The organism is Thalassotalea atypica (assembly GCF_030295975.1).
Taxonomy (GTDB): Bacteria; Pseudomonadota; Gammaproteobacteria; order Enterobacterales; family Alteromonadaceae; genus Thalassotalea_F; species Thalassotalea_F atypica.
This window is the reverse complement of the sequence record NZ_AP027364.1, coordinates 3,460,288-3,575,630: the sequence shown is the minus strand read 5'-3', so window position 1 is coordinate 3,575,630 and position 115,343 is coordinate 3,460,288. Positions and strand designations below refer to the sequence as shown.

99 protein-coding genes and 5 tRNA genes (2 of these 104 only partly in view) are annotated in these 115,343 nt (G+C 40.9%); 66 read left to right on the top strand and 38 right to left on the bottom strand.

Annotation, left to right across the window (positions count from 1 at the left end; translation table 11 throughout):
- Positions 1–3,015, top strand: the 3' portion of a protein-coding gene (locus QUE03_RS16295; protein WP_286263009.1) for an efflux RND transporter permease subunit. The gene continues 126 nt to the left of window position 1, outside the view; the window shows 3,015 of its 3,141 coding nt (coding positions 127–3,141); the start codon falls outside the window, past its left edge; the stop codon is at positions 3,013–3,015.
- A 102-nt stretch (positions 3,016–3,117) separates the two neighbouring features.
- The gene (locus QUE03_RS16290) at positions 3,118–4,527 is read left to right on the top strand and encodes a M20/M25/M40 family metallo-hydrolase (RefSeq protein WP_286263008.1); all 1,410 of its coding nucleotides are present in this window, start codon (positions 3,118–3,120) and stop codon (positions 4,525–4,527) included.
- A 66-nt stretch (positions 4,528–4,593) separates the two neighbouring features.
- Here QUE03_RS16290 and QUE03_RS16285 read toward each other — a convergent pair whose 3' ends face one another.
- A complete protein-coding gene (locus QUE03_RS16285; RefSeq protein ID WP_286263007.1) occupies positions 4,594–5,784 on the bottom strand; it encodes a cyclic di-GMP phosphodiesterase in 1,191 nt (396 codons plus the stop codon).
- 118 nt (positions 5,785–5,902) lie between these two features.
- A complete protein-coding gene (locus tag QUE03_RS16280; RefSeq protein WP_286263006.1) occupies positions 5,903–6,940 on the bottom strand; it encodes a GGDEF domain-containing protein in 1,038 nt (345 codons plus the stop codon).
- A 248-nt stretch (positions 6,941–7,188) separates the two neighbouring features.
- Here QUE03_RS16280 and QUE03_RS16275 point away from each other — a divergent pair, with 248 nt between their 5' ends.
- The 3 genes from QUE03_RS16275 (at position 7,189) to rlmB (ending at position 11,174) form a co-directional block, all read left to right on the top strand.
- The gene (locus QUE03_RS16275; RefSeq protein ID WP_286263005.1) at positions 7,189–7,821 is read left to right on the top strand and encodes a tetratricopeptide repeat protein; all 633 of its coding nucleotides are present in this window, start codon (positions 7,189–7,191) and stop codon (positions 7,819–7,821) included.
- Between the two features lie 105 nt (positions 7,822–7,926).
- Positions 7,927–10,365, top strand: a complete 2,439-nt coding sequence (rnr, locus tag QUE03_RS16270; protein ID WP_286263004.1) for a ribonuclease R — start codon at positions 7,927–7,929, stop codon at positions 10,363–10,365.
- Positions 10,366–10,406: 41 nt separating this feature from the next.
- A complete protein-coding gene (gene rlmB / locus QUE03_RS16265; protein ID WP_286263003.1) occupies positions 10,407–11,174 on the top strand; it encodes a 23S rRNA (guanosine(2251)-2'-O)-methyltransferase RlmB in 768 nt (255 codons plus the stop codon).
- 57 nt (positions 11,175–11,231) lie between these two features.
- Here the strand turns inward: rlmB and QUE03_RS16260 are convergent, their stop codons facing one another.
- On the bottom strand, positions 11,232–13,064 hold the full coding sequence (locus tag QUE03_RS16260; protein ID WP_286263002.1) for a methyl-accepting chemotaxis protein: 1,833 nt from the start codon (positions 13,062–13,064) through the stop codon (positions 11,232–11,234).
- 381 nt (positions 13,065–13,445) lie between these two features.
- Here QUE03_RS16260 and rpsF point away from each other — a divergent pair, with 381 nt between their 5' ends.
- From rpsF to QUE03_RS16235, 5 genes are all read left to right on the top strand, one after another.
- On the top strand, positions 13,446–13,856 hold the full coding sequence (gene rpsF / locus QUE03_RS16255) for a 30S ribosomal protein S6 (protein ID WP_286263001.1): 411 nt from the start codon (positions 13,446–13,448) through the stop codon (positions 13,854–13,856).
- A gap of 22 nt (positions 13,857–13,878) precedes the next feature.
- Complete coding sequence (gene priB, locus QUE03_RS16250; RefSeq protein WP_286267885.1) at positions 13,879–14,187, top strand: primosomal replication protein N; 309 nt, start codon at positions 13,879–13,881, stop codon at positions 14,185–14,187.
- A gap of 10 nt (positions 14,188–14,197) precedes the next feature.
- Entirely contained in the window at positions 14,198–14,425 is a 228-nt protein-coding gene (rpsR, locus tag QUE03_RS16245; protein WP_286263000.1) for a 30S ribosomal protein S18, read from the top strand.
- A gap of 17 nt (positions 14,426–14,442) precedes the next feature.
- A complete protein-coding gene (rplI, locus tag QUE03_RS16240) occupies positions 14,443–14,895 on the top strand; it encodes a 50S ribosomal protein L9 (RefSeq protein ID WP_286262999.1) in 453 nt (150 codons plus the stop codon).
- A 120-nt stretch (positions 14,896–15,015) separates the two neighbouring features.
- Positions 15,016–16,851 (top strand): EAL domain-containing protein, encoded by a 1,836-nt coding sequence (locus tag QUE03_RS16235; RefSeq protein ID WP_286262998.1) that lies wholly within the window; start codon positions 15,016–15,018, stop codon positions 16,849–16,851.
- On the opposite strand, the gene QUE03_RS16230 is transcribed toward QUE03_RS16235, so the two are convergent.
- A complete protein-coding gene (locus tag QUE03_RS16230) occupies positions 16,805–17,749 on the bottom strand; it encodes a 1-aminocyclopropane-1-carboxylate deaminase/D-cysteine desulfhydrase (RefSeq protein ID WP_286262997.1) in 945 nt (314 codons plus the stop codon). The genes QUE03_RS16235 and QUE03_RS16230 overlap by 47 nt on opposite strands.
- Before the next feature lie 145 nt (positions 17,750–17,894).
- Here QUE03_RS16230 and QUE03_RS16225 point away from each other — a divergent pair, with 145 nt between their 5' ends.
- The 31 genes from QUE03_RS16225 (at position 17,895) to QUE03_RS16075 (ending at position 56,568) form a co-directional block, all read left to right on the top strand.
- Positions 17,895–18,800, top strand: a complete 906-nt coding sequence (locus QUE03_RS16225; RefSeq protein WP_286262996.1) for a hypothetical protein — start codon at positions 17,895–17,897, stop codon at positions 18,798–18,800.
- Complete coding sequence (locus QUE03_RS16220) at positions 18,797–19,399, top strand: PilN domain-containing protein (protein WP_286262995.1); 603 nt, start codon at positions 18,797–18,799, stop codon at positions 19,397–19,399. Before QUE03_RS16225 ends, QUE03_RS16220 begins: the two co-directional genes overlap by 4 nt.
- Position 19,400: 1 nt before the next feature.
- The gene (locus QUE03_RS16215; RefSeq protein ID WP_286262994.1) at positions 19,401–20,093 is read left to right on the top strand and encodes a hypothetical protein; all 693 of its coding nucleotides are present in this window, start codon (positions 19,401–19,403) and stop codon (positions 20,091–20,093) included.
- On the top strand, positions 20,086–20,421 hold the full coding sequence (locus tag QUE03_RS16210; protein ID WP_286262993.1) for a hypothetical protein: 336 nt from the start codon (positions 20,086–20,088) through the stop codon (positions 20,419–20,421). Before QUE03_RS16215 ends, QUE03_RS16210 begins: the two co-directional genes overlap by 8 nt.
- 8 nt (positions 20,422–20,429) lie before the next feature.
- On the top strand, positions 20,430–22,085 hold the full coding sequence (gene mshL, locus QUE03_RS16205; protein WP_286262992.1) for a pilus (MSHA type) biogenesis protein MshL: 1,656 nt from the start codon (positions 20,430–20,432) through the stop codon (positions 22,083–22,085).
- Between the two features lie 3 nt (positions 22,086–22,088).
- On the top strand, positions 22,089–22,997 hold the full coding sequence (locus QUE03_RS16200) for an ExeA family protein (RefSeq protein WP_286262991.1): 909 nt from the start codon (positions 22,089–22,091) through the stop codon (positions 22,995–22,997).
- Entirely contained in the window at positions 22,994–24,115 is a 1,122-nt protein-coding gene (locus tag QUE03_RS16195) for a tetratricopeptide repeat protein (RefSeq protein ID WP_286262990.1), read from the top strand. Before QUE03_RS16200 ends, QUE03_RS16195 begins: the two co-directional genes overlap by 4 nt.
- Positions 24,115–25,827 carry a GspE/PulE family protein gene (locus tag QUE03_RS16190; RefSeq protein WP_286262989.1) on the top strand — a complete coding sequence of 571 codons (1,713 nt, stop codon included), beginning with the start codon at positions 24,115–24,117 and terminating at the stop codon, positions 25,825–25,827. The genes QUE03_RS16195 and QUE03_RS16190 overlap by 1 nt, the downstream gene beginning before the upstream one ends.
- A gap of 10 nt (positions 25,828–25,837) precedes the next feature.
- Positions 25,838–27,085 carry a type II secretion system F family protein gene (locus tag QUE03_RS16185; protein ID WP_286262988.1) on the top strand — a complete coding sequence of 416 codons (1,248 nt, stop codon included), beginning with the start codon at positions 25,838–25,840 and terminating at the stop codon, positions 27,083–27,085.
- On the top strand, positions 27,086–27,568 hold the full coding sequence (locus QUE03_RS16180; protein WP_286262987.1) for a hypothetical protein: 483 nt from the start codon (positions 27,086–27,088) through the stop codon (positions 27,566–27,568). It begins immediately after the preceding gene.
- Positions 27,569–27,675: 107 nt separating this feature from the next.
- Positions 27,676–28,302, top strand: coding sequence for a type II secretion system protein (locus QUE03_RS16175; protein ID WP_286262986.1), 627 nt, complete (start codon positions 27,676–27,678; stop codon positions 28,300–28,302).
- A gap of 21 nt (positions 28,303–28,323) precedes the next feature.
- Positions 28,324–28,827, top strand: a complete 504-nt coding sequence (locus QUE03_RS16170; protein ID WP_286262985.1) for a type II secretion system protein — start codon at positions 28,324–28,326, stop codon at positions 28,825–28,827.
- A 149-nt stretch (positions 28,828–28,976) separates the two neighbouring features.
- On the top strand, positions 28,977–29,480 hold the full coding sequence (locus QUE03_RS16165; protein WP_286262983.1) for a prepilin-type N-terminal cleavage/methylation domain-containing protein: 504 nt from the start codon (positions 28,977–28,979) through the stop codon (positions 29,478–29,480).
- A complete protein-coding gene (locus QUE03_RS16160) occupies positions 29,470–30,045 on the top strand; it encodes a type II secretion system protein (protein ID WP_286262982.1) in 576 nt (191 codons plus the stop codon). The genes QUE03_RS16165 and QUE03_RS16160 overlap by 11 nt, the downstream gene beginning before the upstream one ends.
- Positions 30,045–30,857, top strand: coding sequence for a PilW family protein (locus QUE03_RS16155; RefSeq protein WP_286262981.1), 813 nt, complete (start codon positions 30,045–30,047; stop codon positions 30,855–30,857). The genes QUE03_RS16160 and QUE03_RS16155 overlap by 1 nt, the downstream gene beginning before the upstream one ends.
- Positions 30,858–30,909: 52 nt before the next feature.
- Positions 30,910–31,341: a hypothetical protein gene (locus QUE03_RS16150; protein ID WP_286262980.1), complete on the top strand. Its 432-nt coding sequence runs from the start codon at positions 30,910–30,912 to the stop codon at positions 31,339–31,341.
- Positions 31,342–31,373: 32 nt separating this feature from the next.
- Positions 31,374–34,634 (top strand): DUF6701 domain-containing protein, encoded by a 3,261-nt coding sequence (locus tag QUE03_RS16145; protein WP_286262979.1) that lies wholly within the window; start codon positions 31,374–31,376, stop codon positions 34,632–34,634.
- 250 nt (positions 34,635–34,884) lie between these two features.
- Positions 34,885–35,928: a rod shape-determining protein gene (locus QUE03_RS16140; protein WP_286262978.1), complete on the top strand. Its 1,044-nt coding sequence runs from the start codon at positions 34,885–34,887 to the stop codon at positions 35,926–35,928.
- A 38-nt stretch (positions 35,929–35,966) separates the two neighbouring features.
- Entirely contained in the window at positions 35,967–36,830 is an 864-nt protein-coding gene (gene mreC, locus QUE03_RS16135; protein ID WP_286262977.1) for a rod shape-determining protein MreC, read from the top strand.
- Complete coding sequence (mreD, locus tag QUE03_RS16130) at positions 36,830–37,309, top strand: rod shape-determining protein MreD (protein WP_286262976.1); 480 nt, start codon at positions 36,830–36,832, stop codon at positions 37,307–37,309. The genes mreC and mreD overlap by 1 nt, the downstream gene beginning before the upstream one ends.
- Position 37,310: 1 nt before the next feature.
- A complete protein-coding gene (locus tag QUE03_RS16125) occupies positions 37,311–37,895 on the top strand; it encodes a Maf family protein (protein ID WP_286262975.1) in 585 nt (194 codons plus the stop codon).
- A gap of 8 nt (positions 37,896–37,903) precedes the next feature.
- Positions 37,904–39,370, top strand: a complete 1,467-nt coding sequence (gene rng / locus QUE03_RS16120) for a ribonuclease G (protein WP_286262974.1) — start codon at positions 37,904–37,906, stop codon at positions 39,368–39,370.
- A gap of 32 nt (positions 39,371–39,402) precedes the next feature.
- On the top strand, positions 39,403–43,356 hold the full coding sequence (locus QUE03_RS16115) for a YhdP family protein (protein WP_286262973.1): 3,954 nt from the start codon (positions 39,403–39,405) through the stop codon (positions 43,354–43,356).
- Entirely contained in the window at positions 43,349–44,206 is an 858-nt protein-coding gene (locus tag QUE03_RS16110) for a carbon-nitrogen hydrolase family protein (RefSeq protein WP_286262972.1), read from the top strand. The genes QUE03_RS16115 and QUE03_RS16110 overlap by 8 nt, the downstream gene beginning before the upstream one ends.
- Positions 44,203–45,642 (top strand): metalloprotease TldD, encoded by a 1,440-nt coding sequence (gene tldD / locus QUE03_RS16105; protein WP_286262971.1) that lies wholly within the window; start codon positions 44,203–44,205, stop codon positions 45,640–45,642. Before QUE03_RS16110 ends, tldD begins: the two co-directional genes overlap by 4 nt.
- Before the next feature lie 270 nt (positions 45,643–45,912).
- A complete protein-coding gene (locus QUE03_RS16100; RefSeq protein ID WP_286262970.1) occupies positions 45,913–49,029 on the top strand; it encodes an efflux RND transporter permease subunit in 3,117 nt (1,038 codons plus the stop codon).
- A gap of 9 nt (positions 49,030–49,038) precedes the next feature.
- Entirely contained in the window at positions 49,039–50,112 is a 1,074-nt protein-coding gene (locus tag QUE03_RS16095) for an efflux RND transporter periplasmic adaptor subunit (protein ID WP_286262969.1), read from the top strand.
- Positions 50,113–50,215: 103 nt separating this feature from the next.
- Positions 50,216–51,259, top strand: coding sequence for a trypsin-like peptidase domain-containing protein (locus QUE03_RS16090; protein WP_286262968.1), 1,044 nt, complete (start codon positions 50,216–50,218; stop codon positions 51,257–51,259).
- 274 nt (positions 51,260–51,533) lie between these two features.
- Positions 51,534–52,487 carry a homoserine O-acetyltransferase MetA gene (gene metA / locus QUE03_RS16085; protein WP_286262967.1) on the top strand — a complete coding sequence of 318 codons (954 nt, stop codon included), beginning with the start codon at positions 51,534–51,536 and terminating at the stop codon, positions 52,485–52,487.
- A gap of 1 nt (position 52,488) precedes the next feature.
- Positions 52,489–56,181 carry a methionine synthase gene (metH, locus tag QUE03_RS16080; RefSeq protein ID WP_286262966.1) on the top strand — a complete coding sequence of 1,231 codons (3,693 nt, stop codon included), beginning with the start codon at positions 52,489–52,491 and terminating at the stop codon, positions 56,179–56,181.
- 135 nt (positions 56,182–56,316) lie between these two features.
- Positions 56,317–56,568 (top strand): hypothetical protein, encoded by a 252-nt coding sequence (locus QUE03_RS16075; protein ID WP_286262965.1) that lies wholly within the window; start codon positions 56,317–56,319, stop codon positions 56,566–56,568.
- A gap of 155 nt (positions 56,569–56,723) precedes the next feature.
- Here QUE03_RS16075 and QUE03_RS16070 read toward each other — a convergent pair whose 3' ends face one another.
- Positions 56,724–57,080: a cupin domain-containing protein gene (locus QUE03_RS16070; RefSeq protein WP_286262964.1), complete on the bottom strand. Its 357-nt coding sequence runs from the start codon at positions 57,078–57,080 to the stop codon at positions 56,724–56,726.
- A 402-nt stretch (positions 57,081–57,482) separates the two neighbouring features.
- Between QUE03_RS16070 and QUE03_RS16065 the strand changes: the two genes are divergently transcribed.
- The gene (locus QUE03_RS16065) at positions 57,483–58,019 is read left to right on the top strand and encodes an SEL1-like repeat protein (RefSeq protein ID WP_286262963.1); all 537 of its coding nucleotides are present in this window, start codon (positions 57,483–57,485) and stop codon (positions 58,017–58,019) included.
- 80 nt (positions 58,020–58,099) lie between these two features.
- On the opposite strand, the gene QUE03_RS16060 is transcribed toward QUE03_RS16065, so the two are convergent.
- Positions 58,100–59,308, bottom strand: coding sequence for an acyltransferase family protein (locus tag QUE03_RS16060; RefSeq protein ID WP_286267883.1), 1,209 nt, complete (start codon positions 59,306–59,308; stop codon positions 58,100–58,102).
- A 221-nt stretch (positions 59,309–59,529) separates the two neighbouring features.
- Here QUE03_RS16060 and QUE03_RS16055 point away from each other — a divergent pair, with 221 nt between their 5' ends.
- The gene (locus QUE03_RS16055; RefSeq protein WP_286262962.1) at positions 59,530–60,378 is read left to right on the top strand and encodes a LytR/AlgR family response regulator transcription factor; all 849 of its coding nucleotides are present in this window, start codon (positions 59,530–59,532) and stop codon (positions 60,376–60,378) included.
- A gap of 12 nt (positions 60,379–60,390) precedes the next feature.
- On the opposite strand, the gene QUE03_RS16050 is transcribed toward QUE03_RS16055, so the two are convergent.
- From QUE03_RS16050 to radA, 4 genes are all read right to left on the bottom strand, one after another.
- The gene (locus QUE03_RS16050; protein WP_286262961.1) at positions 60,391–60,930 is read right to left on the bottom strand and encodes a DUF924 family protein; all 540 of its coding nucleotides are present in this window, start codon (positions 60,928–60,930) and stop codon (positions 60,391–60,393) included.
- A 19-nt stretch (positions 60,931–60,949) separates the two neighbouring features.
- Positions 60,950–61,600 (bottom strand): N-acetylmuramoyl-L-alanine amidase, encoded by a 651-nt coding sequence (locus QUE03_RS16045; protein ID WP_286262960.1) that lies wholly within the window; start codon positions 61,598–61,600, stop codon positions 60,950–60,952.
- Between the two features lie 180 nt (positions 61,601–61,780).
- Positions 61,781–64,009, bottom strand: a complete 2,229-nt coding sequence (locus QUE03_RS16040) for a S9 family peptidase (RefSeq protein WP_286262959.1) — start codon at positions 64,007–64,009, stop codon at positions 61,781–61,783.
- A gap of 130 nt (positions 64,010–64,139) precedes the next feature.
- Positions 64,140–65,501: a DNA repair protein RadA gene (gene radA / locus QUE03_RS16035; RefSeq protein WP_286262958.1), complete on the bottom strand. Its 1,362-nt coding sequence runs from the start codon at positions 65,499–65,501 to the stop codon at positions 64,140–64,142.
- Between the two features lie 150 nt (positions 65,502–65,651).
- Here radA and QUE03_RS16030 point away from each other — a divergent pair, with 150 nt between their 5' ends.
- Positions 65,652–68,123 carry a PilZ domain-containing protein gene (locus tag QUE03_RS16030; RefSeq protein WP_286262957.1) on the top strand — a complete coding sequence of 824 codons (2,472 nt, stop codon included), beginning with the start codon at positions 65,652–65,654 and terminating at the stop codon, positions 68,121–68,123.
- A 104-nt stretch (positions 68,124–68,227) separates the two neighbouring features.
- On the opposite strand, the gene serB is transcribed toward QUE03_RS16030, so the two are convergent.
- On the bottom strand, positions 68,228–69,253 hold the full coding sequence (serB, locus tag QUE03_RS16025; protein ID WP_286262956.1) for a phosphoserine phosphatase SerB: 1,026 nt from the start codon (positions 69,251–69,253) through the stop codon (positions 68,228–68,230).
- Between the two features lie 84 nt (positions 69,254–69,337).
- On the opposite strand from serB, the gene QUE03_RS16020 reads away from it, so the two are divergent.
- The gene (locus QUE03_RS16020) at positions 69,338–69,946 is read left to right on the top strand and encodes an AhpA/YtjB family protein (protein WP_286262955.1); all 609 of its coding nucleotides are present in this window, start codon (positions 69,338–69,340) and stop codon (positions 69,944–69,946) included.
- Here QUE03_RS16020 and QUE03_RS16015 read toward each other — a convergent pair.
- From QUE03_RS16015 to QUE03_RS15990, 6 genes are all read right to left on the bottom strand, one after another.
- Positions 69,899–70,717, bottom strand: coding sequence for a TatD family hydrolase (locus QUE03_RS16015; RefSeq protein WP_286262954.1), 819 nt, complete (start codon positions 70,715–70,717; stop codon positions 69,899–69,901). The genes QUE03_RS16020 and QUE03_RS16015 overlap by 48 nt on opposite strands.
- Positions 70,718–70,778: 61 nt before the next feature.
- Entirely contained in the window at positions 70,779–71,897 is a 1,119-nt protein-coding gene (locus QUE03_RS16010) for a response regulator (protein ID WP_286262953.1), read from the bottom strand.
- Between the two features lie 13 nt (positions 71,898–71,910).
- Positions 71,911–73,662 (bottom strand): arginine--tRNA ligase, encoded by a 1,752-nt coding sequence (argS, locus tag QUE03_RS16005; protein ID WP_286262951.1) that lies wholly within the window; start codon positions 73,660–73,662, stop codon positions 71,911–71,913.
- A gap of 208 nt (positions 73,663–73,870) precedes the next feature.
- Complete coding sequence (gene prfC, locus QUE03_RS16000) at positions 73,871–75,451, bottom strand: peptide chain release factor 3 (protein ID WP_286262950.1); 1,581 nt, start codon at positions 75,449–75,451, stop codon at positions 73,871–73,873.
- Positions 75,452–75,604: 153 nt separating this feature from the next.
- Positions 75,605–76,414: an acyl-CoA thioesterase gene (locus QUE03_RS15995; RefSeq protein WP_286262949.1), complete on the bottom strand. Its 810-nt coding sequence runs from the start codon at positions 76,412–76,414 to the stop codon at positions 75,605–75,607.
- A 26-nt stretch (positions 76,415–76,440) separates the two neighbouring features.
- Positions 76,441–76,983 carry a YaeQ family protein gene (locus QUE03_RS15990; RefSeq protein ID WP_286262948.1) on the bottom strand — a complete coding sequence of 181 codons (543 nt, stop codon included), beginning with the start codon at positions 76,981–76,983 and terminating at the stop codon, positions 76,441–76,443.
- A 176-nt stretch (positions 76,984–77,159) separates the two neighbouring features.
- Between QUE03_RS15990 and QUE03_RS15985 the strand changes: the two genes are divergently transcribed.
- Genes QUE03_RS15985 through QUE03_RS15975 form a run of 3 tightly spaced genes read left to right on the top strand, consistent with a single transcriptional unit; the run spans position 77,160 to position 79,460 of the window.
- A complete protein-coding gene (locus QUE03_RS15985) occupies positions 77,160–77,534 on the top strand; it encodes a BlaI/MecI/CopY family transcriptional regulator (protein WP_286262947.1) in 375 nt (124 codons plus the stop codon).
- Positions 77,527–78,765 (top strand): M56 family metallopeptidase, encoded by a 1,239-nt coding sequence (locus tag QUE03_RS15980; RefSeq protein ID WP_286262946.1) that lies wholly within the window; start codon positions 77,527–77,529, stop codon positions 78,763–78,765. Before QUE03_RS15985 ends, QUE03_RS15980 begins: the two co-directional genes overlap by 8 nt.
- 5 nt (positions 78,766–78,770) lie before the next feature.
- Entirely contained in the window at positions 78,771–79,460 is a 690-nt protein-coding gene (locus QUE03_RS15975) for a hypothetical protein (protein WP_286262945.1), read from the top strand.
- Between the two features lie 170 nt (positions 79,461–79,630).
- On the opposite strand, the gene QUE03_RS15970 is transcribed toward QUE03_RS15975, so the two are convergent.
- From QUE03_RS15970 to aceK, 8 genes are all read right to left on the bottom strand, one after another.
- Positions 79,631–80,323 carry a PEP-CTERM sorting domain-containing protein gene (locus QUE03_RS15970; RefSeq protein WP_286262944.1) on the bottom strand — a complete coding sequence of 231 codons (693 nt, stop codon included), beginning with the start codon at positions 80,321–80,323 and terminating at the stop codon, positions 79,631–79,633.
- A 259-nt stretch (positions 80,324–80,582) separates the two neighbouring features.
- Positions 80,583–80,828 carry a hypothetical protein gene (locus tag QUE03_RS15965; protein ID WP_286262943.1) on the bottom strand — a complete coding sequence of 82 codons (246 nt, stop codon included), beginning with the start codon at positions 80,826–80,828 and terminating at the stop codon, positions 80,583–80,585.
- Positions 80,829–80,962: 134 nt separating this feature from the next.
- A complete protein-coding gene (rimI, locus tag QUE03_RS15960) occupies positions 80,963–81,409 on the bottom strand; it encodes a ribosomal protein S18-alanine N-acetyltransferase (protein ID WP_286262942.1) in 447 nt (148 codons plus the stop codon).
- Complete coding sequence (locus QUE03_RS15955) at positions 81,406–81,762, bottom strand: DNA polymerase III subunit psi (RefSeq protein WP_286262941.1); 357 nt, start codon at positions 81,760–81,762, stop codon at positions 81,406–81,408. The genes rimI and QUE03_RS15955 overlap by 4 nt, the downstream gene beginning before the upstream one ends.
- Positions 81,763–81,877: 115 nt before the next feature.
- Positions 81,878–81,954: transfer RNA gene (locus tag QUE03_RS15950), tRNA-Trp, on the bottom strand.
- Positions 81,955–82,226: 272 nt separating this feature from the next.
- The gene (locus QUE03_RS15945) at positions 82,227–83,036 is read right to left on the bottom strand and encodes a tetratricopeptide repeat protein (protein WP_286262940.1); all 810 of its coding nucleotides are present in this window, start codon (positions 83,034–83,036) and stop codon (positions 82,227–82,229) included.
- 37 nt (positions 83,037–83,073) lie between these two features.
- Positions 83,074–83,889, bottom strand: a complete 816-nt coding sequence (locus QUE03_RS15940; protein ID WP_286262939.1) for a tetratricopeptide repeat protein — start codon at positions 83,887–83,889, stop codon at positions 83,074–83,076.
- Positions 83,890–83,952: 63 nt separating this feature from the next.
- The gene (gene aceK, locus QUE03_RS15935; protein ID WP_286262938.1) at positions 83,953–85,707 is read right to left on the bottom strand and encodes a bifunctional isocitrate dehydrogenase kinase/phosphatase; all 1,755 of its coding nucleotides are present in this window, start codon (positions 85,705–85,707) and stop codon (positions 83,953–83,955) included.
- Between the two features lie 241 nt (positions 85,708–85,948).
- Between aceK and queA the strand changes: the two genes are divergently transcribed.
- The 14 genes from queA to QUE03_RS15865 all read left to right on the top strand — a co-directional run bounded on the left by queA (position 85,949) and on the right by QUE03_RS15865 (position 101,408).
- The gene (queA, locus tag QUE03_RS15930; RefSeq protein ID WP_286262937.1) at positions 85,949–86,995 is read left to right on the top strand and encodes a tRNA preQ1(34) S-adenosylmethionine ribosyltransferase-isomerase QueA; all 1,047 of its coding nucleotides are present in this window, start codon (positions 85,949–85,951) and stop codon (positions 86,993–86,995) included.
- A gap of 81 nt (positions 86,996–87,076) precedes the next feature.
- The gene (tgt, locus tag QUE03_RS15925; RefSeq protein ID WP_434019787.1) at positions 87,077–88,234 is read left to right on the top strand and encodes a tRNA guanosine(34) transglycosylase Tgt; all 1,158 of its coding nucleotides are present in this window, start codon (positions 87,077–87,079) and stop codon (positions 88,232–88,234) included.
- A 60-nt stretch (positions 88,235–88,294) separates the two neighbouring features.
- Positions 88,295–88,627: a preprotein translocase subunit YajC gene (yajC, locus tag QUE03_RS15920; RefSeq protein ID WP_286262936.1), complete on the top strand. Its 333-nt coding sequence runs from the start codon at positions 88,295–88,297 to the stop codon at positions 88,625–88,627.
- A gap of 140 nt (positions 88,628–88,767) precedes the next feature.
- Positions 88,768–90,615 carry a protein translocase subunit SecD gene (gene secD, locus QUE03_RS15915; protein WP_286262935.1) on the top strand — a complete coding sequence of 616 codons (1,848 nt, stop codon included), beginning with the start codon at positions 88,768–88,770 and terminating at the stop codon, positions 90,613–90,615.
- An 11-nt stretch (positions 90,616–90,626) separates the two neighbouring features.
- Entirely contained in the window at positions 90,627–91,574 is a 948-nt protein-coding gene (secF, locus tag QUE03_RS15910; RefSeq protein WP_286262934.1) for a protein translocase subunit SecF, read from the top strand.
- 143 nt (positions 91,575–91,717) lie between these two features.
- Positions 91,718–93,637 (top strand): S9 family peptidase, encoded by a 1,920-nt coding sequence (locus tag QUE03_RS15905; RefSeq protein WP_286262933.1) that lies wholly within the window; start codon positions 91,718–91,720, stop codon positions 93,635–93,637.
- A gap of 199 nt (positions 93,638–93,836) precedes the next feature.
- Positions 93,837–96,575: a M16 family metallopeptidase gene (locus tag QUE03_RS15900; RefSeq protein WP_286262932.1), complete on the top strand. Its 2,739-nt coding sequence runs from the start codon at positions 93,837–93,839 to the stop codon at positions 96,573–96,575.
- Positions 96,576–96,935: 360 nt separating this feature from the next.
- A tRNA-Ser gene (locus QUE03_RS15895) sits at positions 96,936–97,028 on the top strand.
- 80 nt (positions 97,029–97,108) lie between these two features.
- Positions 97,109–97,185, top strand: a tRNA-Arg gene (locus QUE03_RS15890).
- An 85-nt stretch (positions 97,186–97,270) separates the two neighbouring features.
- Positions 97,271–97,347, top strand: a tRNA-Arg gene (locus tag QUE03_RS15885).
- A 126-nt stretch (positions 97,348–97,473) separates the two neighbouring features.
- Positions 97,474–97,550, top strand: a tRNA-Arg gene (locus QUE03_RS15880).
- A gap of 651 nt (positions 97,551–98,201) precedes the next feature.
- Entirely contained in the window at positions 98,202–98,468 is a 267-nt protein-coding gene (locus QUE03_RS15875) for an OadG family protein (protein WP_286262931.1), read from the top strand.
- Positions 98,469–98,483: 15 nt separating this feature from the next.
- A complete protein-coding gene (gene oadA, locus QUE03_RS15870) occupies positions 98,484–100,265 on the top strand; it encodes a sodium-extruding oxaloacetate decarboxylase subunit alpha (RefSeq protein ID WP_286262930.1) in 1,782 nt (593 codons plus the stop codon).
- Positions 100,266–100,274: 9 nt separating this feature from the next.
- Entirely contained in the window at positions 100,275–101,408 is a 1,134-nt protein-coding gene (locus QUE03_RS15865; protein ID WP_286262929.1) for a sodium ion-translocating decarboxylase subunit beta, read from the top strand.
- A gap of 84 nt (positions 101,409–101,492) precedes the next feature.
- Here QUE03_RS15865 and pdxH read toward each other — a convergent pair whose 3' ends face one another.
- The 8 genes from pdxH to napE all read right to left on the bottom strand — a co-directional run bounded on the left by pdxH (position 101,493) and on the right by napE (position 108,371).
- The gene (gene pdxH / locus QUE03_RS15860; RefSeq protein ID WP_286262928.1) at positions 101,493–102,146 is read right to left on the bottom strand and encodes a pyridoxamine 5'-phosphate oxidase; all 654 of its coding nucleotides are present in this window, start codon (positions 102,144–102,146) and stop codon (positions 101,493–101,495) included.
- 173 nt (positions 102,147–102,319) lie between these two features.
- Positions 102,320–103,621, bottom strand: a complete 1,302-nt coding sequence (locus tag QUE03_RS15855) for an amidohydrolase (protein ID WP_286262927.1) — start codon at positions 103,619–103,621, stop codon at positions 102,320–102,322.
- A 216-nt stretch (positions 103,622–103,837) separates the two neighbouring features.
- Positions 103,838–104,425, bottom strand: coding sequence for a cytochrome c3 family protein (locus tag QUE03_RS15850; RefSeq protein ID WP_286262926.1), 588 nt, complete (start codon positions 104,423–104,425; stop codon positions 103,838–103,840).
- A gap of 12 nt (positions 104,426–104,437) precedes the next feature.
- Positions 104,438–104,899 (bottom strand): nitrate reductase cytochrome c-type subunit, encoded by a 462-nt coding sequence (locus tag QUE03_RS15845; RefSeq protein WP_286262925.1) that lies wholly within the window; start codon positions 104,897–104,899, stop codon positions 104,438–104,440.
- Positions 104,900–104,909: 10 nt separating this feature from the next.
- Positions 104,910–107,405 (bottom strand): nitrate reductase catalytic subunit NapA, encoded by a 2,496-nt coding sequence (gene napA / locus QUE03_RS15840; protein WP_286262924.1) that lies wholly within the window; start codon positions 107,403–107,405, stop codon positions 104,910–104,912.
- A 10-nt stretch (positions 107,406–107,415) separates the two neighbouring features.
- The gene (locus tag QUE03_RS15835) at positions 107,416–107,679 is read right to left on the bottom strand and encodes a chaperone NapD (RefSeq protein WP_286262923.1); all 264 of its coding nucleotides are present in this window, start codon (positions 107,677–107,679) and stop codon (positions 107,416–107,418) included.
- A gap of 2 nt (positions 107,680–107,681) precedes the next feature.
- Positions 107,682–108,191, bottom strand: coding sequence for a ferredoxin-type protein NapF (napF, locus tag QUE03_RS15830; protein ID WP_286262922.1), 510 nt, complete (start codon positions 108,189–108,191; stop codon positions 107,682–107,684).
- A gap of 18 nt (positions 108,192–108,209) precedes the next feature.
- On the bottom strand, positions 108,210–108,371 hold the full coding sequence (napE, locus tag QUE03_RS15825) for a periplasmic nitrate reductase, NapE protein (RefSeq protein ID WP_286262921.1): 162 nt from the start codon (positions 108,369–108,371) through the stop codon (positions 108,210–108,212).
- A gap of 179 nt (positions 108,372–108,550) precedes the next feature.
- Between napE and QUE03_RS15820 the strand changes: the two genes are divergently transcribed.
- Positions 108,551–110,698, top strand: coding sequence for a GNAT family N-acetyltransferase (locus tag QUE03_RS15820; RefSeq protein WP_286262920.1), 2,148 nt, complete (start codon positions 108,551–108,553; stop codon positions 110,696–110,698).
- Here the strand turns inward: QUE03_RS15820 and QUE03_RS15815 are convergent.
- Complete coding sequence (locus QUE03_RS15815; RefSeq protein WP_286262918.1) at positions 110,684–110,902, bottom strand: hypothetical protein; 219 nt, start codon at positions 110,900–110,902, stop codon at positions 110,684–110,686. The two genes, QUE03_RS15820 and QUE03_RS15815, sit on opposite strands and share 15 nt — an antisense overlap.
- A 2-nt stretch (positions 110,903–110,904) precedes the next feature.
- The gene (locus QUE03_RS15810) at positions 110,905–111,084 is read right to left on the bottom strand and encodes a hypothetical protein (RefSeq protein ID WP_286262917.1); all 180 of its coding nucleotides are present in this window, start codon (positions 111,082–111,084) and stop codon (positions 110,905–110,907) included.
- 117 nt (positions 111,085–111,201) lie between these two features.
- Between QUE03_RS15810 and QUE03_RS15805 the strand changes: the two genes are divergently transcribed.
- Together QUE03_RS15805 and QUE03_RS15800 are read left to right on the top strand one after the other, a co-directional pair.
- Entirely contained in the window at positions 111,202–112,083 is an 882-nt protein-coding gene (locus QUE03_RS15805; RefSeq protein ID WP_286262916.1) for an ABC transporter ATP-binding protein, read from the top strand.
- Between the two features lie 24 nt (positions 112,084–112,107).
- The gene (locus QUE03_RS15800) at positions 112,108–113,115 is read left to right on the top strand and encodes an ABC transporter permease (RefSeq protein WP_286262915.1); all 1,008 of its coding nucleotides are present in this window, start codon (positions 112,108–112,110) and stop codon (positions 113,113–113,115) included.
- Here the strand turns inward: QUE03_RS15800 and QUE03_RS15795 are convergent.
- The 3 genes from QUE03_RS15795 to tal all read right to left on the bottom strand — a co-directional run bounded on the left by QUE03_RS15795 (position 113,093) and on the right by tal (position 115,045).
- Positions 113,093–113,608, bottom strand: coding sequence for a DUF6942 family protein (locus QUE03_RS15795; RefSeq protein WP_286262914.1), 516 nt, complete (start codon positions 113,606–113,608; stop codon positions 113,093–113,095). The two genes, QUE03_RS15800 and QUE03_RS15795, sit on opposite strands and share 23 nt — an antisense overlap.
- Before the next feature lie 79 nt (positions 113,609–113,687).
- Positions 113,688–113,861, bottom strand: a complete 174-nt coding sequence (locus QUE03_RS15790; protein WP_286262912.1) for a DUF3545 family protein — start codon at positions 113,859–113,861, stop codon at positions 113,688–113,690.
- Positions 113,862–114,091: 230 nt separating this feature from the next.
- Positions 114,092–115,045 carry a transaldolase gene (gene tal / locus QUE03_RS15785; protein ID WP_286262911.1) on the bottom strand — a complete coding sequence of 318 codons (954 nt, stop codon included), beginning with the start codon at positions 115,043–115,045 and terminating at the stop codon, positions 114,092–114,094.
- A gap of 255 nt (positions 115,046–115,300) precedes the next feature.
- Here tal and yaaA point away from each other — a divergent pair, with 255 nt between their 5' ends.
- A protein-coding gene (gene yaaA / locus QUE03_RS15780; RefSeq protein ID WP_286262910.1) for a peroxide stress protein YaaA crosses the window boundary here: on the top strand, positions 115,301–115,343 show its start. 734 nt of this gene lie beyond the right edge of the window; 43 of the gene's 777 nt are visible here — the first part of the coding sequence; the start codon lies at positions 115,301–115,303; its stop codon lies off the right edge, out of view.

Here is a 115,343-nt window from a genome sequence, read left to right as displayed (position 1 = left end):
ATTCCTGTTATTTACGTTTCTATGGTACATGATGGCATTTCACCAGAAGATGCTGAAAGAATGTTAGTACGCCCGATGGAAAAAGAACTCAAAACCATTGCTGGCGTGAAGGAAATGACGGCTAACGCCAGCGAAGGCCACGCATCGGTTACGTTGGAATTCGAAGCAGGATTGGATCCTAAAGAAGCATTGGCTGATGTAAGGGACAAAGTCACTTTAGCTAAAGCGAAATTGCCTTCAGAGACAGAAGAACCAGAAGTGCATGAAGTGACGATGGCAGATGAAGAGCCAGCAGTGACTGTGGTCTTATCTGGCCCGGTGACTGAGCGCGGATTAGTAACGATTGGCCGTGACTTAAAAGATGATATCGAAGCCCTACAGGAAGTACTGGAAGTAGAAATCGGTGGCGACCGCGAAGACATGGTTGAAATTATCGTCGACCCATTGTTAATGGAAAGCTACGGCTTAGATCAAAGCGACATTTATAACCTTGTTGAACGTAATAATCGCCTAGTACCAGCGGGTACAATGGATACCGGAAAAGGGCGTTTTGCAATAAAAGTGCCTTCAGTTTTTGAAACCATCCAAGATTTACTAGAACTGCCAATCAAGGTTAATGGTGACAAGGTTATTACCTTTCAGGATGTATCAATAGTTCGCCGTGCCTACAAAGATCCTAACTCCTTCGCTCGACTCAATGGAGAGCGCTCACTATCTCTTGAGGTAAAAAAACGTTCAGGCGAAAATATTATCTACACGGTCGAGAAAGTCAAAGCCATCATTGAAAAGAGTCGCAAGAAGTGGCCGGAACAAGTCCTAGTCAATTACATTGGCGATAAGTCATTAGAAGTAAAAGAAACACTAAACGACTTACAGAACAATGTTTTTTCAGCAGTTTTATTAGTCGTTATTGTAGTGATTGCAGCCTTAGGTACAAGAAGTGCAATGCTAGTAGGTTTGGCAATTCCAGGGGCATTTTTAACAGGTATCTTAGTGATCGCCATGGCAGGTTTAACTGTCAATATTGTTGTCTTGTTTGGTTTGATCATGTCTGTTGGTATGTTGGTTGACGGTGCCATTGTAGTCACGGAATTTGCCGACCGTCAGTTAAGTGAAGGTGTGCCTCGCAAAAAGGCGTACAAAATGGCAGCACGCCGTATGGCATGGCCCATTATCGCATCAACAGCAACGACATTAGCTGCTTTTGCTCCACTGATGTTCTGGCCGGGCATTATGGGCGAATTCATGAAGTATTTGCCGTTCACGTTAATTGCAGTGTTAACTGCATCGCTCGCTATGGCATTGGTGTTTGTGCCAACACTGGGTGCTGTATTTGGTCGTGCGCGAGTGATCAGTAAGCAAGACAAACAGCAAATGATTGAAGCGGAAGAAGGGGATTTATCTAAGCTTAAAGGCTTCACTGGTAAGTATATTCGTGTCCTTACAAGTGCAATCAACAACCCTAAAAAAGTGTTGCTGGGCACAATTATTGGTGCCATCTTGGTGATGTTTTCTTATGGGAATTCCGGCTTAGGGGTTATTTTCTTTCCTGATGTTGAGCCAACCAGTGCATCGATAGTTGTGCGTTCTCATGGTGATTTGTCGATCCGAGAGAAAGATCAAATCATGGCGGATATCGAGCAACGAATCCTGACGATTGAGGACATCAAAAGTCTATATACGCGTACCGGTGGCAATGATCGCGTAGGTAGCTTTAGAATCGTTTTTCATGACTGGCAATATCGCCGTATAGCGGATGAAGTGATTGCAGATATCGAACAGCGAACTGCGCATCTAGCTGGCGTTGAAATTGAAGCAAGAAAAAACAGCCCAGGACCAGGTGGTGGTAAAGATTTAGTCATTGAGCTGAGTTCACGTTTTCCATCAATTCTCAATGACAACGTTAAAAAAGTGCGTCAAGCCTTAGTGGCCAATGGTCAGTTTACCAATATTGAAGATAACAGTTCAAAACCTGGTATAGAGTGGCAATTAAAAATCAATCGAAGTTTAGCCGCGACTTACGGCGCAGATGCGACTTTGGTTGGCTCAAGCGTACAAATGGTCACTAATGGTCTTAAGTTAGGCGAGTACCGTCCTGATGATGTAGATGACGAACTTGATATTCGTGTTCGTTTTCCGGAAGAGAAACGTAACATTGATCGTTTAGACAGCATTCGCGTCAAAACAGCTAGTGGCTTGGTACCTGTCGGCAGTTTTGTTGAACGAAAAGCTGCGCCAAAAGTCGATACTATTCGCCGCGTTGATGGTAAGCGAGTGGTTTCAGTTCGCGCCAATTTAATCCCTGGCGCTCAGCTTGTACAGGAATTGCCTAAACTTGAAAAAGTACTGCCAAGTTTAGGGTTGCATCCTAGTGTTGATTTAGCCATTAAAGGCCAAAATGAAGACCAACAAGAATCTCAAGACTTTCTTATTAATGCTTTTGGTATTGCGTTATTTGTTATGGCGTTAATATTAGTGACTCAATTTAATAGTTTTTACCAAGCAGCACTCATTTTAAGTGCGGTGTTATTTTCAACTATAGGCGTGTTCTTAGCGTTAATGATTGTGCAACGACCTTTTGGTATTGTGATGGGGGGAATTGGCGTTATTTCACTTGCTGGTATTGTGGTGAATAATAATATTGTTTTAATCGATACTTATAATGTGCTTAGAAAAGAAGGGTATCCAATCATGGACGCCATTTTAAGAACAGGTGCGCAGCGTTTACGTCCTGTTATGTTAACAACCGTTACTACCATTTTGGGTTTAATGCCTATGGTGCTGCAAGTAAACATTGATTTCTTCAATCGTAGTGCACTATATAATGCACCGTCAACGCAATGGTGGGCACAACTAGCCACGGCGGTTGCTGGTGGCTTAGCTTTTGCGACCGTGTTAACGTTAATTCTTACACCTTGCTTACTGGCGCTCCGTGATTTGCGTAAAGCAAAGAAACTTCAGTCAGTTAACGCAAATAATGCTCATTCTGTCGAGAATGTTGAAAATGCAGCCTAAGTTGGTTTGCCTAATGTGATCATTCACGATATTTTGATAGAAATTTAAGCGGCTAAATTTGAAAAAATTTGGCCGTTTTTACACTTAAATCTGGGAGAATTTATGAATTTAGCGATGCGTAAAGGTATTTATACTGCGCTGACGGCATTGGCTTGTGCGTGGACAGCGATGACATCAGCTCAAGCATTAACAGAACAAGAGTTGGTTACGTTAGATACGTTGAAACAAACCAGCCTTTCGTCAGATCTTTCTTATAACATCATTGAGTCGCTGACAACCGAAGTCGGCAACAGAATGATGGGCACGCCCGGTGATGCGAAATCTATTGTTTGGGCGGTTGATAAAATGAAATCGCTAGGTTTTGACAAAGTATGGACAGAAGAAGTCACTAAAGCTCAGTGGATTCGTGGTGAAGTTAGCGCGAGCATTGTTTCACCTTACCCGCAAAAAATGGTGGCTATTGCATTGGGCGGCAGTGTTGGTACAGGTGAAAAAGGTATTGAAGCTGAAGTTGTTCATTTTGAAAACTTAGCGGCGTTAAAAGAAGCAGAGAAAGGCAGTCTCGATGGAAAAATCGCTTTTGTATCGTATCGAATGGAAAGGCACATTGATGGCCATGGTTACGGCAAAGCGGTGGGTACACGTGTAACGGGCGCAGCGGTTGCAGCTGAAAAAGGTGCTATTGCATTGATCATGCGTTCAGTGGGTACTGACGATAATCGTATCGCACATACCGGCATCATGCGTTATAAAGATGGGGTCAAAAAAATTCCTGCGGCGGCGTTGTCTAATCCTGATGCTGATTTACTAGTGAATCAGCTAAAACGCGGTAAGGCGGTTACCGTTGCGTTAAATATGAGCTCTGAGATTCAATCAGATGTGCAGGTTAAATCAGCTAATGTAGTTGGTGAATTCACTGGCAGCGAGTTACCTGAGCAAATAGTATCGCTGGGCGCACACCTTGATAGCTGGGATGTAGGTACAGGTGCATTGGATGACGGCTTAGGGATAGGAATGGTAATGGCCGCTGCACACCATATTGGCCAATTACCTGAACGTCCAAAACGTACCATCCGTGTGATTTTATTTGCTGCGGAAGAAGTAGGCTTACTTGGCGCTAAAAAATATGTCGAATTGCATAAAGACAATATGAGCAATCATGTGATTGGTGCTGAATGGGACTTTGGTTTAGGCCCTATTTATAAAATGAGTGTTGGTGTGGGGGCAGAGTCGTTAAATGCAATGCGAGAATTTGCTCAGTTGATCACGCCTTTAGGGGTCGCCTTAGCGCCGAAAAATAAAGCGCGCGCGCAATCAGACATGGGGGCACTTTCAGATGCAGGTATGCCCAGTGTGAATTTTTCACCTGATGGCTCAAGGTATTTTGACTATCACCATACAGAAAATGATACATTTGATAAAATTAACCCTGCTGACCTAAAACAAAATACAGCGGTGTATACCATGTTTGCGTATTTTACCGCACAAGCTAATACTGATTTTCGTAAATAGAAAAGTATTGGTTTAAAAAAAAGAGCCGTTTAGGCTCTTTTTTTCTATGTGCGCCATCTTACATAACTACCCTTGCATCATCAAAAATTCCACAATGCGGTTCATGTCTAAATCAAACTCATCAGCTCGAGCACCTTTAGCAATAGTGTCTTCTGTTTTAGCTAAATCAATATCTTCCGTCATGGTATAATGTCGGGTATTAACATTATAAAATGCACGCACTTTAGGTTTGATCGGCTCTTTACTATTACGTTCTTCCACGATGGCTAAACGATGAGACTTTAATTCAACCAAAGAGCCTACCGGATAAACCCCCATACAATGAATAAATTTATCAACCAGTTCATTGTCTAGCTCGCCGTCTTGAGCCAGTTTTCTTAAGATATTAAACGCCTTAATGTGCGGATAGCCGTCTTTGTAACATCTGTCTGCGGTGAGCGCGTCGAAAATATCACATACGGCGATCATGCGCCCATAGAGAGAAATATCTTTGCTTTTTAACCCGTATGGATATCCTCTGCCGTTGAGCTTTTCATGATGAAGTGCTGCAACTTCAAGACTTAACTCTGAAATATTAGGTGTGTTATTGAGAATTTTAATAGAGTGGTTAGTATGAGTTTTCATCGTTACAAACTCTTCCTCTGTCAGCCGAGAGGGCTTGTTGAGTATTTGGTTTGGTATCATAATTTTACCCACATCATGCAAGAAGGCGCCGATACTGAGTTGCTCAATAATTTGACGTTCAATACCTAAATGTTTTGCAAATATAGTCATTAATATGGAGACCGAAACCGAATGCTCCAACAAATATTCATCCTTGATGCGAATATTTAAAATACAGGCGAGGGCGTCTTGATTTTTGAAAATTGCATCTGTCGCTCGATTAGTTATTTCTTTGACGGATGTTAAGTTAATGTCTTTTCCGTTAAGCACATCTGAAAAAAGTTGTCGTTGAATACTTTTAGATTCTTTAAATATTTTCTTAGCTTTTGTTAGCTCAAGTTTGATTGTAGTATTTTTGCTTTGTTTCTCTGATGCCGGCTCAAGTGTAGTATTCCCATCTTTGTCGACAGAGGTGATGAGTGTTTTTGATTTATCAACCAATACAGATAAAACGCCGTTGCTCGCTAAATGCGATATCACGTTAATATTTTTTATGTGGCCAGGTTTTTTAAGGCTATAAGTACCATCTTGTTCTACAATATCTAGGATATAATAGCCTACCTCTAATTCCGTTATTTTCTTCTCAACTATCATGTAAAAAAGCGTATCCTGATTGATAAATACTTAACTCATTTTCATCACTAAAAATTTATCCTTAGCCTTAAAGTTAGTGTAGTTCTCATGTCAAAAAACATACAGGATAATGAAAAAGTTAGTTTACTTCATAATCAATTTTTTTGTTTTTATGGAGGTACAACTGTGTATCCGCCGAGTTTAGCAACTGTTCAATACTCTTTTTTCCATCACTTGTTGCAACACCACAGCTGATAGTAATTTTAAGTTGGTGGTTTTCATAGGGCATAGTGTTCTGTTCAAAATACTCAACTAGCCTTTTGGCGGCTAATGTCGCCTCTTTTTCGCCTTGGCTGGCTAAAGCCACGACGAATTCATCTCCTGCATATCTAAAACACCTGTCATTGTCGCGAATTAAGTCTTTTAATTGAGTCGCTACATACGCTAATACTTTATCGCCACAATCATGACCATAGGTATCATTAAGTTGTTTAAATTTATTACAATCAATAAATAGAACGGAAAATGGTACTTGATAACGTTGGTGGCGATTGAGCTCTTCCTTTAGGGTTTTCTCCATTAAACGACGGTTTCCCAGACCGGTGAGGCCATCGAAATTGGCCATGTACTCAAGCTGTTCTCTGATCAATACATTTGAAAGACAAAGACTTACTTTTGCCCCTAATTGTTGAAGGTGATAGATGCCTAAACTTGGACTAAATCGCTGAGGATCAGCGTCTGTAAAAACTAGGCTACCAAACAACTTCCCTTCAAGCATCAGCGGCGTCAACGCGGCAGAGTTTGCCACTTTTGCGAGGCTAGGAGGCAATAATTGTTCAAGTTGCTCAAGGTCATTCGTCAGCAACGGGGTAATATTCGGGTGTAATGCTTCTAGTCTAGAGGCTGGCAACTTGGTGGTATTCTTATCATGCCAACCCGGTTGAGCACTATTGCTTATCAGATAACTAAGTGGTGGCGGAGATGCAAGTAATAAATGAATATTGGTTAATTCAAACTTTTCCTTTATTAACAACAATAACCGGTGCAATAATTCTTTGCTTGTTTGACTAGAAATAATTGCCGTTTCAATATCAAACAGCTTTTGTGCTATCGCTTCGTTTGCTTTTGAGTTTTCGATGAGTTCTTCTAATTGCGACATAGTTACAACGTTGTCCATTTTAGTGCTAGCGCGGCAAATATTAAAGATGACAAATAATTACATTGAAATAGTCCAATATGTGAGCATATTTAGCAAGTGAAAAATATGCAAGCACTTCAATCTGTCACTGATAATATCTATTATAATGGTATCTTTTTTGCTTTTAATTTTGAATGATGTCGTAGAATGTATCGATTTGACAAAAACACCTTGAGAAAAATAACGTTCCGTCGATACAAAGAGAAGTAGTTTATTATTGAGGTTTTATGTCTATCTATCATCGTTTTCTTACCTTAAGTATGTGCCTAGTTGCTATGATGTTTTCAGCGACAAGCCAAGGACAAAACCTGCAAGCGGTTCAAATTTATACTGATAATCAATTGCTTGAATTAATCAAAGAGAACAAGCATTTAAGTCAAGTTGTTTTAGATGAGTGTCAGCTAACACAAGATATTGAGGCACGTGCTGTTAAAGCTCATATGCCTTCTTATCAGTTTTTATGGGGCGATATGCTTGCCTATGGTGTGTGTATTAAAAAGGATGTAGAGCTTGGCCTACATTTTATGCATGAATCAGCAAACCAAGGCTTACCTGAAGCGTTAGAGCAACTTGGGCGTTATTACCATGTTGGCAAGTTTATGCAGCCAGACACTGGCAAAGCGATTGTTTATTTAAAAGCAGCATCGTCAATGAATAACTTAAAAGCACAAATGCGACTCGCTAAAATATACAACCAAGGGCAAGGTAGCCCCCTTGATTTTCCTGAGCTTTATTCACAACTGCATCATGCAGTCACTGATGACAAGAAAATACACAAGCAAATTGCGAACCTGCTGAGTGGTCTTGCGAGTAAAATGCCAGAGCATGTGATTGCTCGAGCAAAAAATTCCCAATATTAACTTTGGGTTACTATATACATTAATATCTACTTAAAATTCATTTATTTGGCAAGCGCATTTATCGCAACTGAGATATACTTAACAAAAACTCAATGAGCAATAAATGTGAGTCAAACCGATCCTTTCTTCGATAGAGAAGCTCAAAAATATGACAAACCTGTAGCAAGTCGTGAGCACTTATTATCTTTAATCGAGAAATCAACCTCAGGTCTTACCTTTAAAGAAGTCCTAAAAGCCTTAAAGTATGCTGATGATCCTGATCTTCAAATTGGCATTAAACGTAGATTGCGCGCGATGGAAGGTGCTGGGCAAATATCATTTAATAAGTTTAGAAAATACGTTATTGCAAGCCGAGATGATGTGATTACTGGTCGGGTTATCGGTCATCGAGACGGCTATGGTTTTTTTGTACCTGATGCTGGTGGCAAAGACTTATTTATTTCATCTCATGAAATGCAGCGCGTCATTCATGGTGACATTGTTGAAGCGATGATAGTGGATCGTACTGATCGCAAAGGTAGAAAAGAAATACGAGTATTGGACGTGATTGAGTCGCGTAAAGCGCCAATCGTTGGGCGTTTCTATGTTGAACATAAATTAGCTTTTGTAATTCCAGATGATGCTCGTATAAAACAAGATATTATGATCCCTCCGGGCAATAAATTGGGTGCTCGTCATGGTCAAATGGTCGTTGTTGATATCATTCAACGGCCAACAAAACGTGCAAGTGCTGTTGGTAAAGTCAATGAAGTACTAGGCGAGCACATGGCACCAGGGATGGAGATCGAAATAGCGCTACGTGAGCATGATTTACCGCATCAATGGCAGCAAAATGTACTTGATGAAATTGATAATCTAGCCGATGAAGTTGATGAAACGGCCAAGAAAGATCGTGTTGATTTACGTGATTTACCCCTAGTAACCATTGATGGTGAAGATGCCCGTGATTTTGATGATGCGGTATATTGTGAGCCTAAAAAATCAGGTGGCTGGCGATTATGGGTTGCGATTGCCGATGTTAGTTATTACGTTAGGTCAGGCACAGCTCTTGATGATGAGGCAATTTCACGCGGAAACTCAGTCTATTTCCCAAGCCAAGTGATCCCGATGCTACCGGAAAAGTTGTCCAATGGTTTGTGTTCATTAAACCCTGAAGTAGACCGCTTGTGTATGGTGTGTGAAATGACGGTCAGCGCTGCAGGCAAGTTATCAGGCAGTAAGTTTTATCCAGCTGTTATGCGCTCTCATGCGCGATTTACTTATACTAAAGTGGCGGCAATTCTAGATGGCGACGAAACATTAATAGAGCAATATCAACCGTTAGTGCCAGATCTTATTAATCTACATCAGTTGTATACTGCACTGAGCTATGCCCGTGATGAACGTGGTGCTATTGCATTTGAAACAGAAGAATCCCGCTTTTTATTCAATCAAGATCGTAAAATTGAGTCGATAGTGCCTGTGGTGCGAAATGATGCGCATAAAATGATCGAAGAGTGCATGATCCTCGCCAACGTCGCTACCGCTAAATTTGTTGAAAAACATCAAATGCCGGGACTTTTTCGTGTTCACGATAAGCCGAGTGAAGAAAAATACCAAAATTTTGTTAAATACCTTGCTGAACTTGGCCTTGAGTTGCCGTTTAAAGAGCAGCCAGAGCCAGCCGATTATGGAGCAATTTTAGCACGGGTTGCCGAACGCCCAGATCGAGAACTTATTCAAACGATGTTACTGCGATCAATGAGGCAAGCGGTTTATCAGAGTGATAATTTAGGGCACTTTGGCCTAGCATTAGGCTCTTATAGTCACTTTACTTCGCCTATCCGCCGATACCCTGATTTGGTCATACATCGTGTTATAAAAGCGATATTACAGGCACAGGAAAATAGCTCGGTTAATCAAGGATGCTGGAATTATACTGAAGAACAAGTAACAGAGCTTGGTGAGCATTGCTCTATGACAGAGCGTCGCGCTGATGATGCAACTCGGGATGTTTCGGATTGGCTAAAATGTGAATACATGCAAGATCACGTAGGCGATACCTTTACAGGTGTTATTTCTACAGTAACCAACTTCGGCTTATTTGTTCGTTTAACTGATTTACACATTGAGGGCTTAATTCACATCACGTCATTAGGACGAGATTACTATCACTTTGATGATGTGCGCATGTGCTTAACGGGCGAGCATAGCGGACAAAAATATCATGTCGGTGACTTGTTAGAAGTGCAAGTATCAGCTGTTAATTTGGATGAGAAAAAAATTGACCTTGTTCTACATGGCGACAAGGCAATATTGAAAAAAGCAAAACCTGTTCGCAGAAGTAAAAGTGCCTCTCAAGAGTCAAACGGCAAGTCACGAGCTAAATCTGGTAAGGGCGGAAAACACCACGTTGAAAAAGACGGAAAGAAAAGACCTTCGTCCTCCAAAAAGCAGGGGAGTGCTAAGAAAAAAGGCAAGGCGGTTAAATCTAAGGCAAAGAAAAGAGCCGATAGAAAATCGCGCCGAGGAAAAAATGCCCGTAAAAAAGCTAAAAGTAGCTAAATTGAATTATCATCAGTAAGTAATAAAAGTTAAATAACATTATGGCAAAGCAAGAAGAGTTAGTATTTGGTATCCATGCGGTCAGCGCATTATTTGAACAAGCACCGGAAAGGTTCATTGAAATATGGCTGTTGAAAGGACGAGAAGATGAGCGTCTGTTACCGATCATTAATTTGGCAAGAAAATACGGTATTTCTGCGCAATTGGTACAGCGAAAAGTACTAGATGATAAATGTGATGGCGAGCAACACCAGGGTATTGTTGCACGTGTTAAGCAGGGTAAACAATACAATGAGAATGATATCGAAGATATCTTGCAGGCAGCTAGTGCTAAGAATCAATCTCCGTTTTTGTTGATTTTAGATGGTGTGACTGATCCCCATAATTTGGGTGCTTGTTTAAGAAATGCTGATGCGGCAGGAGTTCAAGCGATTATTGTTCCGAAAGATAAAGCCGCCAAAATTACCGCTACGGTTCGTAAAGTGGCGGTTGGTGCAGCTGAAACTGTGCCTTTAGTTCAGGTGACAAACTTAGTAAGAACCATGAAGCAATTGCAAGGTATGGGCGTTTGGATTATTGGTACAGCGGGTGAAACAGATACGTGCCTCTATGATGTTAAGCTTGATGGGCCTATGGCACTGGTGATGGGGGCCGAAGGTAAAGGCATGCGGCGGTTAACTCGCGAACATTGTGATCAGTTAGTTAAGTTACCCATGTCGGGCAGTGTTTCAAGTTTAAATGTTTCGGTGGCAAGTGGTATTTGTTTATTTGAGATTGTCAGACAACGATTAGTTAAATCAATCGCGTGATATTATGTTGATGCAAAGTAAAAAGGGAGCCTTAGAGCTCCCTTTTTACTTGGTAGATTAGCTGAGTTTATAAGACAGCAAGCCGACGGTTTTTTGATTAGCCAGCGTACAAGAGTCTAAACTTAGTTGCGCTTGTTGGACATTTTTATCGTTATTGTCTTTTATCTCGGTAATATTTTCGGCAATCTCGTGAATAGCAGTACTTTGCTCTTTAATTGCACTTGCAATACTTGAGGTCATTTCGTGAATTGAACTCACTTCATTGATGATTTCGTCTAATGTTTGTGATGAGTTATTTATCTGCGTTAAGTTATTGATACTACCGTTCTTGCTCGCTTCTACTTTCGCCACCGAACTCAACGTTAATGTGTGCAATTCACTAATGATATCTGTGATTTGCTCAGTCGATGTTTGAGTTCTATTTGCCAAGGTACGAACTTCATCAGCAACGACAGAAAATCCTCTGCCTTGCTCACCAGCGCGTGCTGCTTCAATGGCTGCATTTAGCGCCAGCAAGTTGGTTTGCTCAGCAATGCCGCGAATCTCAGTAATGAACCCCCCTATAGAATTGCACTTTTCTTCTAGTTCTTTAATGTCTTTGGCAGATGAGACTAAATCTTCTGCATTCTTATTAAGAAACTCGCCTAATTCATTAAGCTGTTGTTGGCCTTTGTTCGCCTGAGTAGAAATTAACTCCGCCGTTTTAGTGGTTACGGTTGTGTTTTCAACAATGTCAGAAGCTGATGCGTCTAATTCGACCGTTGCGGTGGAGACTTGTTCGCATTTTTGAGATTGAATATTTAGGCTTTGTTGCGTTAGTTTTGCATTACTTTCAACCGCTGCGCTCACATGACGTAGCTCTTCGACAGCTTTGTGAATTTTATTGGTAAATTTGATGAAATTATTTATAGAGTCAATCACTTGGCCAAATTCATCGTCAGTTTCTTTTTCAACTTGAAGTGAAAAATCACGTGTCGCGATGACTCTTTCGATGCTATTAACTGCACTTTTAATAGGCATGATAATGATATTGATTAGCTTAACAATAAAAATAGCCAGTGCGGTTGAAATGATAAGGAAAATGATTATGGAGGCCCAAAAGGAAAGGCTCGCTTTTTCTTCAATGTACGCTGTTGATTGTTCGGTAGCTACTTTTAGTAAAGACTCAGCGTCATGAATTGCACTTCGCATCTCGCCATTAAGCCCAGTTTGCGGCGATAATCCGATGCTGCGATCTATTGCATGGTAATTCTTTATTGCGTGCTCGTAATCGTTGATTAGTGCCGAAGTGCCTCGAATCATAGTGCTATTGACACGCAATGTGCCCAATGTTGCATACAGTTTATCCAAATATTTTTCATCACTTCTGAGCATATAGTCTTTTTCATGACGTCTGATAGTGAGCAGTGTAACTTGATTCCTTGCGTCATCTAACGACTTATAAATTTCTTCTATTCTATGGGTTGCTGCGCGCAATTCACCATAACGTCCCGAGTTTTTATCTAAGCCTCGCTGCTGATAAGCTTTCCCAAGTGCGACGAATTTAGATCGGTAGAGTTGGTAGCTTTGCATTAGCTGATCAACAGGAATATTGCCATTAATCTCTTTGTTTAAGTTCTTTAGTGACGCTAAGGCTAAGGTAAGTTTCTTGAAATTTTCTGCGTGTTTCTCTAGGTATTTTGTTTGTTTTCGAATGATGAAATCTTTTTCATTTCGTCTTAATTGTAATGCTATTAATCCGATCCGTTGAATTTCACTCTTTGATGCTTCCAGTTGTCTCACTTGTGTTGAAAAGTAATTTGTTGAGAACAATAGTAAAAGGAGTCCCATGATTACTGCGCTGAGTAATATAAGGAGCTTTTTCTTAAGAGACAAACTTCGTGATGGCATGTTTTTTCCACTTATAATTATTATGTAAACTTGATCTAGATCAAGTTATATCTAGTGCCAGTCAATTGCAATAGAAAAGAAACATTGCCGCGAAAAACCTGCTTTGTGTAACGATTGTGTTAAATCATGGTGACAACTTGGTGTCATTTAACATTTTTGTTACAGCTCGATTGCGCGACGTAAATCAGTTCGAAGTATGGTTTTACAGATCGACAAACAGCTCGTGTAATATGGGTAATAGAGAAAGTTATGATATCAATTGCATTATATGATTAATTTCCCTACAATACGCGACCTTAATTCAGCCTTAATTTTTGTTCCTTGTCTCAATACTGGTGTTGGCTGAGCCAGATACGAGACTACAACCGTAAGGAGCTCGTAATGCGTCATTACGAAATCGTATTTATGGTTCACCCTGATCAGAGTGAACAAGTAGCTGGTATGATCCAGCGCTACACTGATTTGATCACTGCAGCTGAAGGTAAAGTAAATCGCCTTGAAGACTGGGGTCGTCGTCAGTTAGCTTACCCAATCAATAAATTGCACAAAGCACATTACGTTCTTATGAATGTTGAAGCGCCTCAAGCAGTTATTGATGAACTAGAAACTTCTTTCCGTTATAACGATGTTGTTATTCGTAACATGATCATGCGTACAAAAGGCGCGGTAACTGAAGCATCTCCAATGGCGAATGCTAAAGAAGACCGTCGCGACGATCGCCGCGAAGCTAAGAAAGAGGTTACTACTGAAGCACCTGCTGCTCCTGCTCAAGAAGAAGCTGCTGCTGAATAAGTAATCTGTGACTGACTCTTTAATGAAAGAGAATTGCCTTGTGTTGATAGGTTTGGTGTATAAGAAACCTAAACTTTCAACAAGCCCAGCAGGTTTGCACCATTGCCAGTTTTTAATTGAGCATCGCTCAATACAAGTTGAAGATGGTTTGAACCGACAAGCATTCGTCAGGATGCAAGTTGTGGCAACGGGGGAATGGTCACAAAGCTTAGCAAGTGAATTAACTGAAGGTATGCAAATTCAAGTGTCTGGTTTTATTAACCGACATGAATCGAGAAATGGTAACCCGCTACTCGTTTTGCATGCTCAACAGATTGAAATGATTAATTAGGAGAAATCCCATGTCACGTTTTTTTAGACGTCGTAAGTTCTGCCGCTTCACTGCGGAAGGCGCTAGCGAAATCGATTACAAAGATATCGCTACGTTGAAAAACTATATCACTGAAAGTGGTAAAATCGTTCCTAGCCGTATTACTGGTACAAGTGCTAAATATCAACGTCAACTTGGTCGTGCGATCAAGCGTGCTCGTTACTTAGCATTATTACCGTATACTGATTTACACAAGTAACCTAAAGGGGCATTAAGATGGAAGTTATCCTTCTAGATAAAATCGCCAAGTTAGGCGGCCTTGGTGACAAGGTAACGGTAAAGTCTGGTTACGCGCGTAACTACTTATTACCAAAAGGCAAAGCAGTATTTGCATCTAAAGCTAACGTTGAGCACTTTGAAGCTCGTCGTGCTGATTTAGAAAAGCAATTAGCAGAAGCATTAGCTGCTGCTGAAGCACAAGCTGCTAAAATCGTTGAATTAGCTGAAATTACTATTGCATCAACTGCAGGTGATGAAGGTAAATTATTCGGTTCAATTGGTACTAAAGATATCGCTGATGCGATTACTGAAGCTGGTGTTGAAGTAGCAAAAGCACAAGTACGTATGCCTTTAGGTACTATTCGTGAAACAGGTGAATTCGATATCGTTATTCACTTACATAACGATGTAGATACTAACATTAAAGTTGTAGTTATTGCTGAAGCATAATTAACTGACTTTTTTGTGTAAAACGCTGAAATTTTATTTCAGCGTTTTTTTTTGTTCAAAATTTAAAAGATTAACTACACTTGAAACTATATCAAGGGATGAAATAAGAGTCGTTTGCCAATGTCTGAAATGGCCAAACAAACCAACATCGCAGTAGTAAAGCGTTTTGACCTATTTTGTGTTGCGTTATATATGTTCTGTTTGGTGGTCACACTGACTTTATTTTGGCAGCAGCAAAATAATGACGCGACAATATTGCTCATAAGTCAAAATTATCAATATGCATCAGATCAATTGATCGAAGTCCGTAGTTTAGAAACTGCCCAAGTACTCTATGCCGGACCTCAAAAACAAATACCGCTGATACGAATAATTGAAAGCAGCGCAGCTGAAACTTCATTAATTTTTGTTCATCCTATTTGGGTTTTATTAACCTCTCCTATATTTCTTTCTGTGACTTTGATTTTTTCTGTGCTTGTGTTCATTACTAGATTGCTCATCTATCGGTCGATAAACAACAGCTTACAACAACTAAGCGCGCTCGAACATTGGGCTTATTTATCAACCATTAGAGGTGTAATCCAGCCGCTACCTGCTACAGGTGTAATTGCGAAGGCAGTAGGTTCAATTGTTGAACAGTTACAAGAAGCTAAGCGCGTACATGGCAAAGCTGATCAATTGATCCGAGAGCAGGCATTACTTGATCATGAGACGGGTATTGGTAATCGCGAATTTTTCAATAATCGGCTTGACGCACTGTTGTGTGAGGAGGAACCACGAGGAGCTGTGCTGTTGATTAACTTTAATGGGCTAGAGGTTATTCAGTCGCTATACGGAAATCATGCTTCGATGACTATCTTAGAATCAGCAATTGCATTAATTGATCGCCGAATGGAAAACCTCGCTCATTATTTTATTGCCCGTCGTGATACCTTTGATGTTGCCATTTTAGTGCCAGGGATCTTTATCGCCGAAACCGAAAAATTAGCAACCAAACTGCTGCGAAGCTTAGATGCCTTAAAATACCCAGTAGGGATCAATGAAGAGGAGTCTTGCCATATTGGCGTTAGTTGCTTTAGCCAGCAACAACAAGGGTATCAAATCATGGCTGAGGCAGATATGGCCCTCAGAAGCGCGCAACTTCAAGGCCCTAGCCAATGGTTTAGGTATGACTCAGGCGAAGTTGTTCAAGAAAGTGCCAAAGGCTCTTTAAAATGGAGAACATATTTAACAAGGGCGATTAACAAAAATGCGTTTGTGTTATTTTTTCAGCCGGTAATTGCCAACAATAGTGATGAAATTCTGCATCATGAGGTACTGTCAAAAGTTAGAGATGAACAAGGTAAGTTGATCAGTGCAAGGGTATTTTTACCCATGGCACAAAAATGTGGCTTGGCCAGCCAAGTTGATATGCTTGTGTTTGAACAGGTTTGTCGTTTAATCCAATATGAGCAAAAACAACAAGAAGCGTGCAGTATTAACATGTCAGTCGACTCGTTATTAAATGAAGACTTTATTGAACGTTTGTTTCATAAGTTGGCAAGTATTCCTGATGCGGCAAGTAAACTGATCATTGAAATCAGTGAGTATCACTTAGCTGCCCACCTAAACCGGCTCAAATCGATTTTAGAATTTCTTGACGAACTGGGTTTGAAAATACTAGCAGATAAAGTAGGCCAATATGTTGTTAGTGCTGACTATTTAAGAGAGAGCCCAGTCCGTTACGTTAAATTGCATCGCAGTATTGTACATCACTTGCACTTACGTATAGAAAACCAAGTGTTTATACAAAGTTTAAACTCTATTTGTATTGAAAATAATGTCTGTATTTATGCCCTAGGTGTTGAAAGTAAAGAAGAATGGCTGACCTTAACTCAATTAGGTATTAAAGGAGGGCAAGGGCATTACTTTACCGAGCCGGTGGCCCAGATGGCACAAGCCATTGAGTTGCCTTGATGAGCTTTCTTTCTGCTAGCCCTCCTAGTCCTTGCAAACCGCCAGTGTGTAATAACACTATGGTATGGTTTTCTGGAAAATATTCCGCTTCAACTAAATCGAGTAGTGCCAGCAACATTTTACCTGAATAGACTGGTTCGAAAGGAATTTGGGATTCGTCTATAAATTCGATAATTCGTTGACAATGTTGTGCTGAGAATTTGGCGTAACCACCACAGTGAAAATCCTCTAGTAACCGCCAGTTTCCATAGTGGTGGGCAGTATTTGGTAGTAACTGAGTAATTTCATCCAATAAGTAACCATTTTGTTTTAATACAGCTACACCTAATATTTCATGCTGATCATGATCTGCTTTAATCAGCCCAGAGATAGTGCCGCCACTGCCAACAGGTAGCATGATGGTGTCGTAGTCCAGCTGTTGATTTAATTCGCTGATCACTTCTCCAACACCTGACAAAGCAAAGGAATTGGTACCGCCTTCGGGGACAACGAAATGATCTGGATACATTATAGCAAGCTCTGCTAAATAATCTTTTTCATGTCGTTTTCTATATGTTTTGCGATCAACAAATTTAAATTGCATCTGCCAATACCTTGCCCATGATAAAGTAAAATTGTCTTGATATTGTGATTCACCTCGAATGATACCTATGGATGATAATTTATGTTGATGACAGGCATAAGCCAACGCATGAATATGATTTGAATAAGCCCCACCAAAGCTAACAATCCCTTTTTTATTTTGGCGCTTTGCTTCTGCTAAATTCCCTTTTAGTTTTCGCCATTTATTGCCCGAAATAATTGGATGAATTAAGTCATCACGTTTAATGAACACATTAACTCTATGTTTTTTAAATAAGGAACAGTCAATTTGCTCTAGCCGAGAAGGTAACGTCATAAATAAACAGGGTTTTACTAGTTGTTTTCGACAAAATAACGCCTTTAACCCTAGTATTGCAATTAATAACTTGCGCGAATTAATGAAAGCAGGATAATAGTTTTGGCTATACCGTTATAATAACAATGATAATAAGATTCGCTAAATGTCGTTTATAACTAAGTTTTCAAATTTGTTTGCTAAAACAGAGTCTGCCAATATGCTCGGTGTTGCATTTCGCAAAGATGCCATTGCATACTGTTTTTACGCGCCTGGACAAAAGTTTAAAACTAACCAACTTCCTGTTGAACAAGAAAATTACCTTGGTGCGCTAAAGTCAGTGCTCGCCCAAAAATCAATAACTGCGAATGTTCAATTAGTATTGTCTTCTTCACAATATCAAATGGTACAAGTTGATAAACCCAATATTCCCGATGACGAAATTAATGCAGCCCTCAAGTGGCAAGTTAAAGATCTTGTTACTGTTGAACCTGAAGATATGATTGTTGATTACTTCTCTGGACCTATTCAGGCGGGTGGTGCTGAAAAAATAAATGTAGTGTGTGCCCGAAAAAGTAGCTTAGCTCCTTTAGTAGAGCAGTTTGAAAAAAGCGGCTTGTCGCTGAAATCAATTACCACAGAAGAGTTCGCTTTTGCAGGCTTGCTACCTCATAAAGAGCAGGCCGTGTTGTTGGTGTGTCAACAACCCAATGAAGAAATAGTCATTTTGATAGTGAAAGCAAGCCAGATATATTTTCATCGTCGATTACGCGGCTATACGCAGATTGCCAACAAAACTCCAGAAGAGCTAAGTTTTGGTATTATTGATTCGCTGAGCCTAGAAATACAGCGTTCAATGGATTACTTTGAGCGACAATTAAAACAACCGCCAATTAAGGATATCCAACTACTGCTGCCGATAAAGGCCGAGCAGTATTTGGCCTCAAAGCTTGCTGAGAATACACTTGCAACCGTTAACGTGTTGTCTTTAGACGAAACGCAAATTGAAAACCGTGCCTATGCAGTTGCCTATGGTGCCGCCACTTTAATTAATGGTGGAGAGCAGCAATGACCGGCAAGTACAGTATTAATTTACTCCAAGGTGAATTACTTCCTGAACACCCGTTACTCACATTACCGCGAGTTTTATCAATTTGGGTGATGGTGTTTATCGTTATGGTTTTCATTGCCTTATCTTTTCAAGGAACGGAGCGTTCTCTCGATCTTGAGGCGACAAAACTGACCACAGAAAAGCAACAGCAAGAGCAAAAATTAACGACCTTGAAAGCACAATTAGCCAGTCACAAGCCTTCAACTGAGTTGATAGCTAAAGAGCAAACGCTAAAAAGTATTATTGCTAATAAAAAAACGATCCATAATTACTTAACCAATACTGATGACAGCTATATCGATGGCTTTGCCAACGCAATGAGTGATTTAGCATTATTGCATCATAAAAATATCAGTTTGACCGACATTCGAATTAACGAACACTTTATACGATTTGGTGGTATTGCACGCAGCCCAGAAGCTGTGCCTACTTGGTTAACCAATTTTGAACGCTCCAAAGTACTGTCGGGACGTTTGTTCAACCATTTTCAGTTAAATGAGAATGAAAACAAATATATTGAATTCACTGTAAGCTCTTTTTTGCAAAAGGAGCAGGATTAATATGGAACAACTTCGTCAATATAGTGAAAAGTTTTTGCAAATTACTCCTCGAGAGCAATACCTCATCACAATTTCTGGTCTAGTGGTGATTGTGCTGATGATTTTCAATTTGTACATTGAACCGAGCTTAATTGCTATTAACAAACATCAAAAACTCATCAATGATCATTCTGCATCTGTGCTTGCAAATGAACAGTCGATAGCCTTGTTTGAAGAGGCTCTTATAAAGGACCCCAACGAAGTCACCAATGACAGAATCAAATTGCTTGAGAAAAATTTGGCTAATGTCGATAAAGATTTACTTAAACTAACCTCCGACTTGATAAATCCAGTTCAAATGCGCTTTGCTTTGATGGATTTACTAAGCGTACAGCAGGGAGTTACTTTAGTTTCTTTCCAAGTAGAACCTGCGCAGGCATTGCTCACTCCTGTATCTTCCGACACAATGAGTGTTAATGAAAAAATAAGTGAAAACAAACAACCAGTCGCCTTAGGTGGCTTGTATAAACACAGTATTAAAATAAAATTAACCGGAAAATATTTCAAACTTCGAGACTATTTACAGCAATTAGAGCAAATGTCATGGACATTTTTTTGGCAAGATTTTGATTACCAACTGAAAGAGTACCCAATCAGCGAATTGGAAGTGACTCTTTATAGTTTAAGTACTAAGCGAGAGTTTATCGGTGTCTAAAATTTTTATTACTTTCATCTTGAGTTTTGCATGCTCGGTGAATGCCCATCAAGGACAATTTGATCCGACTAAGCCCTTAGTGCGGGGCAGTGATTTACCTAGTGCGAAATCAACAAGCACCGATCTTACTTTGCAATCGATCATTAAAGATAAACATGGCGCATTTAATAAAGTCATTATTAGCGGAACACTATTAAAAATTGGTGAACCCATTATGAATTATCAAGTGGTTGCCATTAATGCTAATTCTGTAGTGATTAAATCGCCGGATCGAGAGCGTACATTAACCTTACTCCCTCAGGCCATTGTGAATTATAAAAATAAATGAAAAACAGTATGAAACAAACAAAAGTCAGCCTATTTTTTTACACGTTAATTATCACATTAGCCGGTTGTACTACAATTCCTGAACAACCAACCGATGTTGTCAATGAATTAGACAAGGCGATTGAAAAATCCACAAGCGCAAAAACACCTAAACCCTTAGGTGAATTGCCAAGTGCAGTTCAGCAAGAGTTGATGCAGCAAAGTTTATTGCAGGCAAAGGATAGTCTACTTGCTGAAAAACGCCTTGATATTGCTGCTATTGACGTCGAGGCAAAGGACTTATTTGCCGGTATTGTCGAGGACTCAAGTTACAGCATTGCTGTTCATTCCGATGTGCAAGGTAAAATTACCTTAAATTTAAAAGATGTTACGGTCGAAGAAGCCATATCTGTTTTAGAAGATTTGTACGGATTTGAAGTTCGACGATTTGGTAATGTTATTCAGGTTTATCCTGCTGGCATGCGCACAGAAACCATACCGCTAAATTATTTATTTGTGAAACGTTATGGCTCATCAAGCACTAGCATAAATTCTGGCGGCGTTTCAGAAAATGATCCAAACACCAACAGCAATAATAACTCGAATGGTAATTCTCGAAACAACAATAACAACAACAACAATAACAACAATGGCAACCAAAACGGCTCTAGTGGTATCAATATTTACACTGAAAATGAATCGGATTTTTGGACGGAGCTTAAAGAAACGTTAGAAACGTTAGTTGGAACAGAAGCGGGGCGCTCAGTTATTGTTTCACCGCAAGCAGGTTTAGTGACAGTGAAAGCACTCCCTGGTGAAATCAAAGCGGTCAAAAAATTCATCAGCGATACCCAAAACCATTTACGTCGCCAAGTGATCATTGAAGCTAAAATTATGGAAGTTGTGCTTAATGATGACTATCAACAAGGGGTTAATTGGGAAAATGTCCTTGGTCATATTGGCAGCACAGATATCGGATTTTCTACCTCTGCAGGCACTGTTGGCAACACAATCTCTGCGGCAATTGGTGGAGCAACATCAATTTCATTTAAAAATACTGATTTCAGTGGCGTCATCGAGTTGCTACAAACACAAGGCAATGTACAAGTGCTATCAAGCCCAAGAATAACTGCCACTAATAACCAAAAAGCGGTCATCAAAGTAGGCGAAGATGAGTATTTTGTAACTGATGTTTCAAGTACCACCACCACGGGCACATCAACAACTACAACACCTGAAATTGACTTAACACCATTCTTTTCTGGTATTGCTTTGGACGTTACCCCGCAAATAGATGAAAGTGGTGAAGTGATATTACATGTCCACCCATCAGTTACCACCACTCAAGAACAAATTAAGCAAATCACCTTGAGTGAACAAAGTATAATATTACCGCTTGCACAAAGTAGCGTCCGAGAGTCTGACACCATTGTGCGCGCAAAATCTGGCGATATTGTCGTTATTGGCGGCTTGATTGAAACCAAAAAAATAGATTTAGAGTCAAAAACGCCGCTACTTGGGGATATTCCATATTTAGGTGAACTGTTTAAGAGTAAAAGCCAAAGTACGCAGAAAAAAGAACTAGTGATCATGTTAAAACCGATAGTTATTGGTCATAACACATGGAACGAACAGCTAAAAGAAGCACGCGCTTTATTGAAACAGTGGTTCCCTGAAAGTAAGTAACTTATGTACTTATACCACTTTGGACTAAGGGAGTTACCTTTTACTTTAACACCTAATACGGAGTTTTTTTTAGGGTTAGAGCCTCATCATGAGGCTCTTGCGGTTTTAACCACCGCATTACAAACCGGCGAAGGGTTTTTGAAAGTTGTCGGTGAAGTAGGGACCGGAAAAACGTTGCTTTGTCGAAAATTACTCAATGAAATACCTGAACATTTTGTCACGGCCTATATTCCCAATCCCTACCTGAATCCCGATGAATTACGACGCGCTGTAGCGGCCGAGCTAGGCGTTAAGCAGGCGCAGCGAATGTCCGCTCAATTGCTTACTCAACGTATTCAGAATCGATTGTTGGAACTGCACGGGCAAGGCCATTCTGTGGTGCTAATTCTAGATGAAGCACAAGCCCTTCCATCAGAAAGTCTTGAAGCATTGCGCCTATTTACCAATTTAGAAACGGAAACTCGTAAACTCTTGCAAGTGGTGCTGTTTGGGCAGCCTGAATTAAATGACAGGCTTGCTCACGCTGAATTTAGACAACTACGTCAACGTATCACTTTTTCCTATGAATTAAGGCCCATGAGCGCTCAAGAAGTTACACATTATATTCAACATCGCCTTCGTGTTGCAGGTTATAAAGGGGCAGCGTTATTTTCGAATGAAGTATGTAAATTCATTACCTATGCAACCCGCGGGATCCCAAGGTTGGTGAATGTGCTCTGCCACAAAATGTTGATGCTGTGCTACGGACAGGGGCAATATCAAATAACCGTAGAGCACTTAAAACTCGCTGTTGCTGATACCGAAGATGCGAAGCTGTCTTGGCTGCAAATGCACAAGGTTGGAGTATTAATTTTGCTGGGCCTGTTAGGTTTGTCCGCAATGGGGATCAGCTATGTAGGAGCCGTGTTATGAGTGTGATTAATCAGATGCTCAAAGATTTAGATAAACGCCAAGAAGATAATCCGTCAGCCACGCATATTCCTGTTCCTATTTCAACAGCAAAGAGCAACACGCCACTAGCGGTATTTTTCACCGTACTCGTTACTCTTATCTTGGTGGCGTTAGCGTATCTGTACACTGAAAATCAATCGCTAAAAAGCCAGTCGCTGGCTAGCGCTAGTGACGCCGTCAATAATATCAGCGTTAGTAATCAAAACGATGTAACTTCCTCGATCACCCCTCCGACTAGTCAAGAGAGTGATAAACAAGCGCCGTTGGATAATCAAATCCTCAAAGAACAGCCTAATGAGCCAAATAATCACGCAGCCGAACAAGTCACTGAGTCGATACCTAAACATTTAGTTAGCCCGACGTCTGAGCGAATTACAAACTCAAAAGATGTAGCCTCATCACAGATCGTTGTTGATAAAATGCCAGTGACAGACAATAGCGAAGCCGTTGATACAAAAAGCGCAATTGAAGCCAAACAAACGTTAAGTATCTCTCGTAAGAAGCTATCTCCGCAGGCGCTTGCAGAAAAGAAAATGACGCAAGCGAAACAAGCCGTTATCGATAGTGATATGCCGCTGGCAGAAAAGCTATTTGAAGACGTACTATTAATATCTCCGTCACATTTGGCGGCAAGAAAACAGTTAGCGGCACTACTATATGGTCGTCAATCTTTGCAAGAAGCGATCAATTTACTGGCGAATGGCATAAAGTTAACACCACAAGACAGTGAGTTAAGGATAATGCTCGCCAAAATATATTCTGAACGAGGTTTCCAACAACAAGCCTTTGCAACGTTAGCTGAAGTTCCAGAGACTTCAAACGTTGAATATCAGTCTTTATTGGCAACAACGGCACAATCACTTAAACAACATCAATACGCCAAAGAGGCGTATTTAAGATTAATACAGCTCCAAGGAAATGAAGGACGCTGGTTATTAGGACTAGCTATTTCATATGACAGCTTAGGCCAATATTCAGAGGCATATTCTACCTACAATAAAGCCACTGAGGCAGGTGGACTCTCTGTCAGCGCGACAAATTTTGCTAAGCAGCGGAAGCTAGAGTTAGGGGAACAATAATGGTAGCACCAAAACTAAAAATGCGCCTGGGCGACTTACTTGTCCACGAACACATTATTACCAATGAGCAGTTGATGCAGGCGCTGAACAGTCAGAAAACAACAGGGCGCAAACTTGGCGATGCATTAATTGAACTAGGGTACATTTCTGAACGTCAACTACTGGGCTTTTTAGCACAACAACTGGATGTGCCATTTCTTGATATTAGTCAAAGGCGTATACCTGGTGAGATCGCCGCGCTTTTACCTGAAGTTCATGCGCGACGATTACGTGCGTTAGTGATAGAAGATCGAGGTGAAAGCGTATTAATTGGAATGAGTGACCCTGCCGATTTAGGTGGTTTAGATCAGTTAGAGCAAATGTTGTCGCCTAAACGTCTCGAACTTGCTGTGGTGATGGAGTCTCAATTATTTGAAGCGTTTGACTCTCTTTATCGACGCACGGCAGAAATCGAATCGTTTGCCAGTCAGTTAGAGCAAGAGTACGACCAAACCAGCGACTTTGATTTAACCGCTTCATTTGATGATGGTGGTGACGCCACAGTGGGCAAATTATTGCAGTCGGTGTTTGAAGATGCTGTGCAAATGCGCGCATCAGATATTCATATCGAGCCAGATGAAAAGCAATTACGCATTCGCCAACGTATTGATGGTGTTTTGCAGGAAAATATTCTAAACGAAAATAAAATTGCCTCGGCGTTGGTCTTGCGGTTAAAGCTGATGGCTGGTCTCGATATTTCCGAAAAACGACTGCCTCAAGACGGCCGCTTCAACTTACAGGTTAAAGGGCATAGCATTGATGTACGTATGTCTACCATGCCAGTACAGTTTGGTGAGTCAGTGGTGATGCGTTTACTAGATCAATCGGCAGGGTTATTATCATTTGATGAGACGGGTATGCCGGCGGAATTAGTGAAGCGATTGCGTCATCAAATATCAAGACCTCATGGTATGGTGTTAGTGACGGGTCCAACAGGTAGCGGTAAAACCACTACCCTATATGCGGCGTTGAGTGAGCTGAATCAATCATCCAATAAAATTATTACCGCGGAAGACCCAGTAGAATATCGATTGCCTCGCATTAATCAGGTACAGGTTAATAGCAAAATTGATCTGACCTTTTCAAATGTATTACGCACCGCACTACGTCAAGATCCGGATATTATTATGGTCGGTGAGATGCGTGATCATGAAACCGTGGAAATTGGACTTCGTGGAGCATTAACCGGTCACTTAGTCTTGTCGACACTCCATACCAATGATGCAATAACCAGTGCTTTGCGATTGATTGATATGGGCGCTGCTGGCTTTCTAGTTGGAAGCTCATTGCGTGCGGTTATAGCACAGCGGTTAGTACGACGTATTTGTGAAAACTGTGTTGTAGAACATCAACCCACCAGCCAAGAAAAACTATGGTTAACAAACCTGACAGGTCAACAGGTTGAAGATATCCACTTTAAACAAGGCAAAGGATGTCAATCGTGCTCATATACCGGATATAAAGGACGTATTGGTGTGTTTGAGTTATTAGAAATGAATGAGCCGATGATGGCGGCCTTAAAACGCGAAGATACTGAAGCATTTACTGAGTTATCTAAACAGAACCCTACATTCAAACCCTTATCACATGCGGCATTTGATTATGCAGTTCAAGGTGTTACCACTGTTGACGAAGTGTTAAGATTAGTTGAAACGGTTGAAGTGGCGGGATAAAGAGAATTCGATGGCAGCTTTTAAATATATTGGCCGAAACGCTCAAGGAGCACAAATTAAGGGTGTCATTGAAGCGGCGAATTCTGCTGCAGTAGCAGAGCAGTTATCACGCCAACAGGTCATTCCTATTTCTATTGAGCAAACCAAAAGCAGTGCTAAATCAGTTGATGGGGTTGGCTCTGCGAATATTGATATTGGCGAATTACTGGGATTCTCGCCAATAGCGCTTGATGATCTCATTGTACTGTGTCGGCAAATGTACGCACTAATGCGCTCAGGTGTCCCCATCCTTCGTGCTATCAATGGTTTAGCTGAATCGACAACATCCCCTAAATTACGTGAAGTGCTGTCTGAAATTACCACCCAACTTGAAGGTGGCTATGCTCTTTCTACTGCACTAAACCAGCACCCTAAAGTATTTTCTCCATTATTCGTCGCGATTATTCATGTCGGTGAAAATACCGGACAGCTTGATAATTCTTTTTTAAAATTAGCGACATATTTTGAGCGAGAACAAGAGACGCGTAAACGGATAAAAGCGGCAATGCGTTACCCAAGTTTCGTTATTTCGGCGATTCTTGTCGCGATTGTCATTCTCAATATCTTTGTTATTCCAACCTTTGCCAATATGTTTGCAAAGCTAGGTGCCGACCTACCGCTAGCAACCAAAATTCTTATCAATAGCTCGGAGTTTTTCTTAGATTATTGGCCTTATCTGTTGATTGGTACTTTATTGATTATTTTCGGTGTCCGATATTATCTGCGTACGGAAAAAGGTAAGTTTATGTGGGATAAGCGAAAGCTGAAATTACCTGTTGTTGGTAGTGTCATTGAACGCTCAATTTTGTCTCGATTTACTCATAGTTTTTCTATTGTGTTAAGAGCAGGTGTTCCAATGACCACTGGACTATCCTTAGTTGCTGATGCCGTTGATAATGACTACATGCGTGACAAAATTCTAACGATTCGCTCAGGTATTGAAGGTGGTGATAGCTTGCTTCGAACTGCTGTGTCGAGTGAACTATTTACCTCACTCGTATTGCAGATGATAGCGGTTGGTGAAGAGACCGGGCGGGTAGACGAACTACTTGAAGAAGTGGGTGATTATTACGAGCGTGAAGTCGACTACGATTTAAGTACACTAACCGCGCGCATCGAGCCTATTTTGCTGGTCGTTGTAGCGGGCATGGTTTTGGTTTTAGCGTTAGGCATATTTACACCAATGTGGGATATGGCTTCAGCATTTCAAGGAAACTAAATGTCTACGCGCCAAATTGTTGAAAGAAAAGAGCGCTCAATGGTGGAAGTGCTGATCATAGTGGTAATGATAGGCGTAATGGCTTCGGTGTTTATGAACTTTTTTTTTAAACAAGAAGAACATCTTAATAAAGCGGCATTTGAATCGCTTGCCCAAACGTTTTCAGCCCAAGTTCAAATAGTTCATGGGCAGTGGCTAATGGATAAACAACCACGAGTGGTGAGGCTTGCAACTTTAAACGATGAGCAAAATAGTTTGATCACTGTTAACGGTGCTGGTTGGATAGATGCAGAAGACTCATCAACGCCATGTCACGATATTTGGGATCTGGCGATGGAAATACCATTGATATTCATGAATGAGCCGGTATCAGTGATAGAAATAGAACATAATAACAAGATTGAAGAGCGAGTTTGCCGGTATGGCTCTGGTGAAAATCTCTCTTTCGATTACCATAGCCGTAATGGTAAAGTGATAATGTAATAATATGATTTACATGTAATAATAGTGTCACTTTGTCACGTTTTCTGTGACTTTTGCAAAAATTACCTGCTAAAATATATTTAATTGGCGTGTTTGATGAGGAAGTTATGAAAGAGCAGTCTGGTTTTACATTAATTGAACTGGTTATTGTCGTTGTTATCCTAGGCTTTTTAGCGGTAACGGCAATTCCTAAATTTATCGATTTAACCGATCAAGCCAAGCAAGCGAATATTGAAGGCATGGCTGGTGGTTTTGCGACCGGTGTTTCACTGGTGAGAGCGCAATGGGAAGCCGAAGGGCGACCAGATGACGGTACACGTAATATTGTCAGTTATGATGGTACTACGTTAGCACTTACTGATGAGACCGCCAATATTAGGCCGGGTTACCCTGTTGGTATTTCGGGTACTAACGGTGCTAATGGCGTTGTTGGTACAGCGGCGATGACCAACGCTTTATGTATTGATTTATGGCAGTCGATATTTACTCAACCGCCTTCAATTTCATCGAATGTTGCGGATTTAAATAATGCTAATTTATCAATTGATTATCTAGCGGATACAGCCGCTGGTGGCAATGCAGGTAACAATGTTTGTGCGTTTTATCTAAGAGAGTCTTTGAATAAAAATGCAGCGAATCAATTTTTAGATCCAACGGGGTCAACAGGTACAGGTAATCTGTTCACTTACGACCCTTCAAACAGTTCTGTTGTAGTCTATATCAACAATAATTAATAAACGTAGAGAGTGGTATATATGAATCGTATGAATACACAAAAAGGTTTTACACTAATTGAATTAGTCGTGGTCATTGTTATTTTAGGTATTTTAGCGGCAACTGCTGCACCTAAATTTATTGACCTACAGGACGATGCAAGAACAGCTACATTCCAAGCAATTAAAGCTTCTATGCAAAGTGCTTCTACGTTGGTTCACAGCAAATCATTGATTGCTGGTAATGATACAACGGGCTCAACTACAGTAGAGGTCAATAATAGTGATTTAGAAATAGTATATGGCTACCCTTCTTCAGCAGATGATGACGGAACAGATACGTGGAAAGCATTATTGGATTTAGATGAGGCTACTGAATTCACAATCAGTACAGTATCAAACAAAGTATACGTAACTTCTTATGTTGATGGCACAGAGTTGACTACTGCACCAACAGAATGTTTTGCATCGTTCGCACAAGCTACTTCTGTTGCTGGCCCTCCACAAGTCATTACTCCTCCTACGATAGTGGTAAAGGGCTGTTAATTTTCTTATATAAAAGAGCGCTAAGCGCTCTTTTTTTTACACTTCTTTCAGTAACCGTTACCGGCATTCAATACTGGATTAAACATCGATAAAAAGATAACGTATACTAATCAAAGTGATAGTTCTGACGCGGTTGGTTAGTGTACAAAATGATAAAGTTCTCAGTTCATCCTATGAAGAAAATACAACAAGGCTTTACCTTATTAGAGCTTATTGTTGTGATCATCATTATTGGCGTATTGTCTGTCACTGTACTGCCACGATTCATGGACTCTAAAGGCTTTGAAGAATATAGCTATCGCGGTGAAATCATTACTAAACTTCGTGCTATTCAATTGCGTGCTATGCAGGAAGAAAGCTCTCGCTGTGTAGCTCTTAATGATAAGCATTTTGGTGAGCCGTCATCCTGTGATGTAAACACAGGTGCCTTTAATTTTTCCAGTGATTATGGGCAAGACATTGAAGATGTCTTAGAAATCAAAGTGCAATCAAACCATAGTGTCACTTTTTCAATGAAAACCGGCAGCGTACCTTTTAGTTTCGACAAATTAGGTCGTCCTGTCGGTTGCAGTGGTAAATGTGAAATTAGAATTACTGGTAGTGAAGAGTTGTTAGTCATTATTGAGTCAGAGGGCTTTATTCATGCGGGCTAAACCTTTCACTCAAAGTTACCAAAGAAATAAAGGCTTTACATTGGTTGAAATTATCATTGGTATCGTTGTCTTTGCCCTTTCACTGAGCGTGATCACTAGCCTGATTTTGCCAACGGCAAGCCAAAGTGCGAATCAGCTGCAACAAATTCGAGCAGCAGAGCTCGCACAATCGTTGATGAATGAAATCATCGGTCGCTCGTTTGATGAAAATTCTGACCGAGTTGGTGGCCAAAATCGTTGCGATGAAGACCTACCGAGCGGCGCAGCTAATCCTTGTACTGTTTCTGGCTCTTTCGGGCCTGATGCTGATGAAGGAAGTCGCGCGGATTTCGATGATGTTGATGATTACAATAACTGGAGCAAGAGTGGCGAGTTCATAGAAAATGCAGAGGGTGTTGCGTTAGGAAATCACTACCAAGGATTCTCTGTCAATGTTGATGTTGTTTATGATGGCAATTATGATGGTACTGCAGATGCACTCCAAGTCGCCAAGCTTATTACGATCACGGTAACCTCACCCAGCAAAGACGAAATAGTTTTTTCCAGCTATAAGGCGAATTTCTAATGGGCCTTAAACGAGAAAAGGGTTTTACTTTGTTGGAAATGGTCACCGTCATAGTCTTACTGGGCGTGATTTCTGTTGGTCTTGGTAGCTTTATGAAGTTTGGCACACAAATCTATGTTGATGCCACTGATCGTGATGAGTTGATTAGCTCAGCACGTTTCGCAGTTGAGCGCCTTAACCGAGAAATCAGGGCCGCACTGCCTAACAGTTTAATAATTACCACCAATGCCACAAACACTAAACAATGTGTTGAATTTATTCCTGCATTGGCCAGTACCATCTATCAAGATATTCCTGTAGCGCCAGAGCCTAAAAGCTCTGTAGCCAAAGTGGTTAGATTTGACCGCAGTAATTTTTCAACTGACTTGTTTGCAGTAGTGTACCCTATTCAACCCGATGACTTATATGATGGTGAGCCTGCATCTCCTATTGCAATCAACTCGTTGCCAGATAACGGTACCAATGTTTGGGACTTAACATTGAGAGGTGCTGCCATACATTTCGCTCAAGAATCACCAACTGAGCGTATCTATTTTGTTGATTACCCGATCAGTTACTGTGTCAGCGCAGGGGAGTTAACAAGACACGAGAAAACTGATTTTAATAGTGGCATTCCTTCGGATAGTGGTGTCTTGATGGCTAACTTTCTTGAAGTTAAAAATATTGACGCCCCTGCACAAAATTACTTTCCGTTTAAAATTGGTCTGGCAACGCGAGTTCGAAATGCAATTTTAACGGCTGAATTTAGGTTTGAACGAGGTGATGAGCGTATTACCTTAAATAACGAAATCCAGGTGATGAATGTCCCTTAAAATTAATCTTCACATAAAGTTTCAACAATCACAGAAAGGAAGCGTGCTAGTGATGGCGGTATTCATAATGGTGGTGATGTTGATGCTGGGCGTCGCCTTAGTAAGGATGTTATCTTCTAGTGCAGAAACCATTGCCTATGAAGTGCTCGGTACCCGTGCTTATAATATTGCCAATACTGGCTTACAAGCAAAAATGGCTGAGATATTTCCGTTAGGGGCAGATGCATTGCGTTGCAATGGGGGCAGTACTTCAACATTGGTGGATGGAGCTGCGCCAGCGGCTACCGTCACTCTGGTGGATTACAAGCCCAGCTTAGCGAATGTTGAAGGCTTGAGAAACTGCACCGTCACTCAGTTAACCTGTAGCAATTTTAAGCAAGATGCAGTGGTTTATTATCAACTAAGTAGCGTGGGTGAGTGTCAAATAGACGGAGCCAACAAAACGTCACGAACTATCGTTGTAGAAGCGAGGAGCTTGAAGTGAAGAAGTGCTTAGCTTTGTTTATGTTGCTCGCTATGAGCATCACTGTAAATGCTGCAACGGTTACTTATGATTTTGATGTGCGTTCACCTGGTATTAATGCATTTGCGTATGATGGCCAAATAGATGCCAACTCCTTCCCGCCATCAAATGCTACGACTCCGTCTTCTCAGCACTCGAATTCTGAATATAATGCCATTGCACGAGATGATAGCTCTTATGATTCATATTCTGTTAGTCAAAACGGAAGAATTGCAATTCAACGTTACGTTTTTGAAATTGATGAAGTAGAAACTGATGTAACGCAACTTGATATTCTTTGGAATGGTGCGGGACAGAATGCACATAACCCAAGAACCGATGGTGCTGAACTTTATCTTTGGAATTACACTACCGCTAACTATACTAAACTTGATGATTCAGGTGATACCTCATCTGTCGTTAACTTAGAAGGAAGCATTACGAGTAATATTTCGCAGTACATTGGTGGTGCCGCAAATAATCAAGTCACAATATTGGTTGCGTCAAATGACAAGAGAACAGGGAATCGTCCAAATATACTTTATACAGACTACGTGAAATTGGATGTGGTCAGCTCAGGCGTTGGCCCTGGCGAATGTACAGTTGCAGATAATTTTAACAATATTTCTTACAGTCAAAATGATGGCTCTATAGATTGGATTGGAAGCTGGCAAGAAATTGGTGAAGCTGATGGCCCAAGTTCAGGTATTGCTAGAGTACGTAATGATAACTGCTCTTCAGGTAATTGTTTGCGTTTAGGTGTTCCAAGCGGAGGTGGCGCTCAAACGTATAGCAACATTGGTGTTGCTAGGGAAGTAGATTTAAGTACAGCATCATCTGCGACGTTAACATTTAACTATCGAACAGGTTACTCATCAGGTACTCCTTTAGTTCGCCTTTGGGCGTCTAATGATGGCGGGATTACTTGGTTTTTTGTTCAACAATATTCTTTTTTCTCGACAAATTTTACGGCAACAGCGCAAACGATCGATTTAACTCCGTATATTTCGAGTAATACACAAATTAGGTTCTTAGCCGATGGTGCTGGCGCGGTATCAGGCTTTTATATTGATGATATACAAATAAGTTATGACTGTTCGGAGGTCGTAACTAATTTTCAAATTCGTCATGATGGTAAAGGGCTAACGTGTGCACCAGAGCCTGTGGAAATTGTTGCTTGTAGTGATGCAACTTGTTCAAGTGTTAATACCAGTATAAATACCGATGTTACGTTAATGGTTAACGGTGGTGGCGCGCAAACGGTCACCCTAAATAATGGGGTTAGCTCAGGCGTAAGTTTTAATTATAGTGACACTGTAACGCCAGCAACGCTCTCATTGTCTGGGGACTTTATTTGTAGTGATAGTAGCGATGGCTCTGCTGATTGTTCTGTTGATTTCTCTAATGTTGGCTTTGTTTTTAGCAATATTGCTAACCAAGTTTCTGGTGAAGCGTTTAGTGACGTGAAACTCTCTTCTCTAGAAGATAATGGCAACGGAACCTGTCAAGCGTTATTCGCCAATGAAACTAAAACAATTGATTTGGCAATGACTTACCTCAATCCAAGTGATACAGCAACGTTAAACGATTTTACTGTTGATAACGTACCGATTGATAAAAACCTCTTATTGGCTGCACCTAATAATTTTACTGGTGTAAGTTTAAATTTTAACTCACAAGGTGAAGCATTAATTACCGGGAATTATTTTGATGCTGGGCAAATTAATTTGTCGGCGCGTTATGTGCAGCCTCCAAACCTGCCACTTCAGCCGGGGTTTACCCTTGAAGGTGATTCAAATGCGTTTTGGGTCAGGCCTTATCAGCTAACGCTTGAGACCATTACTCTGAACCCTAATGGAGGCACGCCAATAAACAATAGCCTGTTCACTACGGGTGCAACACATAAAGCCGCTGAGCCGTTTGCTTTTATTATTAAAGCTCTTAACCAATCCGGAGGCTTAACCACTAACTATGTACCGAGCCAAAGCCAATTATCGGTGAAAAGAGTCGCACCTGTGAATGTTGGTACAGAGGACGGTGATTTTACCTATGCGACTGGCGAGTCTAAAAGAGATACGTTAGCTACCACTTTTTCCGATGTTAATTTTACCGCGTTTGTTCCTGGAAATAGTACTGGCGGGGTTTCAAGTTTCACCGGTGCTAAATATTCTGAAGTCGGCGTTCTGGAACTTGACGTCAGAGATAATAACTATGGCAATCAAACAGGCTTTCATGTTGAAGCTGATGCGATAACCGTTGGAAGGTTTACCCCGGCTTATTTAACGCAATCTGTTATTAGTCACGGTGAACTCGTCACTCGCGACGATAGCTTAGTTGGCACATGTGGTGAGCGAGATTGGGCGTATTCAGGACAGTTAAATGTCAATCAATTACCGACTGAAATAGGTGCGATTCGATATTCGAGTGCCAATCCACCGAAAATAGAAATATTGGCTTTTAACCAAGACGGTGATCTGACAAAAAACTATATCATTGCGGCTACTGGGGCGGGTGGTGACAGTTTTATGCGTTTAGAGCCAAACGATGTCGTGATAACGCCGCCGGTGCAAGATATCAAAGGTGCTGCTTTAGCCATTACCGCTAACAATCCTCTAGATATAGATACCTCCAATGCATTTAGCCATTTAACTGGTGGTGTTGAATACACCTTAAGTGATGATGATCATTTCGTTTATACTCATAATAACGACACTTTCCTTGCGCCATTTACAGCAGAGTTTGATTTGGATATTGACCAAATCATTGATGCTGACGGCATTGCGGTCGATACCAGTGTGATGGTCGCGCCGCTTCCTTATGAACATATCGAAATCAGAACGGGCGTTCAGGTACGATTTGGGCGTTTGATGCTTGAGAACAGTTATGGCCCAGAAACATCAGATTTGGCACAGCATTTCAAAACAGAGTACTTAGTTAATCCGTTAACCCAAACGTTTACTACCAATGTTAACGACAATTGTACTGCTATCACCAATGTTGGCAACTTATTGTCTTTATCTGATATTGGTGAAGGGCTTGACGACTTAGATGTTAACGTGGTTGGTAATGCTGGCACCATGGAATTAGGTGAGTTTAAAGGGTTAGACCTACGTTCTGCATCTCAAGGACAAATTGGTGTTGAGTATACAACACCTGCCTGGTTGCTTTTCGATTGGGATGAAAACGGGACTCACGATAATAATGCAGGCGCTATTGCCACTTTTGGCCAGTTTAGAGGTAATGATCGTATTATCTATTGGCGTGAAAGTAATTAATGAAAGGGTTTGTTTATCGAAAAAGTGTTGCTAAATAGCAATGAAATGTCGATTTATTAGCCAATTTTATCGTTAAAGCGAAAAAACCTCTAAATTAAACAAAATTTTTTAGAAAGTGTGCACATATCTTTTCAATACTGCGGTATGATAATCCGATCATAGAATAAAATTTTGTTGTCTGTTAAAACAACAAGTAATAGTTAACCAGTTTCCACGCGAACCTGCGACAGTTAAAGGGCATTTCGTAGATATGTTTAAGAAATTACGCGGCATGTTTTCCAACGATTTATCAATCGATCTGGGAACAGCAAATACACTGATTTATGTTAAAGACCAAGGCATTGTTTTGAACGAGCCTTCTGTTGTGGCCATCCGTCAGGATAGAGCTGGTGGTTCAAAAAGTGTTGCTGCGGTAGGTATTGCTGCCAAGCAAATGCTTGGTAGAACACCGGGAAATATTGAGGCTATTCGCCCCATGAAAGACGGTGTTATCGCTAACTTCTTCGTGACAGAAAAAATGCTTCAGCATTTCATTAAACAAGTGCACAGTAATAACTTCTTAAGACCAAGTCCTCGTGTTTTAGTTTGTGTACCTTGTGGTTCAACACAAGTAGAACGCCGAGCAATTCGCGAATCTGCATTGGGTGCAGGTGCTCGAGAAGTTTATTTAATAGATGAACCAATGGCGGCAGCAATTGGTGCAGGCTTACCTGTATCAGAAGCAACAGGTTCGATGGTCGTTGATATTGGTGGTGGTACTACTGAAGTAGGTATTATCTCACTTAATGGTGTGGTGTATTCTTCATCAGTACGTATCGGTGGTGATAAGTTTGAGGAAGCTATTATCAACTACGTGCGTCGCAATTTCGGTAGTTTAATTGGTGAAGCGACGGCAGAACGCATTAAACATGAAATTGGTTCTGCGTATCCTGGTGAAGAGCTTATTGAAATTGAAGTAAGAGGCAGAAACCTAGCTGAAGGTGTTCCGCGCAGCTTTACTCTAAATAGCAACGAAATCTTAGAAGCATTGCAAGAGCCATTAACCGGTATTGTCAGTGCAATTATGGTTGCGTTAGAGCAATCGCCACCTGAATTGGCCTCTGATATTTCGGAGCGCGGCATGGTGTTAACCGGTGGTGGTGCATTACTTAAAGATCTTGATCGACTATTAATGGAAGAAACCGGGATTCCAGTCGTTGTTGCAGAAGACCCGCTAACCTGTGTGGCACGAGGTGGTGGTAAGGCCATCGAAATGATTGACATGCATGGCGGCGACTTGTTCTCGTACGAATAATCTAAATCGCGCTAGCTCAGCTAGCGCTTTTTCTTTATATGAATCCAATATTTAAACATGGCCCCTCACCACAACATCGACTTGCATTGGTGTTGTTATTGTCTGCGCTCTTTATTTTTTTCGATCATAAATTGGCCAGCTTTGAAACGCTTCGCGGCTATTTACAATCCATTGTTAGCCCTATGCAATATTTGGCCAACACACCTAAACAAGTCATGCGCTGGACCACAGAAAACTTAGTGTCGCGAACCGAACTGCTGACAGAAAATCAAGCGCTGAAAATGAACGAATTACGATACCAAGAGCAAATTATGCAGCTTGATATCATAAAGCAAGAAAACCAACGGTTGCGGTCTTTACTGTCGTCACCATTACGTTCCGACATCAAAAAGATGGTGGCGGAAATATTATCGGTGGATAGCGATCCGTACACTCATCAAATCCTGATTAATCGTGGTGCAAATGACGGCGTTTATGAAGGTCAGCCGGTGATTGACGATCAAGGTATTGTCGGACAGGTGCTATTAGTCGGTACAACCACTAGTCGCGTGATCCTAATAACTGACGTAACCCATGCGGTACCGGTTAGAATTAAACGAAACGGCATTAGATTAGTGGCATCGGGTAGTGGTCGAATTGATCGTATCACCCATGCACATGTGCCGCATAGTGCTGATATCCAATCGGGGGATGTGCTGGTTACTTCCGGTTTAGGTGGGAAATATCCTGAAGGGTACCCTGTCTCTACGGTATCCATTGTACTCAAAGACGAAAGTCGTCCTTTTGCTCGAGTTAGATCCACGCCGATTGCTAAAATTGATCGGTTGCGATACTTGTTATTATTATGGCCAGAAAAACCAGCGAGTATGTTTGCCCCTAAAGCCGTTAAGGAACAACAATAATGTTGGCTAATAATGGAATTATTATCTTACTGAGCTTATTGCTGGCTCTTATCGCTAGTATCATGCCAATGCCGCTTGGTGTTGATGCCTTTAGGCCTGATTGGGCCTTAGTGGTTTTAGTGTATTGGAGCATTGCCTTACCTAACCGAGTGAATGTTACCTCTGCGTGGATCACCGGTTTTTTCCTTGACGTGTTGTTAGGCTCTACGCTTGGTGTTCATGCGGCGGCAATGGCCTTGTGTGTATACATTGCGGCAGCCAATTATCAAAAAATCAGAAATTTTTCAGTGTGGCAACAGGCAATTATTGTCGGCGTATTAGCAGCGCTTTATCACCTTTTGGTTTTTTGGATGCAACGTTTTTTAACTGATGCCGTGTTCTTGCCCAGTTATCTATACCCAGTGGCAACCTCTGTGATTCTTTGGCCATGGGTATTTTTGTTGCTGAGAAAGATACGTCGACAATTTAAGATAACTTAATATGACCCTTATTCTTGCCTCGCAATCTCCTCGTAGAAAAGAGCTGTTAGCTCAAATGGGCTATCAATTTACGTGTTGTCCCGCTGATATTGATGAGACTGTTCAAGGTACTGAATTACCTGCTGAATATGTCTCTCGTTTGGCGATTGAAAAGGCGCAACATGTTGCCAAGCAGTACGATGACAATTGTGTCGTGTTAGGCAGTGACACTACCGTGGTCATGCATAATATGATGTTGGGAAAGCCTGAGTCCTATCAGGCATGTTACGACATGCTTAAGATGCTTTCTGGTGATACTCATCAAGTATTTACCGCCATTGCCGCAGTAAAGTCTGGAGCCGTTCAGGTTATGGTCATTATTACCGATGTATCATTTAAGTCACTTACAGAAACAGAGATTTTAAATTATTGGCAAACCGGTGAGCCGCATGACAAAGCAGGAAGCTATGGCATACAGGGAATTGGCGGGCAGTTTGTCTCTGAGATCAAAGGTAGTTATTCCTCAGTAGTTGGTCTACCGTTATATGAAACAACGCAGTTATTATCGGCAATGGGTATAGCAAACCCTTTAACGCAATCGAAGTAGGAGCGAATATGAGTGGTGAATTATTGATCAACGTAACTCCGAGCGAAACACGTGTTGCGTTAATCGAAAATGGTGTCCTGCAAGAAATGCATGTTGAGCGTGAGTCTAAAAGAGGTTTAGTGGGCAATATCTACCTAGGTAAAATCATTCGCGTTCTGCCAGGGATGCAAGCAGCGTTTGTCGATATTAATCTAGAAAAAGCCGCATTTTTGCATGCCTCAGATATTCATACTCGGCTGATGACCAATCAAGAGAGTAACGAACCTGAGCAAGTGCCTGATATTCGAAGTCTGGTCCATGAAGGACAAAATATCGTGGTACAGGTGGTCAAAGACCCGCTCGGTACAAAAGGCGCAAGACTGACCACAGATATCACTATTGCATCTCGTTATCTAGTGCTGATGCCCAATGCAAGCCATGCCGGTATTTCGCAGAGAATAGAAGATGTTGCAGAACGAGTTCGATTAAAAAATATCGTGACGCCTTACTGTGATGATGATCATGGTTTTATTGTTCGAACAGCCGCCGATGGAGCAGGGGAAGTCGAACTAAAGCATGATGCTGAGTTCTTAAGGCGACTTTGGACTAAAGTGCTTGAGCGAAAACAACGAAAACAAACAAAAGCACCGATTTATCAAGATTTATCTCTAGCGTTTCGTGTTATTCGTGATTTTTTTGGTACTGATCTTGAGCGTATTCGTATTGATTCTAAATTGGCGTACCAAGAATTAGAAGAGTTTACTGCAGAGTTTGTTCCTGAGCTGGGTAAAGTGCTTGAGTACTACCCAGGAGAGCGACCTATTTTTGATATGTTTGACGTTGAAGCTGAAGTACAACGTGCGTTAGATAGAAAAATTGAATTGAAATCTGGTGGTTACCTTATTGTTGATCAAACAGAAGCCATGACCACCATAGATATTAATACGGGCGCCTTTGTTGGTCACCGCAACTTAGAAGAAACCATTTTCAGCACTAATGTTGAAGCGACTCAAGCGATTGCAAGGCAATTACGCCTGCGAAATTTGGGCGGTATTATCATCATTGATTTTATCGATATGGAAAGTGAAGAACACAAACGTCGCGTATTACACAGTTTAGAAGTGGCGATGGCTAAAGACAAAGTGAAGTTCAGTATTCATGGCTTTTCCTCACTGGGTTTGGTTGAAATGACCCGTAAACGAACCCGAGAGAGTTTAGAGCATATTCTTTGTGGAGAGTGTGCTGCATGTAAAGGCCGAGGCCAATTGAAAACGGTTGAAACGGTCAGCTTTGAAATATTACGGGAAATTGTCCGAGTGAACAGGGCTTATGATGCCGATCAATTTATTGTTTATGCGTCAATTCCAGTCAGTGAATCATTGATTGATGATGAGTATCACCATCTAGCCGAGCTTGAAGTCTTTATTGGCAAACAGATTAAAGTGCAAACAGAACCCATGTATAATCAAGAACAATTTGACGTAGTCATGATGTAGTAAAGAGCAAGTAAAGAGTAACTAATTTGAGCGTGTCTAATATATTAAATCGTTGGCTAAATCGGATATATAAATCGATAGCGATTTTATTGGTAACTTTCGCCGTGCTAATTAGCGCGATGCGACTGTTCCTGCCTTACGCTCACCATTATCGTGTTGATCTACAAAACTACATTAATGACAGCTATCAAACTGATATTAAAATAGGCTCGCTCACCATGGGGTGGCAGAAATCAGGCCCTATTTTGATCGCTCAGCATGTTGATTTGATAAATACCCCATCGCTAAAAGCAACCTTAGGTCAACTGAATTTAAACGTTGATTTTTGGGCAAGTTTACGCCTGCAAAAATTAGTTACCGCAGACTTAACGCTTGATGATGCTTATGTATTTGCAAATATTGACCAATTGCTAGAGAGCAGCTCAAACGCGATAGTCTCTGATCAATCTCAGTTGGTTGATGGTATTGCTGATTTGTTTCTCTCTCAGCTAAACCGCTTTTCAATTGCGAATAGCCATATTACTTTGCGTGAAAGTGGCGTAGACAAAGAATTCACTCTAGGGCAATTAAATTGGCTAAATACAGGGAGTCGCCATCAAGGTAGTGGCGATGTTGTTTTCGAAGGTGTTACAACCGATAAGCTAAAATTACTTGTCGACTTAACGGGACAGGAGTTTAACGATCTCGCTGGAGATATATACCTATCTGCCAATAACTGGGATATCACACCTTGGATAGATCGCACCTTAGTTGTTGAACATGAAAATACAGCGTCAAATATTAACTTTAATGCTTGGGGCAAAGTTAGCTCGGGTCAAGTGCATCAAATTCAATTAGAACTTGGTGATAGCGAAGTCACTTGGCTAACTAACGAGCAACCTCAATCATTTAATCTCAATGGCGGCGACATCGTAATATCCGAACTCGCGACTGGCGAATATTCTATTCAATCTTCTCCGCTTAATATTGCCGTAAATGAACACAGCTGGGAGCTGTTTGAGGTAGATACCTACCTTAACTTTGGTTCGAACCTCGCGCTATATGTTTCGCAATTAGATTTAGCAGGGCTTGCAAAAGTGGCACCATTGTTTATCGATGATATGGGGCCTTCATCATTATTTGGTAAACTCGCCCCATCAGGACAAGTACGAGATTTTTATTGGCGCTTTCAAAATCAAGAACATCAACTTGTGATGTCGTTTGAAAACGTAAGCGTTAATTTTAGCGAAGGCATTCCGGGTATTGAGCATTTAAAGGGCGATGTTGCGCTTAGCGGAAATCGTTTCTCAGGCCACTTAAGTACGACAGATTCCGCGCTTGATTTTGATAAACACTTTTTACAACCGATACCGTTTAATAAACTGTCCAGTGGCTTTGATGGGTTTTGGACAAAGAACAATTTCACTTTTAATGCCTTTGATATTGCATTAGATTCTGAGGCGTTAGCATTAAGTGCTGATCTTAGCGTCAACATTCCAACCGAAGGTGAGCCTTCGATGTCTTTATTGGCTAATGTTCTTCGTGGGGATGCTGAGCAAGCAGCGATATTTTATCCGCATTTGTTAATGGGAGAAGATTTAGTTGGTTACCTCAACGAGGCAATTATTGCCGGCCAAGTTAGTCAAGGCCAAGTGTTATTTAATGGCCCTTTTGGTGCTTTTCCATTTAATGATCAGGAAGGCATATTTACTGTCAACGCAGAATTAGTCGACGCAAAATTTTCATTTGATCCTGAATGGCCTGCCATTAGTAACTTGGCCGCAAACCTTAATTTTACCAATAACAGTATGTTGATTACGGCTCGAGAGGGACGCCTTGCCGGATTGAACACTGAAGGGGTTACCGCCGGTATAAATGATTTGTCTGGTGAGCAATTACTTGTAATCGATGCAGATATCATCAGAGAAGTTCCTGAGAATATCACTACCTTAATGCAAGCAAGTCCATTGCGTGACTCAGTAGGTGAAACTTTATCTGAGCTTGTTGTTTCGAAGCCGGTCTCTGGCGATTTTAACCTCTTACTTCCGCTAAACAATGTAGAGCAAGTCGTTGCGAGTGGTCATATCAAATTTGTTGATAATGAGTTGCAACTCAATACACCGCGTATGGATTTTTCAAAAGTTAATGGCGATTTATTTTTTGAAAACGATGTTATTCGGACCCAAGATATAGCACTTGAATGGCTAGGTATGCCGTTGGCACTAGAGGTAAATGCCAAAGATGAACAACACCATTATCAAACAGATATTAATATTAACGCCGATTGGTCTGATCAACACTGGCGCTCTTTAGTACCTTCCTCTTTGCAATCATATATTGCGGGAAATTTGCCATGGCAAGGCTTATTGTCACTGAATATGCACCATAGTGGTGGTTTTTCCTATGATTTGGATATTGAGTCTCAATTAGCAGGCATTGCCTTAGACCTTCCTGAGCCATACTATAAAAAAGACACAGATCACATGAACCTCGTTGCCAATGTCGAAGGGCAACGTAATCAATCGACAATTAATATTCGCTTAGGCGAACAGTTAACATTTTACGGCGTGCTAGATCATGAAAATGTTCAGCTAAATCGTTCTCACCTAGTACTTGGTAATGAGCAAATGTTACTGCCGATGGATGGTTTTCATATTACCACTAAACTAGAGTATGCGGATTTGGCACAGTGGGAGCCACTCATTACTGATATATTGGCAAGTGTGCCAGAGCAATCAGGTGGTAGCTCCTTGGTTGATACGCCTGATCGGATACGTGGAAATGTCGCCAATGTGCAGTTTTTGGATCAAAAGTTTACCAATGTATCTTTTAACCTTGTTGATCAGTCAAACTGGTGGTTATTACATGTCAACGCGAAAGAAGCGCGATCAGAGATCAAGTTTTATCCGGACTTAAAAGTACAAGGGATTGATGTTGATGCAGATTTTATTAAAATTGCCGTAGCCGATGATGCTGAGTCACCATTAACGGTGGCAGAGGAAAAATCAGACGAAAACTCTACGCAGACTATTGTGTTTACTGAACAAGAAACACGTGAGCTATTCATGGGGCTACCGCCAATGCGAGTGCAATGTGATAGTTGTCAGGTCGGTAAGATTGATTTCGGTGAAGTTTCCTTTGATATTAAACGTGAAAATGCTCAGTTAATCACACTCAATAATTTTAAAACCAAACGCGGTGGAACTAAGGTACAACTTGATGGTAGCTGGCAATATCAAGCAGATGGGACATCCCAAACAAAAGTTAATGGGATATTGTCAGTTAAAGATATAGAACAAGAAGTTGAACGGTTAGGATACGCATCGGTCATTAGAGACAGTGGCCTGAAAACCGAGTTTGATGTTAACTGGGCAAGTGGTCCTCATGAGTTTGCACTCGCTCAGCTCAATGGTGATGTTAAGGTTAATCTTGATGATGGTTACCTTGCTGATGTAAGTGATAAGGGCGCGAGAATATTTTCAATACTGAGTTTGCAATCACTGGTGAGAAAACTGACTTTTGATTTCAGAGATATCTTTAGTGACGGTATGTTCTACAGTAGCATCAAGGCTGATGTGAATATTAATCAAGGAACTTTATATACTGACAATATGCGCATGAAAGGGGCGGCGGGTGACTTAAGTGTAAAAGGAAACACGGAATTAACTCAAGGTGTATTAGATTATCGCATGTCGTATAAGCCCAACCTAACCTCAAGTTTGCCAGTATTAGCGTGGATTGCGACTTTAAACCCGTATACTTTCTTAGCAGGTGTTGCTATCGATGAAGTGTTTACATCGAAAGTGGTATCAGAATTTAACTTTGAACTAACAGGTACTATTACCGATCCTAATTTAAAAGAAGTCAACCGCAAGAGTCGTGATGTCAGTGTTGGCCGCTCAACCCCGCCACAATTTGTTGAGAATAGCCAAGAACAAAACTCTCTCGAAAACAGTGACGTGAATAAATCTATCCCGCAGTTGCCCAAGGATAAAAAAGATGGCTAAGTTATCGGTTATTCAGCTTTGCTCTGTGCCTGACGTTAATAAAAATTTAGCGACAATTGAGCAAATACTTAGCGGTGTTAACAAGACAGGTTTATGTGACCCAAACCATCTTGTTGTTTTGCCAGAGTGTTGCCTGTTTTTTGGCGGCAATGACCATGAGCAATTATTACTTGCTAAAAGCAGCGCACAAGACTTGATAGCGCAGAATGCTTTAGTTAAAAAGCTAGCAACTATTGCCATCAAATATCAGGTGTACCTAGTAGCTGGCAGTATTCCTGTTTTATGCAAAAGACAAACGGATAAATTCACCAATTCAAGTCTTGTTATTTCTCCACAAGGAGAAGTACTTGCAGATTACGCTAAAATCCATTTGTTTGATGTCGTGGTAGATGATAATGAAAAGAATTACCTTGAGTCCAAGTATACTCAGGCGGGACAGCGCATAGTTACTGCGTCTCTGCCATTTGCCAAACTAGGCTTGTCAATTTGTTATGATCTGCGTTTTCCAGAGTTGTATCGCAGCTTGACCAATCAAGGCGTCGATATAATTACCGTTCCAGCAGCCTTTACTAAGGTCACAGGGCAAGCGCATTGGCAAGCTTTGTTACAAGCCAGAGCAATTGAAAATCAAGTGTATATATTAGCTGCGGGGCAAGAAGGTGTGCACGCCAATGGTAGAGAAACATGGGGGCATAGCATGATTATTAGCCCTTGGGGCGAGATCTTAGCAGAACTAACACAAGAAGAAGGAATAGTATCCGTTCCTTTTAACAGAGAAAAAATAGCTCATGCGCGCAGCAGTATTCCTGTAGCAAAGCATAATCAATTTCAAATAGAGATGAAAAGATGAACATAGTCGAGCAAGAGCTCTTAGCTGATAGTCAATTAGATCGAACTGCATTGTCAGATACGTTGGCAAACATATGTCAACACAATATTGATTTAGCCGATTTATATTTCCAAGCAAGTCGTCACGAATCTTGGATGCTTGAAGATGGCATCGTCAAGGAAGGTTCATACAACATTGAGCGCGGTGTCGGTATTCGGGCTATTTCGGGAGAAAAAACCGGCTTCGCATACTCCGATGATATTTCAGCACTGGCATTGAATAAATCGGCTGATGCTGCAAAAGGCATAGCCTTAGCAGGCCATGACGGCAAAGTGCAGGCGTTCAAAGCAACATCGAGTCCTGAAATTTACACCGGGGTAGATCCTCTGGCAAGTTTAAGCCAAGAGAAGAAAATAGCACTGTTACATGAAGTAGAAGCACATGCTCGCGCATCAGATCAACGAGTAAGCCAAGTGATCGTCAGCTTATCTGGTGTATATGAAAAAGTACTGGTGGCGGCAAGTGACGGCACCTTTGCCACAGATATTCGACCGTTGGTGAGGCTCAATTGCTCTGTGTTAGTCGAAAGTAACGGTAAACGTGAACGTGGCTCTTCGGGGGGCGGCGCTCGCACCGACTATGGCTACTTCTTTGAACCTCAAGGTGATAAAGCACGCTATTTTCATTATGCAGAAGAAGCGGTACGACAAGCTATCGTAAACCTAGAAGCGATCGATGCACCTGCAGGAGCGCTTCCTGTTGTTTTAGGTGCAGGCTGGCCAGGGGTGCTATTGCACGAAGCAGTAGGGCACGGATTAGAAGGCGACTTCAATCGCAAGGGCTCATCAGCCTTCTCAGGTAAAGTAGGGCAGCAAGTCACCTCTGAGCTGTGTACTATTGTTGATGATGGCACCATGGCACATCGCCGTGGCTCCGTTAATATCGATGACGAGGGTACGCCTGCTCAATATAATGTATTGATCGAGAAAGGTATTCTAAAAGGGTACATGCAAGACAAGCATAATGCTAAATTAATGGGCGTTAAACCAACGGGTAATGGTCGCCGAGAATCCTACGCTCATTTACCAATGCCGCGCATGACGAATACCTATATGTTGGCCGGTGAATCAAGCCCAGAAGATATTATTAAGTCGGTGAAAAACGGTATTTATGCGCCTAACTTTGCCGGTGGTCAGGTTGATATAACGTCAGGTAAATTCGTCTTTACTACTGCTGAAGCTTACCTCATTGAAGATGGTCAAATTACCGCTCCAGTGAAGAATGCTACCTTAATTGGTAGTGGCCCAGAAGCGATGCAAAATGTCTCTATGGTTGGTAATGACTTAGCATTGGACGCCGGTGTTGGTGTGTGCGGGAAAGACGGGCAAAGTGTACCAGTAGGTGTCGGCCAACCGACGCTAAAAATCGATGAAATGACCATAGGCGGTACGCAATAACATGTTGTTTTAGTCATTAACAAGATACCCTGAATTAAAAAATGAGCGGCGCATTTTGTGCCGCTTTTTAGATTTTTGCAGCCTAAAGGTAGTACTGTTGAACACGCACACCAACAGCATTAGCTTGTATGTCAATTCGTTAAATTATGTAAATTTATTTGTCAATTTGTGATTCTGTCCTAAATATCCTGTCGTTAGTCTTAATCAACTCTATAGTCTCTGTGCAATTGTTTATCCTTGTTGCATTCTAAATTACCCTGAGATCGTGCGATGAACTTAACCCGCAGTGCATTGAAAAACCCAGCAACCATCATAGTGGTCGTCGCACTGGTGATGGTTTTCGGCTTGCTAAGTGTTTTCAAATTACCTATTCAGCTGACCCCAGATATTGAACAGCCACAAATAACCATTTCAACAGGATGGCGTAGCGCTGCGCCTGAAGAAATGGAGTCAGTGATCATTGAACCGATTGAAAACGCGGTCAAAAATACTCAAGGGGTGACTAAAGTCAGCACTGGCATACAGCGTGGTTTTGGTAATGTGACGTTAACATTTGATGTTGGTGCAGACATGCAGAAAGCGATGCTAGATGTCATTAATAACCTAAATCAAGCGCCGCCTTTACCTTTGGATGCACTTGAGCCTGTGGTGTCGGCTGGTGGTGGACGCGGAGGCCCACAAACGGCTTCGTTAATGATCAAAACCTTACCAGACAATCTGAACAATGACTTAGGGCTTTATCAAAAACTCATTGAAGATGTAGTAAAGCCTCGGTTTTCAAGAATCCAAGGCATAGGACAAGTCAATTTAGCAAGTCATCGCCCAAGAGAGCTCAGGGTAACTTTTGACCCGTTAAGAGCAGCATCATTAGGCTTGTCTATTGGCGATATTAGCAGCACTCTATCTCGAGCTAGTGATGTTTCGGCCGGTGTAGCAGATGTTGGTAGACGCCAGTATACCGTTCGTTTTGCTGGTCAATACAATGTTGAAAACCTCACCGAAATGATTGTCGGTTACAGCGGTAACCGTGCGATATATTTGAAAGATATTGCAACGGTTGAGAACACACTGGTTGATCGCTTTGGCTTTAGCTTGCGTAGTGGTCAGCCGGCGTATTATTTTACCCTTTCTCGCCAAAATGATGCGAATACCGTAGCGCTTCTTGATGAAATTAACATTGCCATTAAAGAGTTAAATGCTGGACCGATGAGAGAAGCGGGCTTAACCATTGATTTAAGTTTTGATTCATCTGTTCATATTAGAAACGCGTTAAGCCTTGTTCAAAATAACCTAGGTTTAGGTGTGGTACTTGCGTTGATTATCCTGTGGTTATTTTTGCGAGGCATCAGAAATACCTTGATTATCGCAACGACCATTCCTGTTTCCTTGATGGTTGCCTTCATAGCATTAAATATTTTTGACCGCAGTCTTAATGTTATTTCATTAGCAGGTTTGGCTTTTTCTGTCGGGCTTGTCCTTGATGCGGCAATTATTGTGCAGGAAAATATTGTAAGATTACGCTCGCTCGGGGAAAACAACCATAAGGCGGTGCTCCGCGGCGCTCTTGAAGTTACCGGGGCGTTATTTGCTTCGACGGCCACCAGTGTTGCGATTTTCCTGCCCATTTTATTCATGAAAGGAATCGAAGGGCAGTTATTTTCTGATCTAGCATTGACGCTATCTATAGCGGTGATAGCTTCATTAATTTCGGCAATCACAATTTTACCTATTGCAAGCAAGTTTTGGTTAAAGCAGGAAATGGAAAAAGATCCATTTGCACATTATTGGCAAAAACTTACTAACCTTGTTATGCGCTTAACTAACTCTGCCACTAAACGGTATGCTTGGATTGGTATTTTATTGGGTGGCTCGTTACTTACGACGATACTGTTAATGCCAAAAACTGATTTCATGCCAAGAGCACCCATTGACGGATTCTTCTATAGCTTGAATATGCCGCCAGGTGGCAACGTAGACTTTATAGAAACAGAAATGGCAACGTTAGTAAAAGCGAGACTAGCACCCTATCTTGCAGGCGAGCTTGAGCCGAAAATTAAGAGTTATAATTTTTACTCTAATGGATCAGCGAGTACTGGTGGATTTATCTACGCCGAAGACCCAACAAGGGTTGAAGAACTAATGAATGTCGTGCGAACTAAGATATTTTTTGACTTACCAGACACGCAAGCATTTTTATTCAGAGGTTCAATGATTAATGTCTCAGGTGGCGGCAATGGCCGAACGGTCGATATCGATATCAAAGGCCCTGACATTGATACGTTAATGGCGGTTGCTCAAAAAGGGATCGGTGCGATTAATGAACATATGCCCAAGACAACGGCATTTCCTATTCCTAGTTTGAGCTTGTCTGAGCCTGAGTTGAAATTAATCCCCGATGACCAACGAATTACACAAGCTGGGCTGACACGACATGATGTGGCAAATGCGGTTCGTGCCTTTACCAGTGGCATGTTTATTAACGAATATTTCGATGGTAACGAGCGAGTCAATGTGATTTTGCGTGGTAATAAATGGCAGACGCCAGACGAATTAGCCAGTCTGCCAATCCATACGCCGTTTGCCGGCATTCAAACCATTGGTGAACTAACGAAAATTGAGCGTACCGCAGGTCCAACACAACTTCGCCGTATCGATGGTAAACGCACTATCAGTATTCAAGTTTCGCCGCCAGCTGAGATGAGCCTAGAAGAAGCATTGGCTATTTTGAACGATAAAATTGTTCCCGTAATGAAAGCTGAGCTGCCAGCCGATTCATCAATTTTACTCAGTGGAAACGCGAACAAAATGGCGGCCGCGATAAACGATATGATCCAAAATTTTATTTTAGCGCTAATCATCTTATTTTTACTGATGACAGCTTTATTCAAATCGGCAAAAGACAGCTTACTGGTATTGTTAGTGATGCCGTTAGCCGTTGCGGGTGGTGTAATTGGCCTAAATATTCTTAATTTATTCGCTTTTCAGTCTCTTGATTTACTGACCATGATTGGTTTCATTATTCTCCTTGGTTTGGTAGTTAATAATGCAATTTTACTCGTCGATCAAACTCGTCAAGCACAAAAACAAGGGTTAAGCCAACGCAGAGCAGTAGCGCAAGCGATCAGAATGCGAGCTCGTCCCGTATACATGAGTACATTAACCAGTTTATTTGGCATGTTGCCATTAATGTTGATGCCGGGAGTTGGGAGTGAAATATATCGTGGTCTTGCTACTGTTATTGTTGGCGGCATGACCGTTAGTGCAATCTTCACCTTGGTTCTTTTCCCTGCGTTACTGCGCATTGGTGAGCAAACGAACAAGAGCGGCCAAGGTGGAAGCATTGAAGAATTACACCCAGAGCCACAATTAAAACTAAGTAATAGTTAGGAGTTATCTATGTTTCATTTTGTTAAGGGGTTTAGAAAGACCTTAGCCGTATCCGCTATTTCTTTATTGTATAGCACGATAAGCCTAAATGTTTATGCTGCTGATGCTCCGCCACCTAGCCCGATAAAAGTGGATACAGTGAAAAGTCTAGAGCTTGGTGCGAGTGCAGATTTCATGGGAACAGTGCACAGTAAAATGCACGTAGCTATCACTGCTGGTGTTAACGGTCGAGTTGAATGGATTGCTGAGCCTGGTAGCTTTATTAAATCAGGTGAAAAAATAGTGACCATGGATATGTTGCCGCTTAAGCTCAAACGTGCCGAGCAAATCGGGAATATCAAACGAGCAAAGATCAACGCGAATTATTTGAAAAATGAAGCCAATCGCTGGAAAACATTGCATAAAACCGATGCCGCGTCGCAATTTCAGTTAGATCAAACAACTTCAGAATACGAGTTAGCCTTGGTCGATATTGAAATTGCCGAGCTTAAGCTACAACAAATTGAAGATGAAATTACTCGGGCGACGATCAAAGCGCCTTATGACGGTGTGGTAACAGAGCGTATGGTCTTAGCTGGTACGGAAATCAACCGTAGCGATGTGTTGGGTAAGTTTTTAGATACAGAGCATTTAGAAGCTCGCGTATACATTCCTATTAAGTACTTGGCTAATGTCCGTCGCGGTCACAATTTATCGTTGATGACAGAGCAGCAAACACTGTCCGCTAAAATTACTGCGGTTATTCCGAGTGCAGACCCTCGCTCTCAAACATTTGAAGTACGTATTGAAATTCCGAGCCATTTAAACGAAATGTGGGCATCGGGGCAGTTGGTTAAAGTGACAGTACCTGTGCAAAGCGCAAAACCAACATTAACCGTGCACCGAGATGCTTTAATTTTACGTAAAGACGGCACTTACGTGGTTAAAGTAAATGATGATAACAAGGTTAATCGCTTATTAGTTAAAGTAGGGCAGGGTACGTCTGAACGAGTTTCAATTACCGGTGATTTGGCTGATGGCGATAGAGTTGCAACGCGTGGCGCAGAACGATTACGTGATGGACAAGAAGTGATTATTCAGTAACTTGTATTTAATTCTCTTATGAAAAGCTCAATATGTGATACGCTTAAGCTCATCTAACTTAAGTTTTATAGAATAATTGAAATTGCTCGCTTTTATTAAATATGTGATCCGATCGGCTAGTTACGGTGTACTTGTTGCTGTTATTTTAATTCTGACAGTGCCTGAACTTCGCAATCAACTGGCCAATAATAGCTTATTAGTTGGCTCTAAGGAGGCAGACGCTCCTCTATCTTATGCGACAGCGGTACAAGCTGCTGGGCCAGCTGTTGTTAATATTTATTCAAGTGATATTGAAAAAAGCTCTCGCTATGGTGGAAAACCTCGTCAAAGTACCCGATTAGGCTCTGGCGTGATCATGTCGGAAGATGGCTATATTTTAACTAATTTTCATGTGGTTCAAAATGCCGATCTGATAAAGGTATTACTTCAAAATGGTCAATTATTTGCTGCTGAGCTGATTGGTTATGATGTGTATACCGATTTAGCCGTACTAAAAGTCAACGCCCTTAATTTGCCGGTTATTCCACAAAAAAGGCAGTTAGCGTCTGTTGCTGGTGACGTAGTGCTCGCCATTGGTAATCCGCTTAACCTAGGTCAAACAGTCACTCAAGGCATTATCAGTGCGACCGGACGAAATGGCTTAAGTTCTACTAATTATCTAGAGTTCTTACAAATGGATGCTGCCATCAATCAAGGTAATTCTGGTGGAGCACTGGTTAATACTAATGGCGAATTGGTCGGCATTAATTCTCGAAAATTTACGCAATCGTCACCTCAGCTGAATATCCAAGGGATCTTTTTCGCGGTGCCTTATCAGCTTGCTTATAAAATCATGCAAAAAATCATTGAGCATGGCCGTGTGACTCGCGGGTGGTTAGGAATTACTTCTGGACAAGGTTCGATGAATGCAACGGGCATTACTATTGATAATGTGGCAGACAATGGACCTGCACAGAAAGCTGGCTTGAAAAAAGGCGATGTTATCGTTCAAATTGGCGACATTCAAATTAACAGCATAGTTCAAGCACTCGATATTATTGCTGAAACTATACCCGGCACCACTCTGACTTTTACTATTTATCGTAATCGACAGTCAATCGAACTTCCTGTAACTATCGCGGAGTTCAATAATTTAGCTACCGGCTGAATTAAATAACTTCAAAAAAGAATACTAGCACGGAGCACTAGTATTCTTTTCAAATATTTATATTTGCTTTTTAAACGACTACTGGATTATTCAATCCATTTATATTCTATTGTTTTCATCGCTTTATTTAGAAATGGGACAGGCTTTCCTAGTTATAAGTTCACACAACTTGAAAAAATGTTTGGACGTCTATACGTTTAGAAGTTGACATATCTAGAAATCCAAGGCACATTTAACCTTCTAACCATGTACCAGTTTGTCTTTGAGTTTTATTATGCCGATTAAAATTCCGGATCAGTTGCCAGCATTGTCTATTTTAGGCAATGAAAATATCTTTGTGATGTCGGAGCATCGCGCAGCCAATCAAGATATTCGTCCAATGAAGGTTGCGATCTTAAATTTGATGCCAAACAAAATAGAAACCGAAGTACAAATCTTAAGAATGTTGTCGAATACGCCGTTGCAAATCAATATTGACTTGCTTCGTATTCATGCCAACCCCTCAAAAAATACGCCGAACGCGCATTTAAATTCTTTTTATCGGTTATTTGATGATGTTAAAAGTCAGCAATACGACGGCATGATCGTAACGGGGGCGCCTTTGGGGCTCAAAAATTATGAAGACGTAACCTATTGGAATAAAATTCAAGAAGTCTTTAATTGGGCCCAAAGTAATGTCGTCTCGACTATGTATTTATGCTGGGCGGCTCATGCGGCATTATTTCATCACTATGGCTTAAATAGACAGTTACGTGAGCGAAAGCTATCAGGTGTTTATACACATCAAACTAAGTTTCCAAATGAAAAACTAACCCGAGGTTTTGATGATGAGTTCTGGGTACCGCATTCAAGATATGCTGAAGTAAGTACTTCAGATTACCAATCTATAGACCAACTTAATATTTTAGGTGAATCAGCACAAGCAGGGGTCTATTTGGTCGCAAGTGACGATAAACGGCAAGTCTTTGTCACCGGCCATCCTGAATACGATCCGACGACACTAGATGAAGAATATCGTCGTGATGTCGCAGCCGGTATTCACCCAGATATTCCACTTAATTACTATAATAATGATGATCCGAACGAACACACGACGAACAAACCAAACAGTAAATGGCGCAGTCATGGTAGTTTATTATTCAACAACTGGATCAACTACTACGTTTATCAAATAACCCCATACCAACTTGATGCTGAACATATTCAGACATCAATAACAGGAGAATAAAGTGCAGCAGTTAGCCTCTTTTCAATTGTTAGAACAACAATTAGCCAAACGCATTCTAGTGTTAGACGGTGCGATGGGGACCATGATTCAAGCATATAAGTTTGAAGAGCAAGATTATCGTGGCGCACGCTTTTCCAATTGGCATTGCGACGTTAAAGGCAATAATGATTTATTGGTATTAACACAACCTGATGTGATCAAAACCATCCATCGCGAGTACCTTGAAGCAGGTGCAGACATACTCGAAACAAACACGTTCAACGCCACCACTATTGCCATGGCGGATTATGACATGGAGTCAATCAGTGCTGAGATCAATTTTGTGGCGGCTCAACTTGCCCGTGAAGTCGCAGATGAGTTTAATGCCAGAAATCCTAAACAGCCAAGGTTTGTTGCTGGTGTGTTAGGGCCAACTAACCGTACATGTTCTATTTCTCCAGATGTTAATGATCCTGCTTTTCGTAATGTCAGTTTTGACGAGTTAAAAGATGCCTACATTGAGTCTACCAAGGCGCTGATTGAAGGTGGCTCAGATATCATTTTGATCGAAACTATTTTTGACACCTTAAACGCTAAGGCGGCAATCTTTGCTGTTGAAACGGTTTTTGATGATTTGCAGCTTCGCTTACCAGTGATGATTTCTGGCACGATCACTGATGCGTCAGGGCGAACACTATCTGGACAAACAACCGAGGCATTTTACAACGCGCTTCGCCATGCAAAACCAATCTCTATGGGATTAAATTGTGCATTAGGTCCAGTTGAGTTGCGTCAATATGTTGAAGAGCTGAGCCGAATTTCTGATTTTGCGGTAACGGCGCACCCAAATGCGGGTTTACCGAATGCCTTCGGTGAGTATGATTTTACCGTCGAGGACATGAACGCTCATATTGAAGAATGGGCTGGTTCAGGTTTTCTAAATATTATTGGTGGTTGCTGTGGTACAACTCCTGCGCATATTAAAGGCATGGCTGATACTGTTGCGAACATTAAGCCTCGTAAGATTGAAGCACGTGAAATTGCTTGTCGTTTGTCAGGCCTTGAGCCACTAACGATTAAATCAGACACACTTTTTGTAAATGTGGGTGAACGTACTAATGTCACAGGCTCTGCAAAATTTAAGCGGTTAATAAAAGAAGAAAATTACGACGAAGCGATCTCAGTTGCGCTTCAGCAAGTCGAAAACGGCGCGCAAATTATTGATATCAACATGGATGAAGGCATGTTGGATTCTAAAAATGCCATGATCCGTTTTTTAAACCTGATTGCGGGCGAGCCTGATATCGCCAAAGTTCCAGTCATGATTGATTCGTCTAAATGGGACATTCTTGAAGCTGGATTAAAGTGCATTCAAGGCAAAGGGGTTGTTAACTCGATCAGTTTAAAAGAAGGCGAAGAAAACTTTAGGTATCAGGCAGAATTGCTCAGACGCTATGGTGCGGCCGTGATTGTGATGGCGTTTGATGAAGAAGGTCAAGCAGATACACGAGCTCGAAAATTTGAAATTTGTCAGCGTGCTTATCATATTTTGGTTGACGAAGTGGGATTCCCTGCTGAAGATATTATCTTTGACCCGAACATTTTTGCCGTTGCTACTGGAATCGACGAACACAACAATTATGCGGTAGATTTTATTGAAGCCACTGCTGATATCAAAAAGCATTTACCTCATGCGATGATTTCCGGTGGTGTTTCTAATGTGTCATTTTCATTTCGCGGTAATAATGTTGTGCGTGAAGCAATCCATGCTGTATTTCTATATCACTGTATTAAAAATGGTATGGATATGGGTATAGTTAATGCAGGTCAATTGGCGATTTATTCTGAGATCCCTGAGAAGCTGCGCAATGCGGTAGAAGATGTTATTCAAAACAGTGATGATGGAGCTACAGAACGCTTACTTGAAATTGCGGAAGAATATCGCGGTGATGGCGCAGTACAAAATAACAAGGCGGATTTGGCGTGGCGGGAGTTACCGGTTAGTAAACGACTTCAACATGCCCTTGTTAAAGGTATTAATGAATTTATTGTGGAAGATACAGAAGCCGCAAGATTAGAAGCAAAGAGACCGCTTGATGTAATTGAAGGTTCTCTTATGGACGGCATGAATGTCGTTGGTGACTTGTTTGGCGCGGGTGAAATGTTCTTGCCACAAGTGGTTAAGTCGGCGCGAGTGATGAAGCAAGCAGTAGCACATTTACAGCCTTTCATTGAACTGGAAAAAACAGAAATAAGTACTAACGGTAAGGTGCTGTTAGCCACCGTAAAAGGTGATGTACATGACATTGGTAAAAATATCGTTGGTGTTGTGCTGCAATGTAATAACTATGAAATTATTGATTTAGGGGTCATGGTTTCTTGTGAAGAAATTTTGCGCGTAGCCAAAGCAGAAAACGTAGATGTTATTGGCTTATCTGGACTGATTACGCCGTCGCTCGATGAGATGGTACATGTAGCAAAAGAAATGAAGCGATTAGACTTCAACTTGCCTTTACTTATTGGCGGCGCAACAACATCAAAAGCCCATACGGCAGTGAAAATAGAACCCAAATATGAGCATCCGGTAGTGTATGTACCCAATGCCTCTCGCAGTGTTTCAGTAGTCAGTACATTACTTTCTGATGAGCTACGTCCAGCTTTTATAGAACGTCAACAAGATGAATACGAGCGTGTCCGTCAGCGCCACTTAAATAAAGGCCCTAGAACGGCTTTAGTCTCACTTGAACAGGCGCGAGCTAATGCTACGCCTTTGAGTTTTGAACATTACACGCCGGTAACACCTAAAAAACTTGGCGTCACTGTACTTGAAGATTTAGATTTAAATGTCGTACGAAATTACATAGATTGGACGCCATTTTTTATGACCTGGCAGCTATCGGGCAAATACCCCAGCATTTTACAGCATGAGTTGATTGGTCAAGAAGCGACAAAACTCTTCAACGATGCTAATGCGATGCTAGACGATGTTATTAATAACAAAAAACTCAAAGCCAATGCTGTTATTGGATTATTCCCAGCAGTACGAGACGGTGATGATTTGACTTTATTTACCGATGACACTCGTCAAATCTCGCGGATGAAATTGCACGGCCTACGTCAACAAACAGAAAAAAAAGAAGGGCAATACAATCGCTGTTTGTCTGATTATGTGGCTGACAGTGGTAGTGGCGTGAACGACTATATTGGCGCATTTGCAGTGTCAGCGGGTTTTGGCGCAGAAGCATTAGTTAAAGCATTTGATGCTGAACATGACGCCTACAATAGTATTCTATTAAAAGCAGTTGCTGATAGGTTAGCAGAGGCAAGTGCCGAATATTTACATGAACAAGTACGTAAAGAGCATTGGGGCTATGCGCCAGATGAAACTTTTGATAATGAAGCACTCATAAGGGAAAGCTACCAAGGGATACGCCCTGCACCGGGCTACCCAGCCTGCCCTGAACATACCGAAAAAGGCCTGCTTTGGGAGCTACTCGACGTAGAAAATAATATTGGCATGGAGTTAACTTCAAGCTTTGCTATGTGGCCAGGTGCTGCGGTCAGTGGTTGGTATTTTGCTCACCCTGACAGTAAGTACTTTGCTGTCGCTAAGCTTAAAAAAGATCAAGTAGAAGATTATGCAAACCGCAAAGGCTTTAGTGTCGAGGAAGCTGAGAAATGGTTGGCGGCAAACCTAGACTACGATCCTGAATAGTCTTTATTTTCTCTATTAGTTGGATTGGTATCATCATCAGAAGTGCTCAAGTATGTTTTTATACTGCGCGCTTCTTTTTCGCTCTCAAAGCAATTAATATTGAAGATAAAGAATATTGTATCCCTCAAAATTTTTATGGCTAAACCCAATAAAAAACTGCCGGATAAATCGGTCAGTATCTATTGCAGCATGTGTCAGCAACAGTTGTTTAAATACCGTAAAGGCGGTAAAGGCTCTCTAGTTAAGTGTTTTAAAGCACGGATCACTCGTGATTATACAACCACACCTTGTACCTGCCCCAAATGTGAAAATACTTTTGCCAGAGAAACCCTAGTTAGGGGTATGCCAGCGTATAAAATTATTGGCGGCAAAGTGTGGTTTAAATAGTTGCCAAATCACTGCCATAAGAATACTCGATATATGCTTACCTCCTCGTCAACGAGGTTGGTGGTTATTACTCAAATGCAATGATATTACTGTAGTTTGAGGTAAGTCACACTCTCAAAAGTGGTAATACTTAGTCTCTATTTCTTTACTTAAAATCACTGTGCTTTAAGTTCATTTTCTATTATCACTACTGTACTTGTACCTATGTTACGAACGTTATGTGTTGTAGCAGGTAAGTATAGAATTTTGCCATCAGGCACTTCTAATATTGTGCTTGTTTTACTTTGATCTTCAGGTATTAATTCCAATTTTCCGCCTTTTACAAAATAAACAGTTCGAAAGGGATAATGGTGAGTGTGCATGCCCGACTCGGTGTTTGCTGGATAAGTGAGCCGAACTACCTCAACTTGGTCATTGTCTAGTATTACCTCGCGGCTTTCTTGGGCAGTTGTAACGAAAGTGGCCAAACCAATTGCCACAATTACCCTTTTTGTTATTGATTTTATTAGCAAAATTATTTTCCTTAGGTTGTGTACACCTACACGTTTAGATACAAAGCGATAAACATTGTAACTTTATTGTATTCCATAATTTAGTCCAACGATACGAAGGATAAACCAGATGTAAATGTTAACTGTTGTTGATGAAATACCTTCTTTATTTTTTTGACCAAAAAGTAGTGTAAAAAGCCAAAAAATTTAGAAGGTTGGAATTGATGTCGATTACAGATTTATACTGAAAGATATAAAAGATGTTACTTTTCAGTTACATAAATATTTATTTAGTCGATGGCACAACCTTTGTAATAGTTACTGCAACTTAACTAATAAATCAGTTAATTAATAAAATTAACAAGATGTATGAAACGTTACAGAAGCGCTTTATACAAATGCAAAGGAATAAGGGAAAGACTCATGAAAAAATTTATCACAACAGTTTGCGCCATAGTATTAACATCGTCATTTGCTTCACATGCGGTAAGTAATGAGGAGTTAATGGATATTGATACCTACAAAGCTCATTTGAAAGAGGCAATGGAACTTTACCAGTCTTCTGATTATGACAAAGCTTTACCTAAGCTAGAAGTTTTTGCTCAACGTGGCGACAAAACATCACAATATATTGTCGGTACAATGTACTTAAATAGCCAAGGCACAGATCAAGATTTAGCGAAAAGCTATGCTTGGTTAACAGTGGCTAATGAACAAAAGTCTTCACAATGGAAAAAGCCATTGCAAATGCTGAATGACAAGTTGCCTCAAGATTATATTAAGAGCGTTAGTTTTGAAGCTGAGAAGTATGTCGATCTATACGGCGTTAAAGCGCAGCAAATGAAGTGTAGAACGAAAAAATTGTTGGGCTCTAAGAAAGGCACGCACTTATGTCAAAAGTCTGAAATTAAACCAGGTTATTATTATGTTTCTAACCCAACATACCTAGTGTCTAAATAGTGTTACTAGGTTAACCCTAGCATTGAAAAGGCAAGTTAATTACTTGCCTTTTTTTGTGCCTATTCCAATAAAGTCGGGTTTCAAAGAAGCACCTCCCATGCGATGGGCAATATCAGTATTGACCCTGCTAGGTAACTCAGTCTAATCGTATTGACAGACAGTGGCGAGGATATTTTCAGTCCAAAGAAAGGCCGTAACCACATTGTACGACGAATAGCTTCAAAACCAAGGAAGCAGCCAACAACAGTCACAAATATAATGGTGATAGGTTCAACCACCGGGCCTAAGTTAGCGTCTGCAAAATAGAACGCCACAACTAAAATTATAGTTTGATGCAAGATATAAAATGGATAGACAGCATCATTAAAATAAGTGAGCTTGTTTGAATGAACATTTAGATATTTGTACGCTAATGCAAGTACCGTAAGCGCACAAATAACGCGACAAGCGCTGTAAGCAATCATGCCAGCAAGTGAGACTAGTTTGTTTGCAGAATCGCCGTAAGGCAACCACACAAAACTGTAAAAACTAATAAAAAGTGATAACACAATAGCTGATGTTAGGCATAAGCGTTTCACATTAGTTGCAAGTTTTTGCCATATAATGGGATGCCAGCCTAAACAGTATCCATAAAGTAAAAATGTGAAACCTAATGGGTATCGTGCCGTGTCCATATCCCAAGTTAACTGTATGATGGCAATAGGTAATAATGCTATAGCAATGATTAATGCACCGTGAAGTTTAAATAGCAACTCAGTTAAACGATTGAACCACTGAGTATTCAGTATCGGTACCAATGCCAGCAACACCAGAGAGTATTGCCAAAGTGAGCGTAAATACCATAAATGGTTAACGTCGACATGCGGCCAGATTCCTGCCTGATATTTTTCAAAGACCGTAGAATCTGATGAGAAAAACTCCATCAGAAATTGGCCGTAACTCATGCTTAAATCGCCGTTAGAGGTCATTTCCACATAAAGTTGTGGCGGAACAATAACAAGGACACCAAAAAGTAAAGGCAGTAGTAGTCGCAAAGAGCGCATAAAGGCAAAGCGCCAAGCATTTACCTTCACTAAGAAAAACCTGATAGCTATCCCTGAAATCAGCCATAACACCGCCATGCGCCATGGCTCTATGATTAACATGATGCTCTCCAGAGACTGAGATAAATGGACACTTTTCATATGAAAACCCCAATTTTCTACATAGAGCATGCCGACATGATAGAAAATGAGTAAGCCGAAAACGATTATTCTGAGCCAGTCCAAATCATGCCGTCTACTGGGCATATTGTGATGTGCAGGCACGAAACTAAGGATTAAACGGTTGAATAATTGTCTTACTGTTGCATACATGATTTGATAGAACTCTTGCTTAAAGTAGTGCTATTGTTGATGAAGCAAATCAGATATGCATTTGAAGAATGCCCACATGACCCCTAATAGGGATAAGTGGTGGCTAACAGGGATGAACATTTTATCTGTTTTTATAATTGAGTTAGTAGGGAATAATGACGTTAAACCATTTTCAACAAAACAAGCGTAAGTACGAAATCATCTTCTTGTGTTGTTACTTTTTTATCAACGCAACCTTACTCGCCACTTCAGTTATCATGGAAGCTCAACGAAGCAATACCCCTTTACCATTTGATGTTTGGGAGCCTTTTGTTTGGGAATATTCAAGTGCAATAAGTTCGCTATTTCTTTTTCCTTTTATTGTCTATTTGCTGACAAAAAATCCCTTTAATTGGCAGGCGATTAAACGCTCGTTACTTTATTATTTTATTGCTTCAATAGTTTTTTCGGCTTGCCACGTGTTATTGATGGTACTCATGAGGAAGGGGGTCTATTTCTTTTTTACCCGAGAATATGATTTTGGCGATATCTGGTTTGAGATGATTTATGAATACCGCAAAGATCTATGGAGTTTCATCTTTTTTGTCATTGTCATTAAAGGCTATCAATTTATTATTAGCCGACTTCAAGGTGAAGCAAACCCTATTGGACAAGGGGAGGACGATAAGCCGCCGTCAAGTATTGACAGGTTATTGGTCAAAAAACTTGGCAAGGAATTTATTATTCGTATTGAGGATGTTGAATGGCTTGAGTCCGCAGGCAATTATGTAAACCTACACATCGGTGAGCGGATCTATCCTTTAAGAGCAACTTTGACTTCGCTTGTCGCTCAACTTGATGATAAAGGCTTTTGCCGTATTCATCGTTCTTACGCGATAAAATTAGATATGGTGGACTCAATTAACTCTTTAAGTAGCGGTGATAGTGAAGTGAAGCTTAGAAATGGCAAGGTGCTAATGCTCTCAAGGAGATACAAAGAAAGCTTCAAAGAAACATTGAAGTAGCCGCACTCATCGTTAAAAAGAGGAATTAGGTTGAGACAAAAACTCCAGCTCTTCAGGTGTCGATTTTCGCTCTAGAAGTACGTTTCGATGAGGATAGCGGCCAAATTTTGCTATGATATCGCGATGTGCCTTTTCAAAGGCAAAGTTACTTTCAATGCCATTTTTCTGATAAAGCATCATGGCCACATCGTGAATGAGGAGAGATTCACTATGCATAAAGGGCGTATATAGAAAGCTTCGTTCAACTTCGGTTAGCGATTGATCGGCACCAATATTTATGGCTTCTTGAGCGAGTGATAAGGCAATATTGTCGCTAGCAAAAGCCTGAGGTGTATTGCGAAACATGTTTCGTGAAAATTGATCAAGGATGATTATTTCGGCTAATCGTCCCTTGGCCGTTTCACGCCACAAGTACAGCTCACAATGCATTGCTTGTTGGTGAATTTTTTGAAACCGATGTTTGATTAATTGATCCAATGCGTGATCTTTTGTCCACCACTGCTCTGGAGAAAGCTCTTCAAACCAAAATTTTATTATGTCGGTATAGGTCATCAAGATGGTTTGTTCCTATTTACTTTTCTGCAATTAATTCAATTATTTCGGGATGATATAAAAACTGAATTAGCTCATCTCTAGCATTGGTGAACTGACCTTTATGTTCCTTCAACACATTAATCGCCTCAATAACTTGTGCTTTATTGTTTAAGTGCATAGAGGTGTTATTGACTTCGTCTAGCGGCTCTTCTCGCAATAATTTCTTACTTAATGTTTGGCGAATTTGATTCATGTTTATTTTATGGCCGGGGCACGACTTTGCCGTTCTGTATTGGTCTCCCAACAAGCCACGATTGACTAAACTATTTAGCTCTCGATGACCAATAATGTTGTCTGTAGATACTTGATATTTATGGCATAGTTTTGCAAGTAACAAATAAAGGTTTTCATATTGTGCAGGCGTAAAATCTTCGTGGTCTCCATGGCCAATACAGCAAATACCTAAAGACATTTGATTAATGCCATAGGCGTGCGCACCATTAACACTATCGTCTCGGCCTTTTTCAATTTTGCCATCGGGTTTACTGTCATGTTTATCATTTAGAATAACGTAATGATAACCAATGCCATTCCAGCCTTTATTACGATGCCATTCATCGATGGTATCGGCGTCGCAATTGCGCCCCTGATAAGCCGCGGTGTGAATTACAAGGTATTTGATGTCCATAGCTATGCCTTAAATGAGTTATGATGTGGCGTTAAATATTTCTCTAATCGCCACTTTCAATAAAGCGTAGTGCAAATTTTGGTTTTATGCGGGTAAAGTTAATTTTTAGCAAATATGTAAAAACAAAAAAACCGAGCGGTTAACTCGGCTTTCTGAAGAAAGAGTCATTAATGATTCTTGTTAGTTGTTAAAGTGCCGATTGAAAAAATTCACTATCGTATTGTTTAAATGCACTTTGACTTTTTTGCCACGCATGCTGTGCTTACTGCCAGGGTATGTCATCAGCTCAAAATGCTTGTTCTTATCTTGCATTGCTTTAATCAACTTAGTGGTATTGGTGAATAGCACGTTATCATCAGCCATTCCGTGATAAACCATTAAGGGACCATTTAAACCATCAATATATGGAAAAACGCTACTGTCTTCGTAGCCATCGGCATTGACGTTAGGATGATTTAGGTAACGCTCTGTATAATGTGTATCATATAACATCCAATCGGTAACAGGTGCTCCGGATACGCCAGCTTTGAAATAATCGCCGGCTTTAAACATTGCCATTAATGCCATGTAGCCACCGTAAGAGTGACCATAGATACCGATACGCTCTTTATCTACGTAGGGAAGGGTACGCAAATACTTCACACCTGTGATTTGGTCATCTACCTCTACCGCACCTAACTTTTCATAAATAGGGAATTCAAAGCCAGTACCACGATAGTTGGAACCACGGTTATCCAATTGGAAAACAACATAGCCTTGTTGAACCATGTATTGGGTTAAGTCTGCGCCGTTCCATTTGTTTACAACACGTTGAGCATGTGGACCACCATAGACATTAACAACAACTGGATATTGCTTACCAGGCTCTAGTTGCTTTGGTTTATATATTTTGTAATACAAAATCGCTGCGCCGTCGTCTGACTTTAATGAGCCAAATTCAGGTTGTACGATATCTTCAATATAAGGTTGGAACGGGTGGTTTTCGTCTATTTTATTCTCGGATAACCAAGTAATATGCTCACCATTAATTTTATGCAAGCTCACCTGTTTAGGTGTTGAGATATTCGAAAAATTATCAAGGTAACTTTGATTGTCGCCGGCAAATGTAACACCATGGTAGCCATTCCGTTTAGTCACCCTGACCACATGCTCTGGTGATTTTCCTGTCATCGGCACTTTATATAGGTGGCGCTCTAATGGCGTATCGGCACGTCCGGTAAAATAAACCCAGCCATTTTCTTCGTCTATGCTCTTGATTGAGTCGACCACCCAATCTCCCTTGGTCAACTGCGCAATCAACTTACCTTTATAGTTGAATTGATAAAGGTGTTTATAACCATCTCGCTCAGACGCCCAAATAAAGGTTTTACGATCAGATAAAAAGCGTAAATCGTGGTGCAGGTTTATCCATACGTCGGATGTTTCTGTGATCACTGTATGCTGGCGCTGATTCTTTAAGTTATAAAAATTCAGTTTCAGCGTTTTTTGATCACGACTTTGCCATTGATAAGATAGTTGTTCACTGTCTGGCAGCCATTGTACTCTAGGAATATAGATGTTTTGTTCTTCACCTAAGTCAACAAAACGTGTCCGCTTGCCTTTAACATCAACGGTGGCAAGCTGAATTTTTACATTGTTGGTACCTGTGGCAGGGTAACGCTGTTCAATCAGCTTAATATCTTCTGCATAAATTTCGTTACGGATAACGACATTGACTGGTGACTCATCAACCCTCAAAAACGCTAAATGTTCTTCATTCGGTGACCACCAATAGCCGGTCATGCGATCCATTTCTTCTTGAGCGACAAATTCAGACATGCCGTTTTTAATCAAGCCACCGCCGTCTTTGGTTAGTTGACGCTCTTTACCGCTTTTAATATGCAGTACGTACAAGTTCTGCTCGCGGATAAAAGAAACATACTTACCTTTTGGCGAGAATTTCACGTCTGTTTCAAAGGCCGTGGTTTCGGTTAATCGCTTAGCTGCTTTGTTCTCCAAGTTATAGTAATAAATGTCGCCATTAACCGGGAATAGTAGTGCTTTACCGTCATTGGAAAATGTATACTCCATAATCCCTGAGCCATAAACACGCATTCTTTCACGGCGCGCTTTTTCTTCGTCTGATAAGTTTTCAGTACCACTAAAAATATCATCAGAATTAACCAATAATTTGTTAGTGTCACTGGCTAAATTGTATTCCCATAAGTCATAGCGACTCTGGTTTTCACGTTTGCTTTGTAAGTAAGTAACGCGGGAGCCATCAGGAGAAAATCGTAAAGATTTAGGAGTTTTGCCATTGAGAGAAGGAGAACTATAAATTCGATCTATTGTTAATTGTTCAGCTTGTACAGACAAGGACGTCAAGACACAGCCAATCATTACTATCGAGTGCTTCAGTAAAGACTTCATTTAACTTAACCTATTCGCGATATTGAGATGTATGAGGTGGATTTAGCAGAGTATAATAGCGGCTAAATCAAATTAACCGCATAGTAGCAAAGTTTGATGTGTTTTTAGAGTAATATTTAACGCAGCAAAGTTAGATGTGCTCTAAGGCTTCACTGAGTTTTTTAATGCCAATGACTGTCATACCTTCAATCTTATTTTTGGGCATATTATTAATTGGCACAATGGCTTTTTTAAAGCCGTGTTTTGCTGCTTCATTGATACGTTCTTGGCCGCTGGGAACTGGCCTAATTTCACCTGACAGTCCTACTTCACCAAACACAACTAAGTCTTGCGGCAGTGAAATATTTCTAAAGCTAGAAACTAACGCCAATATTAGGGCTAAATCTACACTGGTTTCCGATACTTTTACGCCGCCCACCACATTGACGAACACGTCTTGGTCATTCATTTGTAACCCGCCGTGGCGATGCAATACGGCCAATAGCATTGCCAACCGGTTTTGCTCTGCTCCTACTGCAACACGGCGCGGATTACCCAGCGCGGAATGGTCAACCAAGGCTTGAATTTCAACCAATAAAGGGCGGGTTCCTTCCCATAGAACCATGACTACACTGCCCGGTGTTTGCTCTTCTCCGCGATTCAAAAAGATAGCAGATGGATTTTTCACTTCCTTCAAGCCGGTACCTGTCATACCAAAGACTCCTAGCTCATTTACCGCTCCAAAACGATTCTTATTCCCCCTAAGCGTTCGATACCTTGAATCAGTAGAGCCTTCTAGCATAATAGAGCAGTCAATACAGTGTTCTAAAACTTTGGGGCCAGCCAATGAACCATCTTTAGTGACATGACCGACTAAAATCATGGCAATATGATGTTGCTTGGCGAAACGTGTTAAAAATGCAGCAGATTCTCTCACTTGAGACACACTACCAGGCGCCGATTGAATATCAGCCATATGCATCACTTGTATCGAATCAATGACCAATATTTTAGGGTGTTCGCGCTCGGCAATATGACAAATGCTCTCGACACTGGTTTCGCTGAGTAATTTGAGTTTATCAGTGGCTAAACCTAGTCGCTTAGCCCGCATGGCAACTTGTTGTAATGACTCTTCTCCAGTGATATAAAGTGCAGGCATATTAGCGGCTAACGCGCACATGGTTTGTAGTAAAAGTGTACTTTTTCCTGCTCCTGGCTCACCACCGATGAGGATGGCACTACCAGGAACAATGCCGCCACCTAAGACGCGGTCAAATTCCGAAAAGCCGGATGAAAAACGCGGAAGGTCGGTTAAATCAATAGCGTCAAGAGTTTGAACTTTTGCGTCAACCGCACCGGCAAAACCTGAGAAACTGCCACCACGACCGGATGATTTAGCTTGCCTGAATTCGGAGATGGTATTCCATGCTTTGCATTCGTTACACTGACCTAGCCAGCGTGAATAGTCGGCTCCGCACTCTGTGCAGACATATGATGTTTTGTTTTTGGCCATTTTTTTCCGTCAGAGGCATAGTTATTGCTTTAATTTATAAGTGATTAATATTTCAACTAATCAGTTACGTTGTTATGGAGTAGAATGAATAATATATCAAGTTGTAGTTTTACTCTAACTCATCGCTATTGTAATGATAAATGCATGTAAATGAATAAAGATTTTTCTCAATATCAAAAAATGATTGATGGATTTCGTGGTCGAGTGAACAGTGCTGACTTTGAAGCGAGGTTTGCTGAATCGACGAAAAACATTCCTAAAACTGAACGCTTTCTTCTGAAAATGGAGCTAAAGCGTTTAGCCAGTCCGTGTACCCGGCTCATTGATTTGCGTGGATTAGTAGAAGGGGATTGCGATACATACGAGCACGAAGAGCGCACTCACTTTTTGGATCCTATCGCAATTAAGGTGTTTGAAGAAAACGTAGCCGCCTATGGTAGCTATACGTTTGGTGTCTATGAATCGGTAAATAATACGGAAAATAACTTCCGTGTAATTTACCAAAAAAAGCGAGATCAACCGGTTGCGCCAGCAAAGCAAGATGACATCCCTAAAATTCTCGAAAAAGTGCAGTATCCGGCGAAATTTCATCAATTTGGCGAATATAACAATCGATGCCAAGAAAGGATGAATTTTGCTATTCCTCTTATTGTTACCTTAGACGATAGCCAAAAAATTGAAGCAAGTAGTTCTGATATCAGCGTCAGCGGCTGTAAATTTCGATTCAATAACGCGCAGAAGGTAACCAAAGGGCAAATTTTGCTCATAGAGTTTACGGGTCTAGCACAAGAGTTCAGTTTTGGAACGGATACCAATTTTAGTTATGAAGTGTGTAATATTCAGCATGAAGAACATATACAAATGGTGGGTGTTAAGCGGATCTACACAAAAGAACGTGACGGTTTTAAGCAATTCTTACAAGGTTTTATTCAAGGTAATAAACGTCGCTACAAAATTAATCTAGAGAATACTATCACTGCACTTCAAGCGAGAAGCTTAGAACAATTTTCGCTGCCAAAATCATCTGAAATGCCCATTTTTATGGAGCTTAATCAAGGGGAGTTTCGACCACGTTATGTATTGACGACCAATAATAGCCATCGCATCACTCAGTATTGGCAGGACGAACGGCACTTCTCTTCCTTAGATTGTCTCGTTACCCCTGAGCGTTTTGTTCGAATAAAAAATGCCTCAAAATTAGGACGTTCGGTGACCGTCTTTAGCTTTATCCATGAGAATCAAGGGCGTAAGTTTTTCTACACGGCTGATGAGAAACAGTTTCAAAATGATCGTGAGTTCATGCAGCAATTTATTGGCTTTGCGGCCAGTAAATCCTCTTTTAAAGTGACGGAATTGACCTTTGTTGAAGTTGACCCTCACGACGCAATAAGCAGCTTTACTGTAGCTAATACACTGCCGAAAAAACTTGATTATCTGAATATTCAGCCAACGGAAAATGAGCAAGGCGTGTTAAATAGACTTCCTTATGTTGTTGTTGCACATGATCTTACTACCTCTGAAATACAACAGGAATATGCACTTCTATCATACGAGAATCTCAATACCTCTAAACTAAAATCCTTAGGGCATAAACGTTGTAAAGTCAGACCTATAATTGATTACTTAGGCATCAATTATAGAAATCAGCGAATTGAAACACGATTTAAATATAAAACACCTGTCGTTGTTTCTGCCGAAACCATCCAGTGGGAAGGTATCTCCGTTGACTTTTCAGTCTCGGGTTTGAAGTTGACACTCGAACGACCCGCTATGCTCAAAAAAGGTGAAATAGTCCACTTAACGTTCCCAAGCTTGCAGAAAATTACTTCGGCGTTTGAGCTCAAGAAACTTCCCTATGAAGTGGTGAGAATTAGTAAAGATAAAACTGTGCTTAACGTACGTGTTTACGTTGAAAAACATCAACATGCAGGTAGAACTTTTTTTAAAGCCTTGATCGAGAAAAATAAAGATAAATTGACGCCTGACGAGTATTCGATGATGAGTCCGGCGTTATCAAAAGGGCTGAGAAATATTTATGCAAAGCGGATCCCATTTCCTACATTGTATGTACAAACAAGTGGCACACGTTATAAGGTTGAAATGATTGCTGGCGGAGTACAATCGAAACTCTTTACCCACATGAAATCACTGAGTGATAGACCGAATCATTATAATTTGTATCCTTTGATGAATAACTTACATGCGTCAAATATGCTAAAGCCAACCTTGAAAAGTTTGCAAACTAATGACACGCCTATCACCAACTTTTTATTTATTTCGATTAATCACGAAACCGAACTCATTGAAAACGCAGTGACGACAAAATTGGCGAGCGATTTCACTAGTACTAAGCTGCGGAAAATGTTTATCAGCAATGCATTAAAAAAAGGTAGCTTCTATTGTGTGCAAGTTAATTTGTCTAGAGCAGAAGAGCCCGATATGGATTATCTTAACCCAGAGTTAAGTTATATTGGCTCTTACGCGATCCATAGAGGCAAGCAAATTGAACAAGACATTTGGAGTACAATTGGTTTAATTCAATGCTTTGACGTGACACAAGAAACGTTATTTCGCTACCAACTAATCCCAGAAAACTCTTTGTTAAGTACTTTAAGCAGCTAACTGAACAGCTGAGAAAACAAGGTCATTTTCTCAGCTGTTGCTATTGTTGAAGACAATATTAATTGATTATTAATAGTTCATAAGTGCACTAGGCAGAGTTGAAGCTAACCTAGCCAATGCACCATGCCGTCAAGTCCTGAGCAGTTTAGGTTGGAGTCGGCTTGAGCTTGCACAATTGGTTTGGCACGAAAAGCTACACCTAACTGAGCCGCACTCATCATAACCAAATCATTTGCACCATCACCCATGGCAACAGTTTGGGTTGATGCTAGGTTAAAGTCTTGTTGCAATTGCTGCAAGATATTGGCTTTTGCTTGCGCATCAACCACTTCCCCAAGTACCTTTCCGGTGAGTTTATTGTTGATGATTTCCAATGTGTTAGCATGCGCTGCATCTAAATAAAGTAATTTTTTCAAATGATCGGCAAAGTAGGTAAAGCCACCAGAGGCGACTGCAATTCGCCATTGATACCTTTTTAACTCTGCTAACAATGTTTCTAAGCCATCCATCAGCGGAATATCTTTCGCCACATCGGCTAAAATTTGTTCAGGCGCACCAGCGAGTGTGGCAACGCGTTGATGTAAACTTTGTGCAAAGTCTAGCTCCCCCAACATCGCACGTTCCGTCACTTCAGCAACTTGCTCGCCAACACCCGCGAGTTTTGCAATTTCGTCGATACATTCTATTTCTATTGTGGTTGAGTCCATGTCCATCACTAACAAGCCTGGAACTGCTAGCTTTGGTGCGTTCTTTATTAGCGCAGCTTCAATACCGTGAGTTAAACAAAAATCTGTTAGCGCTGAACGTGCAGTATCTAAATTATCGCATTCAATGGTAAAGCGAAGGCTTGTTTTACCTAGTCGTGTATTAATAGCATTTAACGCTACAATATTAACCTGACAACATGTTGAAATGTTTGCGAGTTGTTGTAATGTTAGTTGTTCAAAAACAACTAATTCAGTTAAATCTTGCTGTGTTGCGTCAGTTGCACTTGAGAGCGGCGATAGGGTTAGTTTTTGTTGATCCAGCGAAGCGGCTACTGGGCATTGCAAGCTATTCAGTGAAAGTACAGTAGCAAGTGACTTTGATGCGTTTTCATTTAGGGTAATGGAACTGACAGATGATGACACGAATAAACCTACATATATTAATTATTTAAAATTGTTTGAGAACCCACTATAGTGTAATTAACTCAACTAACTGTTGCCTACTTTATGTCGCAAACAGCAATGCCTTTATACCCTAAAATATCATCGATTTATAATAAAATAATGCAATTAGCTATAGCGATTATTTTTATCGTCACTTTGATGAATATTTGGATTGATAATGTTGCTAAGGATCATCAAGAAGTAAAAGATCATTTTAACTTTATTAGTGATCAATACATTCAGCAGGTAAAGGTGGGTGTGCAAGTACTTTTAGAGCAAGGGGATAACAAAGGTGTTCAACGTTTTCTTGATAAGTTGGCGCAAGAGCCTTTTGTTGATAGTGTCTACCTTTATGATGAATCTGGACAACTTAACGCTAAAGCCGGTAACCAAGCAAGCATCAAAGCATTATACGGGATAGCACTTAACACCCGTAATCGGAGTCAAAATTTTGTGCCTTTTATGTCTGAAATTCGTGCTCAAGCTGTTCAGGGTTATGTGCGTATCGACATGAATAAAGAAGCTGTTATTAGTGCACTTGTTACTGAAAATAGCGATAGACAACAACTAATACGTATTATGCTGATCATGGCTGGACTTGCCGGCTTTTTCTTAACGCGCGGCTTAAGTCGCTTCTCCAGACAAGGATTTAGAATAGCAGCCGGTAAATAGTTCTTCGATATTTAACTCTAGTTGCTTTGCCAATTCTGGTGCAGGCTCAGTCCGTATGTTAGACAACAAAGTAAAAATATCAATTAATCGTAGTGGTGAGTTAGCTTGACCTTGATAACCGCTTAATGGCATGGCGGGCGCGTCTGTTTCCAGTACAATGCTAGTAATGGGTAACCGCTTGACAGTATTAATGGTTTTTTTGGCTCGTTCATAACTGATTGTCCCACCAATACCTAGTTTTAAACCAAGATCTAAATATGCCTTCGCTTGCTGATAACTTCCTGAAAAACCATGAATTACTCCCCCATAATCAGGCTTAACTTGCTTTAAATGATGGACAGTTTCAAGGTGAGATTTACGATGATGAATAATCAATGGTAATTGATACCGGTTTGCTAAGTCTATTTGGTACTCAAAAAAGTGTTTCTGCTGCAATAAATTATCTTGTTGCTGTGCAATCGTTCCATCAATGCCAGTTTCCCCAATGGCGCACAGTTGGTGTTGATGCTGGTGAACAAATTGTTCAAGCTGGTCTAGCGCATTCCCGTCAAGCGGTTGTATGTACCAAGGATGTATCCCTGTTGCAGCTAATACGGTAAATTCTGATGTTGTTAAGTCAGTAAGCTCTAGTACCTTTTGCCAATTATTTGGCTCGACACTGGGTACGATTATTCTATGAATACCTTGCTGTTGGCAAACATTAATTAGTGTGGGCAGTTGTTGTTCTAATTCAGGGAAATCAAGGTGACAATGGCTATCGGTGAACTGCATGATAATTTCCTCAAGCCCTTGCCTGCTATTTATTTTCAATTGAGTTAACTATGTTTACAGCTTAGTGCATACTTAACTTTTTTGCGCGTAATTCAAGTTTTTCAATCACGGTATCGAGCTTAAAGTGCTCTATAAATTTATCATTAATATCTTGTTGTTTAATAAGCTTATTGGCTAAATATACTGCTTGGGCCACGCCAAAAGATTTACGCAGTAATTTGTCGGGTGAATGGTGGAGCACTACGGCTTCTATGATTGAGTAAGGAAAACTCCACTGATGCAATAGGTAACCGCCGATTTGACAATGGTCTGTTGAAAATATTTTTCGTTCCAAAGGAGAGTTGTCAGTACTCGTGAACTTCAACTTAAAATATTGCTTTGTTAATTTCGGATCAATTTCAAATAAGACAATTTTGCCAAGATCATGCAATAAACCGGCTAGTAATGCGTCGAGTTTTAATTCAGGCTTTACAATTGATGCCGCAAGCTTTGCAACACTTAAGCTATGCACCTGCTCTTCGGTCAAGTTAAAGCCTTCGATGTCTGGCTCGTAAGCAAATAACTCTGCCGTCATGACTATACAGCAGAGGGTATCGAGCCCCATTTTGGTGATAGCATCAGGAATACTTTTGATTTGTTTTCCTTTCGACATAGCAGAGCTGTTGGCAAAGTGCAGTACTTTAGCAACAAGCGCAGGATCTTGGATAATAACTTCAGCGATTTTTTGAGAATCGGTAGTTTCATCTTTAAGCATTGAATTTAATTGCATGTACACTTTAGGTGGACTTGGCAAAGTCTTAATCCCTGCCACTGCGCTGACAATCTGCTTTTTGGTAATTGCGCTGTTACTACGAGCAAAGCTTTCAATTACTTCAATAATAAAGCTTGGATTAAGTGGTGTCGTAAAGTGTTGGTGTGCTGCCTTACATTCAATGCCTTGTTCAGCTACTAAAATTCGAATAGCGTTGGGGCAGCAATGTTGTACTTTATTTAATAGTGTAGATCCTGACATTACGGGCTGCTGTTCGGCTGCTATGATCACGTCATAGCATACAGAAATAAGCAATTTTTCTGCTTCTTGTGCATCAGCTGACAATGTTAGCTGATGACTACCCCGAGCAAATATTCGTTTAATTAAATTAATGTCGTGATGGTTATCACTAACAAATAATACTTTCATAACGTCCTTTAAATTACATCTTTTCCATAACGTCGATACCTAAAATATCAAGACCTTGTCTTAATGTTTTAGCAATACTTGTACAAAGCGCTAATCGCGACGCTTTCACATCATCTGCTATGCCATCTTTTAATATTGGGCAGGCTTCGTAAAATGTCATATACAAACTTGCTAACTCATATAAATAATTACACAGTAAGTTTGGTGTACATTCAGAGATCACGGCATCTAAGACTTCTTCTAACTGAAGAAGTTTCAACGCTAGGGCTTTTTCTTGAGGTTCAACAATTACTGGTGTGGTATTGGCACTAGCCGAGTCCATATTAGCTTTCCGAAAAATACTCTGAATACGGGTGTAGGCGTACTGTAAGTAAGGTGCTGTAGCTCCTTCAAAGCTCAACATGGTTTTCCAATTGAAAATATAATCGCTAGTGCGGTTTTTAGATAAGTCGGCAAATTTAACCGCACCAATACCAACTTTTTCTGAAATTTCTTTAAGCTCTGCTTCGGTAAAGTCTGGGTTTTTGTCTTTGATTAGCGCTGTTGCACGAACAACCGCTTCATCGAGTAATTCAGCCAGTTTTACCGTACCACCTGTGCGTGTCTTAAATGGTTTGCCATCATCCCCCATCATCATGCCAAACGGTGCATGGTCGTAAGCTACATGTTCTGGTAAGAAGCCTGCATTTCTGGCGACGGTTTCCACTTGTTTAAAGTGGTACGCTTGTCTCGCATCAGTAAAAATAACGATGCGGTCTGCTTTAAGTTCGCCGCTACGGTATCGGCAAGCAGATAAATCAGTAGTTGCGTATAAGTATCCGCCACCCGATTTTTGTACGATGAATACTGAAGGCTCGCCATCTTTATTGGCGAGTTCTTCAATAAAAACGACTTTAGCACCTTGATCTTCAACAGCAATGCCTTGTTCGGTTAATTCTGTTATCACTGCGGCTAAATCATCGTTATAAGCGCTTTCACCCATGATGTCTTCACGAGTCAAAGTTACATTGAGCTTTTGATAAATCTCTTCGCTGTGGGCGATTGAGATATCAATGAATTGTTGCCATAGCGTCATGCAGTCAGCGTCTTCGCTTTGCAAGCGTACAACGTATTCACGCGAGCGATCGGCAAAACCTTCTTCTTCGTCAAAACGGATTTTGGCTTCACGATAGAAGTTTTCCAAATCGGCAAGGGCGGTTTCGGCCACTTCATTGGCAGCAAGCTTATCGCTTAAATGTGCCAACAACATACCAAATTGCGTGCCCCAGTCGCCCATGTGATTTTGACGAATCACTTTGTCACCACGAAATTCAATTGCGCGAACAACAGCGTCACCAATGATGGTGGAGCGTAAATGTCCGACGTGCATTTCTTTGGCTAAGTTTGGTGCTGAATAATCGACAACAACGGTTTGTGGGGTTGTACGCTGGCTCACGCCTAAATGCTCATCTTGTGCAGAGCTGGCAAGTTGCTCAGCTAGCCAAGTTTTATCTAAATGAATATTAATAAACCCCGGGCCCGCCAATTCAATTTTTTCAGCGATACCTGACGCTACAAGTGTAGGTTCAAGCTGCTCAACCACTTTAGTGGCTAATTCACGAGGATTAGTTTTAAGTTTTTTAGCAGCACCCATTACACCATTGGCTTGATAGTCGCCAAATTGAGGCTTCGTTGAATTGCTTACCGCTGGGTTGGTTCCTTCAGGTAAACCCGCTGCAACCATTGCTTTGGAAACGATCTGGCCAAGTAGTTGTTTAATATTCATTTAAATATCTCTAAATTTTTTTGTTAACTAACCGCTGCTGATTTAAGCACCATTAGTAAAATACAGTTTAGTTATTTCTGCGACTCTGCAATCTAGATAGGATTTAGGCAAAGCCGCTGATAAATTTTTACTAGGAGCATAGTAGACTATGTGACTAATGAAAATTTTAAAAGCAATGATGCCTAAATTCTATCTAGGCAGCAGAAACTTAGTGTTCACGTGTTTTGTGGAAGATTATGTCTGGATGACGTTCCTGCGCCAACGACAAATTCACCATAGTTGGCGCGATATAGGTTAAGTTATCACCGCCGTCTAGTGCTAAGTTATCAAAGGCTTTTTTCTGGAACTGCTCTAACGTACGTTCGTCATCACAAGTACACCAACGGGCTGTAGCCACGCTAATTGGCTCATAAATCGCGTCCACGTTATATTCAGTTTTTAAGCGCCCAACAACTACTTCAAACTGTAGTACACCAACAGCGCCTACAATCATTTCGTTTGAATTAAGTGGTCTAAATACCTGCACGGCACCTTCTTCAGATAACTGGATTAGGCCTTTTTGCAGTTGCTTCGCCTTTAACGGATCTTTTAATCGAATACGTCTAAACATCTCAGGAGCAAAGTTTGGAATACCACTAAACTTCATGTCCTCTCCTGCAGTAAAGGTATCACCAATTTGAATGCTGCCGTGATTGTGCAGGCCAATGATATCGCCGGCATAGGCCTCTTCAACATTGGAACGATCGCCTGCCATGAATGTCACAGCATCTGCGATTTTAACGTCTTTACCAATACGTACTTGCTTCATTTTCATGCCTTTAGTGTACTTGCCGGAGCAAATACGCATAAAGGCGATGCGATCTCGGTGTTTCGGATCCATGTTTGCTTGAATTTTAAAGACAAACCCTGAGAATTTATCTTCTTCTGCTTTGACTTCTCTGGTGTCTGTATGACGTGGTAGTGGCTTAGGTGCCCACTTTGTTAAACCGTCAAGCATATGATCGACACCAAAGTTACCTAAGGCTGTACCGAAGAATACGGGGGTGAGCTCGCCGGCTAAAAATTCGTCTAAATTAAACTCATGAGAGGCACCAACCACAAGCTCTAGTTCTTCACGGAGATCCTCTGCGAATGGCCCTATTGCTTCGTCAAGTTCAGGGTTTTCAAGGCCTTTAATAACGCGTTTTTCTTGGATCATGTGGCCTTGGCCTGACTGATACAAAATGGTTTCGTCATCTAAGATGTTATAAACACCTTTAAATTCTTTGCCCATGCCAATTGGCCATGTGACTGGAGAACATTTTATTTTTAATACGTCTTCCACTTCGTCCATCACTTCCATGGGATCACGGACATCACGGTCCATTTTGTTCATGAACGTAATAATTGGCGTGTCACGTAATCGCGTAACTTCCATTAATTTAATAGTTCGTGCCTCTACACCCTTAGCAACATCAATCACCATCAAGCATGAATCTACCGCTGTTAATGTGCGGTATGTATCTTCTGAGAAGTCTTCATGCCCTGGAGTATCGAGTAGGTTGACTAAGCAATCAGCGTAAGGGAATTGCATTACTGAGGTCGTGATCGAGATACCACGATCTTTTTCCATTTCCATCCAGTCGGATTTAGCGTGCTGACCTGATTTCTTCCCTTTAACCGTGCCGGCTTTTTGCAAAGCTTGGCCGAATAAAAGGACCTTTTCAGTAATGGTTGTTTTACCCGCATCTGGATGCGAGATGATGGCGAAAGTACGACGTAAATCGACTTCCTGCTGTTGTACAGACATGCAAGTTACCTGATTGAACAAAATGGATTAAAAAAAGCGCGCTATTATAGCGAAAAATTCAACCAAAAGTAATAACTAGATAAGGGAATTAGCGGCTTATTTATTAATCTTTTAGTGAGCTATTCTTGTAAAGTAAGCAATACAAAACCTACGTTAATCAAATATGCCAACCAGCTGTCGGCTTATCGCTATCAATTTGCCTTTGGTATCCCAAATATTCGATTCCATATGGCAATATCCGTCGGCAGCTTGTCTTGGAAGTGCTGCGTAGGCGAGCCAATCTTCAGGTAATATTTCATCATGAGGATGCAAAAATTCAATGTTCCAATTCATGGTACTTGCTGGCGCCGGCCAACGCAGTTTCTGTAATACTGTGCAGGGAAAAGTGTCGATTAAGGCGATCAGATGAGCATCGGTTATTGTCACTGGTGGTTTTTTAAAACGCATCCATCCCTTAGTGGTGTCGAGTTTACTGCCCATAAAGGCCATCTTACCTTCCATCATTTTCATCTCCAAATGACGCATAAACTTAGGTACGAGGCCAGGAATAGGGGGGATAAAGTTCGCTTTTTTAGGACGCTCAAGGCCATGGTGTTCAAAATTCTCTACCAAAATCTTAGAGGGTCGGTTCACGGCAAAGCACACTTGGCAAATCAAAGCGACTTTGCCGTTCTGTACAATTTTACCTAGCGCTTGAGTGGCATTTTTTCCTTCTCGTAAAATATCGACTTCGATAGTGAAAGGTGAATCAACCATCAAGGGGCCAACAAAATTACCATTGAATGAGCGCATCGGGCGATTATCCGCTACTTGGTCTTTAATAGCTGTGTATAAAAGAGAGGCGGTTAATCCACCATATACAGTGCGGCCTTGGCCCCAACTGGCTGGAATAGTGAATAATGTGTTAGGGTTTTCTGAGAGCTTAGCCGATTGCACCATTGCGAATATTTCATCAATATGCATAAAAAGTCCTTTTGCTAATTTTTTTATTATTCATTTTTTAAGATATTTGGTGTTAACTCAATCGCTTGCTCACCTATCGTTAGCCAGGCTTGTCCTTCTGAAAGGGTGCACTGTATGTGCATTTGACGATTTACCAACGCTGATAATTGTTCACCAATGGTTTCATCAATTGTTATTACACTAAGGTTTTTTCGCTGATTCAAGGCACTTTGTTCTTTTTGCCACCACTTATCAAACGCGCCATTGCAGTAGCTGTAAACCATCATGTGTTGCGCTTGATTGCAGCCCTTTTTAATGCGTTGCTCAGATGGCTGCCCTAATTCAATCCAAAGCTCGATACCATCGTGTAAGTTTTTTTGCCAAAGGTCTGGGTCTTCCACCTCACTTAAGCCTTTAGTGAAGGTAAGAGTGTCACTGGCATTAAAAATAAACGCCAGTACCCGTAACATCATACGTTGATCATTCTCTGAGGGATGGCGAGCTATCGTAAGACTGTGCTCAGCATAGTAGTTTCTGTCCATGTCAGAGATGGATAGGTCAATTTTAAAAATAGTTGCTTTAAGGGCCATGTGCATTCATTGCAATGAGTAATTGCTCTAACTATAGCAGTTACTGCGTTAGCATTTCACCTCTTATTCTGTCGAAAAATAAAAATTTGACTTTTAAGATTACGAATGTAATCTATACTCTATGGATTACACTTGTAATCATGAGTTATAACTTAAATTATCGAGAACCAATTATTATGTCTGATATTAGCAATGCAGAGTTTGAAGTCTTAAAGGTGCTTTGGAAACAAAGTCCACTTTCCGCAAATGAAATTATTGCCGAGCTAAATCATGACAAGGAATGGCACGAAAAAACCGTTAAAACGTTACTTAATCGTTTAGTGAAGAAAGAAGCAATTAGTTTCGAGAAGCAGCAGCGTCGCTATTTATACACACCTTTGATTGAACAAGAGTCATACCAGATAAAAGAAAGCGAGAGCTTAATTGAGCGTATGTTCAGTGGGCGTGTTTCTCCTCTTGTGGCAGGTTTTGCCAAAAATAATAATCTTAAAAAACAAGATATTGATGATCTTAAAAACCTAATAGCACAGTGGGAACAAGAAAATGATTAGCAGTATCGTTGATGTCATCATCCCTTTCACAATAGTCACTGCGATATTGTTAGTGAGTCATGAGCAATTACTTAGGCATGTTGGTGCAGCGTCACTATATCGCCTGTGGCTTGTTGTACCGCTTAGTTTATTGGTGCCTTTTATTGAGATACCCAACTGGTTCGCTTCAATCAGTGATGGCCAGTCTTTTCAGCAGTTTGTCGTCACTTCAAACTTGCCAACGACCAATATTGATGCGTTGACTTATCTGCTAGTACTTTGGGGGCTTGGCGCAGGGCTATTAATGAGTTACTGGTCTATAACTCATTTACGTTTACGCCAATCAATAAATGAGTTGAAGCCACTTAAAACTGATCTACCAATAGGTTTACCAGAGGACTTGGCGGTTTATCAAAGCAGTGAAGCATACAGCCCGATGTTACTTGGGCTTATTCGACCTGTATTACTCATTCCAGAGCACTTTTTTGAAGTTTATAGCAAAGATCAGCAAGTGCTGATCCTTGAGCATGAGATTTGTCATTTCAACCGAAATGACATGTATTGGAACCTTATTGCCCTGTGTAGTTTGGCATTACTTTGGTTCCATCCTTTGGCTTGGCTTGCCTTTTTTAGGTTTCGCCGTGACCAAGAAATTTCCTGTGACCATGCTGTGTTGGCGCGCAAACACATCACATCCAGGATTAACTACAGCAAAGCTTTGTTAGTGGCAGCGGAAACCTCGCCACCTCTGGCCTTTGCTCAATTATCCTTTAATGAATATGGAGATAAAAACGTGATGTTTGAACGTATAAAGCAGATTAAAGCAAACCATTCTAGCTCAAAATTGGTAACGTCTTTCGTCGTGGCGGCTACCGTGACTTTATTGTCAGCAGTGAGTTATGCAGGTAATAACCATGACACAAAAATGAAACACACCAACAATACTAGTGTTTCACCAATTAAACGAATTGAACCAAAATACCCAATTGAAGCGGCGGAACAAAAAATAGAGGGCTCGGTGATGTTGAAGTTTGATATTAAGGCAGATGGCAGTGTTGATAATGTGTCTGTGCTTAAAGCTGAACCTAAGAAAGTATTTGATAAAACCTCGAAAATTGCCCTAAGACAGTGGAAGTATTCTCCATCAAGTAAGGGATCAAAGAACAATACTGTGCAGTTAGATTACGCGTTAGATAAAAACTCATCGCATAAATTTAAGAACTTAACTGAAACTATATTGGTCACGCAGTAGTGCGAATGATGAGCATGTATCGATTTATTAACGTGTTAGTCTTGATTGTTTGCTGCACGGCATGCTCGTCAACCACGGTCCATTTGTACGCTAAATACTTAACGGCGGACGAAACTCAACGCTTGGTAAAGGGCTTGTCTGATTCGTTTAATGTGCAAGTAAACACCTTGGATATACCAAACAACATTGAACAATCGACCATGATATATTCCCCGTTGATGGCGAACAAAAAGGATGTCGATGGACTAGAGACTACATTGGCACAACTCAATTGGCCGGAAGTGGATAAGGTGACGCTTTTTCAAAGCAATCACTGGTATACAAAAAACACCATTGGCGTCATGTTATTACCAGAAAAATATTCAGGCAATAAAGCACGGCTAACAGCTAAATTGGCCCAACAATTCAATGGTGAACAATGCAAGCTTGGTACAACCTTAGTATTGAATGACAATGGACAATATCAAGTGTTTAACGAGCAATCGTTAACGGCGATTTATGAAGGTACGTGGCGTTATCAACAGCCACCCTACCTCGAGCTAAGTAGTGATGATCCTGTCTGGTGGCGTTATTTTGAAGTTCAGGAGCAGGTTGTTCAAGATATTGTCGGTGAATTAGACATGATAGCGCTTATTGCTCTTGATAAATATCAACTACTAGGGAGTTGCAATTTCAGTGCAGGAGTTCGTCGATAACTAACATACATTTTAAGCCGTTTGTTTTTCTCAAAATCAAATACCTGACGATAGCTTTTGATTAGTGAACTGATTTTGAGGAGAATATTCCACCTGTTAACTGCGAACACAATGTAAAGGCTAGTGGGGAGTTACGGCAAAATAAACAGACATAATCCGGTCAACTTTGCCTATGAGTAACTCGCTAATAATTTAATTTTTTTCATTTTGAGTCTAGGTAGCGTTAGGCCGAAAAGGCCAAGTGCGAAAATCGCAAGCGTCGAAGGCTCTGGGACTGGAATTCCATCAGCAGCTCGCACCAAATACACGCCAAACGCTGAAGAACCATTCCAAGCGCAGTCGCTGGCGTTAGGAACAGACGCGAGTGTGCAAGTACTACGGTAGTTTAAAAATACTCGACTAACGCCATTTTGGCCATCAGGGTTTGTTCTAATGCCGGCCATGAAATAGCCGCCATTATCACCAATGTAATTTCCGTAGGTGCGCCTCTCTGTGGATATAGAAACAAAGCCGAATAAATCTGTATAGCTTTCTGCTTGTGTCACTAAATCCACATGACTACTATCATATGAGCCGTGAACAGTTCCTCGGGTAAATTGCCCGTCCATGATAGGGATCACGTCAAAAAACATGTTTTCAACTTCGGCTTGTGTTGCGACTCTAAACCCTGCGAAGTTCGCGACTGCTTCCGCATAAGTCATATCATATGTTTGTAAAAGATTGAGCCATTCTAACCCTTGGTTTGTATCTTGTAGGAGTAAACCATCTCCTGCGTTTAAGTAATCGGATTTTATCAATGCACCATGAGATGGCGTGCTGATCAGCAAAATGAGAATGGTGAAAAACGTGCAGAGGATTTTCATGTGCTCAGTTCCTTATTTCATTTGTTGTTTTTCATTAGCCAAAGTACGCAGGAAATTTTGGCACAACTTCAGTAAAGCAGAGCGTTTGATATTGTCAAATTTCTGAGGATGTCTCGGAATGTATCAATGTAAGGAATTTTCGACTTTTAAGAAACGTTGAAAAACAAAAGCACTAACAAGGTTATAGAGAACTAAGAGTGAATATGAGAAAGCCCCAGTTTTTAATGTCAACGGGGATAATTTGGCACACTGTTGCTGGTTAAAATAATTGATTGATGTAATCGAATTCGTCTGAATCAAGCAGTGGCTGCTTGGCGGCAAAAGCGGCGGGATTAACAATAGTTGTCGCTTGCGTAGAGAATTGCTCGGCAATTAACTGTTCGCAGTGAGTAGTTGATAACTGAGTCACTTTTTGTAATTGCTCAATGGCTTCAACGATCATTAAATTAGCAAGTTGCTGTGGCGACAATTGGGTGTCTAACGGTAAAACTTGTTGTTTAAACATTGCCTCGGCCTGCCGATCATTAAAGTAAATAAGTGACTTTATTTTAGAAAAGCAAGCTGTGCTGAACTAGCAAGTTTGGGTAATGATTTGTTTTACTTTGTAACTGTTTTTTCAATTAAAAGTAACACAATGGTTTATAGCGTTTTACACATTACAATTGCATCTTCGTAGCCAACGGCTTTCGGGTAATACCCTGTTCGACGTCCTGTTTCGATAAAGCCTTGATTAATATAAAGCATTTGCGCGGAGATATTACTCGAACGCACTTCGAGCCAAAGTTTATGAGCGTTCAATTCTTTACTTTGGGCGATGAATTTTAACAGTAAAGTTTTACCATAACCGTTGCCTTGAAGAGCGGGGGGAACGCAAATATCCATTAAAGTTGCCTCGCCAGCAACGTGCTCACCAATGTAAAAACCTGCTATTTCATCATTGTTTATTCGAGCAACCTCACCGAAGTAACGGCCGCCGATACAACTGGAAAATGTGTTAACTGACCAAGGGTGTGAATGAGCCGCATTTTCAATTGGCATCAGTTGCTCAACGTCGTTTGTGGAGATAGATGTAAAGGATAAAGTCATAATATTTGGTTGCTAATAATTTGCCACAACTCGCGTTTGAGCGAACTTGATTGTTTCATTTCAACTAATGGTGGAGAGATCAGTAATGAGTCATTAAAACTTAAGGCAGTATGTTGGTGAAAAGACCAATTAAATAACCCTAAATCGATATGATTTTTGGCAAACGATATTTCCCCCTTAGTTAATGACAAAGAAGAAAGAATGTCTCTGAAAATCGCCATATTGTCGAACTCATCTGAGCTAATCTCAATAAAAGGGTACGGCACTTGCTCATCTTGAGCTGGCTCAGTTCTCTTATGATAAATGGTGACACCCATTTCCGTTAGGTGATTAAATTGTCTTTCGTTGATCATGTACTAAGGCTTAGTGGGCTATTCACTTCATAATGACAAAATTATTCATGAGCCACAAAGAGAAATTTTAATTTAATAAGGAGATAAATCAATTAAAAGAAAATTAGAGAAAAGATGGCAGGGGTAGAGAGATTCGAACTCCCAACCGTCGGTTTTGGAGACCGCTGTTCTACCAATTGGAACTATACCCCTGCAATGGCTGTGCATTATACGTATGCTGAATGAAAGGTAAAGCCTCTATTTGCATTTCTTTTACTGTTCGGTCAGAAAATCATCAAAGAGGTTGTGATTGAGCCTATAAGCAGCTAGCTATACAGCTTTTAAACAGTCGCATTCTTGCAGTTTTCTTCAGCATATATGAAAAATGGCAGTCGAATAAAAAATGTGCGCCCGTCATAAGGGAAGGAAATTCTGGGCGCACAGATGTCAAAACTTTTCATACATTTCGCGTGAATCAAGCGACCTTATTGATTTCCAGGGATAGGACCTGCGACGATGAACATGCTGTCTTTCATTTCATCTTGGGTTAGTGAACGACAAGCTACAGCAGTCCTGCAATCTAGCCCCGGTAATCTAGTGCCCGTTCTGCGAATCTTTTTACGAAACTGTCTGAGTTGGTCGGTTAATAGGTCATTAATATCAGGTGACCGTACTGTAATGATCTCTGTGCCGTCATTTTCAGGCCACATTAGTTTATTGTCGGCTGATTTTATTAGCGGCTCTTGTTTCATTTTTGCGTATAACTCGGGAAAGTTTGACGCTGTGATGTCCTCAAAGCTGTACATATGCTCGATAAATTCAGGTATGTCGTCATGCCCATAATCATAGGCTTTTGCTAGCCATTCATCCGCTTGTTCAAGGTCATGCTCGCCAAACTGATCACTAAAATAGATGATCCCCAACAAATAGGCTGCATTGTCATGATGGTTTCTGGCCGCACTTTTCAAGTATTTAACGCCTTTATCGAAGTCCTCAAAGCGTTCATTAATCAGGTGCAACAAGCCCGCCTTATATTGAGCGCGAGCAACACCCATGCGAGCCGCTTGTTTATAGTTTTTCATTGCCCTAACAATATTTTTGGGCGTGCCATAGCCGTGATAATAGAACTCCGCTAGCGTTGCAATCGCATCGGCTTGGCCGCGCTTTGCGTTTAGCTTAAAATGCTTATAATATTCCTTGCACTCCTGTGTTGCGCACGGCTCAATTTTAATGGCGTGACTTTTGCCGCAGTACATTAAAATACATAGTGATAGTGCTAAGGATAATGATTTCAAAGTTTATTCCTATTCCCTTCTCGTGGTTTAATTATTTCTATTGGCTACCGCCATCATTGGTGACGACATTACCGCCGGTGATATTCATACTGTCTTTCATTTCATCAAGCGTTAACGCGCGACAAGCCACGGATGTTCGGCAATCAATACCAGCCATGCGACTACCTAACTGCTTTATTTTTTTACGCGAGTCGAGCATTTGCTTTTTTAACAGGCTATCAATGTCCGGCGAAAGCACCGTGATTACTTCCGTGCCATCTTCCGGTGGCCAAGCAAAACGATTTTGTTGCGTCTTAATCATGGGATTTTTCTCCATCGCAGCGTAGAGGCTGGGGAAACTAGCTTGCGTGATGTCTTCGAAGCTATAGATATGTTCGATAAACTCAGGAATATCGTCGTGGTTTTCTTTGTATGCCTGTGCAAGCCATTTATCAGCTTCAGTTTTGTTTTTTTCGCCAAATTCATCACTGTAGTAAATAATCCCCAGCAGATACGGGGCATTGATATGATCGTTATAGGCTGCTTTTCTTAAATAATTCATGCCTCGTTTGTGGTCTTTAAAGCGCTCGTTGGTTAGAAACAATAGCGCTGCTTTATACTGAGATCTAACTACACCTAAACGGGCAGCTTTTTTGTGGTACTTCATTGCCAGTAGCAAATTTTTTGAGGTACCGAAGCCATGATAATAAAACTCTGCGAGGGTGGCGATTGAGTCGGCGTGTCCTCGCTGTGCATTCTTCTTAAAATGGACAAAATAGTTCTGACATTTCTGGGTGTTACAAGGCTCAACTTTTAATTGAGCAAGAGCAAAAGTGCTAATGCACCAAAGAACTATTGCTTGTAGTAGGTTCATTTTTAACATCATACTTCCTTAATGAACTAATTAAGCTTTTGTAACAAAGTATGTGTAAATTCACTATTTTGACATGTTACTGTGACCAACGGTCGCTTTTGTGTGACGAAACTGCATTTCTGTAGGATAAGGAAATACATCTTCTACGATACCCGCTGCAACATTCTGTTGAGCCTGTTGCCAGTAACTGGCGTCTAACAGTTCGGCATGATGGATCATAAATGCTGCGCGGTATTTATGATTTGCTAAGGCAAATGTGGCTAATTCTTCTGGAAACATATCTCCGGGCTCAACGGAATACCATGGCTCAGCTGCATAGATTTGCTCTTCAGTTACGGCAACAGGCTTAACTCGAAAATTAACTTCGTCCATGTAGGTAATCTCATCATAGTCGTAAAAAATTACCCGGCCATGGCGAGTGACACCAAAATTTTTCAACAACATATCACCAGGGAAAATATCGGCGGCAATGAGCTGTTTAATCGCCATGCCATAACCTAGCATCGCATCGTTAATTTGTTCGTCATTTGCCTCAGCCAAATATAAATTTAATGGCCGCATGCGACGCTCAATATAAAGATGACTAATGATAATCAATTCATTTTCGTAACGTATTAAAGAGGGGGCAACCGTTTCGAGTTCTTGTAACAGTTCATCAGAAAATCGCTCTTTAGGGAAAGCTACTTCTGAATACTCCATGGTGTCAGCCATACGTCCAACACGATCGTGCAGTTTAACCAGTCGATATTTTTCTATTACGTCTTTTTTAGTCATTTTTTTACTGGGCGAAAACTTATCTTTAATGATCTTAAATACGTATGGATAGGAAGGTAAGGTGAATACCGACATCACCATGCCTTTAATACCTTCAGCAAGCTCAAGCTTATCTTCACTAGAATCTAGGTGATTTAAAAAGTCGCGGTAAAATTGCGTTTTTCCTTGTTTATGATATCCGATGGCGGAGTATAGTTCTGCTTTGGTTTTGCTGGGCATTAAATCTTGCAGAAAGTTAATCAATGGCAATAGATATGGGCAATCAACAAAAAAATAGGCCCGGGCGAAACCAAACACCACAGCCATTTGTTCGTTGTCGGTCAACAGGGCATCAACGTAAATATGGCCATTTTCGTCATTCAATAAGGCGACAATAAACGGCGTTTCTCCAGCCGGCGAGACCACTCTGCCAATAATGTAGGCACCTTTGTTGCGATAAAATACTGAGTCAATCATATCGAATTTCAACGCAGATATTGGGAATCGGGTTTTATCGGCTTGTCTTGAAAAACGTGAAATCAAGGTATTGATGTCAGCTTTTAAATTCTTGTATGGTAGAGAAAAATTTGGTTTGAGTAGTATCGAAGAAATGGTGTCAAACAGACCTTTTTCATCGGGCTCATAACGTGTGTAGACTTGCTTGTTTTTTAAATTCTCTAAACACTCTTCAGAGGATTGCACGAAAATAAAACGGTTTTGATAATATTTTCGTTCAAACAAGTGACAGAAAATTGAGTTATAAAAACTCTCTGCTAAATCAGATTTTGGGTGATAAAGCAGTTGTTCCACATATTCTTGCTTAACAGATTGCCATAAAATTTCATCAAGCGAGGTAATAGCAAAGTCTCGGCGGATTACCTCTAAGGTTTCTTTAACACGCGTATCGAAAAAGTCAGTACGTTGCTTTGACGCCTCTTGTACTTCATGCCACTTCGCTTGTTCAAATCGGGTGCAAGCAGAAAGGGTGATTTCTTTAAACAGAAAAATATGGCGTTCAAAACCATTGATAATTGTTTTTGCGATGGCGATTGCGGTTGAACTCATGAATAAGACCTCTTTATGCGGGCACGAAATAATTATTTTATAGGAGGAAACTTTGATACTAGGCGATATTTCGCTGAATATTCAACATAATTCAAACTAATACGGCGTTTACCTATTATTCATCAACTTTTTACTTTCTAGTTTTGCTCTATATATTCTCTAAATACTTTTAATTACTTGTATTTCGAGGCTTTGGGCACTAAAATTACGCGGTTTTTTTATTGGCTAATTTATACTCATTATGCGCGTTTCTGATTTTTCTTTTGATCTTCCCGAGCAACTTATTGCTCGTTATCCTAAAGCAGACCGTGTGGCGAGTCGCTTAATGGCGATGAACGGTGATAGTGGATTGATTGAAGATCTTGGCTTTGTTGATATCGTCGATAAATTATCAGCAGGTGACTTATTAGTCTTTAATAACACGCGTGTGATACCGGCACGGATGTTTGGGCAAAAAACAAGCGGCGGTAAAGTTGAAGTACTAGTTGAACGCTTGTTGGATGAACGCCGATTTTTAGCCCATGTACGTGCCAGCAAGTCGCCTAAACCGGGCACCGAAATTCTATTGGAAGATCAAGTGATGGCGACCATGGTGGGTCGTCACGATGCATTATTTGAATTAGAAGTCCATGGCGACCAAAACATCCTTGATGTGCTAGAACAAATTGGCCACATGCCGTTGCCTCCATATATTGATCGCCCCGACGAAGATAGTGACCGCGAACGCTACCAAACGGTATATAATGAAAAGCCTGGCGCTGTTGCTGCGCCAACTGCTGGATTACATTTTGATCAACCGCTACTTAATAAACTCAAGGCCAAAGGGGTTGAGTTTGCCTTTGTTACTTTGCATGTCGGTGCAGGCACATTTCAACCAGTAAGGGTGGATGAAATTAGCGATCATATTATGCATGCTGAGTATGTTGAAGTACCTGAGAGTGTTGTTGAACAGATTAAAACCACTAAACAAAATGGTGGGCAAGTGGTTGCTGTTGGCACCACATCAGTGCGCTCATTAGAAAGTGCGGCAAAATCGGCGGCTGAGCAAGGCACAGAACTGCAGCCTTATTATCAAGATACCGATATTTTTATCACGCCAGGTTATGAATTTAAGTTGGTGGATGCTTTGATCACAAACTTTCATTTATCAGAATCTACCTTATTGATGTTAGTCAGTGCTTTTGCTGGTTACGATCACATCATGAATGCATATCAACACGCTGTGACTGAGCAATATCGTTTTTTTAGTTACGGTGATGCGATGTTTTTAACTAAAAAAACGTCGTAGTAGAAAATTTATCAGCTGGCAGGTGCATGGCCTGTCTACACTTATGTTGCTAGCCTGTTTCGCTAGTGGACGGAGAATATTATGACCAATCAAGTAAAACACAAAATGAAGTACGACTTACTTCAAAAAGACGGTAAAGCACGTCGTGGCCGCTTAACCTTTGATCGCGGTACGGTGGAAACACCAGCGTTTATGCCTGTTGGTACCTATGGTACTGTCAAAGGAATGAAAACCGAAGAAGTGAAAGAAATTGGCGCTGAAATTATTTTAGGCAATACCTTTCATCTAATGTTGCGTCCAGGGACTGATATTATCGAGCAACATGGTGACTTACACGATTTCATTAATTGGGATAAGCCTATATTAACAGATTCGGGCGGCTTTCAGGTGTTCAGCTTAGGAAAAATGCGCAAAATCACAGAGGAAGGGGTTAAATTTAGCTCGCCAGTCAATGGTGAGAAAATCATGTTAACGCCTGAGCGTTCGATGGAAGTACAGCGTAAGTTGGGCTCTGATATCGTGATGATTTTTGACGAATGTACGCCATATCCTGCAACTCACAAAGAGTCAAAAGACTCAATGGAGTTATCTTTACGTTGGGCACAACGTTCTAAAGACGCACATGGTGACAACCAAAATGCGCTGTTTGGCATTGTTCAAGGTGGCATGTATGAGGATTTACGTGAAGTCTCAGTCAATGGTCTAAAAGCGATAGATTTTGATGGCTACGCCATTGGTGGTTTATCTGTAGGTGAGCCCAAAGCCGACATGGTGCGTATATTAGATCACACAACCCCCTTGATCCCGGAAAATAAACCCCGATATCTGATGGGAGTAGGAAAGCCTGAAGATTTAGTTGAAGGCGTTCGTCGTGGTATCGATATGTTCGATTGTGTGATGCCAACACGTAATGCCAGAAACGGTCACTTATTTGTCTCAACGGGTGTGGTTAAAATTCGTAATGCCAAGAATAAGACAGATAATGGACCGTTAGATACGGAATGTGATTGCTATACCTGTAATAACTATTCACGAGCTTACTTACATCACTTAGACAAATGTAATGAAATTTTAGGCTCGCAACTTAATACCATTCATAACTTACGTTTTTACCAACGAGTGATGAAAGGATTGCGCGACGCAATTGAGCAAGGTAAATTGGACGACTTTGTTGAAGACTTTTACGCGCGACGTGATTTACCTGTACCACCACTGGCCCAAGGCAGTGAGCAGGTATAGTTCCAAGTAAACAGAATCCAAACAGTTTTAAGAATTTTAAAAATATAAAAAGAGGTACTTATGAGTTTATCTATTGCAACAGCATTTGCTGCAGCGGCGCCAGCACAGGGTGGCGGTATGGAAATGTTAATCATGCTATTGGTTTTCGGTTTAGTGTTTTATTTCATGATTTATCGCCCACAAGCTAAACGCGTAAAAGAGCATAAAGGCCTCATGGCTGCTTTATCAAAAGGTGATGAAGTACTAACGCAAGGCGGTTTAGTAGGTAAAATTTCAAAAGTGTCTGACGAGAAAGATTTTGTCGTTATTGCTATCGCAGAAAATACCGAAGTTACAGTGCAAAAAGCAGCAATTTCTGCAGTATTGCCTAAAGGCACAATGAAGTCTCTATAATGAGCGTTTATGTCGAGGGAAGCTCCCATTGTGTGTTTAATTTCAAACGACAATACGCAATTATAATCGAGTGTACCCTTGTCATATTTGAATCTATTATTATAGATAATATTTAAAGCAAACATTTGTAAGGTGATATTGTGTTAAACAAATATCCGTTATGGAAAACATTGATGGTGGTTTTTATCGTCGCCATTGGTGCCTTATATGCTTCACCTAATTTATACGGTGAAGATCCTGCTGTGCAGGTTTCTGGCTTAAGGGGCGTTGAAGTTGATGTAACGACGTTAGATCAAATCAAGTCTCAATTATCAGAAAGTAATATCGAATACACCAACATCGCCTTAGAAAAAGGTCAAGTATTAGCACGTTTTCGTGATACTGAAAGCCAACTAAAAGCGCGTGATTTATTACATGCTAATTTTGGAAATGATTATTCGGTCGCGTTAAATTTAACCCCTGCTACACCTGAGTGGTTGTCTGGTATTGGCGGCACGCCAATGAAGCTAGGTTTAGATTTAAGTGGTGGTGTGAGCTTCTTAATGGAAGTAAACATGAATGAAGCGATCAATAAAGCCAAAACGGGCATGGTCGGTGACTTTAGAACGGACTTACGTGGAGAGAAAATTCGTTATCGTAGCGTTAAAGACTCTGGCGATGCAATTACCATCATTTTTAGAAATGTCGATGATTTAGCGAATGGTGAAAGTCTACTTAAAAAGCGCTACCGCGATTTACTGTTTGTGGAAGATGAAGATAGGCTAACGTTAAGTGTGACTATGACAGAGGTGAAGCTCAAAGAAATTCGTGAGTATGCACTTCAACAGAACATTACCATTATTCGTAATCGTGTAAACGAGCTAGGTGTTGCTGAGCCATTAGTGCAACGTCAGGGTAAAAAACACATTGTGATAGAATTGCCGGGTGTTCAAGACACGGCAAAAGCGAAAGAAATCCTAAATGCTACAGCCACTATTGAATTTAGAATGGTGGATAGCGATGGTGATCTATCTAGTGCTTTAAACGGCCGAGTGCCTGCAAGCTCACAATTATTATATGAGCGTGGCGGTAACCCAGTGTTACTTAAAAAACGTATCATGCTAACTGGTGATCATATTATCGATGCCAGTTCTGGTTTTGATGAATATAGCCGACCACAAGTAAACATTACCCTAGATTCACCAGGTGGTAGCAAATTTTCAAATGCGACCAAAGATAATATCGGTAAACCGATGGCGACAGTGTTTATCGAATATAAGGGAACAGATCGCAAAGACGCTGAAGGCAATATGATCTTCGAAAAAGTGGAAGAAGTTATTTCTGTTGCCACGATTCAAGCACGTCTTGGTAAGTCATTTCGTATTACCGGTGCTGGTTCTCAACAAGAAGCACATAACTTAGCGCTACTATTACGCGCAGGTGCGTTAATCGCGCCAATTCAAATTGTTGAAGAACGTACCGTTGGCCCATCGTTAGGTAAAGAAAATATAGAACTGGGTTTCCAAGCGATCATGGGCGGTTTCGTTTTAGTCTTTATTTTCATGATGATTTATTATCGTGCATTCGGTGTTGTTGCTAATTTAGCGTTAGGTGCTAACTTGGTGCTCATTATTGGTGTGATGTCGCTTATTCCAGGAGCTACACTTACATTGCCGGGGATGGCGGGTATTGTGTTAACCGTTGGTATGGCGGTAGATGCAAACGTACTTATTTTTGAGCGAATACGTGAAGAAATAAGAGCTGGCAAATCAATTCAGCAGTCAATCCATCAAGGTTACGATGCAGCATTTTCAACAATTTTGGATGCAAACATTACAACATTAATCGCGGCAATTATTTTATTTGCTGTTGGTACAGGGCCGATTAAAGGGTTCGCGGTGACGTTATCCATCGGTATTGTTACATCAATGTTTACAGCCATTGTTGGAACACGTTCGGTAGTAAACCTTATTTGGGGCGGAAAGCGCCTTGAAAAACTTTCGATATAGGTGATTTGACGATGCAAATTTTGAATTTAAAAGAAACAGTCGCCTTTATGAAATACCGAAAGGTCGGCATGATTTTCAGTATATTGTTCATGTTAGCGGCTATTGCTTCATTAACAGTGAATAAACTGAATTTTGGGTTAGATTTTACCGGTGGTATTAAAGTAGAAGTTGGCTTTGAACAAGCGGCTGATTTGACCAAGATGCGAGCGGTATTAGATCAAAACGGCTTTGATGATGCCGTGGTTCAATTGTTCGGTACCAGCCGCGATGTTGTTATCCGCATGGCGGAACGTCCAGGTGTTAAAGCTGAAATGTTGGGAAACGAAATTCTTGACGTTTTGCAACAAGGCATGGGTGTAAAGGTTGATATGCGACGAATTGAGTTTGTTGGCGCAAGTGTTGGTGATGAGCTTGCAGAACAAGGCGGTTTAGCGATGTTAACAGCACTAATATGTATTTTAGTGTATGTTGCTTTTCGTTTTGAGTGGCGTTTTGCGCTAGGCTCTGTGTTCGCATTATTTCATGATGTATTGTTAACATTAGGTCTGTTCTCTTTTTTACAGCTTGAATTTGATTTAACCGTATTGGCCGCTATTTTGGCTGTTATTGGTTATTCACTTAACGATACTATTGTAGTTTCAGATCGTATTCGTGAGAATTTTAGAAAGGTTCGTGAAGGCGGCCCTGAAGAAGTCATTAATATTTCACTTACCCAAACTTTAAGCCGAACATTTATTACCTCAATTACTACGTTATTAGTACTTGCGGCCTTGTTCTTTAAAGGTGGCGCGCTGATTCATGGTTTCGCGACTGCGTTACTGTTTGGCGTCTTTGTTGGTACATACTCGTCAATTTATGTAGCGAGTTCAGTCGCACTAGCGTTAGGGGTTTCTAAAGAAGATTTGATCCCTGAGGTCATTGAAAAAGAAGGTGCAGATCAAGAAGAAATGATGCCCTAGTAAGGGGTTCAAAGATTCTTTAAATAACGGTCTAACCTTTTTAAAAGCCAGTAGTTTTGCTACTGGCTTTTTTTATGGTTACTGTTATAAAAAAGGTTAGAACCCCCTATACTGGTTGAAAATAATACTAAAAGGACTTTTCTGTGAATCGCTTCAACACGTTGTTTATTTGTTTTTTCTTTGGCTTATTGCCACTCTGCCTCAATGCGAAAGAAGCCGATTGGCCATTTCCTCAAGATACGCCTAAAGCCCAAAATGTATCCGTTGGCTTAGCGGGTGATACGCCAGTTGATATCTCACGCTTTCTACTTGCGAGGGGAGTGTATGCTGCTCATGTTAATCAACAATCAACACATGTTGCATATCTTTCAAGAGTCACAGGACGTGCTCAATTATGGGTCAAAGATCTAACATCTGGTCAGGTGAAACAATTAACATTTGGAAACGGAGTTGATGATTATGAATGGCACCCCAGCGGCACACATCTAATGTATGCGGCTGACAATGACGGTGATGAGCGACAAGCATACTTTTTACTGTCAATTGATGGCCAACAAGAGTCTGTTGTTTTAGCCCACTCGAATGCATATAGAGCCTTAGGGGCATTCAATGAAAGCGGCAACCAATTTAGTTATGCGTCAACCGAACGCAATGGTCGTGACTTTGATATTTATTTGTATGACTTTGAACTGAAAAAGTCCAAATTGATTTATCAATCAGAATTCGGCTTTTTTCCGCATAATTGGCAACCTAATAGCAAGAACTTATTGCTGACACAAACCCGAGGTGAAGATGCTAATAATTTGTATCTACTCAATAGTGATACTGGCAAATTAATCACTTTATTTAAGCCTAAAATAGCAGCAAATTTTACCAGTTTTTCATGGAAACAAGATGGTAGCGGTTTCTATATGTCGTCGGACTTAGACACCGAGTTTCATCAGGTACTGTTTTACAATGTTATAGATGGCACAACTCATGTTATCGCGAGCAGTCGCTACGATTTAGAAAACGTAAATTTGTGCAAAAAAGAACAAGTTCTTACCTGGACTGAGAATAATAATGGCTTTGATACACTTTACTTGAAGCACCTACGAAGTGGTGATGTAGAAGAGGTTGAACTACCAGAAGGTCGTTACCGCATCCGGTGTGGGGCAATGAGTGAAATGCTCAATGTCAGTATCACCTCATACAATGCGCCTAATGAAGTCTTTCTTGTTGATTTGAATAACTTAGAGAAAGAGAAATTAATTTCAGCTCAAATGGCTGGTATTGATAGAACACAATTGGTTAAACCTGAAGTAGTAACGTTTAAAGCGCGTGATGGTGTTACCTTACAAGGTTTACTTTATATGCCCAAGACATCATCGGCTTTAAAACCGCCAGTAGTGTTTGGTATTCATGGTGGACCTACATCACAAGCGGTTGCCCGATGGTTACCACTCACCCAATACCTTGTTGGCAAAGGAATCGCCTATTTTGATATTAATGTTAGAGGGTCAACGGGGTTTGGTAAAACCTATGCAAGGTTGGACAATCAGGAAAAGCGCCTAGACAGTGTGCGTGACTTAGTGGACGCATTAGCTTTTTTTGAACAAGATGGACGCGTCGACGCATCCAGAGCAGCAGCTATGGGCGGCTCTTATGGTGGCTATATGGTTAATGCTGTGATGGGTCTGTACCCGGGAGAATTTAAAGCGGGAGCATCATTTGTTGGAGTCGCGGACTGGGTCAGGGCACTGCAAACCGCATCACCAGGTTTAAAGGCTTCAGATTTGATTGAATATGGTGATATACGTGAGCCCAAATGGCAAAAATTCTATGAAGCCAATTCACCGATCAATACCGTACATAAAATTACTGCGCCAATGTTTTTTGAGCACGGTGTGAATGATCCTCGGGATCCGGTTACTGAGTCTGATGAAATGGTCAAAGCCTTAAGGCAGAGAGACATTCCTGTAACCTATTTAAGGTTTCCTGATGAAGGCCATCAGGTCAGTAAAATGAAGAACCGGATTATATTTTATCGAGAGTTGGCTAAGTATTTAGAGCAAAGTCTATAGGGATGTGCACATTGATATAGCGCTTGGTTAGCGCTATATCTTCTTTTCTACCAATTTTTCTATATTTTTGAACGATTTCTTGATATTGGTATCAAATAATCGCTCACACCTGTACCAAAGTTATAGTTTGTGTTAACAAAATATTAACAAGGTGGTATGGTGCTATCAGCCTCAATTTAAATGAAGAATAGGAGAAGGGATGTTTCGTACATATATTGCGCACTTTAAAACAGGTGCAGTTGCATCTGCTATCGTTGCAAGCGCAAGCATTTACTGTTTACCAAGCTTTGCAGCAGAAAAAATTACCTCTGTTGAAGGTATAACTGAATATCGTCTTGATAATGGCTTACAAGTTTTATTATTTCCCGATCAAACCAAAGAAACAGTTACCGTTAATGTGACCTATCGTGTTGGCTCAAAACACGAAAACTACGGTGAAACTGGTATGGCGCATTTACTTGAACATCTTGTCTTTAAAGGCACACCAAATCACAAAGATATACCGGCAGAGCTGAGCTCTCACGGTGCTCGTCCAAACGGTACAACATGGACAGATAGGACCAATTACTTTGAAACGTTTGCAGCTACTGAAGAAAACATCAATTGGGCGTTAGACATGGAATCAGACCGTATGGTTAATTCTTTTATCGCCAAGAAAGATTTAGACAGCGAAATGACGGTAGTGCGTAATGAATTTGAGCGTGGCGAAAACAGCCCGTTTAGAGTCACCATGCAGCGAATGATGGCCGCGGCGTACGATTGGCATAACTATGGTAAGTCTACCATCGGTGCTCGCGCTGATTTAGAAAATGTTCCAATTGATCGATTACAGGCGTTTTATAAGAAATACTATCAACCGGATAATGCTACCTTGATCGTTGCCGGTAAATTTGAAAATAAAGACATGATAAAACTGGTTGATAAGTACTTTGCGCCCATTCCTAAACCAACACGAGTTATTAATCCCCTTTACACGGCAGAGCCAGCACAAGATGGCGAGCGCCAAATTACAGTGAGACGTGTAGGTGATGTTCAGCTACTTGGGGCAATGTATCACTTTCCAGCGGGATCGCATGAAGAATTTTCTGCAGTGAATGTGTTAACTGAAATTGTTGGTGCAAACGCAACTGGTAGAATGCATAAATCTCTTGTTGAGCCGGGCCTTGCCAGTAGAGCGTTTGGATTTAACTTTCAATGGCAAGAGCCAGGGTTAGGTTTATTTGCTGCCGAGATTGATAAAGACGCTGACATTAGCAAAGCGGAAGAAGCAATGCTGGCCACGTTAGAGTCAATTAGCGAAACACCCTTTACAGACGAAGAAGTAGAACGTGCAAAACGTACTCTCTTGAAGAATATTGAACTGTCTTTCAACTCATCAGAAAATATTGCCTTAGGGTTAAGTGAGTGGGTTGGCATGGGCGACTGGCGTTTACTTTTCTTAGATCGTGATCGCATTGAAAAAGTAACAACTGCAGATGTACAAAAAGTGGCGGAGGCATACCTAGTCAGAAATAATCGCACTTTAGGTAAATTTATTCCAACAGAAAAACCAGAGCGTGTTGAGATTCCTCAAGTGGCTAATGTATCAGACATGGTTAAAGGCTATAAAGGGCGTGAAGCTGTTGCTCAAGGTGAAGTATTTGATCCGAGCCAAGACAATATTGATAAACGCACAAAAGTCGTCACGTTAAGCAATGGCACCAAAGTAGCTTTATTACAAAAGAAAACGCGTGGTGAAGCTGTTGTTGTGCGCATAGCAACACAAATGGGAACAGAAAAATCATTGCATGGTAAAGCGCTTGCAGGTGATTTAGCTGGTGATATGTTGATGCGCGGTACACAAAACCTTTCTCGTGAACAACTTAAAGATGAATTTGACAAGCTTAAAGCGAATGTTCGTATTGGTGGTGGGGCAGAGGGGGCTAGTGCGCGAGCTGAAACAGTAAAAGCAAACTTAGTGGACACCTTAAAGTTAGTTGGTGAAGTGCTTAAAGAACCTGCATTTGATGAACAAGAATTTACACAATTGGTTTCAACACAAGAAGTTGATATTGAACAACAGCTGCAAGATCCGCAGTCAATTGCTTTTAGAGAGTATTCTCGCCGTCAAAGTCAGTTCCCGAAAGGTCATCCTCGCCACGTATCAGCGTTAGAAGATGTAGTTGCTGAGTTAAAAGCTATCACGTTAAAAGATGTTAAAGCGTTCCATGAGGAGTTTTATGGCGCGAACAGCATGCAAATTAGTATTGTTGGAGACTTTGACGAACAGAAAGTACTTGAAACATTAGAGCTTGAATTTGCTAATTGGCGTAGTGATCAGAAATATAAGCGGGTTGAGCATACATACAACAAACTTGCTGTGAAAGATCAGGATTTTAATACCCCTGATAAAGAAAACGCCGTATTTGTTGCAGCGGTGTCATTACCTGTCGGTATTAATGATAAAGATGCGCCGGCCTTAGAGCTAGGAAACTACATCTTAGGAGGAGGTTTCCTTAACAGCCGTTTAGCGACGCGTTTACGTCAAAAAGATGGCCTAAGCTATGGTGCAGGTTCTTTCGTCAATATGAGCCGCTCTGATGACCGCGCATCGATGGGAGCATATGCCATCTGTGCACCGCAAAACTTGAATAAAGTAGAAATAGGGTTTAAAGAAGAGCTAACTCGCCTGCTGAAGGACGGGTTCACTGACGAAGAAATAAGTGCAGCAAAATCTGGCTTATTACAAGGTAAAAAAGTGAGTCGTTCGCAAGACAATGAACTGGTGGGCAAACTGAACAGCAACTTATACTACGATAAGAATATGCAGTTTAGCGCGCAATATGAAGAAGCTTTAAGTAGCTTAACAGCTAAAGATGTGCATAAAGTGATGAAGAAGTACTTAAAAGTAGAAGACTTCTCGATGATTAAAGCGGGCGATTTCAGTAAAGTGGAATAGACCGCAATAGAAATTAATTGGGCTACCTTAGGGTAGCCTTTTTTATATACTTAAATATCATCAATGCACTAACCGCATAAATTTGACAAACTATTGAGAGATAAACATAAGAATCATGGTGTTTTTTGATTGAAAAACCCGCTTGTTGCACGAAATCTCAACAAACGACAAAAAATGCAAAAAAATCGTTTGACATATTTTTTGAATCCATTAATATTCGCACCCACTGATGAGCTGGCCGATTGGCTGAAGGTGCTTGCCCACTAAGGGAGTATACAGTTTATAACTGTATTAAAGGTTCCTAGCTAAGGTATGTTCTTAATATGCATTAGACTCGTTAGTAAAGAAAAAACGATATTTGGTGAGCTGGCCGAGTGGCCGAAGGCGCTCCCCTGCTAAGGGAGTATCGGGTTTGTAGCCCGATCGAGAGTTCGAATCTCTCGCTCACCGCCATTTCGTTTTGCATTTAATTTTAAATTAAATCGGATGAAAGTTCCGGATCTCTGATTGAGATTTAAAACTAAATCAGCGACGGACGCGTAGCTCAGCTGGATAGAGTACCTGGCTACGAACCAGGCGGTCGCAGGTTCGACTCCTGCCGCGTCCGCCACTTTTAATTAAAGTGGACATTCGCAAGTTCGCAACTACTATTAAAGTTGCTATCCTGAACTCGGATATAAAAGAAATGTTACCGCGGACGCGTAGCTCAGCTGGATAGAGTACCTGGCTACGAACCAGGCGGTCGCAGGTTCGACTCCTGCCGCGTCCGCCACTTTTGAAGAAGCCAGTCTTTTGACTGGTTTTTTTATTGCTGATCTTTCCTTTAGATTCAAAACAAAAGGCATTGCGAACAAGGTTCGTTATCTCTGAATCAAGATATAAAATAATGATTGACCGCGGACGCGTAGCTCAGCTGGATAGAGTACCTGGCTACGAACCAGGCGGTCGCAGGTTCGACTCCTGCCGCGTCCGCCACTTTTCTCTTTTTAGAGATGAAGAAACCAGTCTTTTGACTGGTTTTTTTTTGTCTAAACTTTATTGAGACAACAGCTTCTTATAATTGCTTAGTCGTTTAGGTCAGCTGGGTAACTTGTATTAACCAGGCAGTCTACAAGACGATTCCCCTTGTTTATTATTACACAATAATAATGTATTACATGATCTTCACATTTTTAACTATGGGATAGTCTACCATCTTTAAACGTACGAAAATTAATCACACTTTTATACACTAAGTGTTAAAGTGTCTTTGATAATTTAATAGAGTAACAGTCCTGATTATATTCAATCCGTCAAATTGGTTAACGTCGTTTTCATTATATCGATAATCGCCAGTCTTATTGATGATAATACTATTCACAATATATTCATTATCACGAAATTGTATTTTGTATACAATTTGAAAATAAACCTTATGTTTTAATGATTTTAAACATTATAAATTGTATACAATATTTAAGTGTTATAAGAAGTGATGAATAAATATTAATTTATGGTGAATATGATAGTGATTTCTCACTTTTTGCTATTGACATTGTTTTTTTTTTATGAAAATTGAAAATGTTGATTGCTTTTTTGATATTGGAGTGATTATTCTATTTCCACACTTTTAAATTGGAATGTGAAATGGAACAGTTATCTCAGCTTTTTGTCGAAGCAGGAACATTAATGCTCGCAGGCATGGTGTTTGTTTTTGCTTTTTTAGGTCTTTTAGTTGTCATCATTAATACTGTGTTAGCTCCGCTTGCAGATAAATATCCTGATCCTATTGCGCAAACCCCTGCGCGAACAACCAATAAAAAAAACAATTCAACTAGTACTGGGCTCTCGCCAAACATTGTCGCTGCAATTTCTGCTGCGGTGTCTCAGTATCGTCAAAAGCATAATAAATAAGAATAGGAACACGTCATGACAAAACCATTAGGTCTCACAGAGGTTGTCTTAAGGGATGGCCATCAGTCACTTTTAGCTACTCGTTTGCGTTTAGAAGATATGCTTCCTATCGCATCAAAACTTGATGAAATTGGTTATTGGTCAATTGAATCCTGGGGAGGCGCGACATTTGACTCGTGTATTCGATATTTAGGTGAAGATCCTTGGCACCGCATTCGTGAACTGAAAAAAGCCATGCCGAACACCAAACAACAAATGTTATTCCGTGGTCAGAATATTCTTGGCTACCGTCATTATGCCGACGATGTTGTTGAAAAATTTGTAGAGCGTGCTCACGTCAATGGTGTTGATGTTTTCAGAATTTTTGACGCTATGAATGACGTACGAAACTTACAAACTGCAATTAAAGCCGCGGTTAAAGTGGGGGCACATGCGCAAGGGACATTGAGCTTTACAGAAAGTCCAATTCATACCCTTGATGGTTGGTTAACAATGGCCAAACAGCTAGAAGACATGGGCGCACATTCTTTATGTATTAAAGATATGGCTGGGCTACTAAAGCCGTATTTTGCGCAAGAACTTATTGGTAAGCTCAAAGAAACCGTTTCTTTACCTATCGCCTTACATTGTCATGCAACAACAGGTCTCAGTGTTGCAACTCATATGAAAGCTATTGATGCTGATATTGACGTTATTGATACCTCAATTTCTTCAATGAGTATGACCTACGGACACTCTCCCACGGAAACTATTGTATCGGCTGTTGAGGGCTCTCCACGAGATACTGGTTTAGATATGCAGAAACTAGCAGAAGTTGCCGCATACTTTCGTGATGTACGAGAAAAATACGCCAAATTTGAAGGTAGCTTAAAAGGTGTTGACGCACGTATTCTATTGGCGCAAGTACCTGGCGGTATGTTGACCAATATGGAAAGCCAGCTTAAAGAACAAGGCGCCGCAGATAGACTAGATGAAGTATTATCTGAAATTCCTAAAGTTCGTAAAGACTTAGGTTATATTCCACTAGTTACACCAACGTCGCAAATTGTCGGTACACAGTCTGTTTTAAACGTACTAACCGGTGAGCGTTATAAAACCATTACCAAAGAAACTGCTGGGGTGTTGAAAGGCGAATATGGCGCTACAGCAGACAAGGTCAACGCAGAATTGCAAGCTCGAGTACTTGATGGCGCTGAAGCGATTACTTGTCGCCCAGCTGATCTGCTCGATCCCGAAATGGATAAGCTAACCGGCGAGTTAGAAGGTTTAGCGAAAGAGAAAGGCATTAGCTTAGCTGATGAGGCGATTGATGACGTATTAACTTATGCGTTATTCCCACAAATTGGACTTAAGTTCTTAGAAAATAGAAATAATCCTGATGCTTTTGAACCTGTACCAACTAAAGAGGATTTACAAGTATCAGCAGCATCTGCTAAGCCAGATGCGCATGCTAAGCCAGCTGAAAGCTATTCAGTCAGTGTTGATGGCAAAGTGTATGACGTAATTGTTGGTCCAAGTGGCTCTGTTAGTTCAGTAACCTCTGCAGCGGATGCAGCTATCAAACAAACAGCGTCTGTCTCAGCAGAAGAAACACTAAATGCACCGCTAGCAGGTAATATCTTCAAGGTGTTAGCTTCAGAAGGCGATACCGTTGCTGCTGGCGATGTTGTGATGATCATGGAAGCAATGAAGATGGAAACGGAAATCAGAGCGGTAACCGGCGGCGAAATTGTCGGTTTGCATGTCAAAGAAGGTGATGCCGTCGCGGTTGGCGATGCGTTACTTAGTCTTGCATAGGGAACAGCAATGGATTCGTTAAATACGCTTTGGTTATCCACTGGCTTAGCAAACTTTGAGTTTAGTCAAGTCATTATGATGTTGGTCGGATGTGGCTTGCTGTTTCTAGCAATTGCTAAGAATTTTGAACCATTATTGTTAGTCCCTATGGGATTTGGTGCCATATTGACCAATATCCCTATGGCAGGTTTTTCTGAAGTCGGTGGCCTACTGCATTACATATATTATGCCGGTATAGACACGGGGATATTCCCGCTCTTGATCTTTATGGGGGTTGGCGCAATGACCGATTTTGGCGCGCTGATCGCAAACCCTAAAATGTTATTTTTAGGGGCTGCCGCTCAGTTTGGTATTTTTGCTACTTTGTTTGGTGCCATCGCCTTAAATGCAATTCCTGGATTTGAATTTACGCTTCAAGATGCTTCAGCCATTGCGATTATTGGTGGTGCTGATGGACCAACGGCTATATTTTTAGCTTCGAAGTTAGCACCTGAATTGCTAGGCGCTATAGCGGTAGCAGCGTATTCGTATATGGCCTTAGTACCGATTATTCAGCCGCCAATCATGCGTGCGCTAACTTCGGATGAAGAGCGTAAAATTGAAATGGCTCAGTTGCGCCATGTAACCAAAGTCGAAAAGGTAATCTTCCCACTCGCCGTATTACTGATGACCATATTCTTTTTACCAGCGGCAACGCCACTGGTCGGTATGTTCTGTCTGGGTAATTTGATGCGCGAATGCGGAGTGGTTGACCGCTTGAGCTCAACGGCTCAAAATGAGCTGATTAATATTGTCACTATCTTCTTAGGTTTAGGTGTTGGTTCAAAACTAAGCGCGGACAAATTTTTAAACGTTGAAACATTAGGTATTTTGGCTCTAGGGGCGGTGGCGTTCTCTATTGGTACTGCTTCTGGCGTATTGATGGCTAAGTTGATGAACAAGCTGTCTAAAGATCCGATTAATCCACTTGTTGGTGCAGCTGGGGTTTCAGCGGTGCCGATGGCGGCTCGCGTTGCAAATAAAGTAGGTTTAGAGTCGAACCCACATAATTTCTTATTGATGCATGCAATGGGACCCAATGTGGCCGGGGTACTTGGCTCGGCGGTAGCAGCAGGTATACTGTTAGCACTAGTTGGCCCATAAGCTTTATTTTTGACTAAAACTGAAAAGCCCGAATAGAGAGTTCTCTTCGGGCTTTTTTATTGGCTGTAAATACGTTTTGAGAATTTATGGATGAAGTTTAAAGTGTTGCCATTTACCGTCTTTTTTCTCAAAACATAAACGATCATGAAGCCTGCTGGCACGACCTTGCCAAAACTCAATATAAGTGGGTACTACACGATAGCCACCCCAAAATTCTGGCAAAGGAACTTTTCCGGTTGAGTATTTGCCATTGAAATAGTCAACGCGCTGCAAAAGTTCGTTGTCGTGCTTAAGCTTTTGGCTTTGCTTAGACGCATGAGCGCCTATTTGGCTACCCCGATCACGGCTATGGAAATATTGTTTAGATTGCTCTGTCGATGTTCGCTCAATTGTACCTTCAATTCGAATTTGACGTTGAAGCACATTCCAATGAAAGAGTAGGGCGACATGAGAGTTTTCAGACAACTCAATGCTTTTACGGCTACCATAGTTGGTATAGAACACGAAGCCTTTGTCATCGAATTCTTTTAGTAACACCATACGACTACTTGGCCGGCCCTCTTTGGTACAGCTACTAACTGACATTGATTCAGGGAGCAAAATGCCAGATTTATTTGCATCTTCAAACCACTGAGTGAACAACACTAACGGCTCAACATTTTCATCTAACTTGGGTAAGGGCAATGCAACGCCTTGTCCGAAAGTAAACAGGCAGCGCAATTTTTCTAGAAACGTCATAATTTTAAACATGCTAAATAAGTTGGTCATATTCTAGCAAGTTATCAATTGCTGTCGCTAGTCATCCGAGTATTTGTTTGTCTTCTTTTAGCGTTAGAGCTAAATTTGTCGGTAAAAACAAAAAAGGCGAACAACAATATTGTTCGCCTTTGGTCATCAAAAAGTGATTAACGTTATTTTGATTTCATGTAGTCGATGGTTAGGTTAGTGAGAAGTTTTACGCCTAATTTCATGCCACTTTCGTCTATTTTGAATTCTGGCGTATGGTGTCCCGGTGCTTCTTCGACAGGCATATTTTTCGCTTTGCCTCCAACGAATAAATATAAGCCCGGCACTTCTTCTTGGAAGAAAGAAAAATCTTCAGCACCAGTGACTGCTTTTGTTAATACTGCATTACCTTTACCAGCCGTAGCTTTTAATGTTGGTAGCATTTGTTGCATTAAAGCGGGGTCGTTATAGGTGATCGGATAGCTGTAATCTAGCGGCAGTGTAACCTCAGCAGTAGTATTCATACTTTCAGCTATGGCTTTAGCTTTGCGGTTAACGGCTTCGTGAATGTGTGTGCGGATCTCCGGATTCAATGTCCGAATAGTGCCTACAAGTTCAACTTCATTTGGAATGATGTTCGAGCGATTTCCGCCATGGATCATGCCAACAGTAACAACCGCGGCACTGTCGACAAGTTTAACTTCACGACTGACGATGGTCTGTAGGCCCATAATCACTTGAGCAGAGGTGACAATAGGGTCGGCACTTAGCCAAGGATAAGCGCCATGAGATTGCTTTCCTTTAATCACAATCTTATACGGGTCTACCGCGGCCATGATGCCTTCTTCTTTATATTCAACCTTACCTACCTCAAGATCTGAGCTGATATGTAGGCCGAAAATAACGTCGACATCAGGATTCTTAAGTACACCTTCTTCAACCATAACCTGTGCGCCACCAACTTCACCGCGAGGAGCACCTTCTTCAGCGGGCTGAAATATAAACTTAACTTTGCCTGTTAGTTCGCTTTTCATTGAGGTTAGTATTTTTGCAGCGCCCATTAACATAGCGATATGGGTATCATGACCACAAGCGTGCATAACACCAACATCTTGACCATTATTGGTTGAACGTACCTTTGATTCGAACGATAAGCCCGTATTCTCAGTCACGGGTAAACCGTCTATATCAGCACGTAGCGCGACTACAGGGCCAGGTTTACCGGAATCTAATATGGCAACAACACCTGTTTTTGCAACGCCTGTTTGTACATCCAAACCAAGCTCAGTAAGAAACTTAGCAATCGTTTTGGCGGTTTCGAATTCTCGGTTGGAAAGTTCTGGATGTTGGTGAAAATGACGGCGCCACTTGATCACTTCTGGTTCAATTTTGGTAGCGAGTTTAGCCACATCATGATCGGCATGTGTAGCGGTAGTAAAGAGTGAAAAACTTGCTGCAATTGCAGAAGCTAAAAGAAGTTTTTTCATGAGCAATTTCTATTGTTGTTGTTAATGCACTTACCTTACTCGATTGAAATAGATTTTACTATTGTTGAAGATTTAATCTTTCATAGAATAAATTGGCGCTCTGATATTTCTTTTTATTGATCACTTAAGTTTCGGATGTGGATTTTAATAGAGCATTAAAAGAAAAGGCTGATCAATGATCAGCCTTTTTAGTGGTTTACAAGTAAAAGGGTTAAATTACCAGCCTTCTACTCCCGCCATATCTGGCAATTGGTGTGCTATACCCTTATGGCAGTCGATACAGGTTTTCTCACCACTGGCAAGTGATGTAGAGTGCTGTTTCGCGGCACGCGGGCTTTGCGATGTAAAGTCCATGTAATCAAAGTTGTGACAGTTACGGCACTCCAATGAATCGTTGGCTTTTAAGCGATGCCATTCATGTTGAGCAAGGCGCTTCCGGTTGGCAAGGAATTTTTCACGCGTATTGATCGTGCCAAATAATTTGCCCCATACTTCCTTAGACGCCTGCATTTTTCGTGCAATCTTATCTGTCCACTTATGTGGTACATGACAATCTGGGCAAGTTGCTCTTACACCAGAACGGTTAGAAAAATGAATGGTAGTTTTCAACTCTTCATAGACGTTGTTTTCCATTTCATGACATGAAATACAAAACTCTTCTGTATTAGTCACTTCTAGGGCGGTGTTAAATCCACCCCAGAACACGATACCAGCGATAAAGCCACCAATGACTAAAAAGCCTAAACTGTAGTACGCACTTGGACGTCTGAGTGTTGCCCACGCGATTTTAATTTTATCAATCATAAAACCGCTCCGTTACTTTTTCTTAGGTTGATTTTTCATTAACGTATGCATATCAACAAACGTATTGTCGACTAGTGGTTTTGCATCAGCTTGGGTTACATGACACTGATTACAAAAGTAACGTCGTGGTGAAACTTCTGCCAAGAAATTACCGTCTCTGTTCATAAAATGCGTAACACTTACCATAGGTGCTTGAGAGTCTTCAGTACGTTGACGTGAATGACAAGACATGCACTTGTTAGTATTCAAATTCACCTCGTAATTTCTCGTTTTGTGAGGAATTAGCGGCGGCTGCATAGGGTAATTACGCGTTTGCTTAATATCGCTATTAATGATCTTAGGGATGGCATTGGTTTTTTGTTGAGTATCCAGCGCCGTGCTATCTCTCAAGGTAGCAATTTCATTATCTTCAGCAGTAACTAACGTAGTCATTGCCAATGAGCAGATTAGAATTAAAGTTTTAAACGTTTTCATGATAATGCTCCTAAGCCTTAACTACTTTAACGGCACACTTTTTAAAGTCTGTTTCTTTTGAAAGCGGGTCGGTTGCATCAAGTGTTACTTTGTTTACTAAGCGACTGGCATCAAACCAAGGCATAAAGACTAGACCTTTAGGTGGCTTGTTGCGGCCTCTAGTTTCTACGCGTGTTTCAACTTCACCACGACGAGAAACAATCTTAACTTTGTCACCACGGCGCATACCACGAGATTTTGCATCATCTGGATGCATGTAAATTAATGCATCCGGCATGGCTTTATAAAGTTCTGGTACACGTTGAGTCATTGAGCCTGAGTGCCAATGTTCAATCACGCGACCCGTTGATAACCACAAGTCATATTCGCTATCTGGTGATTCTGCTGCCGGCTCATAAGGTAGAGCAAATATGACTGCTCGACCATCAGGCTTACCGTAGAAGTCATAATCACTTCCAGGTTTCACGTAAGGATCTGACCCTTCTTTAAAGCGCCATTTAGTTTCTTTGCCGTCAACAACAGGCCAACGTAAGCCGCGTACCTCATGGTATCGATCATACGGTGCCAAGTCGTGCGCTTTACCGCGACCAAAGGTTGCATACTCTTCAAATAGACCTTTTTGAATGTAGAAACCAAAGTCACGTGATTCATCATTTAAACGGTCTTCAGGGACTTCATCTAGTTTGTACTTATCCACGTTGCCATTGGCGTAAAGTACGTCAAATAACGTTTTGCCACGTACTTCTGGTTGTTTTGCAATGAGTTCTTCTGGCCAAACTTCTTCGATTTTAAAGCGCTTTGAAAACTCAACCACTTGCCACATGTCTGATTTAGCACCTTTAGGCGCCTCGACCATTTGATACCAGGCTTGAGTACGACGCTCTGCGTTACCGTATACACCTTCTTTTTCTACCCACATTGCTGTCGGCAATACTAAGTCGGCAGCTTGTGCAGTTACCGTTGGGTAAGGGTCTGAAACGACAATAAAGTTTTTAGGGTTGCGGTATCCTGGGAGACCTTCTTCGTTCATGTTCGCCGCAGCTTGCATGTTGTTATTACATTGCACCCAATAAAAGTTAAGTTTGCCATCTTTTAGCATTCGGTTTTGTAAAACGGCATGATAGCCCGGCTTAGGTGGAATGGTACCTTCAGGTAGCTTCCAGATTTTTTCAGCATAAGCGCGATGTTTAGGGTTTTTAACAACCATATCAGCAGGCAGGCGGTGAGCGAATGTTCCAACTTCACGAGCAGTACCACAAGCAGATGGTTGACCTGTTAATGAGAACGGACTGTTACCAGGAGTTGCAATCTTACCTGTTAATAAATGGATGTTATAAACTAAATTGTTCGCCCAGACTCCTCGTGTATGTTGGTTGAAACCCATAGTCCAAAAAGAGGTAACTTTCACTTTCGGATCTGCATACATTTCAGCGAGATCTTTTAATTTGTGCTCAGGAACACCAGAAAGTTTGGAAACATATTCCGCAGTATAGGTACTAACAAATTTAGCATATTCATCAAAGTTGATTGCTTTAGAGCCACCCGCTTTTTTGTTGTTTTTTGCTTTTTGCTCAAGCGGATGTTCAGGACGTAATCCGTAGCCAATATCGGTATTACCTAAACGGAAATTGGTGTGTTTAGAAACAAAGTCTTTGTTTACACGATCTGTTTGAATAATGTAATTCGCGATATAGTTTAATATAGCTAAATCTGTTTGCGGTGTGAAAATCATACCGTTATCAGCAAGATCAAAGCTGCGGTGCTCGTAAGTAGAAAGTACAGCTACTTTTACATGAGGGGCACTTAAACGGCGATCGGTAACACGTGTCCAAAGGATTGGGTGCATTTCAGCCATATTAGAACCCCACAGAACGATGGCATCAGCCGCTTCCATGTCGTCATAACAACCCATAGGCTCGTCAATTCCAAAGGTACGCATAAAGCCACCAACCGCAGAAGCCATACAGTGGCGTGCGTTAGGATCAATGTTGTTAGATCTAAATCCTGCTTTATACAGTTTTGCGGCAGCATAACCTTCTTGTACTGTCCACTGACCAGAGCCAAACATACCAACTGCTGTTGGGCCTGTTTTCTTCAATGCGTCTTTTGCTTTTTCAGCCATAACGTCAAAGGCTTGATCCCAACTGATTGGTGTGAAATCGCCGTCTTTGCTGTACTTACCATTTTTCATGCGCAGCAATGGAGTGGTAATTCGATCCTTGCCGTACATGATTTTCGATAAGAAATAGCCTTTTACGCAGTTAAGGCCTTTATTCACAGGTGATTTAATATCACCGTGGGTAGCTACAACTTTACCGTCCATAACACCGACGTTGACACTACAACCTGTACCACAAAAACGACAAGCGGCTTTATCCCATTTTATCTTTGTTGCATCACTGGTTGTGATTAGGTTTGAGGCTGCTGCTGGTACAGACACCCCAGCTACGGCCGCTGCGGCTGCGACCGCATTTGCTTTAATAAATTCTCGGCGATTTATAGTCATTGTACTCACCTTAGTTTGGTTCATTTTCTGTTAAAAATTGATGGTAAATGGGTGATAAACTCATGAGTTCATCGTGATGCTTAAATTCGTCTAAACGCGCAGCAATTAATTTTTGGTTATTTGCTTCAATGGTAAATACAATTTTACCCTCTTCACTTACTGCGTGTATCTCAGCGCCCTCTATAGCGATAATTTCTTGTGACAGCACTTCGCTGCTTTCTGGCCTGCCGTGTGCTACAAAACTAGCAACGTGGTACTCATGTTCTTGAGTCATAATTATTTCTCGACATTAAAGTCATATTTGATTGCACTTTGTGGACACACCTCAATACAGGCGCCACACTGGCTGCAATCATCGTTGTTTAAACTTGGACTAGGAATACTCGAATCGAGGAAATTAAATTCAATCGCTCTTGTGTCACAGGCGTCTTTACAACTTTGGCAATAAATCTGGTTTAACGCTAAGCAGCTTTTTTCAATTTTAAAATTAATTGGCCAAGGCGCACAGCTAGCAATTTCAGCGTCCGACTTAAATAAAGGTTGCTCGCACACTTCAATACATTTTTTACAATCAGTACATTCTCCTTGGCTAAAATCAACTTTTGGGTAACCTAGATCATCTTTAACAATGATATTAGTTTCACAATTATCGATGCAGGCTTTGCACTGAGTACATTGGGATAAGAAATCACGTTCACTCTTTACCCAAGGCAGACGAAGCTGAGGTTTCGAGCTTACTTTTCCTCTAAACAGTCTTCTTCGCGCTGGATTTGCAAGTTCTTCCATGTTTAACTGTCCGTCATCTTACGACGTTGGCGGGCCCATTAGGATTTGGCTTATCCAAATTGCGAATCCAAAACCGCCAACAATGATGACCGAAAGAATCGGCGCTAAAAATACGGCCAAAAATAAAAACGTATTTCGCTCATGTTTTTCTTGTTGCTCTGGAGTGTATTCTGTTTCCATTATGCTCTACCTACTTTTATTAAACGGAGATATTGTCCGTCTGTTTTAATTCTAAAATATTGATCCCGCACAAAAGTTAGGGATATTTAATAACAAAAAAAGCAAAATCAAACTTTGCTTTCAAGTTTAGTATAGAATATTGATTTTGTACGATTATTTTACATGACTGTAACATCTTAATGACGATTTATGAATTCTTAAAAAAATTGTATCTCAACCTGTTGCGTTCAAAGCATCGTAGCCTTGTAGTTTTGGACGGTGACTTATTGTGGGCGCAGCAGAACATACAAGAGTTTTTAGATAAAACAACTTTGAATTCTAGCGATAATGGTACACAAAATAGGTTGTTAACTTATAGTGAGCTTGCCACTGTTTCAGGAGACGTTAATCGAAAAACTTACACTCACCACTTAGGTACAGAAAATCAGTTTCTGTTGTTTGTCGACCCAGAACTTAACGTTGATGCTTTGGCCGCCCTTGCTGGCACAATCGCTGCCGGTGGAATTTGTTTTGTCTGGCTCAATAGCCAGGATAGCTCCTTCGTCCCTACTCATTTTTTGTCAAGGTTTTTGCAGTACATAAAACAGTCTGAGCGCAATTATTACGTGTCTGAACAAGGAAATGTGCAGCTGATAAAAACCGAAGAACATTTAAATAATGGTCGGTCTTTTAGTCAACAGATTAAGCCATCGTACGAGGTAATTAGTGAACAAACTAATGCCGTACAGTTGATCTGCAGTGCTATCAAGTCAAAGAAAAAAGACCCAGTGGTACTGACCGCCGATCGAGGACGCGGAAAGACTACTGCGTTAGCGCTTGTCTGTGCTCAACTTTTTATATCGAGTACGCGTCCAATTCAGATGGTCATTACAGCCCCTAATCGTGCTGCACTGACCATTTTTTATAGTCATCTCGAACGACAGCTCAGGTTGCTTAATCAATCATTGAATCACAATATAAACCAACATCAAGGGAAGCTCACGATTGGTAAAAATTCCATTACCTATTTACCTGTAGATCAGCTAATTAAACAATCCCCCGATATAGATATATTATTGGTAGATGAAGCGGCAGGAGTTCCAGTTTATTTGTTAAAGCGAATGTTAGAGCTTGCACCAACGTGTGTTTTTTCAAGTACCGTGCATGGATATGAAGGTGCGGGAAGAGGATTTACGCTTAAGTTTTTACCTTTACTAAAAGCTCACAAGCCTAATTTCCAATCATTGCACTTACATCAGCCGGTGCGGTGGGCAGAAAAGGACCCACTCGAGTCTTTGCTATTTGATACCTGTTTGTTGAATGCTCAATTAAGTAATATTAGCGCTGATGTTGAAGCGCAAAGTGCTATAAGTGCATCGGCAGAATTTGTGCCTTTGAGCCAAGCACAGTTATTGCAAGACGAAACCTTATTAAAGCAAGTTTTCTCGGTGTTAGTTACTGCTCACTACCAAACAAAGCCAAGCGACTTAAAAATGTTGTTGGATAACCCTCAGGTGAGAATCTTTGCGCTTCGTTCACCTGAACATCAAATATTGGCTGTCGCCTTAACACTACGAGAAGGTGGAGTTGAGCCGGCATTAGTTGACGCAATAAAACAAGGTAAAAGGCGGCTTAAAAATCACTTCTTGCCGCAATCAATTTTAACTCAATGCGTTAATAAGCAAGCATTTGATTATCAATATCTTAGGATTATGCGTATTGCGGTGCATCCGTCGATACAACAAATCGGACTAGGAAGCCATTTATTGACCTCAATAGAAAATTGGGCAAAACGAAATGAAATTGATTGTCTTGGAACTAGCTTCGCGGCCAATCCTGAAGTCTGCAACTTTTGGTTTGATAATGGCTATCAAATTACCCGAATCGGATTTTCCACAGACGCATCTAGTGGTGAGCATTCTGCGATGATGCTCAAAAGTGTTAATAATAAGGCAACCAATTTCGTGGAGAGTTTAAATGCTACTTTTTATAACTCGTTTAGCTATCTGCTGACTGACGAATACCAGCAGTTGTCAGTACCGTTAGTACAGTTGATTTTAGCCAAAAATTCTCGTTCGAATTTACTTACTGATGATGCTCATGACAAAATTATCGCCTTTGCCAATAAAGAGGCGCAATACAGTTGCATTGTCTTTGAACTTCATCAATGGTTGTTGACTTTGATCGTCTCCATGCACAGTAGTGACGAATCCTTGTATCCATTAATTGCACGTATTTTGATGAAGCACTCGGTGGCCAAGGTGTGTCAACAATATGGCTTTACTGGTAAAAAAGCGCTCAATCAGTACTTAGTGAAGACTGTCTCTTCAAAATTAACCACGGGTTAGCATATATTTTTGTCGATGCCAGTAAGCCTTCATTCTGTGGTATTGGCAATGAGAGTGATCACGTGCATTACATTCATCATCCAGTAAAATTCGATCGATGTAATACAAAATACACTGTACAACATTCTTACTGGGCGCGACTTCATAGCTGGCGATTAATACACTTAACCAATCTTCCATTTGCGAAATGTGTGTATGTCTCATGATTAGCGACTCCTGTGCGTACTTGACAGCAATAATGATTGCCAAAGCACTTGTTTGGCATTTTCATCTAAACATTTACAATCGTGGCCGAAAATTAAACCATTGCAGATAAGTTCAGCCAATAGGCTACTAGGCAACTCAATTTTTACTGTATCAGGTAGCATGTATTTTTTTGGTGACATCAGATAACCCTTTAGACTAGGCTAGGAATGTATAAACAATAATATAATGAACACTAGATGTAAATGATAATTATTCTCATTTGGTGTGTTTGTGAAAGATAGCATCAGAGGATTTTGATGGAACAGGTGATACAAGTACGGGCATTATTTAAAAACTACAATGACGTAGCTGCTGTGGATGACGTCAGTTTTGAGATAAGCAAAGGTTGTTGTTTCGGCCTTCTGGGGCCGAATGGAGCGGGTAAAACAACCACTATTGAAATAATGGAAGGTATAATCCCTGCGAGTTCAGGAGAGGTGCTCTACTATGGAGAGCCAGCTTCAGATCAGACGGCACATCATATCGGCATACAATTTCAAAATACCGCGCTGCAAGATTTCCTGACCGTTAAGGAAACGTTAGATTTATTTGGCTCATTTTACGATGAGACTTTGTCAGTCGATATGCTTATTGAGCTGTGTGATCTTTCGGATTTTCTAGATAGAGATAATCGGTTACTCTCAGGTGGTCAGCGGCAAAGGTTGTTATTAGCCCTTGCACTTATTAATGACCCTGATATCGTTTTTCTTGATGAGCCAACTACGGGGCTCGACCCTCAGGCGAGACGTAACTTCTGGCAGCTGATCAAAAACATCAAAGCACAAAATAAAACTATTGTGTTAACTACGCACTATATGGATGAAGCCGAGCAACTATGTGATGAAATTATCATCATGGATCGTGGGAAAATTATCGAGCAAGGCCAGCCTGAAAAGTTACTGTCTCAACATTTTGAGCATGTTTTTATCTATTTACCCAAAGAAACTGTACCTCAGGTACTAATCACATCAGAGGGCTGGACAACTCGTCAAAGCCGCGTAGAAATTACGACGGCAAATGTTGAGCAAACTTTGTCGCTTTTGATGAAGTACAAAGTTCCTCTTGATGAGCTGCAAGTTAAGTCGGCTAATTTGGACGACCTGTTTTTGAAATTAACTGGGCATTCGCTGAGAGAATAAGGTCTATCGGCGGTAAGGAATCAAATGAATTTTAAACGTTTTTTTGCAGTGTTTAAGGCGAGAAATATTGAATTTTTCAGAGACAAGGCTTCGTTAGGCTGGAATATTTTATTTCCTGTGTTGTTGCTCGTGGGTTTTTCTTTCGTATTTTCTGGTGACAACAAAGGCGTATATAAAGTGGGGGTTCTAGACCTTAGTGCACATCAACAACACCCCTTTTTGGATACCAAGCATATTGATTTTGTTGATTATCAAGAGTTACAAAAGGCACAAGATAAACTTACCCGTCACAGCATCGATTTGATCATTGATTATGATCAGAAAAGTTATTGGGTTAATGAACTCTCGCCAAAAAGCTATCTTGTTGAGAAAATTTTTCAAGCACAGCAACACACATTTAAGCGCAACATTTTAATAGGTGAAGCCATTCGTTATGTCGACTGGGTATTACCGGGTATTCTAGGTATGAACATGATGTTTAGTTGCCTTTTTGGCGTAGGTTACGTGATTGTTCGTTATCGGAAAAATCATGTCTTAAAACGGCTCAAAGCGACACCTCTTTCTGCGTTTGAATTTGTTTCCGCGCAACTACTTTCTCGTTTGTTTATTGTGATGTTTATGTCTAGTGCCGTGTATATGGGCTGTAACTTTATGTTCGATTTTTATATGTTGGGCAGTTACATAGATTTACTGATCATCGGGTTTCTTGGTGCCTTTAGTTTGATCACGATGGGGCTATTGGTGGCTTCACGTAGCAAAAGTGAAGAGCTCATTGGTGGCTTGCTCAACTTAACGTCGTGGCCAATGATGTTACTTTCAGGGGTTTGGTTTAGTCTAGAAGGCGCGCCAGAGCCTATGCGTATAGTGGCTGACTTCTTACCGCTCACTCATTTAGTAGCAGGAGCTCGCGAGATCATTACTGAAGGGGCAACATTGGCCGATATTAGTTACCATATATACGTACTGGTAGGAATGAGTGCTCTGTTTTTAAGCCTTGGAGCCTACTTGTTTAGTTGGAATACGGAGCGTTAAATTCCCTTAATTGCCTGATAAGTTGCACAAGTTGAGTGATCTTTACATTGGATAGTTGGCGGTAATCAAAGTAAGGAGAGATAATAATTTGTTTTGATTCATTTATCGCAAAGCTTGAGGTAAGCCAATGACACTTTTCTGCTATACCGCTGCTTGTTGCATAAGTTTTGCCTAAAACTATATGTAGTTTGTTTAGCGCCATATTGAGATAATTAGGAGCTAAAAAACATAAGCAATAATTGCTGTCTTTTTGCAGCAATGAATTGTCTCTCAATGATTGCCAGGTGGGCGCTAATTCATCGTCTAATTCGAAAGCAAGTTTCGCCATCACATTAAATATTTTTCGCCAATGATTACCGGTAAGTGCGGAAATATTAGCAATGTCGCCAGTTTGCACTGGGGTAATGTCGTTAAGTGTTTGATATTGGTTGAGTGGTGGAACGTTCTCAATATAAAAATATATTTGGGCATTAGGGTTACCTATACCAATCATAACTTGAAATCCTATATGTTTTTTTTGCCCATAAAAAAGCCCGGTTTCCCGGGCCTTTACTTATTAGAGTCTTTCAGCGCTAAAAGTCTTCTAACATGTATTCCAACGAGTCTTCGTAAACTTTAAGTTCTTTTTCGAGTTGGAATTTTTCTTTCAGTTGTTCAATTTCACGCCACTTTCTTTTTTTATTTGTACTTGCTTTAACTTTCGGTCTTTTATCCATTGAGGCTAATACACTTTGAAGTTTATCCATGGAATGCTCCTTTTATCTACAACTGCACCTTTTTAATACCATAGTCGTTTAAAATTTAAAACACTTTTGGTGAATAATTGTTAACTTATTCGTGATAGTTGTAACTGAACAGTGACGTAATAAATAAAATATTCTTATGGAACAAATACTTGAGATGGAACAAAAAAAACGACCGTTTTAGGTCGCTTTTTGTACACAACTACCAGTAGTTAGCGTTAGATGGCGACTAACTATAGTAATTCAGCAAGTTGCTTTTCAAGCTTTAGCTGATCAGCTGCAAAATTACGAATACCTTCGGCTAGTTTTTCTGTTGCCATTTGGTCTTCGTTCATTTGCCAGCGAAATGCTTGCTCTGAAAGTGGCGCTTCTTCAGCAATTGATGTTTGGTCGCTAAACAGTTTTTGAACCACTGTTTCTGACGAATTAGCAAGCTCATCCATTAATTGTGGGCTAATGGTTAAACGATCACAGCCGGCTAATGCCAGTATTTCACCGACATTTCTAAAGCTAGCACCCATTACTACGGTTTTGTAGCCTTTTGCTTTGTAGTAGTTGTAAATGCTGGTGACTGACACCACACCTGGATCTTCATCAGCCTGATATTCTTTTTTATCCGTATTGGCTTTATACCAATCTAATATTCGGCCGACAAATGGTGAGATAAGATAAACACCTGCTTCTGCACAGGCGCGCGCTTGTGCAAAACCAAAGAGTAGCGTGAGGTTACAGTTAATGCCTTGCTTTTCTAACTGCTCCGCTGCTTTTATACCTTCCCATGTTGATGCAGCCTTAATTAATATTCTGTCTCGAGAAATACCAGCTTCTTCATACATAGCGACTAACTTTTTGGCTTTCTCTATTGACCCTTGAGTATCAAAAGATAAGCGAGCATCAACTTCTGTTGAAATGCGACCAGGCACAGTTTTTAATATTTCCAACCCAATAAGTACTGATAATTTGTCAGCAGCATCTATTACTTGCTGCGCAGCATCGTTTGATTGTGCTTTCGCCCATTCCACAGATTGTGTAAGTAGTGATTGATAACCAGGAAGCGCGGCAGCCTTCAATAACAATGAAGGGTTTGTGGTTGCATCTTGAGGACTAAATTTCGCAATGGCCTCAATGTCACCGGTGTCCGCAACAACGGTTGTTATTGCTTTTAATTGCGCTAATTGGTTTGTCATGTGAATACCTTAAATGTCTAAACTCGGGAATTAAATGAAACAAAATTACAAAAACTACGGACATCGATTAAAAAACAGTCCGAATATTGGTTGTTTCATTACGTATTTGTATCAAATTTTCATATCCATGCCTATAGGTTTAACGATCTAAGTTATAAATAATTGAAATCTGTTTAAATTGGCGGCATTTGTCATTTTTGAGTCAATTTTGCTGTGATATAGTGGTCTTCATTTTCACATCGGATAAAAACTAATATGCTAATTGTTGTCTCTCCTGCTAAAAATCTAGATTTTGAAT

Bases quoted from the DNA above. Each gene is read 5' to 3' on its own strand.
- QUE03_RS16290 (WP_286263008.1), top strand. From the start codon at position 3,118: ATGAATTTAGCGATGCGTAAAGGTATTTATACTGCGCTGACGGCATTG.
- QUE03_RS16285 (WP_286263007.1), bottom strand. From the start codon at position 5,784: ATGATAGTTGAGAAGAAAATAACGGAATTAGAGGTAGGCTATTATATC.
- QUE03_RS16280 (WP_286263006.1), bottom strand. From the start codon at position 6,940: ATGGACAACGTTGTAACTATGTCGCAATTAGAAGAACTCATCGAAAAC.
- QUE03_RS16275 (WP_286263005.1), top strand. From the start codon at position 7,189: ATGTCTATCTATCATCGTTTTCTTACCTTAAGTATGTGCCTAGTTGCT.
- rlmB (WP_286263003.1), top strand. From the start codon at position 10,407: ATGGCAAAGCAAGAAGAGTTAGTATTTGGTATCCATGCGGTCAGCGCA.
- QUE03_RS16260 (WP_286263002.1), bottom strand. From the start codon at position 13,064: ATGCCATCACGAAGTTTGTCTCTTAAGAAAAAGCTCCTTATATTACTC.
- rpsF (WP_286263001.1), top strand. From the start codon at position 13,446: ATGCGTCATTACGAAATCGTATTTATGGTTCACCCTGATCAGAGTGAA.
- priB (WP_286267885.1), top strand. From the start codon at position 13,879: ATGAAAGAGAATTGCCTTGTGTTGATAGGTTTGGTGTATAAGAAACCT.
- rpsR (WP_286263000.1), top strand. From the start codon at position 14,198: ATGTCACGTTTTTTTAGACGTCGTAAGTTCTGCCGCTTCACTGCGGAA.
- rplI (WP_286262999.1), top strand. From the start codon at position 14,443: ATGGAAGTTATCCTTCTAGATAAAATCGCCAAGTTAGGCGGCCTTGGT.
- QUE03_RS16235 (WP_286262998.1), top strand. From the start codon at position 15,016: ATGTCTGAAATGGCCAAACAAACCAACATCGCAGTAGTAAAGCGTTTT.
- QUE03_RS16230 (WP_286262997.1), bottom strand. From the start codon at position 17,749: ATGACGTTACCTTCTCGGCTAGAGCAAATTGACTGTTCCTTATTTAAA.
- QUE03_RS16225 (WP_286262996.1), top strand. From the start codon at position 17,895: ATGTCGTTTATAACTAAGTTTTCAAATTTGTTTGCTAAAACAGAGTCT.
- QUE03_RS16220 (WP_286262995.1), top strand. From the start codon at position 18,797: ATGACCGGCAAGTACAGTATTAATTTACTCCAAGGTGAATTACTTCCT.
- QUE03_RS16215 (WP_286262994.1), top strand. From the start codon at position 19,401: ATGGAACAACTTCGTCAATATAGTGAAAAGTTTTTGCAAATTACTCCT.
- mshL (WP_286262992.1), top strand. From the start codon at position 20,430: ATGAAACAAACAAAAGTCAGCCTATTTTTTTACACGTTAATTATCACA.
- QUE03_RS16200 (WP_286262991.1), top strand. From the start codon at position 22,089: ATGTACTTATACCACTTTGGACTAAGGGAGTTACCTTTTACTTTAACA.
- QUE03_RS16195 (WP_286262990.1), top strand. From the start codon at position 22,994: ATGAGTGTGATTAATCAGATGCTCAAAGATTTAGATAAACGCCAAGAA.
- QUE03_RS16190 (WP_286262989.1), top strand. From the start codon at position 24,115: ATGGTAGCACCAAAACTAAAAATGCGCCTGGGCGACTTACTTGTCCAC.
- QUE03_RS16185 (WP_286262988.1), top strand. From the start codon at position 25,838: ATGGCAGCTTTTAAATATATTGGCCGAAACGCTCAAGGAGCACAAATT.
- QUE03_RS16180 (WP_286262987.1), top strand. From the start codon at position 27,086: ATGTCTACGCGCCAAATTGTTGAAAGAAAAGAGCGCTCAATGGTGGAA.
- QUE03_RS16175 (WP_286262986.1), top strand. From the start codon at position 27,676: ATGAAAGAGCAGTCTGGTTTTACATTAATTGAACTGGTTATTGTCGTT.
- QUE03_RS16170 (WP_286262985.1), top strand. From the start codon at position 28,324: ATGAATCGTATGAATACACAAAAAGGTTTTACACTAATTGAATTAGTC.
- QUE03_RS16165 (WP_286262983.1), top strand. From the start codon at position 28,977: ATGATAAAGTTCTCAGTTCATCCTATGAAGAAAATACAACAAGGCTTT.
- QUE03_RS16160 (WP_286262982.1), top strand. From the start codon at position 29,470: ATGCGGGCTAAACCTTTCACTCAAAGTTACCAAAGAAATAAAGGCTTT.
- QUE03_RS16155 (WP_286262981.1), top strand. From the start codon at position 30,045: ATGGGCCTTAAACGAGAAAAGGGTTTTACTTTGTTGGAAATGGTCACC.
- QUE03_RS16150 (WP_286262980.1), top strand. From the start codon at position 30,910: ATGGCGGTATTCATAATGGTGGTGATGTTGATGCTGGGCGTCGCCTTA.
- QUE03_RS16145 (WP_286262979.1), top strand. From the start codon at position 31,374: ATGAGCATCACTGTAAATGCTGCAACGGTTACTTATGATTTTGATGTG.
- QUE03_RS16140 (WP_286262978.1), top strand. From the start codon at position 34,885: ATGTTTAAGAAATTACGCGGCATGTTTTCCAACGATTTATCAATCGAT.
- mreC (WP_286262977.1), top strand. From the start codon at position 35,967: ATGAATCCAATATTTAAACATGGCCCCTCACCACAACATCGACTTGCA.
- mreD (WP_286262976.1), top strand. From the start codon at position 36,830: ATGTTGGCTAATAATGGAATTATTATCTTACTGAGCTTATTGCTGGCT.
- QUE03_RS16125 (WP_286262975.1), top strand. From the start codon at position 37,311: ATGACCCTTATTCTTGCCTCGCAATCTCCTCGTAGAAAAGAGCTGTTA.
- rng (WP_286262974.1), top strand. From the start codon at position 37,904: ATGAGTGGTGAATTATTGATCAACGTAACTCCGAGCGAAACACGTGTT.
- QUE03_RS16110 (WP_286262972.1), top strand. From the start codon at position 43,349: ATGGCTAAGTTATCGGTTATTCAGCTTTGCTCTGTGCCTGACGTTAAT.
- tldD (WP_286262971.1), top strand. From the start codon at position 44,203: ATGAACATAGTCGAGCAAGAGCTCTTAGCTGATAGTCAATTAGATCGA.
- QUE03_RS16100 (WP_286262970.1), top strand. From the start codon at position 45,913: ATGAACTTAACCCGCAGTGCATTGAAAAACCCAGCAACCATCATAGTG.
- QUE03_RS16095 (WP_286262969.1), top strand. From the start codon at position 49,039: ATGTTTCATTTTGTTAAGGGGTTTAGAAAGACCTTAGCCGTATCCGCT.
- metA (WP_286262967.1), top strand. From the start codon at position 51,534: ATGCCGATTAAAATTCCGGATCAGTTGCCAGCATTGTCTATTTTAGGC.
- QUE03_RS16075 (WP_286262965.1), top strand. From the start codon at position 56,317: ATGGCTAAACCCAATAAAAAACTGCCGGATAAATCGGTCAGTATCTAT.
- QUE03_RS16065 (WP_286262963.1), top strand. From the start codon at position 57,483: ATGAAAAAATTTATCACAACAGTTTGCGCCATAGTATTAACATCGTCA.
- QUE03_RS16060 (WP_286267883.1), bottom strand. From the start codon at position 59,308: ATGCCCAGTAGACGGCATGATTTGGACTGGCTCAGAATAATCGTTTTC.
- QUE03_RS16055 (WP_286262962.1), top strand. From the start codon at position 59,530: ATGACGTTAAACCATTTTCAACAAAACAAGCGTAAGTACGAAATCATC.
- QUE03_RS16050 (WP_286262961.1), bottom strand. From the start codon at position 60,930: ATGACCTATACCGACATAATAAAATTTTGGTTTGAAGAGCTTTCTCCA.
- QUE03_RS16045 (WP_286262960.1), bottom strand. From the start codon at position 61,600: ATGGACATCAAATACCTTGTAATTCACACCGCGGCTTATCAGGGGCGC.
- QUE03_RS16040 (WP_286262959.1), bottom strand. From the start codon at position 64,009: ATGAAGTCTTTACTGAAGCACTCGATAGTAATGATTGGCTGTGTCTTG.
- radA (WP_286262958.1), bottom strand. From the start codon at position 65,501: ATGGCCAAAAACAAAACATCATATGTCTGCACAGAGTGCGGAGCCGAC.
- QUE03_RS16030 (WP_286262957.1), top strand. From the start codon at position 65,652: ATGAATAAAGATTTTTCTCAATATCAAAAAATGATTGATGGATTTCGT.
- QUE03_RS16020 (WP_286262955.1), top strand. From the start codon at position 69,338: ATGTCGCAAACAGCAATGCCTTTATACCCTAAAATATCATCGATTTAT.
- QUE03_RS16015 (WP_286262954.1), bottom strand. From the start codon at position 70,717: ATGCAGTTCACCGATAGCCATTGTCACCTTGATTTCCCTGAATTAGAA.
- QUE03_RS16010 (WP_286262953.1), bottom strand. From the start codon at position 71,897: ATGAAAGTATTATTTGTTAGTGATAACCATCACGACATTAATTTAATT.
- argS (WP_286262951.1), bottom strand. From the start codon at position 73,662: ATGAATATTAAACAACTACTTGGCCAGATCGTTTCCAAAGCAATGGTT.
- prfC (WP_286262950.1), bottom strand. From the start codon at position 75,451: ATGTCTGTACAACAGCAGGAAGTCGATTTACGTCGTACTTTCGCCATC.
- QUE03_RS15995 (WP_286262949.1), bottom strand. From the start codon at position 76,414: ATGCATATTGATGAAATATTCGCAATGGTGCAATCGGCTAAGCTCTCA.
- QUE03_RS15990 (WP_286262948.1), bottom strand. From the start codon at position 76,983: ATGGCCCTTAAAGCAACTATTTTTAAAATTGACCTATCCATCTCTGAC.
- QUE03_RS15985 (WP_286262947.1), top strand. From the start codon at position 77,160: ATGTCTGATATTAGCAATGCAGAGTTTGAAGTCTTAAAGGTGCTTTGG.
- QUE03_RS15980 (WP_286262946.1), top strand. From the start codon at position 77,527: ATGATTAGCAGTATCGTTGATGTCATCATCCCTTTCACAATAGTCACT.
- QUE03_RS15975 (WP_286262945.1), top strand. From the start codon at position 78,771: ATGATGAGCATGTATCGATTTATTAACGTGTTAGTCTTGATTGTTTGC.
- QUE03_RS15970 (WP_286262944.1), bottom strand. From the start codon at position 80,323: ATGAAAATCCTCTGCACGTTTTTCACCATTCTCATTTTGCTGATCAGC.
- QUE03_RS15965 (WP_286262943.1), bottom strand. From the start codon at position 80,828: ATGTTTAAACAACAAGTTTTACCGTTAGACACCCAATTGTCGCCACAG.
- rimI (WP_286262942.1), bottom strand. From the start codon at position 81,409: ATGACTTTATCCTTTACATCTATCTCCACAAACGACGTTGAGCAACTG.
- QUE03_RS15955 (WP_286262941.1), bottom strand. From the start codon at position 81,762: ATGATCAACGAAAGACAATTTAATCACCTAACGGAAATGGGTGTCACC.
- QUE03_RS15940 (WP_286262939.1), bottom strand. From the start codon at position 83,889: ATGAACCTACTACAAGCAATAGTTCTTTGGTGCATTAGCACTTTTGCT.
- aceK (WP_286262938.1), bottom strand. From the start codon at position 85,707: ATGAGTTCAACCGCAATCGCCATCGCAAAAACAATTATCAATGGTTTT.
- queA (WP_286262937.1), top strand. From the start codon at position 85,949: ATGCGCGTTTCTGATTTTTCTTTTGATCTTCCCGAGCAACTTATTGCT.
- tgt (WP_434019787.1), top strand. From the start codon at position 87,077: ATGACCAATCAAGTAAAACACAAAATGAAGTACGACTTACTTCAAAAA.
- yajC (WP_286262936.1), top strand. From the start codon at position 88,295: ATGAGTTTATCTATTGCAACAGCATTTGCTGCAGCGGCGCCAGCACAG.
- secF (WP_286262934.1), top strand. From the start codon at position 90,627: ATGCAAATTTTGAATTTAAAAGAAACAGTCGCCTTTATGAAATACCGA.
- QUE03_RS15900 (WP_286262932.1), top strand. From the start codon at position 93,837: ATGTTTCGTACATATATTGCGCACTTTAAAACAGGTGCAGTTGCATCT.
- QUE03_RS15875 (WP_286262931.1), top strand. From the start codon at position 98,202: ATGGAACAGTTATCTCAGCTTTTTGTCGAAGCAGGAACATTAATGCTC.
- oadA (WP_286262930.1), top strand. From the start codon at position 98,484: ATGACAAAACCATTAGGTCTCACAGAGGTTGTCTTAAGGGATGGCCAT.
- QUE03_RS15865 (WP_286262929.1), top strand. From the start codon at position 100,275: ATGGATTCGTTAAATACGCTTTGGTTATCCACTGGCTTAGCAAACTTT.
- pdxH (WP_286262928.1), bottom strand. From the start codon at position 102,146: ATGACGTTTCTAGAAAAATTGCGCTGCCTGTTTACTTTCGGACAAGGC.
- QUE03_RS15855 (WP_286262927.1), bottom strand. From the start codon at position 103,621: ATGAAAAAACTTCTTTTAGCTTCTGCAATTGCAGCAAGTTTTTCACTC.
- QUE03_RS15850 (WP_286262926.1), bottom strand. From the start codon at position 104,425: ATGATTGATAAAATTAAAATCGCGTGGGCAACACTCAGACGTCCAAGT.
- QUE03_RS15845 (WP_286262925.1), bottom strand. From the start codon at position 104,899: ATGAAAACGTTTAAAACTTTAATTCTAATCTGCTCATTGGCAATGACT.
- napA (WP_286262924.1), bottom strand. From the start codon at position 107,405: ATGACTATAAATCGCCGAGAATTTATTAAAGCAAATGCGGTCGCAGCC.
- QUE03_RS15835 (WP_286262923.1), bottom strand. From the start codon at position 107,679: ATGACTCAAGAACATGAGTACCACGTTGCTAGTTTTGTAGCACACGGC.
- napF (WP_286262922.1), bottom strand. From the start codon at position 108,191: ATGGAAGAACTTGCAAATCCAGCGCGAAGAAGACTGTTTAGAGGAAAA.
- napE (WP_286262921.1), bottom strand. From the start codon at position 108,371: ATGGAAACAGAATACACTCCAGAGCAACAAGAAAAACATGAGCGAAAT.
- QUE03_RS15820 (WP_286262920.1), top strand. From the start codon at position 108,551: ATGACGATTTATGAATTCTTAAAAAAATTGTATCTCAACCTGTTGCGT.
- QUE03_RS15815 (WP_286262918.1), bottom strand. From the start codon at position 110,902: ATGAGACATACACACATTTCGCAAATGGAAGATTGGTTAAGTGTATTA.
- QUE03_RS15810 (WP_286262917.1), bottom strand. From the start codon at position 111,084: ATGTCACCAAAAAAATACATGCTACCTGATACAGTAAAAATTGAGTTG.
- QUE03_RS15805 (WP_286262916.1), top strand. From the start codon at position 111,202: ATGGAACAGGTGATACAAGTACGGGCATTATTTAAAAACTACAATGAC.
- QUE03_RS15800 (WP_286262915.1), top strand. From the start codon at position 112,108: ATGAATTTTAAACGTTTTTTTGCAGTGTTTAAGGCGAGAAATATTGAA.
- QUE03_RS15795 (WP_286262914.1), bottom strand. From the start codon at position 113,608: ATGATTGGTATAGGTAACCCTAATGCCCAAATATATTTTTATATTGAG.
- QUE03_RS15790 (WP_286262912.1), bottom strand. From the start codon at position 113,861: ATGGATAAACTTCAAAGTGTATTAGCCTCAATGGATAAAAGACCGAAA.
- tal (WP_286262911.1), bottom strand. From the start codon at position 115,045: ATGACAAACCAATTAGCGCAATTAAAAGCAATAACAACCGTTGTTGCG.